Here is a 115343-nt window from a genome sequence, read left to right as displayed (position 1 = left end):
AGAATGGGCTAAAAAAACCGGCGATCATGAGCAAGATGGAACGGTAGAATTTCACCAAGATAGCAATGGCGCTCGCTTGCATGAAGGTGATACTGTTGTTTTAATTAAAACGCTAGACGTTAAAGGCTCAACTTTAAGTGCAAAATTAGGCACTGTGGTTAAAAACATTCGTTTGGTGCATGATAATACCGAACAAATTGAAGGTAAAGTAGAAGGCCAAACCATTGTGATTTTAACTAAATATTTGAGAAAAGGATAGTTCTTTTCTCCGTCGTCATTGCGAACAAAGTGAATCAATCTCCTCTTTATTAATAACCGCAAAGACACAAAGAACGCAAAGATTTATTTTTACCGTCAGTCTGAATGATTTTTATTTTATAACAATCAACATTAATGAAGTGAATTTTTAGCTTTCTTTGTCATCCAGATTCGCCGCGGCGGAGAAGGATTCTAACATCATATTAAAAAATGAGATTCTTCGTTCCTAGGAATGACAAAGTTGTTGTTTTTAACTATGAGAATTATAAATCATAAAAAAACTATTCCATTAGTAGTTTATTGGAAATATTCACCAACCACCAATCTTTTTGTTTTGCTGCACAACACCATCCAACCTTAAATAGCACCGACAACTTTGCCATCTAAACCTGATATAAGCGAGCATGTAGCCCCGATCTTTAGGTTGGTGCGAAATAAAGCGATTAGCAGGGCTGCAATTGCCGATTAAAACTGTTTCTGCTTTTCAAATGTTGTAAAGAATTATATCCTTTTCGTAAAACTTTTTCATACAAAACCGATTAATTTTAAACTACTACATTAATTCTCAAATTAAAATTACATTTTTGCAAAAATTATTTATTATAAATGCAGAGTTACTCAGAATTTCTTGACTTAAGTGTTGGTTTTCCGCAAGAAGGTTACAGCGTTATTGACGACGAATTGTACTTTCAGGACCTTAATTTAATGGAAATGATAGAAACTTATGGTACGCCATTACGTTTCACCTATTTACCGATGATTAGTAAAAAGATACAACAAGCTAAATTGTTGTTTCAAACGGCTATCATTAAAAATAATTACCGTGGCGATTATAAGTATTGCTACTGCACCAAAAGCTCGCACTTTAGACATATTGTTGAGGAAGCGCTTAAAAATGGTATTCACTTAGAAACTTCGTCGGCTTTTGATATGCCAATGATTGAAGCTTTGGAGAAAAAAGGTGCCTTAACTAAAGACATTACCGTAATTTGTAATGGTTTTAAAACTTACCAATACAAGCAATATATTGTAGATATGTTGCACGATGGTTATAAAAATATCATCCCGGTACTGGATAACAAGGAAGAATTTAATCTTTACGACGACGAAATTGAAATGGATACACCTTGTAATTTGGGTATCCGTATTGCGGCAGAAGAGCAACCAGACTCTCAATTTTACACCTCTCGTTTAGGCGTTCGTTTAGAAGATGTAATTGAATTTTATAACAACAAAATTGCTGGTAATCCGAACTTTAGGGTAAAGTTACTGCATTTCTTTATCAACTCTGGTATTACAGATTCGCCTTATTATTGGAACGAATTAGAGAAATACGTTACGCTTTATTGTAAGTTCAAAAAGATTAATCCTGAGTTAGATACTTTAGATATTGGCGGTGGTATGCCATTTAAGGATAGCTTAGTTTTCGATTTCGATTACGAATACATGGTTAACGAAATTGTAAAGCGAATTAAAGAAATTTGTGCTGAACATGATGTAATTGAACCAGATATTATTACCGAATTTGGCAAATATACAGTTGCCGAAGCTTCTGGAATTTTATACAAAGTTTTGGGTCGTAAACAACAAAACGATCGCGAGAAATGGTTAATGTTAGATGGTTCTTTCATTACCAACTTACCAGATGTTTGGGCTTTAAATCAAAAATATATTCTCTTACCAATAAACAACTGGGATGCTGAATATGAGCGTGTTAACTTAGGCGGTATTACTTGCGATGGACAAGATTATTACAATCAAGAAGCTCATATGAACAGTGTTTTTATGCCTAAAACCCGTAAGGTACAATATTTAGGTTTCTTTAACACTGGTGCTTACCAAGAGGTTTTAAGTGGTTATGGCGGTATTCATCATTGTTTGTTGCCTAGTCCTAAACACGTAATTATACGCCGTAACCGCGATGAAACTTTTAATTTCGAGGTTTTTGGCGAAGAGCAAAATAGTAAGCAGGTGTTAAAAATTCTAGGTTACACTTCGTAACATAGCTTAAATTATAATATAATCCTTCTCAAATTCGAGAGGGATTTTTTTTTATTATTTTCGTCATTTCGAACGAGATTTTTATCGAGGAGAAATCTGTTCTATAACTAATTAAAAATTATTTGTAAAGCAAAACCAGTGCTAATAGGATAATTTAGTCCTGCTATCATTCCAAGTCCTCTCCGCCGCGGCGGATGTGGGCTTTCCATTTTATCAGGTTTAGAAAACAAAAGCTTGTGATGCTATGATGTGGCTAAAGCCAAAAAGCATTATTTGTTATCCGTCGGTTAAAACCGACGGCAATGAACTTGATATGTTTTAAAAAATATAGACACAATTAATATACATTTTCTCTGTTAAAACCGACGGCAATGAATTTGATATGTTTTAAAAAATCTAAACACAATTAATAAACATTTTCTCTGTTAAAACCGACGGCAATTAATTTGAAATTTATTATTTTTTTTGTGCTGTGAAGTTCATTGCCGTTGGCTTCAGCCAACGGACTAATAGATTATTAATTTGGCTTTAGCCACATTTGGAAAATTCACATTAATTTTCCTATCTTCCATTCCCCTATTTAATTATAGCACATAACCTACCTATGCTTAAAGAAGTAGACTTAAATAAGGTTTTTGTAATTGACATTGAAACTGTGCCTTTGTATGAATTTTTCGAAGAAATGCCATTACAGATGCAAGCTCTTTGGGATAACAAAACGCAATTTCATCGCAAAGACGATAAAACACCAGAGCAATTTTACGAGCGAGCAGGAATTTGGTCGGAGTTTGGTAAAATTATTTGCATTAGCGTAGGCTTATTTCACAAACAACAAGGAAAACTAAACTTTAGAGTTAATTCCTATTACGGCGATAATGAAGTTGAAGTGCTAAATCAGTTTAACGAATTGTTAGCAAAACAACCTAAAGATCTCATTTTATGTGCACACAATGGAAAAGAATTCGATTTTCCCTATTTATGTCGCAGAATGTTAGTTAACGCAGTTACCATTCCAGAACAGTTACAAATAGCAGGTAAAAAACCCTGGGAAATTTACCATATCGATACCATGGAACTTTGGAAGTTTGGAGATTATAAAAACTATACCTCGTTAAATTTATTGGCCGCAATTTTTAACATTCCAACACCAAAAGATGATATTGATGGCAGTATGGTTAAAGACGTGTATTACAAAGAGAAAAATTTAAAACGAATAGTAAATTACTGCCAAAAAGATGTAATTACTACTGCACAAATTTTACTGCGTTTTAAAGGATTACCAGCAATTGCTGATGAAGATATTTCTATTGCTCCTGAAAAAATATAAATAGTAAGATATTTTTAAGAAAGAAAATCCTGCGCTCAAGCTTTCCTCAGCTACCCGCTAAAAGGCTATTTACTTTTCAATTAATGAAAAGAAAAAAAAATTATGCTGCATTGAATTAGCTAATAATCAAATCTTCGGTTGAGTATCTCGGTTTGACGTCTCCACTAACCAAACTATTTATTTACACGCTAACAAGTCAAAATATTTTTTACCTTAGTAATCAATGTTAGATGTAAAAGAACTCGCCATATCATTTTATAACCGAGAAGAAAAAACTTGGAGTGAAGCCGTACATAAAGTTAGTTTTAACTTGGCAAAAGGTAAAGTTTTAGGCATTGTTGGCGAGAGTGGCTCAGGTAAATCTGTTACTTCATTCTCCATCATGCGTTTGCATGATTCTCAAAATACCAACATTACTGGATCAATTGATTTCGAAAATATCAGTTTACTTAACTTGTCTGATCACGAGATCAGAAATTATCGTGGCAACAAAATGGCCATGATTTTTCAGGAACCAATGACCTCATTAAACCCAGTTTTTACCTGTGGTTACCAAGTTGAGGAAGCAATTATCTTACACCAAAAAATAAGTAAGGAAGCTGCAAAGGCCCAGACAATTGCCTTATTTAACGAAGTTCAACTTCCTCGCCCAGAAAATATTTTTGAGAGCTATCCTCATCAATTATCTGGCGGACAGAAACAGCGAGTGATGATTGCGATGGCATTGAGCTGTAATCCCGAATTACTTATTGCTGACGAGCCAACTACTGCTTTAGACGTAACAGTTCAGAAAACTATTTTAGAGTTGCTGCTACGCCTTAAAAACGAACGAAACATGGGTTTAATATTCATCTCTCACGATTTAGCAGTAATGAGTGAAATTGCAGATGAGCTTTTGGTAATGTACAAAGGTGATATTGTAGAGCAAGGACCAGCAAAGCAATTGTTTAACAACCCTCAACATCCTTACACGAAAGGGCTTTTAGCATGTCGACCAGCACCACAGCGGAGATTAAAAAAATTACCAGTTGTGGCAGATTTTTTAAATGAAGATACCGCTGTTGGTGTGCAACATTTATTGGCAATAAACAGTTTTACTGATCAAGAAATTGAAGAAAGACGCCATCAATTATATACACAAAAACCCTTATTACAGGTTCAAAATTTGTGTACTTGGTACCCGATAAAAAAAGGATTATTTGGCAAGACAAAATCTTACGTTAAGGCGGTAGACGATATTACTTTTGATGTTTTTCCGGGCGAAACCTTGGGCTTGGTTGGCGAAAGTGGCTGTGGAAAAACAACTTTAGGCAGAAGTATTTTACGCTTGGTTGAACCAACATCGGGTAATGTTATTTTTGATGGGAAGGATTTAACTAAATTAAACAAAGTCGATTTGAGAAAAATGCGCAGAGATGTGCAAATCATTTTTCAAGATCCGTATTCTTCATTAAATCCAAAAATAACGGTTGGTAATGCCATTATGGAACCTTTGCAAGTACATAAAGTATTTAAAAACGACCAAGAACGCAAAGCGCATGTGTTACATTTATTAGAAAAGGTTAATTTAAATCCCGAACATTTCGACCGTTATCCTCATGAGTTTTCTGGCGGACAAAGACAACGGATTGTGATTGCAAGAGCTTTGGCATTAAAACCAAAATTTATTATTTGCGATGAATCTGTTTCGGCTTTAGATGTTTCTGTACAAGCGCAGGTGTTAAACTTACTAAGAGAATTACAACAAGAATTTGGCCTAACTTACATTTTCATATCACATGATTTAGCTGTTGTAAAACATATTTCAGACCGCATGATTGTAATGAACAAAGGAAAGGTTGAGGAAGAAGGTTTCCCAGAAATCATCTACAATTCTCCAAAAGCTGAATATACCAAACGATTAATCGCAGCCATACCGGGGAAGAATAGTTTTTAATGGATCTTTGTCATTCAGATCCGCCGAGGCGGAGAAGGATTTTTGTAAATAAATTCACAAATGAGATTCCTCGTTACTGGGAATGACGAAAATTACTAATCGGTTTTCAGTTGTAATATTTATTACGTTGCCCTATTCGATGCAGATGCTGAAATAAATTCAGCATGACGATAAACCTATTTTACTCTATACCTCGTAAACGTACTCGATAAACCAAATCTCATGAATGCGTAGCGATCTTTAAAATAAATATTGTAAGGATCTTCGCCGTAGTAACCAACACTTGCCATTACAAAAACATTCTGCATAAACGGCAAACTATAGTTGGCTGATGCTTCAACATTTAACCTTCTTTTAGCCGCTAAAAGATTATAATTATCGTACTTGTTTATGGCGTAAGAAGCTTGGGCATTAAAGCGCCATGTTTCTTTTTCTATAACTTGTGTATTTGAGCTAGCTTTCTTTTTACCATCGTAAATTTGATAAATGCGGTAAGAAAAATCATAGTTTAATCGGGTAAAGCCATAATCTCCGTTAAGGGCATTTTCATAAGCAAACCACTTGTGCCATTCTAAACCTATTTTATGATGAAGAGATTTTGAATTGCCGTTAGTTGCGTTTGGATCTAAAAATTTACCAAAACGATAAGCAAAAGTTAAATAGTTGGTGTTAAAATTTCCAGTTTGTGTATTAATATTGCCATCTGCTAAAACAGCAGCACCATCCTGACCATTGGAATGGTGAGTAAAACTCAATTGTGCATACTGATAATTGCGGATATCATCGGTTAAGCTAGCATAAAAAGTTCCTCCCAATCTAAAACTTGGTGTCCTCACTCCTGCCGAACGCTCTGATCTAACTCTAACCGTAAAATCTGGATTAACAGAAAATGCAACTGGCAAATTTTGAGGAGCAAAAATTATATATGAAGTGGTTAACTTGCCATTAATTACATATTTTGATGGCGCACCAATTTCGCCAGCTGGTGATGTATAAGACATTTCACTATTTTCTTTGTAAAGTGAAACATAAGCCAAGTTAGATTTTTGCTTGCTATGCATTAAGGTATCAGAAACTGATGTTTGAGCATGTAAATTTGCTATTAGGTAACAAAACAAAGTAGATAATAGAAGTTTTTTCATTTTCAGATTTACGTTGTTAGCGGCTTGTAAGTTTTTAGCATAGACTTTTGTTTTACAAACCTGATTGCAGTGAATGCCGATTCTTCATCGGCAGGAACGAAAAGCAGGACCACCGCTGAAAAAGGATACTAACCCTGCTTTACCAAACAATAATGCTACTAATTTGTGTTATAGAAACGTTATTTATTCATAAAAATAGCTTAAGCTAAACTTACAATTACTATCTTCGATACTATACGCAAATTGATATGGCTAAAAATAAAAATTCGCAGGTAAAACTCGTTTTAACACAGTTAATTACAGATATTTTTAATAAAAACAAAAATGTTGCACTAAACCATAAACAGGTTGCAGCAAAGCTGAATTTAACAGATGGGGCATCGGCCGAAACCATTTTGGAAATACTGGTTGAACAAACCGAAAAAGGGATTTTTATTAGACCAGAGCGTGGTAAATTTCGATTAAAGGATTTAAAAACTTTTGTTACCGGCACGGTTGATATGACTGCAGATGGATCTGCATTTATTGTACCTGATGATGAGTTTGAAAAAGATATTTTTGTAGCACCACGTAAACTCAAAAATGCCTTAAATGGCGATAAAGTAAAAGTTTATGTATTTGCTAAAAAAACCAGTGGTCGCAAAAATGAAGGCGAAGTAGTTGAAATTATATCGCGTGTTAAAACAGATTTTATTGGCGTTGCCAAAGTAAGCGAGCGTTTTGCATTTGTAATTGCAGACGATAGAAAAATGCATCAGGATATTTTTGTACCGTTGAACGATTTAAATGGTGCTAAAAACGGTCAGAAAGTACAAGTTGCTATTACCGATTGGCCTGATGGCGCAAAAAATCCGATAGGAAAAATTATACACGTTTTAGGTACGCAAGGCGAAAACGATACTGAAATGAACGCTATTTTGGCGCAATATGGTTTTCCATTAAGCTTTCCGGCTGAAGTTGAAAAAGAAGCCAATGCGATACCTGAAGTAGTTATCGAGGCAGAAATTGATGAAAAAGGTAGAAGAGATTTTAGAGAAACGGTAACTTTTACAATAGATCCGGCTGATGCTAAAGATTTTGATGATGCCATTTCGTTTAAAAAATTAGACAATGGAAATTATGAAATTGGCGTACACATTGCAGATGTTTCGCATTATGTAAAACCAAATAGTGCATTAAATAAAGAAGCATATGAACGTGCTACATCGGTTTATTTGGTGGATAGAGTAATTCCTATGCTACCAGAAAGATTAAGTAACGGTGTTTGTTCATTACGCCCTAACGAAGATAAATTGTGTTTTGCGGCAGTATTTGAACTAGACAATGAAGCTAATATTATTGAGCAATGGTTTGGCAGAACGACTATACATAGCAACCGAAGATTTAGTTATGAAGAAGCTCAAGAAGTGATTGAAACCAAAACTGGTGATTTTGCAGAAGAAATTTTAAAGTTAAATGAGCTGGCCTATATTTTAAGAGATAGAAAGTTTAAAAATGGCGCCATAAGTTTTGAAAGTACTGAGGTTAAATTTAAGCTTGATGAACGCGGCAAGCCTGTTGGCGTTTATGTAAAAGAGCGAAAAGATGCACATAAATTAATCGAAGATTTTATGTTGTTGGCCAATAAAAAAGTGGCTGAATTTATTTCTAAAAAAGGCAATGGCAAAAACAAACTAACTTTTGTTTACCGTTCTCATGATACACCTAACCTAGAAAACCTAAACAACTTCGCCACTTTTGCATCTCGTTTTGGTTATAAAATTAACATGAAAACCGATAAAGACATTGCCAAATCGTTAAATTTTTTAATGGAAGATGTGGAGGGCAAAAAAGAGCAAAATATGTTAACGCAATTGGCCATCCGCTCTATGGCAAAAGCAATTTATACCACGCAAAAAACCAGTCACTATGGTTTAGCTTTTGATCATTACACACACTTTACCTCTCCTATTCGTCGTTACCCTGATGTGATGGTGCATCGCTTGTTGGCCATTTATCTAGATGGCGGCAAATCTGCAAATGTAGATTTATATGAAGATGCGAGTAAACACTCATCGGCCATGGAAAAACGTGCAGCAGATGCAGAAAGAGCTTCTATTAAGTACAAACAGGCAGAGTTTTTAGAAGAAAATATTGGCAGCATTTACACCGGTATTATTTCTGGCGTTACCGAATGGGGTATGTATGTTGAAATAAGCGAAAACAAATGCGAAGGTATGGTTCGTTTAAGAGACATTACTGATGATTTTTACGTATTAGATGAAAAAAATTACTGCATCGTTGGTCAGCGAAAGCACAAAAAATACCAATTAGGTGATGAAGTGCAAATTAAAGTTAAAAAAGTGGACCTTTCTAAACGCCAAATAGATTTTACCCTGATGCAAGATTAAATATGAAGAAAGTAGCGATTTGTATTTTATTGGTTTTTGGTTTTTTGCAATTAAAAGCGCAAGTTATACAAGGCAAAGTAATTGATGAAACCACAGGAGCCGGAATTCCATTTGTATCTATCGGAGTTGTAGGCACCAATAATGCTACAGTGAGTAACGATAATGGCGAATTTATATTAAGAACAAATGGATACCCAGCAAAAGTTAGGGCAAGCCATATTAGTTATTTGTTGAATGAGATAGATTTAAATGAAAAACCAGAAAATCTAATCATTAAACTTAACCCCGCAACACTAACCTTAAATGTAGTAACAATTGATCCTTTTTTAGGGCAACGAATTTTAAAATCGGCATTAGAATTGGCTACAGCCAACAGCGAAATTTCTTATTACACCAATGCATTTTATCGTCAACTAACAACCGTAAATGATAAGCCGACGCAAATTTATGAGCTTTTTTACGATTTAAAATGGAATACCAAACGCGTACAGGGCTGGAATGCCAGACAAAGCAGATTTGCTGAGTATAAAGATGATATTTCCTTTTCATTGAATAATCAATCTTATTTAACATTTTCATACAGTGGCTATTTAATGCCTACTAAAGGAGGCACGTTTGTTAACCTCAATAATTTGGCAGATTATACCATTGCTGTAGAAAAATACATTGACCAAGCAGATCAAAAGATTGCTATTATAACATGCAAATACAAAAAAGCAAAGCGTAAACAATACTATGTTAATTCTACCTATTACGTTGGTGTAGAAGATTCTAAAATTTACAGATTAGAAAACAACGTTTACAATTTGCCAATTTCTACAACAGATGCAACTGCAAAATTTCCGCCAGCTGTGAGTACAATTGCTACTTTTAACGGCAAAGGACATCCAATTCCTATTTTAGAAAGTGTTTCTACTAAGTTTTTAATTAACCTTTCTTCTAAAGGAATACCTATAAATGCAGGTACGAGTTCGCTATTAACAGTTTTTAGAGAAGATAAAAATTTAAGTATGCTCAATTTTGAAGAGTTAAATAGAAAAACAAAAGATAAAAAGGTAATCGAATCAATTGCTTATGATGCCAATTTCTGGAGAGATAATCCGGTAGTTAAGCAAACAACCCTCGAAGATTCGTTTATTAGAATGATGGAAAGCAAAAAAGCTTTCGGCACCATGATTAACCCATAAAGAATGCATACCCCAATACAATTACAAGAAATTTTAGAAAAAGCTATAGTAGAAATAGTTTACCCAAAACACCCTGCAAATCTATACGAGCCCATCCGTTATATCATGAGTTTAGGCGGCAAACGCATAAGGCCAGTAATGGTTTTAATGGCCGCCGAATTATTTAATGATGATGCCGTAAAGGCCTTAGATGTAGCCTTAGCCATAGAAACCTTCCATAACTTTACCTTAGTGCATGATGATATTATGGATAATGCGCCACTACGTAGAGGTAAAGTAACTGTTCACGAAAAATGGGGTATAAATAATGCCATTTTAAGTGGCGATGTAATGATGGTTGAGTCTAACAAGCATCTATCAAAAGTTGATATTACGGTATTAAAACCTGTTTTAGATACTTTTAATCTAACTGCCCAAGGCGTTTGTGAAGGTCAGCAATTGGATATGGAGTTTGAACAGCGAAGCGATGTAAGTATTGAAGAATATATAGAAATGATCCGCTTAAAAACAGCAGTTTTATTAGGTGGAGCCATGAAATTAGGTGCTATTGTGTCTGGTGCAAACCAGACAGATGCAGATTTATTGTATCAGTTTGGCGAAAATTTAGGCATTGCTTTTCAGCTGCAAGATGATATTTTAGATGTTTACGGAAACCCCGAAAAATTTGGCAAACAAGTTGGTGGCGATATCATCTCAAACAAAAAAACCTTTTTACACTTAAAAACTTTGGCTTTGGCACAGGCTGATGAAGCGCATAGCCTAACCAGTGTAGATTTTATTCAAGAAGAAAAGATAAAACAAGTAACAGCGCTTTACAACAAATACGAAATTAAAGATTTAGCAACTGCAGAAATGGATCAGTATTTAACCAAAGCGCTAAAAGCGTTAAATGATTTGGCTGTTGATGATGAGAAAAAAACTCAATTTAGAGAATTGGTACAACAGATTATGGAAAGAGACCGTTGAGATGGTTTGTTGGTTCATTAGTTCAGTAGTTAAACTGTTCGTTATTCGCCTACATGTCAGTCTGAGCTTGTCGAAGACCTTAATCTTGTCATTCTGAACGCAGTGAAGAATCTCTAATCTTAAAAGGTAATGAAATTCCTCGTTGCTAGAGAATGATAAAAATTTATTAAAATTATAATATCTTCAGTCTGAGCGTAGTCGAAGAACCTTTTTTTTTACACACGAAAAGAGAATAATCAGCAATAACTAACTTCTTTAAAACAAAAAAAGTCCCAATCGAAAGATCGGGACTTTTCCTTTTGTAAATAAATTACAATATTATTCAGCAACTTCAGCTTCAGCTTCATCAGCTTTAGCCGCTTTTTTTGCAGGTGCTTTTTTAGCAACTGGTGCTTTTTCTTCTTTAACTTCAACCTCTACAGCAGCTTTAGCTACTTTTTTAGGTGCAGCAACTTTAGCAGGTGCAGCATCTTCTACAGTTAAAGGTAAAACAGAAACATAAGATTTGTTATCTTGTTTCTTTTTAAAAGTAACAATACCAGGTACCAAAGCGAATAAAGTATGATCTTTACCAATACCTACGCCTTTATCTGGGTGGTGTTTTGTTCCGCGTTGACGAACGATGATGTTACCAGCGATAGCTTCTTGACCACCAAAGATCTTAATACCTAAACGCTTACTATGCGATTCACGTCCGTTTCTAGAACTACCGGCTCCTTTTTTATGTGCCATTTTATTTTATATTTTTTAAGCTGGCCAAGCCAAACTTACAATTAAACAATAAATTAACTACAGAGTGATACTCTCAATCTGGATTTTGGTGAAATACTGGCGGTGACCATTTTTCTTTTTGTAACCTTTTCTACGTTTCTTTTTGAAAACGATTACTTTATCACCTTTTAAATGAGACACGATTTTAGCTGTAACCGATGCACCTTTTACTGCAGGAACCCCTACTGTAATTGCACCACCATTATCAACCAACAATACATTGTCAAATTCAATACTAGCGCCTTCATCTCCTTGCAAACGGTGTACAAAAAGGTGCTGGTCTTTTGCAACTTTGAATTGCTGTCCTGCTATATTTACTATTGCGTACATTGTTAAATAATTATTTTATAGAATTGTTTATTTTTTTATCGAGGTGCAAATATAGAACAATTACTTTTCAATCGCAAACACATCTACAAAATAATTTGCACTAGCATCCAGCTGTATAAACAACCTACCTTAAATAAGCCAAAAACACGATTACCAAACTGCTTTATCTATTTTTGAAAAGCAGGCCCCGTGCTGCTATCAGTGTTAGTCCCGCTATACGTTACAAGTCCCAATTAAAAAATTGGGAGCTTTTCACTCCTATCGGGTTTATTCGGCAAAATTATCTAAATTAGGTAACATCAAACTACTACCTATGTATAGCGCCAAACTCATTACACACAACGGTAAACAACGTATTGCCGTTAATTTCGAAAACAATGCCCAACTCATTGCCCGTTTTAAAAAACTTAGCGGTTCCAAATGGAGCGCCAGTTTAAAAACATGGCATTTGCCTGTAACCGATGTTTACCTTAAAAAGTTTAACATAAACTTGCTAGGTAGTGCTAAAGAACAAAATCCCAATGTTACAGTTCATCAACAACAAATTGAAATATTTGTGAGCTATTTAAAAAGCAAGCGATACAGCGAAAACACCATTAAAACCTACAGTGAGGCTATTAGCATATTTCTTAAATTTTTTAACAGAAAAAACATACCTCAAATTACTAACGAAGATGTAATTTACTTTAACAACAATTATGTTTTAAAAAAGCAACTTTCAGCATCTTACCAAAACCAAATGGTAAACGCCATAAAACTATTTTTTAACATTGTTGAGCAAAAGCAACTAGATTTAGGAAAAATTCATCGCCCTAAAAATTCAAAAACATTACCCAATGTTTTAAGCAAACAAGAAATTAAAATGATTTTAGAGGGAAGTACAAATTTTAAGCACAAAGCCATGCTTAGCTTAATATACAGTTGTGGCTTACGTTGTGGCGAATTGTTAGCCTTAAAACCAATACATATCGACTCGAATAGAAATTTGGTGATTATTAAAAATGCAAAAGGCAAAAAAGATAGAATTGTACCACTAAGCGCTAAAATTTTAGAAATGCTTAGGTTATATTATAAAATTTTTACGCCCCACACCTATCTCTTTGAAGGCCAAACTGCAGGTTTACCCTACAGCGAAAGGAATTTACAGCAAGTTCTTAAGCAAGCGATACTTAAGGCAGCCATTAAAAAACCTGTAACGTTACATTGGCTTAGGCATAGTTATGCAACACATTTATTAGAAAGCGGAACAGATTTGCGCTATATACAAGAACTTTTAGGACACAATAGCAGTAAAACAACAGAAATTTATACGCATGTAAGCACAAAAAGTTTACAACATATTAAAAGTCCCTTTGATGATTTATAAAAAATAATATCTTTACATAAAACTCATACACAATAGCGCATACACACACCTAAATAGCTGTATTGGCGCTACATTGTATCGGATATAAATAAGTTGGTGGCAAGTGTACCGAAACCTCGTAGACAATGACAGAGAAACAAATTGAACGCATAAAATTGAAAATTGACAAGTATAAAAAAGCACTTGCAAATGACAAAAAAATGTGGGGAGGATAACACCACGACGGACAAGGAATTCGTTATGTAATTACGGCTGAATATATAAAACTGAAAGATTATAAATCGGGTTTGAAATATTTAAAGTGGTTTGACAAATATTTTCCCGATGACATTGGCTATCCAATTTTTCTATTTGAAGCGACACTAATTTTATTCAAATGCGACAAGCTAATTGAAGCCGAAGAAAAAGCACACTTAACATTTTTTTCTAACACATATTTGTTTGACAAGTTTTTAGAAAAGGAACCATTGCAACTTGACAAAAACGAAAGCTCGAATTGGGAGTTTGAAACTTTGGTTGACAACTTTAAATACAGAAAAACAGAAACGGAATTTAATGATTTTGCCATTTGGTTAGAAGAAATATTGAAACGCAGAGCATTTTTAGACAAAGCAAATGAATTTGTAGAAATAGAACAGAAACTAAAAACTGAACCTGTTGGCACAACAAGAACAAAACTTGTGAATAGGTTGTCAAAAATACAATACGGATAAACTAAATTATAAATAGACAAAAAAAATACAAACAAGGAAAAACAAACACCAGCCACCAACATGGGTTTGGCAAAAGTGGGGCTTTAATACTAGGCTGAACATTTGTACTTTCTATTAACTTTTGTACTAAATTTGAACTTTAGTACTTTCTAATCCCCACCTTCGCCAAGCCCAAAAACGTTATAGGCAACTCTAAAAACACACACGACACAGAAAATATGGGAGCTTGGGGAACAGCAATATCATCTAACGACACTTATGCTGACATTTACAGTGAATTTTTCTACCTATATAATGATGGACTTGAAGTGGCAGAAATTTCGAGCAAGTTAATTACTGACAATCAAGAAATCCTCAACGATAAGGATTATTGTAATAATTTTTGGTTTGCGTTGGCAAAAGCACAATGGGAATGCAAACAACTCAACAAAGACATTTTTGACCGTGTAAAAACAATTATTGAAACAGGAGCAGACCTTGAAGTTTGGCGACAACTTGACGCTGACGAAAAGGAAATTAAAAAACGTAAAGTAGTTCTTGACAAATTTCTTGTGGACTTACAAACAGAAAGACCAAAAGCGAAATCAATAAAAAAGAAAAAAATTCGCCAACCAGTTTTTGAAAAAGGAGACTGCTTGACTTTTAAACTCGAAAACGGAAATTTTGGTGGAGCAGTTGTTTTAGAAGCAATTAAAGATAGTGAGTATGGACATAACTTAATTGCAACAACAAGAATAAACCAATCGAACAAACCGACAAAAAAAGACTTTGAAGATGCCGAAGTTCTTGTAATGAATTTTGCAAGTTGGAACAATGAACCGAGTGTAAAATGGTACCTTCCAATTCGACACAAGAATATAGCTCACCTAATCGAACTAATTGATAGTTTAGAAGTCCAGATGAATTATGAAGTAAATAGCTCTAAGTTTGGTTTCGTAGCGGACTTTGACATCTACATAATTAAGGCGATTGACGAACAAATTAAATCCGAAGAAACAAAACCTCGTTCGACAACTAAACAAAATATAAAGGAATTGATAAAGAATAAAAGTAGATGGAAACTATGGTGACGTTGATTGACAGAAGAGCCGCCTATAACAATAGTTCCTATGTAAAGTCGTTTTCCTAGAACCAAGTTAATCATTCCTTTAAAATATTCCAATAAATGGGCATTTGGGGCTAAATTAATGCTCCTCAAACACCTCGATAATCATTAAGCTCAGGCTCCTAGTTAAATCTCTATCAATAACCCATAATGAAGTCAGTAATTATCAATCCTACAAATGAAATATTAAAAGATTATATTGACTATTTTTTGTTTTTTAGGAAAACTGAAAATACTTTTCTTAACTACGTAACCTTCCCAAATAACAATTTGTGCCTTGCTATTTACAAAGAAAATAATATAAATTACATCCATCAACCAAATAAAAATAATTGTATTGTAGCAAAAGGAAATAAAATTTTCACAAGTAGGTTTTACGGATTTCACAAAATGCCATTTACTGTTGATATCAATTCACAGCTTGATCAGATTTGTATTATTTTTAAACCTTCTGCATTAAGAGCGTTTACGTACGAATCTTATAATGATTTAATGAATTCTGATGAAGTATTTAATATTTTTAATACCACAGATGAATTTGTTTTAGAACAAATATTTGACGAAGCCGATTTAGCAAAAAGAGCCGAGAAACTGGAGTATTTACTTTTGAGTAATTTAAAATATGAAGTGCCTAATAAACTGAGAGAGGCTTTATTCCTCATTTCAAACAATAACGATAATAATTTTACCGTAGAAACATTGGCCACTAAACTCCAAATAAGTAAGCCTTCATTATTTCGTCTTTTTAAAAATCATTTAGGGCAAAACCCTAAATCTTATATAAAAACTATCAGATTTAGAAATGTTTTGGAAGATGTTCTTACCAAAAAAAACACATTTACAAATATTGCTCATACCAATCAATACTTCGACCAAGCTCACTTTATCAATGATTTTAAAATCTTTACTGGGCACTCGCCAACACAATTGTCTGATAAGATTTCTGTACAACACAATGATTTAGCTTGGATATATAATAAAAAATAAAAGTGAACGATTTTTCCAATGCTGGTAATTCTGCATTTTCTTTCTTTGCACTTAAAAAAGTATAAATGAAACATTTCATTTCAATTATTTGACTTGTTCATTAAATACTTTTATTATTTATTATAAAAAATGATTGTTATGAAAATCTTCTTTTTTTTCGTTTTATTTCTATCTAGCAATTTAGCATTTGCCCAGCAACAAAATTGCAATTGTAGCCAAACTCTTGAAACTTTAATTACTAAAATTGAAAAAGAATATCCCGGCTTTGCCGAAAAAACAAAGGATACCTTATTGTACAATAATTTAAAAGCAAGTTTAAAAAAAGAAACAGCAATTGTAAGTAATGAAAATTGCTTACCTGTTTTACAAAAGTACGTTGCTTATTTTAAAGATAGGCATATTTGGCTTTTACCAAATGAACAGCCTCAAAATACTGTTAAAGAAACGATTACTGAAGCTGAAATTTTTAAAATTGATCTGAAAAAGTTTAAAAAAGAGATCTTAAAACCTACTAATGAATTTGAGGGTATTTGGAAAAATGATGCTTACGAAATAGGTGTAAAAAAAATCAAACCTAATGAATATGTTGGTTTCATCATTTCGGGCGATCCTAAATTTTGGAAAACCAATGAAATTAAATTTAAATTATTTGGCAATGGTACCTATGAGTATAAAATGCAGGATCACTCTGTACAAAAAGGGACATATATAATAGATGAAAGAGGGCTTTTATATTTTAAAGAAATACTAACAGAGTTGGTTAAGTATACGCCAAATGCTAAATTGAGTGCAGAAGAAATTACACTTAAGGTTAGTGAACTTAACGGTTTTTACTGTAAGCGATTAACTCCTAAAACCGCTATCTTAAAATTATCGAATTTTAGTTATCCATTTGTAGCAACAATTGAAAATTTAATAGAGAAATACAAAGATATTTTGCAGAATAGCGAAAACCTGATTGTTGATTTAAGAGGGAATAGCGGAGGAACAACCGATGCTTTTCAGAAATTATTACCTTATATATTAACTAACACTACACGTCATGTTGGTGCTGAACATCTATCTACACCCAATTTCATTTATCAGCTTAAAAAATATAATGCATCTCTAGCAGTTAACGAGATAAATAAGCCTCAAATTACTGAAAATGAAAGACGTATAAAAATTTTAGAGGCTAATGTAGGTAAATATGTAAATTTTTCTGACAGTAAAGTAGTAACAGAAAGTGTACTTTTAAATGCTAAAAGTCCAAAACAGGTTATTTTCTTAACAGATAACAAAGTAGCAAGCGCTGGAGAATCTCTTTTACTTATAGCCAAACAAAGTAAAAAAGTGAAATTGATAGGTATACCTACATCTGGTGTTTTAGACTATGCAAATGCTTACTTTTTTGATGATTTTTCATGTTCAAATTACAAACTGCTCTTGCCAACTTACCGTTCACTACGCCTACCCGATTATCCTATAGATAACATTGGCATCCAGCCAGATATTTATATGGATAAAACAATTAAAGATTGGGAAAAATTTGCAGTTGATTATTTAGAACAGCTTTAGCACTATAGCTAAGTATGCTTATGCGTTAAAAAATGTTAAATCATTTATAGTATTACGAAATTGTCGTAGTTTTACGAAAATTAAATATCTTAAATACTAAATTATGAAAACCATCTTAACCTCAGCTTTGCTAGCAATTACCATAACTGCTGCAGCCCAAAACTCAGATAAAGCATTGGCCAGAGTACGCTATAGCTTTACTCACGTAAAAGATACTACAGAAAAAGACAAGCCACATACCGAAAATATGTTGTTGGTTATTGGCAAAAATGCATCAGTTTACACAAGCTATGATAAGATAAATCAGGAATTAGAGATGAAAAAAAACCTGATGGAACAAATGAAAAGTCAGGCTGGATCGGGAAATATCAGTATTAAAATTGATAAAACTGGCAGTAAACCAGTTACTGCAATCGATTATTTCTATTTTGCGAACGAGAACAAATTATTCTCCAAAGAAAGATTAGTAACTAACTATTTGATTGAAGAAGAAGCTCCTAAAATTAATTGGAAAATCAGCAAAGATACCGCTAGCTTTTCGGGTGTGTTGTGCCAAAAAGCAACGGCTTATTTTAAAGGTAGAAACTGGATTGCCTGGTATGCACAAGATTTACCTTTTCAAAGCGGCCCATGGAAATTAAATGGCTTGCCAGGATTAATTATTGAAGCATATGATGTTAAAAAAGAGGTTCAATTTCAGTTTGCTGGTATCGAAAATATCAATGAAGCCGAAATAGTTTCGGCAGAAGATAAAGATCAGAAAATTACAGTTCCGGGCGTATCTGGCAGTGTAAAAATTGTGGGCTTAGATATGGGAAATTCTTATTTAGGCAATGAAATAAAGCTTCCTGCCGATGCAGTAAAAACCACTAGAAAGGAATTAGATAAATTAAAAGCGGCAAGAGATAAAGATCCACAGGGATTTATGAATGCGCAAATGGCAGCACAAGGTGTATCATTTGGCTCGGGCGCAAGTACCAGAACGTCTACAAATTTTTCACCAGCAGGGAAAAAAAATATAACGAACAACCCTATAGAATTGCCTGAAACAAAATGAGAGCGCTAATCTTCATCATTTTATTTATCGGAATTGGTTTTTCATCCGCCAATGCACAAAAGCAAATTAAAGGCAAAATTAAGAACCAAAACGGAGCTTTACTTTCTGCTGTTAGCGTTAACTTAAAAGACAAAGAAGGCAATATCCTTAATTTTACCAGAACAGACGAAAATGGCAACTTTACACTTAATTTTAAGGAAGATGCTGATGAATTGAAGATAGAGGCCTCCATTATTGGTTATACAAAAAATACTACACCAGTAACTGATATCAGCAAATTTTACGAGCTGCAGCTGCAAGAAAGTGAGATAAATCTTAAAACAGTGGTGGTAAAAAACAGGCCATCTTTAGTAGCCAAAGGCGACACCTTAAATTACAAAACATCAGAATTTGCTGATAAACAAGACAGAACCATAGGCGATGTTATTAAAAAAATGCCTGGTATAGAGGTTGCCGAAAACGGCAAAGTTACCTACAATGGCAAGGGTATTTCTAATCTTTATTTAGATGGAGATAACGTTTTAGATGATAAATACAATATTGCTACTAAAAGTATTCCGCATGGCGCTGTAGATAAAGTGCAGGTAATTGAGAAAGACCAGCCCATTAAAATGCTGCGAAAAAACAATACAAGCGATGATGTTGCACTAAACTTGGTGATTAAAGATGAAGCCAAAATGAAGTTAATGGGCGATATTAAGGCAGGTTTAGGTATGCCAAATCGATACGATGGTAATGTCAATGGGATGATGTTTAACAAGAAAACTAAGTTTATAAACAACCTAAAAGGCAATAACATCAGTGTAGATCCCGCGGTAGATTTAACGTCGCACAATATGGGAGATTATTTAAGGAGATTAGAGAACGATAAACCAAGCACCTTTTTATCAGCAGGCGCTGCTGGCGTACCCACCTTACCTCCTACCCGCACACTGTTTAACAATGCTGGTTTAGCTAATTTAAACACGCTCTACAAGTTTAATACAGATTTACAATTAAGGGCAAACATTGCTTATTTATATGATCAAAGAGACCAGATTTATAACAAATTCTCTGAAACTTATTTAGTAGGTGAAACCATAAGTTACAACGAAGCACAAATTAATGCTGTTAACCCGCAAAAACTACAAGCTCAATTTACACTAAACAATAATACAGAAACCAATTACCTAAATAATGTATTGTTAGCAAATTATGTACCTAATCGTACAAATTCTAACGTTACAATTAATGGTATTGGTGCTAGTCAAGCATTATACCAACAAAACTTCGATTTATCTAACGAGTTTAGCTTCCGTAAAAAGTTTAAATCAGATGATATTCTACATTTCTATTCTTACGTAAATAGATCAAGCCAACCAGAAATTTTAAACATTAGACCAGGTTTAAATGAAGATATTTTAAACAACGGAATTCCTTTTGCAGGTTTAGATCAGTTTGTTAAATTGCCTAGTTGGTATACGAACAATTACGTTTCTTTTGCTTTGGTTAAAAACAAGTTTACGCAAAGTTTTAAAACAGGTTTCAACTGGCAAAAACAAGAATTAAATTCAGAACTATTTAGGATCCAGAACAATCAAAATACGGAATTGGTATCGCCACAAATGACCAATAATTTAAATTGGTTTAAAACAAAAGCTTACCTAGATGCCACTTTAGATTATACTTCTGAAAAATTTAAGGCCACTTTAAACTTGCCATTTAGCTACAACATGATTAGTTATAACGATGCAAGCAAATCATTAGATCAAAACTTAAATAAGTTTTTTATAAACCCAGCAATAAATTTTAGGTATCAAACCAGTATAGAAAATTATGTTACTGCAAATTATACATTTAACAGCGGTTTAGGCGGTTTAGATGATATTTACCAAGGAACAATATTAAAAAATTACCGCTCCTTATTTAGCAATAATGCGCCAATTGCTGAGCGTAAAACCCATAGTGCTTCTGCGCAGTTTAATTACCGCAAAGCGATACAAATGTTATTTTTTAATGTAAACTTTGCCTATTCTAATACTACATTAAATACCATATCATCATTTATTTTAAGCAATAATATACAGCAGAGAATAGTTTTACCATTGGCAAACGATCAGCAAAATTTTTCTGTTGGTGCAAATACAAGCAAGTATCTTTTTAACTTACGTAGTACTGTAAACTTTGGCATTAGCTATAACAACAGTAAGTTTGATCAGTTGCAAAATAACGAGCTATTACCATTTACGGCCCAAGCTATATCCTACAGAGCTGGTATAGAGGCCAAACTTACCAATTACTTAAACTTTACTTACAATGCTAATTACACAGTTAGTAATAATCAATCGCCGGTGGCAAATACCATAAAAAATAATAACCAGCAATTAAGGCAACAAAGCGGTTTAACTGCTACTGCATTTAAAAGTGTGTTTTTAACCTTATCTGCTGAGCATATTTTCACTCAGCAATCTAATCAGCCAAATTTGAGTTATTTATTTGCAGATTTTAATGTGAGATATAAGTTAACAAAACTTAAAACAGATTTAGAATTTGGCATAACCAATTTGGCAAACATCAAAGAATTTCAGGCAAATTTCTTATCATCTAACTCATTTACTACTGGTACTTACTTAATACCAGGCAGAGTAGCCATGATGAAAGCAACCTTTAATTTTTAAAAAAATTAGCCTGGATGGGCGAAATAGTTAATAGTTAATGTACCAAACAAAATGAGCCCTGATACGGAAGTTGAAGGGCTTTTTAATTTTTATTTTTAGGCGTTGTAAAAACAAAATCCTTTAAATAAAAGGGTTCAAAATAAGCTACATCATTAAAATCACCCGTTAAAAATGCTTGGTTCGCCAGCTCAGACATATTTGCTGCAGAATTATAATTGTTGGCATCAAAATGGGCATTGTAATGCGTAATTAGAGGAGCGCATTTTGCGGCACCATCTCCAATAAAAGTTACGTAATGACTTTCTAATTCTAAAATAAAACTTTTATCATCAACAATTTTGGCATTTACAATTTCAATCTCGTTCAATTTATTATCGTAAACACTGGTAAAAACCTCCATCCTCCTAGCATCTATCATTGGGCAAATTAAACCACCGTAATTAGGATGTTTTTTCATGTAGCCATTAGCCATCATTTGCAAGGTGCCGACAGCAATTAAAGGCTTATCTAAAGCAAAACATAGACCTTTTGCAGTAGAAACTCCAATGCGCAAACCGGTATAAGAACCGGGCCCTTTACTTACTGCAACAGCGTCCAAATCTGCATATTTTAAGCCTGCAGACTTCATTACATCTTCAATAAACAAAGTTAATTTAGAAGCATGAATATTTTGAGCGGTTTCTTCTTTTAATGCAATAGTCGCTCCGTTTTGCGAAATTGCAACAGAACAAACCTGTGTAGCGGTTTCTATTTGTAAAATGGTTGCCATGCAGTAAAGATAATAAAAAGGTAGAAGGGTGATGGTGAAAAGGTAGAAGGTTTGCTAAGCCCTCCCTTCTGGGGAGGGTTGGGTGGGGCAGCTTATGGTACCGGATCGTGCCCATGTTTACCCCAAGGATGGCAACTTGCAATACGCTTTAACGTTAACCAACCACCATAAAACGGCCCATGTTTTTTTATCGCCTCAATACCATAGGCAGAACAAGTAGGTGTATACCTGCAACTTGCACCCAATAACGGCGATAGTAAGATTTGATATAACCTTATTATTCCTAAAAATAACCACGAAAACAGAAGCTTAATTATTCTCATCAGGGTTAAATTGAACAGCTAATTTTTTAAAGGCAATGGCTAATTTTTTTTCAAAAAAAGAATAATCGTAAATCTGTTTGCCTACATATTGTAAAGAAAGCAGTAACAATTCGTCTCTATTTTTTAAAGAAGTATATAATAGATTTTCTTTTTGCAAGCGATAGGCTTCACGTGTACGGCGCTTGATCAAGTTTCTATCAACCGCTAACTTATAGCGTTTTTTAGCAACATTAATTACCACTTGGGCAGGATACTTATGTGGCTCGGCGACAAAAAGATAAGTTACCCGAAACGGATAAAATAAAAAAGAAGAACCGTTTTTGAATAGCAAGTCTAATGACTTTTTACTACACAACCGTTCTTCTTTATTAAATTTGTTCATGTTTTTTGATTGCAATACTGCAGATTAGACTGCTTACACCCAAAAACAGGTGGCAATCAAAAATTATGCTTTATGACGACGCTCGTCAGAAACTGATAATCTTTTTCTTCCTTTTGCACGGCGAGAAGCTAATACTCTTCTACCGTTTGCTGTAGCCATTCTTTCGCGGAAGCCATGTTTGTTTCTTCTCTTTCTTTGCGAAGGTTGGAATGTTCTTTTCATAACTGTATAATATCTTAACTAGAGTTTTTAAATAAGAGGTGCAAATATAACGCGATTTTTCTAAAAATCCAATAGTGCAATCGTTTTATTTTTTATTTATTTCAAATACAAGAACAACTTAACTGTTAGATCTTCTTTTTTGAAAAGCAAAGCTAATCATTCTTTTGAAAGTACAGTCCCGCCATCCGCTTTATTTCGTCCCAACCTAACGGTAGGTACTACATGCTCACTCCTGTCGGGTTTAAAATGCAAGTTTTGTGCACAACAGTAGGTTTGCTAAACCCGGTTGCAGCGTAAATACTTTTTTGCTACACTACCGTCATATCGAAATGAGGAACGATTGAGATATCTGTTTAGCAACAACTTTCACAAAAAGATTGAAGCGAAAAACGGGGCTAACTTAAACAATTGCAGTAATTGGCTTTTCTACATACCTAAAGCGGCTTTTAATTTCACGTAACCAGTTTTACTTACAGGCAACCAAATGTTAGATTTTAGCAGTACTACGTAACTATCTTTCTCTTTAAGTTCTATTTTAGTTACTTGTGCTAAATTTATAATATATGAGCGATGGATACGAATAAACTGAGCCGAATCAAGGGTTTGCTCAAAAAAGCTCATCGTTTTATTTTTATGAAAATTACCTTCTGTGGTATTTATTTTCACATAATCATCATCAGCCTCAATGTAATTTACCTCCGTAACCGATATAATTTTAATCACTCCAGCAGTTTTAACCACTATCCTACTGTTTTGCGCAGGAGATAAAGACGCTGTTTCTAACAGCTCTTTACTATTTTCTTCTTTCGCCAATTTGCTAGGCAGCTTTTGCATTGCCTGGTCGAAACGAGTTTTTTCTATTGGTTTTAATAAATAATCTACCGCATTAACTTCAAATGCTTTAATGGCATACTCATCAAACGCAGTGGTAAAAATTACGGCTGGCCTATTTTCTACCAATTCTAACATTTCAAAGCCACTAATCTTAGGCATTTGTATATCTAAAAAAATAAAATCTGGCTTATGCAGTGTAATTGCTTTTAAACCCTCAAAACCATCACTACACTCGGCTACAATTTCTATTTCAGGATACGATTGTAAATAATGTTTTACCACATCCCTTGCCAATGCTTCATCATCAATTAGTATCGTTCTTATCATTTTTTTGTGGTATTTTAAGCTTAGTAATGTATAAATTATTGTTTTGGGTTTCTGTTTGTAGCAAAGTATTGTCGGCAAATAAGAGATAAAGTCGTCTTCTAATAGATGATAAACCAAAACCAGTTCCTTTACTTGCCGTCATTTCTGGATCATAAGGATTGGCTACACAGATGAGTAAGCTGTTATGTTCTAACGTTACCCTTATAGTTATAGTTATTGCAGTAGAAGTATTGTACAAACCAAATTTAATTGCGTTTTCTACAATAGGCTGTAATAAAGTTCCCGGCAAACACAAATTGTGCGTATCCTCATTAATCTGTACATCAATATTTAAACGGTGACTAAACCTTACTTTTTCAATATCTAAATACAGTTGTATATATTCCATTTCCTCGGCTACATTAACCCAAACCTCATCGTCTCGTTTTAAAGTACCTCGTAAAAAAGCCGCCAATTTAGTAATCATTGTACCAGCTTCGGTTGGGTTTACAATGGTTAAGGCATAAACAGAATTTAAACTATTAAACAGAAAATGAGGCTGTAATTGATGCCTCAATTTATTCAGCTCCGCTTCTTTTGCTAAACTTTGTGTGGCTAATAACCTGCCTTGTGCTTCAGATTGTTCTTCTAACCTATACCATAAAATATTTGCTAGAGCACACCAGTTTAAACATAAAAAAGCCAATATACATCTAAAAGGAATAGAGAAATTTAAAAATACCTGATATGATTTTTGATCAGAAAAAATATATTCGAGTGCATATTTACCTGCATATATGACCACAAAAGAGAGTACAGCTGTAATTAAAATTATAAAAAGCATCTTCTCATTTTTAGGCTGATAATAACCTAACATATTGCTAATGATAATACAGCAAATGGCCAACAGACCGTTACTGATAACGCTATCGACCAATGCAATTTGTAGATCAAAATCTAAAATGTAGTAAATTATTGCGGCGCAGCCTGCCATCCAACACGCTAATGTGATGCTAGAGACAATTTTTATTCGTTGTAGGGATAATGGGGTTATTGTCACAATTTAAAATTGAATTAAAAATTCCTAATATCTACACCACCAAATAAAGCTATACCTCTTATGATCAATAATTTTTGCTGACCATCAATTACAGGCTGCATGCCACGTTTATCATCTAAACCTCCAAAAATGGCAGTAACTTCAGATTTTACATGCCATCCAGGTGGAACGATGATTTTAGCACCTCCAAATATTGCGGTAACATCTATAATAATCTGACCTTCAAAATCTGCTTGAGATAAATTTACATCACAACCACCAAAAACAGCAGTAATTTCACCGCCCTTAAAATTTTTAGAATAAACAATTTGATGACTACCTCCAAACACATTTACCGAATCCAAATAATCTAAATGGTTTGTAACTCGATCTTGATCCATGCCATAATCGTTAGTTGGGGTATTTATTGCATTTATCTGATCGCTTGCCCCAAAATCATCTTTCCATTTGTTTTTTTTGGATTTAAATTTTTTAAAATCACTTTTAGGTTTTAAGATGAGATATAAACCTAAAGCAATAATTAGCGCTGGCCAACCAATTTTATCAAAATCAATCACATCACCTAGTGCTTTCTTTAAAGTAAAAAACGAGCCGATGATAATTAAAACAATACCTTTTCCATTTTTAAAATTTGATTTTGCGCCAATAACTAATCCTAAAACAATTAATATATTGCTCCAATAAAATAACCAATTAGGTAAGCCAAATGCAATATTGTTTACCAATAAAAGCGAACCTATGATTACAATAATTAAACCAGCTAAAATTTTACCTGATCTATTTTCTGTTTCTTTATAATTTTGATTTTCCATGATATTTAGTAATAATATGACCAAATGTATATCGAACATTTAGCAATACAAATGCAAAACGGCTGTTCAGCAAAAATTAATCGGTAAATAACCTTTATTAATCGGTAAAAATATTTGTTATTTTTATAATTCTAGATAAATTATCTATTTAACCAAATTAATAATTAATAATGAAAAAACTACTTATAGCGATAATACTCTTTTTACCAGCACTATCGCCAGCACAAGAAATAGATAAGCATTTTAAAATTTATGATGTTAAAAAACAAAAAGCTATTAGTGTTGATGACATTATTACTGATATGAACAATGCTGATGTACTTTTTTTTGGAGAAGAGCATAATGATTCAATCGGTCATTATTTAGAAGCTCTTATTTTTAAAAAATTAAATATGGCTTATCCTGGCAAGGCGGCTTTAACTTTAGAGATGTTTCATACAGATGTACAACCCATTGTTAACGAGTATTTAAATGGGAACATCAGCGAAAAAAACTTTATGAAAGAAGCTAGAGCCTGGAATAATTATAAAGACTACAAGCCAATGATTGAAGAGGCAAAAGCAAACAAGTTAAGTGTAATTGGCGGTAATGCGGCCGCCAGATATAGTAATGCAGTTACCAGAAATGGAATGGATGTTTTAGCTACCTTACCGAAGCAATCAAAGCAATTTTTTGCTCCTTTACCAATTGATACAGCTACCGGAAGATATTATGATAAATTTATGGAAACCTTAGGCGGCCACAGCATGGGCGGGATGAAAGTTTATCAAACTCAAAACTTTTGGGATGCGACAATGGCTTGGTCAATTGCGAAATTTGCAAAGATTAACAAAGCTGCAAAGATTTTTCAGGTTAATGGCCGTTTTCATAGCGATGAAAAGTTAGGAACCTTAGCAAAACTAAAAAATTACGCTCCTAAGTTAAAAATCTTAAACATATCCTCTTTTTCTGCTGATGATTTTACCAACCCTAATTGGGAAAAATATAAAACATTAGGCGATTATATCATTATTACCGACCCTACTGTTAAAAAAACTTTTTAGGCATAAAAAAACCTCTGATCAAATCAATTCAATCAGAGGTTTTTTTATGAATACCTGAGCTTATTTATTTTTTAATAAATCTCTAATTTCAGTTAATAAAACTTCCTCTTTAGTTGGGGCAGGTGGAGCTGATGGTTTAGCTTCTTCTTTACGTTTTAGCGAATTAATTCCTTTAACAAGAAGAAACACAACAAAAGCCAACAGAAGAAAATTAATTGCTACAGTAATGAAATTTCCATAAGCAAAAATTGATGTATCAGGTATTTTTCTAGCTTCTTCTAAAGGTAAATTTGCTGGTACAGATCCTTTTAGTACTACATATAAGCTGCTAAAATCTGGCTGTCCTATAATTGCAGATACGATTGGCATAACCAAGTCTTTTACAACACTGTCAATAATTTTACCAAATGCACCACCAATTATCACCCCAACTGCTAGGTCCATCACATTACCTTTTACAGCAAATTCTTTAAATTCTTTAATAAATCCCATAATTAATCTTGTTTAACATGAATAGTTTGTTTGTTTGTAGGTTAAATGTAACAAACTTTATAATTATCACAATAATTATTAACCAAATTTTTAGCACATTAACTAGATTAGGATATTTTTAATTCATTATTTGTAAACCAAATGCTTATTTTTGGCAGCAAATATCATCTTCGTCAATTATATGTTAAGACAAAACCTACAGCAAAAACTACTTCAAAAGTTATCACCACAACAAATTCAATTTATAAAATTGTTGCAAGTGCCAACTGTTGCTTTAGACACACGTATTAAAGAAGAATTAGAAGATAATCCTGCTTTAGAAGATCCTAGCTTAATGACAGCCGAAGAGCCTGTAAACGAATATGATGATTTAAACGAGCGAGAGGATTATGAACCTGCTGAAAATAAAGAAGATACAATAGCAGATGAATTTAATGTGGATGATTATTTACAAGATGACAACACAAATGACTACAGCACATCATATAACAATGGTGATGATGATGAAGATAAAAAAGAAACTCCCATTGCAATAGAAAGTACATTTTTTGAAAGTTTGCAAGAACAATTAGACTTGGTACCTCTTTCTGATAGCGACTTTATTGTAGGCAAGCAGATTATTGGAAGCTTAGATGATGATGGCTATTTACGTAGACCAATTACCTCTATGATTGATGATTTGGCTTTTTCTCAAAACGTAATTGTTGAGGAGGAAGATGTACTCGAAATGCTTAAAGTAATTCAAGGTTTTGACCCTCCGGGAATAGCAGCTAGAGATTTGCAAGAGTGTTTAAGTTTGCAACTAAGACGTAAGGACATCAATAATCCAATCATAAAAAAAGCAATTGCTATTGTTGAGCACCATTTAGATGAATTTACCCGTAAGCATTACGATAAATTAGAAAAATCTGTTGGTTTAAACGGAGATGAGCTGAAAGAGGTTGTTGCCGAAATTTTGAGGCTTAACCCAAAACCTGGAGACTCTAACCAAGTTACCACCAAACAATTACAAATTATTCCTGATTTTCATATCAGCAATAATGATGGCATTTTAATTTTGACTTTAAACTCTAAAAATGCACCAGAATTAAGAGTTAGTCGCTCTTACATGGATATGTTTGATCACTATGATAAAGCTTCTCAAAAAGATAAAAAAATGAAGGAAGCGGTTCAGTTTGTGAAACAAAAATTAGATTCGGCGAAGTGGTTTATCGATGCTATTAAACAAAGACAACAAACTTTGTTAAAAACGATGAATGCCATTATGCATTACCAGTATGAATATTTTTTAACAGCCGATGAACGCAAAATGCGCCCAATGATTTTAAAAGATATTGCTGACAAAATTGGAATGGATATTTCAACGGTATCAAGGGTTGCAAACTCTAAATATGTACAAACAGAATTCGGCACTTTTTTACTTAAATCATTTTTCTCAGAAGCAATACAAACCGAAAATGGTGAAGAAGTTTCTAACAAAGAAGTTAAGAAAATTTTAGAAGATTGTATTGGAAACGAAGACAAACGCAGACCATTAGCAGATGAAAAATTAACCGAAATTTTAAAAGACAGAGGTTATAACATTGCTCGTAGAACTGTTGCAAAATACAGAGAGCAAATGAATATTCCAGTTGCAAGGTTAAGGAAAGAACTGTAATCACCTATAACCCAAGTGCCTGCATAAGTAAAAAACACAGCGCTTATTTTTAGAAAATGAAAGTAGGCATTTTATAGATGCTGCTGTCCCGCTATCCGTTTTATCCCGATGAATCGGGATGCTCACTCCTATCGGGTTTAAAAACTATGGAAATTCGCTATAAAACCCACCTACAGCATACTGAATATAGTAATCTAGCCCCGATAGAGCGAAAATACTTTTACAAAAAGGGGGTGTGTTTTGGGGTAAAAGATTGCAGTATTAGCGGGACTGTATTTGCCATGAATTACCGCTGTTGCGCTTCAAAAAATTAAATATAACAATTAATTATACTACCACATTCTCATTGAGCTCATAACTTTATAAACATTATTTAACTGTAAGCCTAACACTATTTCGTGGCTTCCGTAGCTTACCTGATTTAATTGAGATGTGGTAAAATCATATGAGTAGGTTAAATTTACTAATCTACTTACGTTTAAACCAGCCATTGCAGAAAATGAATCGTTATGTCTGTAACTCCCTCCTACCCAAATTCTGTCTTTAAAGGTTACTTTTAAATTTGCATCTATAGAAAGTGGTGTTGGACTCACATATTTTATCATGAAAGAAGGTATTGCTGCAATTTCTTCATCTATCATCCATTTATAACCAGCTGTTACAAAAAAATGTGGTACTTCTTTACCTAAATTATAATTGGCGTCACTAGTAAAAGAAAGTTTTTGGGGTAAAATTTGTTGAACTGAAGCTCCTGCAAAGAATTGCGCTCCGTATAACCAAACTCCCATGCTTAAATCTGGTTTCACCTGACTGGTAATGGTATTGCTTAATGCTGGATCATTTGGATTTTCGAGTGTTAACGAATTAATGTCTAAACCTATCCGTGTTAATCCTGCCGCAGCACCAACAGATAAATTCCACGTACCGCTTAATTGAAGATGGTAGGCATAAGTTAAATTTGCATCTAATCGAGATATTGGTCCAGCTTTATCTACAACAACAGTGGCTCCCATTCCATGATGTGCCGGTGAAGCAGTATAATTTTGCATGTAATTTTGGCTCATCGGGTCATCTCCTTTTTCTGCTAGTGATAGAGGATTTTTCCATAAATAATCATCACTTAGGCTCCAATGTGCAGATGCGAAAGTGGTTTGGGGCGAATTATTGATTCCAGACCATTGTCTTCTGTATCCAGCTTTAAAATCTGTGTAATTCTCTATTCCACTCAATGCCGGATTTAATAAATATTGATTGAATATGTATTGGGTATATTGCGGTCTTTGCTGCGCCATTGTTGTAAAATAAGCGCCTACAACTAAAAGAATTAAATATATTATGCGTTTCAAACTATCTAATTATGGTTAAATTTCCTGTAATATTTTTTCGCCCGCTATTTGGATTGATAATGTAGTAATAAGTTCCGACAGGTAAAGGCTTTTTATTAAAATTCCCATCAAAAGGATTATTATAGCCTTTATTGCTCGAATAAACTTTTTGCCCATTTCTATCAAAAATTTCAACTGTACCGTTAGGATATGTATTTAAATATTTGATATTCCAAACATCATTAATTCCATCTCCGTTAGGAGAAAATGTATTTGGCGCCTCTATATTTTGCAAAACTTTTATAAAAACATCATCAAAGGTAGTGCAGCCTAAATCGGTGGTTACTTTAAGCGTATATTTTGTATCAACATCTGGCTTAGCTATCGGATTTAGAATTGTGGTGCTACTTAAACCTGCAGCTGGGCTCCACTCGTAAGTTAAACCAATTCCAGAAGCCGTAGCAGACATTTGTTGTTCTCCTCCCGCTAAAATAGAGAAATCACCCCCTGCATCAACATCAGGAATAGGAAAAACTTCAATAATTTGCGTTACCTGATCTGTACATCCATTAGTTGCTGTAAATGTGTAGGTTATATTATGTACTCCCACTCCAGCTGTTACAGGATTAAACAATCCTAAATTTGTTACCCCTTTACCCGTAAAAACTCCAGACCCCATTAATCCGCCTGTTTCATTAGCTAAAAACTGAACTGTTCCTGCGTTTAAGCAAATTGAATTCAATTGATTAAAAGTTACCGTTGGTGATGCCAATAAAATAATATCCTTTTCTATTTCATCAGAACAAGATCCACCAGAGTATGCTACCATTTTTACTTTTATGGTTTTGGTTAGTGGCGATGTAAACTTAGGAACAATAAAAGTATAGACCTTATCAAAAATTGGGTCTAAATCATCATCACCATATTGTACGCCATCTAAAAACCATTGTACTTTAGTTACATTCCCGAAATCAACTGTAGCTTTATTTTTAAACACAAATTCTGTATTACTACATAAATTATTTGGATTTAAAACCTCAAAATCAGCTATTGGATTTGAACCATTAACGGTAAAAGGTGTTGCTATAGACTTTACTGAACAACCTTTGGCATTAGTAACTATTAAGGTTACAAAATAATTACCAGCTGCTGCATATTTATGTTTTCCATCTCTATCTTTAGACGTGTTTAATACCCCAGATGTTGGGTCTCCAAAATCCCATGAATAAGTCAAGCCAGTTTGAGTAATACCATCAAAATCGGTAGAGTTATTGGTAAAAATTGCTTCTGCATCAGTTAAACAAACATCGGGCAATACAAAGCTCACTTTTGGTAAATTGTTAACGGTAACTTTTAACGTTAAATCACTACTACATCCTTTGTCTGTTTCTACAGTTAATTTAACATCATAAGTGCCAATGTTTGTATAAGCATGTGTGGGGTTTTGTAAAGAACTAGTATTTGAGGATGAATTTACATCTCCGAAATCCCATGTCCATTTAACAATATTGCCATTAGAAACTGATGATAAATCTGTGAATAGAATATCTTTATTTACACAAGTTAAGGCTGCAGATTTAAATAATGCAGTAGCTTTTGGGTTGATAAAGATATCTCTTTCTGAAACTTGAGAAAAGCAACCATTTTCTGCACTTACAGATAGTTTTACTTTAAAATTCCCTGATGTTGCAAAAGTATGTACTGGATTTTGCTCAGTAGAAACCGGAGTGCCATCGCCAAAATCCCAGCGCCATGCGGTAACTGCTTTTCCAGTAACCATAGCTAAACTTTCATCTTTAAATTGAACCAATTCGTTTGCACATGCAGTAGCAGGCGCATTTATTTTTGCTTCTGGTAAAGGATCTACAAAAAAATTAAAAATCAGTTCTACTTCATTACTATAACAACTTCCAGCAGTTGCTGCAATAGTAGCTTGGGCAACAACTTGAACAGGACCTACATTATTAAAAATTTTATTAATTGGTGCGGTGTAAGTATATAAAGGAGTTGCAGTTCCGCTAACTATAGGATTTGGATTGTTATCTACGTAATTTGGAGTTCCATCTGTAAAAGTCCAAACAATTTTTTCTAATTGATAGGGTAACGTAATTTTTAGATCTGAAGGTTGACCTACACAAGCAGCTGCATTTTCGGCATTTGTAGTTTTATTAACAACAAGCAAAAACTGCGAAGATGCTAAATTTGTACCCGCAGAATAGGCATAAGATTCATGATCGCCAAATCCATACGCAATTGCGTTAAATCCATCATCTGCAGTTAATGTTAAACTTTCGTCGACAACATTAATTTGAATGTAAGAATATTGAGGGTTAGATGGCATGGGCAACCATGTTCCATTATTGGGCGGTGAGCCATTAATTTTAAACGAAGCCGATTTATCGGTTTTCATAAATACGTTTAAATACTTTTCTAAAATTCTATACTTATCTGAAGAAAAAAGGGTTATATTTTTTATATTAAATTCTACAGGATTGAGCAAGACCATTTCTGGATCGCCTGATTGTAATGCGGTACCATTTAATGAAGAAAATTCTTGTGTGTAAGAATATTCAGCTACGCTAATTAACTTATCAGAAGATACAATTGTAGGTTGAGAAACTGCACTTTCTATAAATTGACCTTTATTAATTATGCCAGCATAAACACCATCAAAATTTATAGTTGTGTTATCTTCTTGAGCAAGTGCCCTAACAATATATCGTCTGTTTACAAAAGGAACTACACCATAAGTTTTACCCCAATTACTAATCGAATATAGTTGTTGTAACAAAGGATCTATACCTCCGCTATTGCCTCCAATCCTTAAACCAGAACTACCAGAAAAAGCAGCAAATTTTTTACAAGATGAACTTGCTGCTGTTTCAATATAGGTACCTGTTAAATCTTCAGAAGGGAGCATATACTGATAAACATCGCCTTTGTTTAAACCATTAATGTTAATAGTGGCTCCATTTCTTCGCAAAACCAAGTTTGTATTATCTTCTGTTGCAATAACAGCTAAAAAATTTCTCCCTTGGTTATCTTGAGTATAATTCATTGAATAATACTTTTGACCTAAAGCCTCAACTGGTAAAATTAGCGTTGCAGCACTTCTTGCCGCAGCAAAAACATGGCTATAGGCAACAATTTTTGGCATTCCGGGAGTAACTACAATATGAATACCTCTATTTGATAAATTCTGATTTGCTTCTGCCTCGTCTATATAAGATTGGGCTCTGCTAACTAGAAATGTAACAACAGTATTTGCCGGAACAGGCTTAGTTTGCGTTGTTGTACCACATGTTACTGTTACTTCTGTATTAAATTTTGATGTAACATTTACATTCATTTCTGCAAGCACACCCCCACTAGGTCGGTGACTTGGAAAAACCGTCCAAAACTCCATCCCTTCATTAGAAATATTTTGAGCTTTGGTGTTAATGGTTAGTGATACAAAAAATACAAGTATAAATAGATATACGTTTTTCATTAATGCGTTAATACAATCATTGTCAATACAATAATAAGATTTAAAGTAATAAATCCCTTATTATTTCAACAATAAAAAAAGTACCAATGCAAATGAGGCAAATTAAGAGATTACTTTTAAGATAATAAATTCTGACGAGCGATAAATTCTAACTGTCTGTTTGCAACAATTAGCTTTTCAGTAAGTTCTTTGTTCTCTTTACGAAGGGTATAAATTTCAATTGCTTTTTCAATATTTATCCTTAAATCTTCTTCCATCCAAGGTTTTTGAATGTAACGATAAACCTGACCTTTATTTATAGCATCTATAACAGCATCGATATCTGTGTAGCCAGTTAAAATCATTCTAATTGGATCAGGATGTGCCTCTAAAATTGAAGCTAAAAATTCTACTCCGGTAGTTTTAGGCATTCGCTGATCTGTGATCACAATATGAATATCTTCCCTGTCCAAAATCTTACGTCCTTCTTCTGCAGATTCTGCAGTAAAAATTTTGTATAATCTTCTGTAAGTAGCTGCAAATGCACTCAAATTATGTGGTTCATCATCTACATATAATATGTTCGTATTCATCGTTTGTGCTTAATAAAAGATAAAAATACTTTATATTTATTAATGTTAAAACACTAATTTAGTTGTTTTAACATTTACTTGTATTTTTATTTTATTAACACACATTTTAAGTATATAAAATGCAAACCGAAACTGGTTCACATTCAACTCTGTACAAACTAATTAATGATACTTTGGTATTAAAAAATACCTATAAGCCCATTTTTTACAGATTACAAAATCTTAACGAAAAAAAAGATTTTGAAGCGCTACTTCAAAGTCAACAGAACTTACAGGTATATGATTATATCGTTTCTCAAGTTGAAGAATTAATTAAATGCCTTACACCAACCATTGGTTTATTACCGGCCGCCGAAATAACAAAAAGGGTTGAGAATAAATTCGGAGAAAAAACAAGTGAAGAATATGGTGTTTGGGTTTATTATCCTTGGGCACAAAAACTTGTGCATATATTAGATGAAGAAGAATTTGCTATTGTTAGAACAAATAGAAATAAATATAAAATTACTGAGCAAGAACAGCAAAAATTAGCAGAAAAAAAAATTGGCGTAATGGGACTTTCTGTTGGCCAATCTGTTTCATTGGCATTGGCAATGGAAAGAAGTTTTGGTGAACTCCGTATTGCAGATTTTGATGAACTTGACCTTAGCAACATTAACAGGATTAGAACTGGTGTTTTTAACTTAAAAATTAAAAAAACTGTAATTGTAGCTAGGGAAATAGCCGAAATTGATCCCTTTCTTAATGTGGTTTGTTTTGAAGATGGGATTATTGAAGAAAACCTAGAGCTTTTTTTAACCGAGAATGGAAAGCTTGATTTGCTTATTGATGAATGCGATAGTTTTGACATCAAAATTAATTCGCGTACTAAAGCCAAATCATTAGGTATTCCTGTTTTGATGGAAGGTAGCGATAGAGGTACAATAGATATTGAACGATTTGACCTTGAACCAGAAAGACCTGTTTTACATGGCATGGTTGAGCATTTAGATATGAGCAAGTATAAATCATTCACTACAATGGATGAAAAAATACCTTATATAGCAGCGGTTACAGGTATCGAGACTTTATCAACTAGAATGAAAGCCTCTGCCATTGAGTTAATGTCTACAATTTCTACCTGGCCACAATTAGCAAGTGCGGTTATTTTTGGCGGAGGTATTACTGCCGATTTATCGAGAAAAATACTTTTAGGCAACCTAAGCGTTTCTGGAAGGTTTTTTATTGATATGGATGAATTGATTTGCGATCCCGTTAAAACAGAAAAGAAAGCTCTTGAGATAGCTGATCACAATCCGTTAAGTATTAATAAAATTGAGCATTTTATTAGCAAAAATCAGACTACGTTCGAAAAGGCTAATCATAATTTAGATGAAAACACCTTGGATAAAATTATTGGTGCAGCACAAAAAGCACCATCAGGCGGTAATAGTCAACCTTGGCGCTGGCATTACAATGATGGTTTGTTACATCTATTCTTAGAACCAAATGCATCAAAAGCCTATTTAGATCCGAAGCAAATTTCATCTTACGTTTCTTTAGGTACCGCTATTGAAAATTTAAGCTTAGCAGCAGCAGCTTGCGGTTTAAAAGCTCAGCACAAATTGACTCCAGAATTAGCACCATTACATATTGCCTATATCAAGTTTGAACCTAATTACCAAATTGGTGAACAGGAAAACAAATTATTTAAACAAATAGATTACAGGCACACCAATAGGAAAATTACACCTAAGCAAGAAATTGAAGAAAATGTATTTGAAACATTAAATAGCCTTGTTAGCAGTGTTGATGATGCAAAAATAAAATGGATCACAGATCCAAAATCATTAAAAGAGATTGGTGAAATTGCATCAAAAACTGATTTACTTAGAATGTTTATTCCTGAAGCGCATGAAGATTTTATAACGCGAGAAATGCGATGGAATCTAGATGAAGTAAATAGCACAGAAGATGGAATTGGCATACATACTTTAGATTTATCAAACAATGATCAAATTGGTATTAGATTGATAAAAGATAAAAAAATGATTAATTTTTTGCAGCAAATTGACGGCGGTAGTGGGTTTAAAAAATTAACAACTACGCAATTCATGTCATCATCTGCTGTAGGCTTAATTACAATGCCTACTGAAAATATTGCATCATTTATAAATGCTGGTATTGCGGCAGAAAGATTATGGCTTGCTGTTACCGATTTAAATCTGCAAATGCACCCTGTAAACGTTCCACTCATCTTTTTTTATAAAAATAGAGTTGAAGACAGTTTGTCGGTTTCACCAGAAACTAAACTTCAGCTTGTAGAAGCTGAAAATAAATTTAGACAGATTTTTGAAATGAAAGAAAATGAACAAGCTATATTTATGTTCAGAATTTTTAAAGCAAGTCCGTCACCAGAAAGAACCATCCGAAAACAAATCTCAAAAACATTCTCAATTGGAAGAGCATAATGTTGATATAAAAAAAATTAAATTTACTGCTTTTAGAGCTGTAGATAATAGAAGCGCTTGCATGAGCTTTATTGAAGGACACAAACGTGTTTTAGAAATATTTGGCATCACTCAAATTTCTTCTGCCAAAACAGATTGGATTCTTAATCCTGATGTTTATGTGGTATTGGTAACAGATGAAGATACCGATAAGGTTTTAGGAGGTGGTAGAATACACAAAGCAAACCGCAGAAACGCATTACCTGTTGAAGAAGCTGTTGGATATATGGACGAAAAAATATATAAAATGGTTGATGACTACACTGATAAAGGAACCGGTGAAGTTGCAGGTGTTTGGAACTCTTTTGAAATAGCTGGTTTAGGAATAGGAAGTATTCACCTGAGTACAGCTTGTGTTGCTTATGCAGAGTTTATTGGCATTACTACATTATTCGGTTTAGCTGCTCCAGCTACTTACAGAAACGTACTTAGAGGCGGATTTGAAGTGATAACTTCATTAGGAAATAATGGCAAATTTTATTATCCTAAAGATGATATGACTGCTACAGTAATGTTTAACTCTGATATTATAAATTTACCACTCACACAAGAACCGCAGAAGTCTATCATTTTAGAAATGAGAAAGGATAGTATCTACAAACAAGAAATATTATCTAAACAAGGTAACAACGTGTCATTAACCTTTCACATCCCTAAAAAATGACCATAAAAACTTTTAAAAGGCTATTATTAATTCTTTTAATTTTTCTAGTTAAAAGCACGTATGCTGATATCAAGTACAGTAAATTACCCTTCAAAATTGAATACTTTAAGGATTTAAGTAATAAGTTAGCTATAAATGAAATTGTTAATAAGCCTTTTATAGAAAGTTCGAGTAAAGAAATTTTAAACTTTGGAGTAGATGACGCTACATTTTGGGTTAAATTAACCACCAAAAAAAGCTTAAAATTTCACAAAAATATTTTATTTATAGAACAGGGCAGGCTCATTAATTATCAAATGTATTTTAAAGGGTTAGGTAAAGCTCCAAAAATGAATGCACCTTTTGATTTATATGGTCAAATCAATCTTAAAAACCTACATGGTATTTCCTATCTACTACCCGATACAATAAAAAAAGATGATGTAATTTTTCTGAAACTAAAAACCCATGAAAATTTTATCGCAAAAATATCTGTAGTTACACAGGGTGATATCATCAACAATAGTGCTTTAAGAGATGTGTTTTTTGGAATATACACTGGTGTAATGCTCATCATGTTTATTTATAACCTCTTCTTGTTTATAGTGGTTAGAGACAAAAGTTATATCCATTATGTATTTTATATCCTATTTACCTGGTTAACACAAATATCTATACAAGGATATGGAATTATATATATTTGGGATGCTTCATCAAATATCAATGATATTTCAGTTGTACTATACTCTCTTTTAGGATTGTTTTTTGCAGGTTTATTTACAATCTCGTTTCTTAATACTAAAATTTTCGCTCCCATTGCGCACAAAATATTTACGGTTTATCTCGTTCTAATTTTAATAAATATCGCAAGCATATTTTTCATAAATACTTATACAGCTTTTATGATTATGCAGGTACTTATTTTATTTGGCGTAATATTGGCATTGTCAACGTCATTTTATGTTTATTTTAAAAAGCATTTTAAACCTGCTGGTTTTTATATCATAGCTTGGACAATCTTGTTAATTGGTGCTGTTTTATTTATCTTAAAAGATTATAACATCATTCCTTACAACAATTTCACTATTTACTTATTACAAATTACCTCTGCAATTGAGGTTACACTGCTTTCGTTCGCGTTAGCGGATAAAATCAATTATTTTAAAAAAGAAAATGAAGTTGCTCAAGCACAAGCTTTAAATGCCTCATTAGAAAATCAAAAATTAATTAGAGAGCAAAATATAGTTCTTGAGAAAAAAGTAAAAGAACGTACAGAAGAATTAGAGACAACTAATTCTACCTTGAACGTTACTTTAACCAATTTAAAAGATACACAGTCACAACTAGTAGATTCAGAAAAAATGGCTGCTTTAGGTCAATTAACTGCTGGTATTGCACACGAGATCAATAACCCAATCAACTTCGTTACATCCAATATTAAACCTCTTGAACTCGATATCAATGACCTTAAAGAAATTATTTCAAGATACGAGAAACTTGATTTTGATGGCGATATTAAGGCTCAAATTGAAGAAATAGAAGCATTTAAAAGGCAAATAGATTTAGGTTTTGTAAATAACGAAATCTCGTCTTTGCTATCTGGTATTAGTGAAGGAGCTAAAAGAACTGCAGAAATTATTAGGAGTTTGAGAAACTTTAGTAGAGTTGATGAAACAGACATGAAGCCAATTGATTTAAACGAAGGCTTACATTCTACATTAGTATTGGTTAAAAATAGCATGCCCGATAATTTGACAGTTATAAAGGAATTGGGCAATTTGCCAAAGGTAGAGTGTCAGCCAGGTAAAATTAATCAGGTATTTATGAATTTGGTTTCTAATGCAATACAGGCTATAAAAACCAAAGAGGAGCAGCGAGATGAGGAATTTTTAATTATTAAAAGTTGGTATATAGATCAACAAGTTAAAATTAGCATTAAGGATAGTGGTATTGGAATGAGTGAAGAAACAAAACATAGAATTTTTGAACCATTTTTCACAACAAAAGATATTGGAGAAGGAACAGGATTAGGCCTATCTATAGTGTTTAGCATCATCGAAAAACATAAAGGTCATATAGATGTTATTTCTAAAGTAGGTGAAGGAACAGAATTTATTATTACCTTGAATGTAAATCCCAATTAGTTCATTTTATGAAAAGTAATAGTGTAAAAGTTCTTTATATAGACGATGAAGAAAACAACCTCCATGCTTTTAAGGCAAGCTTTAGGCGTCAATATGAAATTTACACTGCAAACTCGGCTGCTGAGGGATTAAAATTGCTCCAAAGTTTAGATATCCATGTGATTATCGCCGATCAAAAAATGCCCAATACAACAGGTGTTGAGTTTTTTCAAAGCATATCAGAAACTTTTCCTGATCCATGTAAAATATTACTAACTGGCTATACTGATATTGAAGCTTTAGCTAATGCAATAAATCATGGTGATGTGTATAGATATATACAAAAACCTTGGGCAGATTTAGATTTAAGTAATACTATAAAAAATGCTTATGATGCTTACAAAGCCAAAATTGATTTAAGAAATAAGATCGCTGAGCTTGAAAAAACAAATGATGAACTAAATAGATTCATTTACAGTATTTCTCATGAACTTAGGGCGCCTTTAGTTTCTGTTTTAGGGATAGTTGAGCTTGTAAAAATGGAAGGGCTTTACAATAGCAGCGGAGAATATTGGGGTTTGATTGAGACTTGCTCAAATAAGCTAGATTATTATATTCAAAAAACCCTTCAGTATTATAAAAACAACAAGAATACAGCAGACCATGTACAAATTGATTTTGATAAATTAGTTAATAATTTGATTGAAATTTACGCCTATACTGATAAAAGCACATCATTTAAAGTAAACATAAATCAAACCGCTCCATTTTATGGAGATTTATTTAGAATTGAAGTTATACTGGGTAATCTGATTTCAAATGCTATTAAATATCAAAAGGAAATGGAACTTGATAAGAAAGTAACCATTGATGTTGATAGTAATGAAAGTTATGTGGAAATTAGTATAACTGATAATGGAATGGGTATTTTAAACGAGCACTTAGAAAAAATATTCACCCAGTTTTTCAAAAGCAAAGCTAATCAGGGAAGTGGCTTAGGCTTATTTATTGTTAAAGAAGCGCTGAATAAAATTAATGGTCGCATTAAAGTAAGTTCCGATCTAGACCTTGGAACAACCTTTAAAATTACGATACCAAATGTTAAATAATAAAAATACAGTAATGCTAATTGATGATAATTTCATCGATCTCAAAATTAATTCCAAGTTAATTAGTATCACAAAAATTTTTAACGAGATCATCACTTGTCAATCTGGCGAAGAAGCATTAACCTATCTGAAAAAACAACAAAATGACCCTAAACTTCTTCCTAATTACATTCTTTTAGATATACAGATGCCAGAAATGGATGGATTTGAATTTTTAGATCAATTTAAAAAGCTTCCTCAAACCATTACAGATTTCTGCAAAATTGCCATGTTATCATCTACTTTAGATTTTGGCGATATAAAGAGGGCTGAAGCAAACCCTTATGTAATGAAATTGCTAAAAAAGCCACTCTCAATTACCGATTTACAATCAATCCTTTAAATCAGCACACCTTAAAGTTTTAAAATAAAACTTTACAAACCATAAAATGTTATAGCTATGTAATCATTTTATAGTTATGGATATTAAAGAAAACAATGCTGGCTTAGGAAAAAATCACGATGAAGATGCTAAGGATCAGGATATAGCTAAGAAACAAAGTGAAGCAATGCCCGCTGCAGAAAATTTAGATATGATGCCTAATAGCGTTAACCAAAACGGAGAGAGAACTTTTGAATCTGAAAATAAATCAGAACACACTAAAGAGTTACACAAAAAAGCATCTGAATATGCTCAAAATGAGCATGAAAAAGCAAAGAATTGGGAAAATAAAAATGACTCGGAATGAACAAGTCCAGAAAGTGCATTTATTTGCTAGAGGATAATAACGATATTAGAGAAATGCTTCAATTTCTGTTAGAAGATGAATTTGATGTATTTGGCTATGAGACTGTTAAATCTTTCAGTGAAGTAATGAAATATGGCAGACCTGATATGATTATTTTAGATGTAATGCTTGGCGATGGTAATGGATTTGACGTGTGTAATCGTTTGAAGAAAAACTCTTTAACTAATCATATTCCTATCTTAATGATGTCTGCTAATGCTCAATTTTTTGACACAAAAGAAAAATGTAAAGCCGAAGATTTCATAAATAAACCATTCGATATTGATGACTTTGTGAAAAGGGTAAATAGATTTATCAATTAATTTTATTTAAAAACCTATTTACTTTCTTATATAATTCTTCAGGCATAAAAGGTTTTACAATAATATCATCTATCCCAATTTCATTAACTCTTGCTTCAATATTAGCTTTTAAATTTGCCGTTAATGCAATAATAGGTGTATGCAATCCCATTCTACGGATAGCTTTTGCAGCCTCAAAACCATCCATAACAGGCATTTGTAGATCCATAAGTATCAAATGATATTGATTAACATCTATTTTTTTTAAAGCCTCTGCCCCATTTACAGCAGTATCAACCTCAGCACTCCATTTTTCTAAAAAACTTTTGGCCACCATTACATTCAAATGGTTATCATCTACCAACAGAATTTTAAATCCTTTAAAAGCAAGCAGATCAATAAATTCATTTTTAACAGGCTTTTTGCCCGACTCTTTTACTTTAACAAATCGTTGGGAGAAATAGAACTCAGAACCTTTGCCTACTTCGCTCCTTACTTTCAATTTGGTATCCTGTATTTCTAAAATTCTTTTAGAAATTGCCAATCCTAAACCACTACCGCCAAAGCTTCTAGAAGTGGAGGAATCCGCTTGAGTAAATCTTTCAAAAATAAGTTCTTGTTTATTTTCGGCTATACCAATTCCGGTATCAATTACTGAAAACCTAACTACAATTTCATCATCACTTTCTTCAATAATTGTTAAATTAACTGTAACAGCACCTTTTTGAGTAAACTTAACAGCATTGTGCACTAAATTTGTAACCACCTGAAATAGCCTAGTCTGATCTCCAAGAACTTTACATTTTAAGTTATCATCTATTATCAACTTAAAATCAATTCCTTTCTCTTTTGCATTGTTTTGCAAACCATTCGCAATATTGGTTACAATCAACACTAAATCCATTTCTTCAATTTCTAAGGATATTTTTCCAGCTTCAATTTTATTAAAGTCTAATATGTCATTTAAAATTTCTAATAAGTTGGTGGCCGAAAATAACATGGAGTCCATTTGTTGAATTTGGTCTTCACGAGGATTATTTTGCAACAAAAGTCTGCTCATACCAATAACAGAATTAAGAGGAGTTCTTATTTCGTGGCTCATGGTACTTAAAAACTCACTTTTAGCGATAAAACCTTGTTCGGCTTGTTCTCTTGCCTTCTTTAAATTGTAAGATACCCTATGAGAAAGAATTAGAGATTGAAGAAAAAAGAAACATACATAACCTAAAAAACTTAGAACCTGGAGCTGTGGCAATACATTCCAATAGTGAAGCAAGGCCAAAGCAAATGAAAACATTAAAGCAATAGAACTCATTAATGCATATAGTGAACCAGGTCTCTTCCTTTTAAAGGCTACGTAATAGATATAAAGGGTATATCCTATGCAAAAAACTGTTACTATTAAAAAAGGATTAATTAGCTGGGTAAAATAATAGGCTGGCAATAGAATGGTAAGTAATGCAAACAAAGCACATACTCCGCAAATACCATTTATGATATAGCTACTTATGTCTTTTAGATACAGATACCTTGTATATAGTGAGAATAGGCCAATACTAATAAATAAGCTTAAGTATTCTAAATGCACTGTAATTGTCCAACTTGAACTAGGAAAAAGCGTATGTAACACATAATTTCCTACACCTAAAATACGGTAACTGTAAATGATGCAAAACAAAGAAAATAGTAATGTTGCCTTATCTCTATTTCCAACTAGGTAAAGACCAAGAAAAAACAATCCGCCCATACATAAGCAGCCCGTCAAAAGCAAATCTATTGCTTCAGCCTTTCTCCTATCTAACTGTATTTGAAGCTTATTTCCAATATACATGGAGTCTTTTACTCCGCCTTTAAAGTGTACAAAATTTGCAATATGAAAAACAATATCGGCTGTATCAATTTCGTGTGAAATATCTATTGCCTTATATTGCCATCGTGGAACAAAACCATTAGCGGATTTAGATATCTTACCCGTAGAAACAACTAACTCTCCATTTAAGTAAACATTATAGGCACAATATATATCTGGAAGTGTGATGCGCAGGTTACCATGTTTTTTTGGTAATAGGATTTTTATACGATAAGAGGCGTAACCAAAAGAAGGCAGCTTTTTACCGTTTATTGTTAATTCATTCCATTTCATCGGAAAATCAACAACAGTTTTTTTGAATTGATCAGTATGTTTAGGATCTATAAAATCATTCCAAAAAAAAGGCCATTCGCCATCAAGCCTAATCCTTTCTTTAAAATTTTGATCACGAAGATCAATTACTCCATTTTTTGCACCTGTAGTTATATTAGCTAAAATTTTGCTCTGAAAACAAAAGCAAAAAATTATGCAGCAAAGGGCATTTAATTTCATTATTAAAGAGATTGTTTTTTAGGTAGGCTGGTATTTGATTAGTGCTTAATTATTTTGTATAATTAAATTTTTGTAAAGAGAATTTACAGTTTTTCTTAATGCATCATTAAATCCTTTAGTGTAAATTGGATTACAACCATTAGTGATTGCCACTATACCAAATTCGTCTTTTGGATTAAAAAACATCATACTATACAATCCATATGCAGAGCCAGTATGCCCAACCATCAATTTACCTTCAATTAAATCTGTGGTTTGCAGTAAAGCCAAACCGTAATTTTCTTCGTCAGAAAGCTTTGTTTGCATGGTTTTTGAACTCTTTTTACTAATTATTTTTTTGCCTTTATAATTTCCATAGTACATATGCATTGTCATGTATTTAGCTAAATCTGTAGCAGATATCTTCATTCCACCAGTTGGTGAAAATATTGGTGTACTATAACCTAAAGTATAATTTTTTATTTCTTCGCTTCGCGGATTGTAAGCTGCAGGTGATGCGGTGTATAGATTAGGTACTTTTGGGTTGTACTCGTACAAAGTGGTAAACTTTTTCTTATCTAATGAATCAACACAATATCCTCCATATAAACCCAACGGATTTAAAATGTGATTTTTAACATAATTATCAAATCGTTCGTTAGCGAATTTCTCTATCACCGCACCCACCATATTAAAATTTAAATTACAATATTGGTAACCTTTGCCCGGCTCATAATCATTATAACATTTTGCCCAATTAGTATTCTTAGCAGGATTAATCACATCTAAATTAAAATATCCTTCGCTATCATTAATGCTTGATGTATGCGAGAGAACCATTTTTAATGTAATCACTCTTTCTGGAAATTTTGGGTTTCTTATTTTAAAGCCAACTAAATCACTAAAATCATCTTTTAATGATAATTTACCAGCCTCAACTAATTGCATAATTGAAGTAGCAGAAAACGATTTTGAGATAGAAGCGATTCTAAAAATATCAGTATTAACTAAAGGAGTATTGTTTTGTATGTCTTTAATGCCAAAAGATTTTGTGTAAATGATCTCTCCTTTTTTTACCACTGCCACCGCAAGTCCAACCACATCACGATCTTTCATTATTTGACTTATCTCTGCTTCTGCTAACTCTTTCTGAGCGAGCGCATTAAATGAGAAAAAAATCGTCAGACAAAAAAGCGATATAACTTTAACATATGGTTTCATAATTTAATGGCTTTACAATACGTAGTTAAATTTAAAAATGGCCTATTCCTAATTTTATCAAAATCAATTAATTGACTACAATTCTCTAATCCAAATATTTTTAAAACTGATTGGCACACTTTTATCACCATGTGATTGTAATTTGATTGGGCTTGGGCCATGAGCTTTTTTGTAAGATGCTTTGCCGATGTATTGTGTTGGACCACTTAAAACAAAATTGTTTTGCACTAAAACTCCATTAAATAATACCGTAACACGAGCTTCGCTTTTTAAACTTCCATCACCATAAAAAACAGGGGCTGTCCAAATAACATCGTACGTTTGCCACTCACCTGGTTTTTTATTTGCATTTACCAAAGGAGCAGTTTGTTTGTAAATACTAGCTGCCTGACCATTAGTGTAGGTTTTATTGTTGTAAGAATCTAAAATTTGTAATTCATAACCATCATCACCTGGGCCAGTTGATGCCAAAAATAAGCCAGAATTACCTCTAGATTGTCCTTCTAAATTAATATCTGAAGGTATTAACCATTCTATATGTAATTGATAATTGTTAAATGACTTTTTAGTTTCAATATTACCAGAGCTTTTGTTTACAGTAAACATCCCATCTTTAACAATCCATTTTGCTTCACCTCTATCATTTACGCTTACCCATTGATCTAAATTTTTACCATCAAATAAAACGATAGCATCTGATGGAGCAGTATTAGCATTACCCGGTGTAACCACAGGCGGAACGGGTGTATAAAATTCGGTATCTTGTGGTTTTGGTTTGTCTTGAGCACTCACGGTGTAAATTGATAGGCTACAAAAAACACCTAGTAAAAATAATTGTTTCATAAAGGTATAGTTATAAATTAAAAATGTAGGCTAAAGTTAATGAATCAGATTTCTATTCTCTCTAAAATTATTGATTATTGAATAAATAGATTTTTCTTATCCTACATCAATTTTGTAAAAAGGCTTAAACCTTAACTTTGAATATTAAAATAATAGTATGGAATTAGGAATTGGAATGTTTGGAGATTTAGCCTTTGATGCAAAAACTGGTAAAGCAAGAGCAGCGCAGGTTAAATTACAAGAGATATTAGAACAAATAAAATTAGCGGATGAGATTGGCTTAGATGTTTTTGGTTTAGGCGAGCACCATAGACCAGATTATGCTGTTTCGGCTCCAGAAATTGTGTTGGCAGCAGCAGCGAGCATTACAAAAAACATTAAATTGTTTAGTACTGTTACTGTTTTAAGCTCAGCAGAACCAGTAAAAGTTTATCAAGATTTCTCTACGATAGATTTAATCTCTAATGGCAGAGCAGAAATTGGAGTTGGTAGAGGAAGTTTTATTGAATCGTTTCCCCTATTTGGCTATAATTTGAAGGATTATGATCAACTGTTTGAGGAAAAACTCGACTTGCTGCTAAATATCAATACCAACGAGGTGGTAAATTGGAAAGGTGAACTTAGGGCACCATTAATTAATCAACAAGTTTTACCAAGAGCAACAAAAAATGGAAAATTGCCGATATGGATTGCCGTTGGAGGTACACCCGAGTCGGTATTAAGAGCTGCGAAATTAGGCCTGCCTTTAATTTTAGCAATCATCGGCGGTATGCCAAAACAGTTTAAGCCATTAATTGATTATTATAAACAAGAATATCTAAACCATGGGCACGATATTGCAAACATGCAAATTGGCATCCATTCGCATAGCTTTTTAAGCAATGAAGCCGAAATTATTGCTGATTATTTTAATAATTATGCTGCACAAATGAACAGAGTTGGGGCATCTAGAGGTTGGCCACCTTACGCAAAATCGCAATACGATGGCGGAAGAAGTAAAGAGGGTTCCTTATTTATTGGTGATGTAAATGAAGTAACTGATAAAATTTTATACATGCACGAATTGTTTGGTATAACTCGTTTTATTGGCCATATGGATGTTGGAGACCCAACGCACAAAAATATGATGAAAGCAATAGAATTATTTGGTAAAGAAGTTGCACCAGCAGTTAGAAAAGCGGTTGAGTAAATATTTTTTTATTAAGTTAGGCTTATTTTCCAATTAAACTACATTCAAGTTTAATATCATGTTTACGAACTTTAGCAATTCATAATATTTAAACCAATTAAAAGTCATCATTAATCTTCGCTCGTTTCACATTAAAAATGTCCGTGAGATGCATATCGATATATTTTAAAATACTTTCTATTTGGCTATTATCTTTAAACTCAGTTCTCTTTTTGCGAGTTACTGCATCGTCAATCATATAACTAGATCTGTCACTTAAAACTTCCACATCTTTGAAATACATATTTGTCACTATAACCCTATATCTATTATCCTTTACTTGAATAATTACATTTGCAACTAAAGGATAGTTTAATACCATCGAGGTACCCATCAAAGTACCTCCAAATTTTCTATAATTAATTACAGTGCCATTTAAATTTCCATTAATTTTATCATGACTTAAAGCATCAAGCTTAAATTCAAATTTCGCAATGTTGGGTAATGATAACTTTAAAATATTTATTAACTCATTTTTCTTTAGCTCAACCTCAAAAACCTTTGAATAAATAACTTCATTATTTTTAATAATAATAGAAGTTCCTGCTAAACTATCTTGCGTATTAATTGATAAGGTTTTGCCAGCGATTAATTGCTTATTAGATTTGCCACTGCCATAAACATCATCTCGTTGGGCACTTACAAATACTGGAAATAAAAAAAGGACGATTAATATTTTTTTCATGATAATTGAGAGGATATTTCTATGTAAAAATAGAAATTGATAACATATATTTAAAAAACTTTTATAACCTTCAAATAGATGTAAAGGAGAAAAGCCTTTCAATCCTGAAACAGATTTTAATGTTTTTGCCCATTAGCAACACGGGGCATAACAAATCTATTGTCTAAAAAGGTTAAATAATAAATTTAAAAACGTGTGTTACAACGTGTGCTAAAAATAAAAAACCGCTTTAAACATATGTTTAAAGCGGTTAATTGTGCGCCCACCTGGGCTCGAACCAGGGACCAAAAGATTATGAGTCTTCTACTCTAACCAACTGAGCTATAGGCGCCGGAAAACGTATTAGGTTTTGCGAGTGCAATGTTACATATTTGCATCGAATTTTGGAAACCATTTTATGGAAAAAATTAAAAATATTATTTTCGATTACGGCAATGTGATCTTCGAAATCAATTTTAAACGCACTCAAGATGCTCTTTTACAATTAGGTATCTCTAATCCTACAGAATTTTACGGACATAGAAATCAAAATCCTATTTTCGATAATTTTGAAATGGCTGGTGTTACTGCAGATGAATTTAGAGCTGAAATTAGAAAAGAAGCCAATAATTTAGCTTTAACAGACGAACAAATTGATGAAGTTTGGAACAGTTTATTAATTGGCGTATCGGCAAATAACCATGATGTATTGCTTGAAGTGAAAGAGAAATACCGCACTTTTTTATTGAGCAACAACAACGAAATTCACTACAATTGGATCATCAAACATATTCAAGAAAATTATGGCATTGATAATTATGATGCATTTTTTGAAAAAGCTTACTTTTCTCAATTAATGAAATTACGCAAGCCTAACGTAAATATTTTTGAACAGGTAATTAAAGAAAACGATTTAAATCCTGATGAAACGTTATTTATTGACGACAGTCCGCAGCACATTGAAGGTGCTAAAAAAGCTGGCTTACATACTTTGTTAATGGATATGCATCCAGAAAAATTAAAAGAATTTTTAGTTTCTCACCATATTCTATAACACTTTTTTAGGATAATAATCAAAGGGTAACATTCCAGCAAGTCTTCTTTCATTCATATCGCCATAAATGTATATCCCCATATCAGGATAATATCCATTTTCTTGAATGTTAATCCCATTTTTTTCGTAAAAAACCATATATGAATTCCAGTATAAATAGCTAACGGTTGTTTTTTCTAATATTTTAAAATCTATTCCGTTTGGTTCAAACTTTTTAAAGGCAACTGTCTTACCACTTTTCTTTGGATCCAAATTTTGGTACACCGTCATTAGTGTGTCCGAAGTTTGAAAGTTAATAAATCTGGGATACGAAGATCTTGTAGACACATCTGAGGCAGCTAGTCTAACTGTATCAAAACTTAAATAATTCTCCTGATTTAAAATTTTTTTATAATATTCAAGTGTATCAGGGTTAGTTATTAATTCTGTTATATTAATACTTGGATAGGTTTTGTTAGCATAAGCATATTCTATCTTACTTTGTACATTCCTTAAAACCCTAAATTTTTCTAAGTTTGATATAGAACTAAACTTAAATATTGAAAATCCATTTTGTGCTAAGCTATCTTGAAACAACGAACGCATAAAATGCATATTTGACCCAAAATATAAAAATCTACGGTTTTTCTCTGCTAACTCATTTTTTGCTTTTGGTAATTCCAATTTTTCGAAAAAAACAGAATATTTAAAATCGATATCATTTGTTTTAAAACTGTAAATAAAATTATCTAATTCTAATTTTACTAAATAGCCCAAAGCCGGATTTTCTATTAAAATAGGTTTAAGCGCAACAACATCTAGCTTTCCCTCTTGTTTATTATAATTAAAATATAACACCTCAGGATTCTGAATCTTGCATCTCAGACTAACAACAGGATAATTTCCTATTAGGTTTCTGGTAAAAACATCAATCCATTTCTTTCTAACAGCTTTACTTTCTTTATTGCCCTTTATCACAACTTCATTTAAAATGTTATTAGCAACAATTAATTCTACTTTAATATCGATATTGCTTTCTACCTCCTTAACAACTATCCTCTTTTTGTAACCTACATGAGAAAACACCAATTCAATTTTTCCGCCAGTTGGGCTATATATTTTAAACGATCCATTGTCATCAGTAGCTGTTCCAACAGTTGTATTATTAATATATATACTAACACCTGCTATATTTTTTTTAGTTTTATCATCAACTACTTTTCCAGAGATGAAGTATTGTCCTTGAGCTTGTACAGAAACAAGTAAAAAAAGATAAATGAAATATTTATACATATTTTAAATATAAAACAATGAACAAAAAAAAGTACAAATCTTTAAAAGAATTTTATCCATTTTATTTGTCGGAACATAAAAATCTAACTAGCAGGATACTTCATTTTATTGGTACAGGTTTAGTTATTTTATGTTTAATAGCAGCAGTTCTATTTCACAACTGGCAATTCTTTGTAGCCATTCCGTTTATCGGTTACGGTTTTGCTTGGGTTGGCCATTTCTTTTTCGAAAAAAATAAACCAGCAACATTTCAGTATCCTGCTTACAGTCTTGCAAGCGATTTCATGCTTTTTTGGGATTTGTTAAGTGGCAATCAACCATTTAAAACTAAATAGCTTTTAACTATACCCTCATAGAAAAAAGGTGTTTGATTTTGCGCCTAAGCTTTGCTAATTTTAAAAAAATCGAAAGCCAATAATGTTGGCAATCATTACCTTATTAAATGTATTTATTATGGAAGATAAAGGAAACGACATCAGCAAATGCCCATTTCACAATGGCAGCATGAATAACAGCACTGTAATTGGTGGTACTAAAAACCGCGATTGGTGGCCTAAACAATTAAAACTAAATATTCTTCGCCAACACTCGTCACTTACCAACCCAATGGGTTATGATTTTAATTATGCCGAAGCTTTTAAAAGTTTAGATTTAGAAGCTTTAAAAGCAGATTTAACAGTGCTGATGACCGATTCGCAAGATTGGTGGCCTGCTGATTTTGGCCATTACGGTGGTTTGTTTATTCGTATGGCATGGCATAGCGCAGGTACTTATCGTGTTGGCGATGGGCGTGGTGGCGCCGGACAAGGGCAGCAACGTTTTGCTCCTTTAAACAGTTGGCCAGATAATGTGAGCTTAGATAAGGCTCGTCGTTTACTATGGCCAATCAAACAAAAATATGGCAAGAAAATATCTTGGGCAGATTTGATGGTTTTAGCTGGAAATGTTGCTTTAGAATCAATGGGTTTTAAAACTTTTGGTTTTGCTGGAGGAAGAGAAGATGTTTGGGAAGCGAGTGAGGATGTATATTGGGGAGCTGAAAAAACTTGGTTAGGTAACGATGAGCGTTACAGTGTGGGCGCCGAAGGTGTAGCAGATAGAGGTGTTTTGGTTTCTGATGATGATGCCAATGGCGAACAGCACTCTCGGGATTTAGAAAAACCTTTAGCCGCAGCACATATGGGTTTAATTTACGTTAACCCAGAAGGACCAAACGGTAACCCCGATCCTATCGCCGCTGCAAGAGACATAAGAGATACTTTTGCCCGTATGGCAATGAATGATGAAGAAACTGTAGCTTTAATTGCTGGTGGACATACATTTGGTAAAACACATGGCGCTGCAGCATCAGAACATGTGGGTGCAGAGCCTGAAGCAGAAAGTTTAGAACACCAAGGTTTTGGATGGAATAATTCTTATGGTTCTGGTAAAGGTGCAGATACCATTACCAGTGGTTTAGAAGTTACATGGACCACTACGCCAACGCAATGGAGCAATAATTTCTTCGAAAATCTTTTTGCATTTGAGTGGGAATTGACAAAAAGCCCAGGTGGTGCGCACCAATGGGTGGCTAAAACCGATCAAGAAATTATACCAGATGCTTTTGATGCCAATAAAAAACATAAGCCAACTATGCTTACCACAGATTTATCTTTGAGGTTAGATCCAGCTTATGAGAAAATATCAAGAAGATTTTTAGAAAACCCTGATGAGTTTGCAGATGTTTTTGCTCGTGCTTGGTTTAAATTAACACACCGTGATATGGGGCCTAAAGCTCGTTACCTAGGTGCAGATGTGCCAACAGAAGATTTGTTATGGCAAGATGTTATTCCTGCTGTAAATCACACCTTAGTGGATGAAAATGATATCTCTTCATTAAAATCTCAAATTTTAGCTACAGGATTAAGTGTTGGACAATTGGTTTCTACCGCATGGGCTTCGGCTTCTACTTTCCGTGGTGGCGATAAACGTGGTGGAGCAAATGGAGCTCGTATTCGTTTGGCACCTCAAAAATATTGGGCAGTAAACACAGCTGGCTCGGTTGATAAAGTTTTAACTTCTTTAGAAAGTGTACAACAGCAATTTAATAATGCACAAGGTGGAGATAAAAAAGTTTCATTAGCCGATTTAATTGTTTTAGCTGGTGTTGCTGCGATTGAAAAAGCTGCACAAGAAGCTGGTTTGGATATTAAAGTGCCTTTTACAGCTGGTCGCATGGACGCTTCGCAAGAGCAAACAGATGTTGAGTCATTTGGTTACTTAGAACCAGCTGCTGATGGATTTAGAAATTATAGAAGAACGAGATCAAAGGTAGTTACCGAAGAATTATTAATTGATAAAGCACAACAACTTACCTTAACAGCTCCAGAATTAGCAGTTCTTGTGGCAGGTATGCGTGCTTTAAATGCAAACTTTGATGGTTCTAAAACTGGCGTATTAACTCACCAGCCAGAAAAACTAACGAACGATTTCTTTGTGAACTTATTAGACATGAGTACACAGTGGAAAGCTGCAGATGATCATAACGAAATGTACAATGGCTTAGATCGTAAAACGGGTGAGGTGAAATGGACAGCTAGTCGTGCTGATTTAGTTTTTGGATCGAACGCAGAATTAAGAGCTATTTCAGAAGTTTATGCAAGTGCTGATGCTAAAGAGAAATTTGCTAAAGATTTCGCTGCCGCTTGGCACAAAGTGATGAATTTAGATCGCTTTGATTTAGCTTAATTTTTTCTTTAAATACTGAAGTTTAAAAAGGGTTTCCAAGAGATTGGAAGCCCTTTTGTGTTATTAGTATTTGATATAAAATAAGTGAAACTAAAAATTTTAAAAACTTCCTCCTATATTAGATTATCGGAAGACTTGGTGAAGTTTTTAAAGTAAAAGATTAGGGTATAAATGAGTTATGCGTAATTAAAAGATACAGCTAATTTAGTTGCAATCTCTAAAAATTTATTAGATGATGCTTAGCTTTATAATAATTCCTAACTTTTGGTGTTAAATTATTTAGAAAAAACATTAAAGTGAACCCAGAAAAAAAAGAAAAATTTAAACTATGGATCAAAAAGCTTGGCTTTTGGGGTTTTATGTTTTTCTTGGTAAAAGGTTTAGTTTGGTTGGCAATTGGATATTTTATTGTAAAGTAGCCTATGCTAAATTTCTCCAAACGTATTTAATCTCGGAATTACCACCCCGCCCTTTGGGCACCCCTCCAAAGGAGGCGAATTGAGTTCGTAAACCCTCCAATAGATAAGAGGATAGTCAAAGACCAGGTTTTCTAAACATCAGATTATTGTTTTGTTTTAAGACATGCAACTTGAGTTATTTGCACAACATTTTCGTTCATAAACCCGATTTAGTGGAAATCCTTTTTTGTTTTTGCCCTGCGTCATACCGAATGAGGAACGATTGAGGTATCTGTTAGTTCAATGCTACTGTCTTACAGATTTCTCCTACCGTCGAAATGACGAAAAAACAAAAAAGATTGAAACGAGAGCGGGACTGCATTAACCGATAAGCACTGGCTTCAATTTTCAAATCAATAAGCTTCATCTTTGGTCTTTCTCCTTTACTCCTTTCTACAACCTCCTTCTAGCTTTTTCTCTGCTAATTAACCCCAACTCTCTACCTGTTTGCCCTGCTACAGAAGTATTTTCTTGTGCTCTGCGGAATAAATAAGGCATAACGGCTTTAATTGGCCCGTAAGGAACATATTTAGCTACATTGTAACCAGCATCAGAAAGGTTAAAGCTCAAATTATCGCTCATGCCCAATAATTGAGCAAAATATACATGTGGATGGTTATGAGGAATATTTTTTTCGTCTATGAGATAAGTTAGCAAGCGAGAACTTTCTTCGTTATGCGTACCGCAAACAATGGCAATCTGATCGATATGTTGTATACAAAACCTTAAACTTTCATCGTAATCTTTATCTGTTGCCGCTTTATCTGGCTGTATTGGCGATGGATAACCCAACTCTGCAGCACGCTTACGTTCTTTTTCCATATACGCACCACGAACCATTTTTACACCTAAAATAAACCCGGTTTCTTTGGCAATTAAATAATCAGCTTTTAAATCAGCCAGTTTATCATGGCGGTACAGTTGATAAGTATTGTAAACAATAATTCCCTGTTTGTTAAATTTGGTCATCATTTCTAATGCGAGCTCATCAATGGTATTTTGCACCCAACTGTCCTCAGCATCAATCATTACGGGCACTTTTTTATCAAAGGCAGCTTGGCAAATTTTTAAGCAACGGGCTTTAACACGATCAAATTCTTTTACCTCATTTGCAGTTAATTCCTGCTTGGCATCTAACTTTTCTAACAACTCAAACCTACCAATACCAGTAATTTTAAAAACGGTAATAGGAACTCTCGGGTCGCCATCTGCCCTATTTATGGTTCTAATAATTTCTTCGCAAGTAAAATCAAAAACCTCTTCTTCGTCTTCTCCTTCCACAGAATAATCTAAAATTGTACCCACCTTACCTAAATTCAATTGCTGTATCGTATGTTCACAATCTGCAATAGTTTCGCCGCCGCAAAATTGTTTAAATATGGTAGCTTTAATTGCTCCCTTAATTGGAAAGCCAACGTTTAATAAAAAATTAGTTATCGGCGGACCAACATTTGTTAAGAAATTACTACTTATAATTTTAAATAACCAATAAGCCTGGTTGAGTTCTGCGTTAGATTTATTGCGAAAAGCGATTTCAGTATTATCGAAATTGATGTTTTTTTTAGGAGATTGTTCCATTTCGGTATTTTGGTTAGTCAGAAGAGTGCAAAAATATAAATAACTGCCATTGTTATACTAAAACAGATTATAAATTAATTGTAAATTTGTAGCCACAATGATAAAGTTCAAACTCGAAGGCGAATTTATTCCGCTAATTGCACTGTTAAAAGCTACCGACATGGTGCAAAGCGGTGGTGAAGCTCAATCTGTAGTAGAAGAAGGCTTAATTAAATACAATGGCACGGTTGATTACAGGAAACGCCTTAAAGTTAGGGTTGGCGATAAAATTGAGTTTTTAAGTAAAGTAATTGAAGTAATTTAATGGAACCGATTAAAAACGCCGATCATTTTATCCATTTCGAATCTAACCTTGCTCCTTTAAAAGATATTTTAGATCAGAAAAAATACAGTAAGGTTTTTGTTTTTGCAGACACCAACACATCTGAGCATTGTTTACCCGTTTTTAGGTCGATGCTTGATGATTTGGGAGATTTTGATATTATTGAAACCGACCCAGGAGAAGAAAACAAAAACATAGATTTTTGCATAGGTATTTGGAAAACACTTTTAGACTTTGGCGCCGACCGCAAATGCTTAATGATTAATTTAGGTGGCGGTGTAATTACCGATATGGGCGGTTTTGTAGCTTCTACTTACAAAAGAGGGATTGATTTCATCAACATTCCAACTACTTTATTATCTCAGGTAGATGCTTCTGTGGGCGGTAAAACTGGTATCGATATAGATAATGTTAAAAACATGGTAGGCACATTTTCGCTGCCACAAGCTGTGTTTATCGAAACTGTTTTTTTAAATACGGTTTCTAAAAGAGAATTATTATCTGGCTTTGCAGAAATGATTAAACATGGTTTAATTAAAGATAAAGCCTATTACGAAAGATTAAAAACCAGCAATTATCAAGCTTTAGCTCCAGAAGAAATTTATCGTTCTATAGAAATTAAAAACGAAGTTGTTACTGCAGATCCTTTAGAAAAAGGTTTGCGTAAAATTTTAAACTTTGGGCACACTATTGGGCATGCTGTAGAAAGTTATGCCTTAACCAATAGCAAAAAACCTTTAACCCATGGCGAAGCAATTGCTATAGGTATGGTTTGTGAGGCACATTTATCTGCTAAATATTGTAATTTAACCGAAGGTGAATTGGCAGATATCAGCGAGTACATATTGTCGATTTATCCAAAATATAACATTAAAGAAAAAAGTTTTGAGACGCTGTTAACACTAATGCAAAGCGACAAAAAGAATGAAGATGGACAAATTATGTTCTCTTTATTAGATCAAATTGGCGAGTGCGTTTTTAATTGCAGAGTTACCAAAGAAGATATTTTAAACAGCTTAATTTATTACAATAGTTTATAAAATGACATTTACCGGGAGCGATATTTCTGTTGGAGGATTATTTGGTTTTGTGATCGTACTAACTTTAGTAGAAATGTACATTAGTTACGTACACGATAAAAAAATCTACGAAAAAAAAGATACGTGGACCAATATTTACTTAATGACGGTTGCTGTAGTCATTAATTTGGGTATGAAAACAGCTACCTTCTTTTTACTAGAGTATTGCTACCAATTCAGGTTATTTCAAATTTCTAACTTTTGGATTTATTGGATTGTTTTAATCCTTGCGCAAGATTTTTTATATTGGTTTTTACACACCGTTGGCCATTATGTGCGCTTCTTTTGGGCTATGCATGTAACGCACCACTCGTCAGAACATTTTAACTTAACTACAGGTTTTCGCTCAACGGTATTCGAGCCTTTGTATCGTGTTTTCTTTTATCTGCCTTTGGCTTTTATGGGTTTTACGGCACTAGATATTCTTTTTGCTTATTTGGTAACTCAAATTTATGGCAACTTGGTACATACTCAAGCCATTGCTAAAATGCCAGCTTGGTTCGAATATATTTTTGTAACCCCATCACACCATCGCGTTCATCATGCTAGCAATGTGCGTTACTTAGATAAAAACATGGGCATGGTTTTAATTTTGTGGGATAGGTGGTTTGGTACATTTCAGGAAGAATTACCAGAAGACACTATCAAATACGGGTTAACTACACAGCCAAAAGATACCGGACCAGTAAACATCATTTTTCATGAGTTTATAGCTTTAAAAAACGATGTGAAAAAAGCACCAACTTTTAAGGATAAGGTTAAATACATCTTAAATCCACCAGGTTGGAGCCACGATGGTAGTACGAAAGTTGCAAAAATTATGCAGCAAGAACTACATGAGCAAGAGAAAGCAGAGCGCAAAATCATCAAATCTGATCAGTTTTTGAAGTAGACTTAAAAGATAGCGCTTTCTTTTTATAGCATTCTTGAAGACGTAAGATGTCAAATTTTCATCAATTGATGCAATCTGCATTTTAAGATTTTTTTTGAAAGTTAAAGTTCTGAACTTTTGGCAAAACCTGCCCTGCTTTTCGCTATATCTTTTTTGTTTTACACTTGTGCCCACTCCACTATAGGCAAGCACTCAGTGTGGAAAAAAAGGATATCGCTTCAATCAGGCTTAAATAACAAAGTCAGTATTTCATTGGAAGATTAAGCCTTACCCCCCCAACCCCCGCCAGTCAGACTACAACGAAACTCAAATTAAGCAACTTTAAAGCTATGCAACTATGCTGTCCCCCTCATTGAGGGGGCTAGGGGGAGGAATATAAAAAAGTCAATATAAAAACTAGTCTAAAAACCACCCCCAACCCCCGCCAGCGGGGGACATTGGATGCATAGCCCCTCAAAGTTTCATTAGTATACTATTTCACAGAATTCATTTATATCAACATGCTCACTCTGCAACTTCAAAGGTATGCGGCCTGCTGTCCCCCTCATTGAGGGGGCTAGGGGGAGGAACTATAAGTAAAATATATAATTAATTATTAGCTTTAATAGCCAATGGAAAAAGCTAAGAAAGATAATTTGTACCATTACAATGAAAACCTTCGAGATTTTGCTAATGCAAATCGTAAGGATATGACTAAGGCAGAAGCCTGTATTTGGAAGTACCTTTTAAGTGGAAAACAAATGATGGGTTTTTCTTTTAGAAGACAGCGGCCTGTATTAAATTACATTGCAGATTTTATGTGCAAGGAACTGATGCTGATTATCGAAATAGATGGAATAACTCACCAATGGGAGGATGTTTCAAAAAACGATATAGTAAGAACTGAAAAATTAGAAGAAATTGGATTTACCATAATCCGTTTTAATGATGACGAAGTACTAACTGATATGAAAAATGTAAATCAGACAATCTGTTTTTACATTGAAGATTATTTAACAAGAACCACCCCCAACCCCCGCCAGCGGGGGACACAGGATGCATAGCCTCCTCATATTGTAAATTTATAGCACAAAATAAAATAACCTGATTGACTATTTGCAGGTATGAAACTCTGCTGTCGCCTGTTTAAGAGTTTACTACGATTTATAGGAGGTTTTAAGAATTGTTTAACCAAAATTTCAAATTACAATGAAACTCAAACTATGCAACTTTAAAGGTGTGCAACTCTGCTGTCCCCCTCTAGAGGGGGTAAGGGGGAGGAATTTGCAATTATGAGGGGCAAAAACCCAGCCAAGCACCACTACCATTGTAATATAAACCCGACAGTCGTGTAGGTATTTGTTTTGCGAATTTTTATAATTCTTAACGTGGTAATGTCGAAGCACAAATACCGAAACCATGGCGGGGCTGCAATTGCGATGTAAGACTAACATTGTTTTTCAATTAATTTTAATCGTATGAGCAATAAATGAACCAGTTCACAAAACAGACTTTTTGTAACAAAATTTAATTTTATTTAAATTATTTTCACTTGCCTATTGACAAAATTAAATTTTGATTGTACATTTGACACCAAGAAAGAAAAAATGCAATTAACAAACACATATTACTTTGGTTACTTTTACTATTTTAGTAAGAGCCGGGGCTAGTATGCAAAACGATAGATAAAAATATTAAAATGTATAACGAAAAGTCCCGGCCAAAAGCTGGGACTTTTTTTGTTTAACGCTTACGCAACAATGAAAACAAAAAAACCAAGAGTAGCCATACAAGGCATCAAAGCATCTTTCCATGAAGAAGCTGCATTCAAATTTTTTGGCAGAGACATAGAAACTATTGAATGTACTTCGTTTAAGCAAACTTGCGAGGTGCTAGAAAATGATGGCGCTGACTTTGTGATTATGGCCATAGAAAACTCTATTGCTGGTAGTTTATTACCAAACTATACGCTAATTAGAGATTATAATTTTGCAGTATTCGGCGAGGTTTATTTGCCAATTCAGTTGCACTTAATGGCCTTACCAGGCGTTAAATTTGATGATATTAAATTTGCAACCTCTCACCCAATTGCCATTAGACAATGTGTTGATTTTTTTGATGACTATCCAAGTATCCAAGTAATTGAAAGTAGCGATACTGCTGCTTGCGCTAAAAAAATTAGAGATGAGCAATTAACTGATACTGTTGCGATTGCAAATACTTTGGCTGCAGAACTTTATGGTTTAAACATCATCGAACGCAGAATAGAATCTAACAAGAAAAACTATACCCGTTTTCTAATTTTACAAAAAGATAAAACCGAAGACAGCAAGAAAATTAACAAAGCATCTATTTGTTTCCAAGTGGGCAACCATGTTGGTGCATTATCAAAAGTGTTAAATATCTTCGCCGAACTTAATGTAAACTTAACTAAAATACAATCTATGCCTGTTTTAGGTAAAAGAAACGAATATTACTTTTATGTAGATATGGAATGGAAAGACATGGAAAATTATGATACCGCCATTCGCAAAGCGCTAAAATACACCGTAAACTTTAACATTATGGGCGAATACGAAAAGAACGACAAGGTGTAAAAAAGTCGGAAAGTCGATAGTCGGAAAGTCCGAAAGATAAAAACAATAATAAATCCAAATACGCATAACTCATTACACAATACTAAAACTTTAAATCCCAATAAAAATGAAATTAGAACTAAACATCCAACCATTAAACACTTGGATTGACATCAAGAACGAACCATTATTAATCTCTGGACCATGCAGTGCAGAAACTGAAGATCAATTATTATCTACCGCACATTTATTAAAAGCTACAGGAAAAGTTAGCGTTTTAAGAGCCGGTATTTGGAAACCACGTACACGCCCAGGAGAATTTGAAGGTATAGGAAGCATTGGTTTAGAGTGGTTAAAACGTGCTAAAGCAGAAACCGGATTACCTACAGCAGTAGAAGTTGCCAATGCAAAACACGTTGAAGAAGCTTTAGCTGCAGGTGTTGATATTCTTTGGATTGGTGCTCGTTCTACAGTAAACCCATTCACAGTTCAAGAAATTGCAGATGCTTTAAAAGGTGTAGACATCCCAGTATTGGTAAAAAACCCAGTTAACCCTGATTTACAATTATGGATTGGAGCTTTAGAGCGTATCAACAAAGCTGGTATTACTAAATTAGGTGCTATTCACCGTGGTTTTTCTTCATTCGAGAAAAGTGCTTTCCGTAATGAACCAATGTGGGAACTGGCCATTCAATTGAAAACGCTATGCCCAGAATTGCCAATTATTAACGATCCAAGTCATATTTGTGGTAATAGAGAATTGATACCTTACATTTCGCAAAAGGCCTTAGATTTAGATATGCAAGGATTAATGATCGAGTCGCATTTAGACCCATCAGTGGCGTGGACGGATGCTAAGCAACAAGTTACTCCAGCAGCTTTAGCAGAAATGGTAAGCAAATTCTCATTGCGTAAACCAGAATCTAAAAACGAAGAGTTTGCTGATAAATTAGCTGATTTAAGAAAAGAAATTGATAAGATTGATGATTTAGTTTTGCAAAAATTAGCAGAGCGAATGAGCATTACTCAAAAAATTGGTGAGTTTAAAAGAGATAATAAAGTAACTATTTTGCAGGTTAACCGTTGGGATGAAATTATGCAGAAACGTACTTCATTTGCTAAAGCTTTAAAATTAGATGTAAACTTTACAGAGAAATTTTTAGAATTGGTACACGGAGAATCTATTCGTCGCCAAACAGAAATTATGAATGCCGGTAAAGTTGCAGAAGGAATAGCAGCTGAAGCGCATGCTGAAGTAAAATAGCGAGCAGCGATAAGTGTTTTGCGTTCGCTACGCCACACGCCAACCGCTAAACAATTTTAACTAAGAAAATACATCAGAATGTCTAAAAACGTATTGCTTTCTTTTAAAGGAAACAAACAGATTGATACCGAAATAAAGTTAACTGGCTCAAAAAGCGAATGCAATAGAGCTTTAATTATCAGTGCATTAAGCAATGGAAGTGTAAGTGTAGAAAACCTATCTGTTGCTGCTGATACAGTTACGCTGAACAAAGTTTTAAATGAGTTGAGAGAAAAGAATTTGGAGTTGGAAAAGGACGCTAAACCCTCAACCCTAAACCCTAAACTTGTAGATATCGGTCCGGCAGGAACAGCAATGCGATTTTTAACAGCTTTTTTAGCCATACAGAACGGTAATTTTTTATTAACCGGTACTGAAAGAATGAAACAAAGGCCTATTGGGATTTTGGCCGAAGCTTTAAAAAGCATTGGAGGGAAGATTTCTTACGCAGAAAATGAAGGCTTCCCTCCTTTGCGGATTCTTGGTCCTTTTGAGCAAACCACTAAAGAAGTTAAAATTAAAGGCGATATCAGCAGCCAGTATATTTCTGCCTTGCTCATGATCGCACCTTCTCTCCCACTTGGTTTAAGCTTAGTAATTGAAGGCGACTTAACCTCTAAACCTTATGTAGAGATGACGTTGGCCATGTTAGAGCAAGTTGGTATTAGAAATGATTGGCATGAAAATACCATCACCATTGAGCCTCAAACTTTCAATACGGCTAAACTTTACGTAGAACCAGATTGGAGTGCCGCATCTTATTGGTATTCAATAGCAGCATTGTCAGATGAAGCTTCTATTTTCTTGCCAGGTTTAAATGGATATAGCTTGCAGGGCGACAGCAAAATCACTGAAATTATGGCGAATTTTGGTATCACTTCACAATTTAAAAATGGTGGAGTTTTCCTTAAAAAAGAGCCTAAACAAATAGAAAGAAAGATTTTCGATTTAAAAGAATGCCCTGATTTGGCGCAAACTATTGTAGTTATTTGTGCTGCTTTAGGTCATGATGCTACATTTACAGGCTTAGAAACTTTAAAAATTAAAGAGACTAATCGGGTTTTAGCGCTCCAAACCGAATTAGCCAAAATTGGTGTTAAATTTATCGAGAAAAATCTGAGCTATAAGTTAGATTGCTCGGGTTTACATTTTCCGGATAAAGTAACAATTAGCACCTATGAAGACCATAGAATGGCAATGGCTTTTGCTCCCTTAGCTTTAAAAATTAAGGAAGTAGAAATTGAAGAAAAACAAGTTGTAGAAAAATCTTATCCTTACTTTTGGGATGATTTGGAGAAGGCGGGTTTTAGTATCAAGTAGCGAGTATCAGGTATCAAGTAGCGAGTAGCGAGTATCAAGTATCAAGACAAAGTTTCAAATTCAGATTTTGAAGAAAGGTGTGGGAAAGTTCCAATCTAAAATCTAAAATCTAAAATCTAAAATTAAAATGGCAGGCAATACATTCGGTAAATTATTTAAAATCACAACATTTGGAGAATCACATGGTGTGGCTATTGGAGTTATAATTGATGGCTGTCCGGCGGGATTAAACATTGATATCGATTTTATCCAATCAGAATTAGATAAACGGAAGCCTGGCCAATCTAAAATTACCACGCAACGAAAAGAAAGTGATATAGTTCAAATTCTTTCGGGCACATTTGAAGGTAAAAGCACCGGAACACCAATTAGTTTATTGATCCCAAATGAAGATCAACGTTCTAAAGACTACGGGCACAATGTAGATGTTTATCGCCCTTCTCATGCAGATTATACTTACGATGCAAAGTATGGTATCCGCGATCACAGAGGTGGAGGAAGATCATCTGCTCGTGAAACCGCAGCTCGTGTGGCCGCAGGAGCAATTGCAAAGTTATTGTTGAAAGAAAAAGGTATCGAAATCTTTGCTCATGTAACCGCTGTTGGTCAAATAAATGCTCCAAATTTTGATACAAATAACTTAACGGAAGCATTAGCCATTAGAGAAGAAAATATTGTGCGTTGTGCAGATCCTGCTACCGCAAACCAAATGATCGATTTTATTGATTCAGTTAGAAAAGATGGCGATACAGTTGGTGGAAAAATTGGATGTATCATAAAAAACTGCCCTGTTGGATTAGGTGAGCCAGTTTTTGATAAGCTACATGCAGATCTAGGAAAAGCAATGTTGAGTATCAATGCTGTTCACGGATTTGAATATGGATCTGGTTTTGCTGGAAGCGAAATGAGAGGTTCAGAACATAACGATGTGTTTTTAGCTGGAGATAAACCCAAAACTTTAACCAATTATTCTGGCGGTATTCAAGGCGGGATCAGTAATGGCATGGATATTACTTTTGTTACCGCTTTTAAACCTGTAGCAACCATCATGCATAACCAGCAAACCATTAACGCTGCTGGCGATGCTGCTGAAATTAAAGGCAAAGGCAGACATGACCCTTGTGTTGTGCCACGTGCTGTAATTATTGTTGAAGCCATGGCCGCTTTAGTTGTTGCAGATCACTTATTAAGGCAAAGAAGTAATAGAGTTTAAGTGGTTCATTTACACATTGAGCATTAGTTCGATTGCGCATAAATACATTTACTTTTCAATTTATTAGGCTATGAAATTTCTTGCTATTCTATTGATATTTTTCAGTTCTACTGCATTTGCTCAAGATTATAAAGCGCAAATTGAAAAACATAGAGAGGAATATAAAGCAGATTTTATCAAAGAAACTAGATCTCCATTAAAGGAGAGCGATTTAAAAAATCTTCATTTTTTTGAACCTGATAGTACTTACAGGGTTACAGCAAAAGTTAAGCGACTAAAAAATCAAAAGATATTTAAAATGCCAACTTATGATGGTAGCAGCAAAGAATTTATCCGCTATGCGAAAGTTAAATTTGTACTAAACGACAGATTTTTAGAATTAACGCTGTACAGAAACATCAGTTTAATGAGTAATCCGGCTTACAGGAATTTACTTTTCTTACCTTTTACTGATGAAACCAACAATATTACAACTTATGGTGGCGGAAGATATATTGATTTAGATTTAACAGAAATCAAGAGAAATAAACTCGAAATAGATTTTAATAAGTCTTATAATCCGTATTGTGCTTACAGCGATGGCTACCGCTGTCCTGTACCTCCAGAAGAAAATGATTTAACTACAGATATAAATGCTGGAGAAAAAAATTATACAGGATCGAAGAAAAAATCATTAAGCAATTGATTTACAAAATATTGCAATTCAACACCAACTTTTAGCGCTAAAACATCTTATTAACCTAAACAAAAATTTCATTTGAAAGCATTTTTAGCTATATCTTAGCTTTATGTCTATTTACGAATGTTTAATAGTTGATGATAATGAAATTGAACGAGATGCAATTGAAATGTATTTACGTAAAATTCCAAACCTTAACATTGTGGCAACTTGTAGCAATGCATTAGATGCTATTGAAGCACTTCGAAATAAACACATTGATATTGTATTTTCTGATATTGATATGCCAGAATTATCTGGAATGGATTTACTAAAAAGCATTAAAAACCCTCCAATATTTATCTTCATTACTTCTTTTGCAGAATATGCAACCGAAGGTTTTAATTTAGATGCACTAGATTTTGTTGTTAAACCAGCAACTTTCGAAAGGTTATTAAAAGCAAGCAATAAGGCTATCGATTATTTGGAGTTAAAAAAAGCTGTGGGTAATAGCACAGAAATTCAGCATACAGAAAAAGATACCGACGATTATTTTTATATCAAAGAAACAAAGGGTTTTACCAGATTAAGTTATGCAGATGTAATTTATATCGAAAGCATGGGCGATTTTTCTAAAATTTACACCGCCAACAACAAACATATTACTTTGGTTAATCTTAAAAATTTAGAGCGCCAACTTCCAAGTATTTTTGTAAGGGTTCACAAACAATTTATTATAAACCTCAATCAAATTGCAACGGTAGCAAATGCCGAGATCTATCTAAACCATAATTATACCGTACCAGTTAGTTTACTAAATAAACATGATTTGATGGAAAAAATAAGTAAAAAGGCAATTACCAGACACGGTAAATAAGCTATTTTAACCTTTTAACCAGTTTATTTTTATTCAATCCTTGGTTAATTAAAAACAAAATAAAATTTCCTACGAACCTTCCAATAACTCCAAATTTTGTAGATTTCATATCATATAATAGCTTAATTATAAACTAAATATGATGATAAAAATTAAATCATTTTAATGAAGTATACCAGCAAAGGTAGATAATCGATTAACTACGGATTTTTAAAGATACAGCCTAAAACAACTTAGGAAATTTTGCAGCGTTCGCTTCATTCATCATTGCATAAACCGCCTCAATTACATCATCTACCGATGGCTTAGAGAAATAATCTCCATCAGAACCATATGGCGGACGATGCGCCTTTGCTGCCAAAGTTTTCGGTTGTGCATCCAATAAATAATACCCTTGTTGAACTTCTAAAATTTGCTGTAAGATATAAGCCGAAGCACCTCCAGGAACATCCTCATCAACTACTAAAAGCTTATTAGTTTTAGCTAATGATTTTTTGCAAAGCTCATCTGTATCAAATGGCAATAAAGTTTGCGGATCGATAATCTCGATTGAAATTCCCAAATCTTCTAATTCTTCAGCAGCTTCCTCTACAATACGTAAGGTAGAACCATAAGTAACTACTGTAATATCTGTACCCTGTTTAATAATTTCGGATTTGCCTAATGGAACGGTGAACTCACCAACATTATCAGGTAACTTCTCTTTTAAACGATAACCATTTAAACATTCTATAACTAAAGCCGGTTCGTCTGATCTGAAAAGCGTATTGTACATCCCAGCAGCTTGTGTCATGTTACGTGGCACACAAATATGTAATCCGCGTAGCGAACCTAAAATCATACCCATTGGCGAGCCAGAATGCCAAACACCTTCTAATCGGTGACCTCTGGTACGTACAATTACTGGTGCCTTTTGCCCAGCTTTGGTACGATAAGATAGACTTGCCAAATCATCACTTAAAATGTTTAAGGCAAATAGTAAATAATCTAAATATTGTATTTCGGCAATTGGTCTTAAACCACGCATAGCTAAACCAATACCTTGGCCAACTATGGTCATTTCTCTAATGCCAGTATCGGTAACTCTTAATTCGCCAAATTTTGCTTGCAAACCTGCAAATCCTTGGTTTACATCTCCAATGTTTCCTAAATCTTCACCAAAGGCAACTAAACGTGGGTCTCTGCTAAAGTTGCTATCAAAACATGCGTTTAACAATTCTCTACCATCTAACATTTTACTGTCTTCGCTGTAAATTGCAGGTACATTATTCACTAAAAACGGACTTTCAATTCCATCGGTAAATAACTTAGAGCTATATTTTTCTTCGTTAATATCAGCTAGTTTCTGGTACCATTTCACCAAAACATCACGCTCTGCTGATGGCAAATTCACACTCTGGCGAATGGCTTTTCTTGCAGATGACATTACTTCTCTACGCAAAGCATCTGGTGTAGAAGCTAATTGAGCAGCAATTTTAGTTAAAATCGGATTACCATTTGCAAAAGCATTGATCATATGTATAACCTGAGTTTGCTCTTCTTTAATGCTCGATAAAAATTCGTTCCAAGCTTCTTTCTGAACTTCTTTCACAAATTTCTTTGCAGTATCTTCTAATTCATCAAGCTCTTCTGCAGTAGCAATGGCAGATTCGATCATCCATTTACGCATTTGCACAATACAATCGTATTCTTTTTCCCAATCTAAACGATCTTTAAGTTTGTATCGCTCATGTGAGCCAGATGTAGAGTGCCCTTGCGGTTGTGTAACCTCAGTAACATGTATCAATACAGGCACATGCTCTTCTCTACAAACATCAATTGCTCTTTGGTATGTTTCGCATAAAGCGGGATAATCCCAACCTTTTACTTTAAATATTTCATAACCGTTTGTACCTTCTTCTCGCTGAAAACCTTTTAAAATTTCAGAAATATCTTCTTTAGTAGTTTGATATTTGGCCGGCACAGAAATACCGTAGCCATCATCCCAAACAGACATTGCCATTGGTACCTGTAAAACACCAGCTGCGTTTATTGCCTCAAAAAATACACCTTCAGAAGTAGATGCATTGCCAATGGTACCAAAAGCAACCTCATTACCTTCAACAGAAAAATTCTTTAAATAAGCTAACTCTGGGTTTTGTCTAAACAATTTAGATGCATAAGCCAAGCCAACCAAACGAGCCATTTGTCCGCCTGTTGGCGCAATGTCTGATGAACAATTTTTAATATCAGTTAAATCTTTCCAAGTGCCATCATCATTTAAAGAACGTGTTGCAAAATGGCAATTCATTTGTCTACCAGCTGATGAAGGATCTGCCTCAACGCTTGGATTTGCATACAATTGCGCAAAAAACTCCTTAATTGTAGAAATACCTGTAGCAAATGCAAAGGTTTGATCGCGGTAGTAACCCGAACGCCAATCGCCTTTTTTAAAAGCTTTAGCCATTGCAATTTGTGGCACTTCTTTACCATCGCCAAAAATACCAAATTTGGCTTTTCCGGTAAGCACTTCTCTTCTACCTAATAAACTTGCTTGTCGGCTCTCAAAAGCGATTTTATAATCGTTTATCACGATTAATTTAAAGTCGTCAAAACTCAATTCCGAAGCGTCAATCTGATTTGTAGTAAGCTTGCTATTTGACTTCATGGGCTTATTGGTTAGGGCTCAAAGATACAATTCTTTCTAATTATGATTGAATAATCTGTGTAATATAAATATTGGAATACTTTTTGTTTAACATTAAAAACATTAAATTTGTTACTATCAAGAAGATAAAGAAATAAAAATATTACAGCTAAATCTTCTTGATTTATATAAAAACACAAAAACATGAAAAAGTTAATTTTAGTAGTAGCCTTAGTATTTGGAATTGGGATTGCGGCAAATGCACAAGCTAAACCTGCAGAATTTAAATTCGAAACAGAAACTTACGATTTTGGTAAAATTCCTTTAAATAAAGCAGCAGTTTACACTTTTAACTTCACCAATACTGGTGATGCTCCTTTAATTATTTCTAATGTAGAAACTACATGCGGTTGTACAGTACCAGAATATTCTAAAACGCCAATTAAAAGCGGCGAAAAAGGTTTTGTGAAAGTTACCATTACGCCAGTTGGAGCAGCTCTACCCTTTAACAAACAAATTACTTTAACCTCAAATGCTCGCCAAACTACTAAAGTTTTAATCATTAGAGGTCAATCGGTAGCCGGCGCTACTAAATAAAAAAGCAACAAAATATTAGTTAAACCTCATCAAACGATGAGGTTTTTTATTTTCATCATTATTTTACACTTAAAACTCCAATAATATCATGGGGTTTTTTATTTTTGTGGCATGCCAAAAATATCAGAAAAAGGGGTTCAAATGCCCGCTTCACCCATCAGAAAATTAACCCCATTTGCCGACAAAGCTAAAGCTGCAGGTAAAAAAGTTTATCATTTAAATATTGGTCAGCCAGATATTGCTACACCAGAAGGAATGTTAAACGCCATTAAAAATATAGATTTTGATGTTTGGGCTTACACTCCATCTGAAGGAACATTAGCATACCGAAAAAAACTAACTGAATATTACAATAAATTAGGCTACAACATTACGCCAGAAAACATATTGGTAACGGTTGGTGGCTCAGAAGCCATTACCATAGCCATGCAAACTTGCGTTAATGAAGGTGATGAAATCATCATTCCAGAGCCTTTTTATGCCAACTACAATGGTTTTGCATGCATGAGCAATGTAGTTGTTAAACCAATTTTATCATTCATCGAAAATGGTTTCGCACTACCTCCTATTGCCGAGTTCGAGAAATTGATAACTGATAAAACCAAAGCGATTATTATCTGCAATCCAAACAATCCAACTGGCTATTTATACAGTAGAGAAGAGTTAGAAGCATTAAAAGCGCTTTGTTTAAAATACGATTTATTCTTGTTTTCTGACGAAGCTTACCGTGAATTCTGTTATGATGGTAGAGAATTTATCTCGCCAATGCATTTAGATGGATTAGAAGAAAACGTAGTAATTATGGATACAGTTTCTAAACGTTACAGTGCTTGTGGCGCTCGTTTAGGCTGTCTAATTACCAAAAACAAGGAAGTAATTGCATCTGGCTTAAAATTCGCACAGGCTAGGTTAAGTCCGGGTATGGTAGAGCAAATTGCTGGCGCTGCCGCAGTTGATACACCAGATAGCTATTTTGAGGAAGTAAACAAAGAATATACTTTACGTCGTGATACTTTAGTTGGCAGATTAAACAACATAGATGGCGTTTTTTGTCCGAACCCAGGTGGCGCATTTTATGTGGTAGCAAAATTCCCTATTGATGATGCCGATGCTTTTTGCCAATGGATGTTGGAGAGTTTTGATCACAATGGATCAACCGTGATGATGGCACCTGCAACTGGTTTTTATTCGAGCGCTGGCGCAGGCAAAAACGAGGTTCGTATGGCTTATGTGTTAAATACCGATGATTTAAATGCAGCAATGGATTGTTTAGAAGCTGCTTTGCAGGAATATCCAGGTAGAACGGCTTAGATTGTTAGGTTTAGGTGGCTAGCTAACATTACTCCTTTCATCTGCCCGTCAAATCGAACGCAGCGCAGCGAGGAGATATCTCATGATTATACCTAAATTAATTAGAACAGAAATGCCTTGTTAACCATAACAGGGCATTTTTTATGCATCTTTTTTTTGAAGCGCAATGACAGTTTTTCATAGGATAGTTAGTCCCGCCTTTTGCTACAAGTCCCGATAAATCGGGAGCTTTCCGCGGCAGTCGGGGCTATTAAACTTAAACCATTCCTTCTATTTGCGTTTTTATGCAAATTGCAAACCTTTCCAAAAGCACAATATTTGCTTTCAGAAAAACAGTCGGCTATTAAACTAAAATGATCGCTCCGATTTACGTTTTTATGCAAATCGCAAACCTTGCCAAAAGCACAATTTTTGCAATCTAAACCGGACTTAGCGAGAAATACCCCGATTTTTCATCGGGAATTGAAGCGAGGGCGGGACTGATTGATCAAAAGAATTACTGAATTCGCTTTTCAAAAACCAACTAATCAATGCTTAATTTTTAGTTTTTTACGATTTGGGTTAAGCTAATTTTGGCATTTTATTTGTACATTTGTGGTTCGGTTATGAGTTTGTTTGGGGTTGTGTTCGACAATTGTAGACTATAAACTGTTAACTGAGAACAGACATGGGGCCGTTTTGGATTTGACAGGGTGGAGCTAAGTATGTTAGCATGCAGTGCGTTGTATGGAGAGCACTTTAAAGAGAACGTTCAAAACAATAATTGGCGAAAATAACTACGCCTTAGCTGCCTAATTTAGAATTACGTAAGCTTTTGTCTCGCTAACTGCTGCAATGTTAGGTTAGTAATAGAGGCATCGAAATAACAATGCTAGCTTTGGTGAGGGTACGGCATCATCGCGAAATAAAGTATCTAAGGAGAAAGTTAAGGTCGGTTTCCAGCCCGACTGATCCCGACAACTAATTGGAAAATAAGCATGAAGAAGGCATAATTTATCACACAACTGGACAAGGGTTCGAACCCCTTCGGCTCCACAAAACATTAGCAGAAAAAGCCGCCCCAAAAGGCGGCTTTTTCTATGATAGCCAATTCATTATTTTATAGGCTGGTGTCCGACCCGCCCGAAACCACATAACTTTTCTGTCGGTGAGACACCGACCGATAGTATGAATTATATATCCTCAGAAACCTCTCTATCATAAGCAATTTTCAACAGCTGTTTAGCATATTTTACATCATCTTCATCTTTAATGTAAAAGCTAATCCATCCTGAATTTTTAAAAACGTGATGATCCTTAATTCTTCCTTGCAATTTGAGCTCGCTTTTTATTTGCCTACTAAACAAAACATCAAGTAATCCATTACTATGAAGATGAGCAAACTCTTTTCCCGAATAATTAAACTGACTACCACCATATTTGTGCAAGCTTACAGAAGTATATTTTAGGGTTAATATTGCTTCTTCTAACTCATCAATCCAGTCTAATAGCTTGGGCTTTGTTAAAAGACTCCAAAACTTTAAAAGGCTATCGTAAAAAATAGCCAAAAGAGGAATAGCTTTTAAAAATCCGAGCCGTTTTACTACAAATGAAAACATTTAGTTGGCTTCACTTAATAATTTAATATGCTTCATTACTCTAAAATGAACATTTCTAGTTATACTTTCTGCCCATAAATCATAATACCAGGTTGGAAAAACGTGTAGTTTATACCAGCTATTTCCAATTAATGTTGTTGTGCCGTTACCATTGTCTTTTAAAATAAACTGTCCTCTTTTAATATCTATATGACCCATAATTTCAGGATCTTTAGGTTGTGCTACAATATCAAAAGTTAAATTCTTATCTACATCAAAAACAACAATTTTCTCATCAAAAACATATCCATTACTAAAGATGCATTTTCTATTAGCTCCTAATTTTCTCTCGCTCACCGTTGTTGCCATCGGACTTGGCATACCAACTTTAAATAACCAATAATCCTCTTTTTTTGTTATTTTATCAAAAGCAACCACATGTTTCCAAATTTTTTCTGGTGAGGCATTTATAACTACTTCGTCAGAAACCATGTTTTCATATTTATGGTCTGAAATTGAATCAACAATAAAAACAATTGCCAATAAACTCACAATACTCAAGTTCAAAGTATTGTTGTTTCTCTTAAACATTGCCCTTCCGATAAAAGCACCTGTAATTACAAACCCAAAAATTAAAGGAGATACAATGATTAAGCAAATCATTCCTTCTCCTAAAAAAATGAAACTTAATAAGATAGCCAACAAACCATTTAAAATTGAATATCCTGTTATATGCTTACCTTTTAAACCTAAATCTTTCCAAAACCATGCTGCTATAATACCCATTGCACTTGGTATAATTACAAATTCAGAAAAGACAAGTATCCCTTCGTTTTGAGAACCAAGCTTAGCTTGTAAAGCAATAATTGATAGTGCGAAAACATTTGCAATTAAAACACCTTGCAGAAGTTTCGACTTAATTAATTTATTCATAAAAATTTAATTTGGTTTATTTTTCTTATCGGCTGGTGTCCCACCAGCCGAAACAGATCCTTATTTCTGTCGGTGAGACATCGACCGATAGATCGTATATTTTAACTTAATCCAAAACCTATAAAATCTCTCTCCACTTCACCCCTAGCTTTAAAATCTCTTTATTCACCCAACAATTATCATCATGAGCGCCAGGTAAATAACCAATGCTCATTAAAAATTCGTTAATGATTTCTCCGCCAGTAAATTTAAAAGTCTTTTTAAACAACTTAACCCATTCTGCTTTCGTTTTTGGATGATGATGGTCTAACCATTTTTCGAATGAGCTAAATTCTTGCTGCAGCAATACTATTGTTTTTGCGTTTTCAATGGCAGCATTAATTTTCAATCGGTTGCGAATTATTCCAGCATCGTTTAGTAATCGTTCTCTATCGGATTCGGTAAAGGCGGCAACTTTTTTGATGTCGAAATTGGCATAAGCATCTCTAAATGCTTGCTGCTTTTTTAAAATCAACTCCCAACTTAAACCCGCTTGGTTAATTTCTAAAACTAACCTACAAAATAGCTCATTGTCATCGTGTATGGGGAAACCATAATGAAAATCGTGATAAGCCTTATGTAAAGCCTTTCTTTCTTCGGGCATGGTTTCAATTACAGTACAGTATGACATGAGTGGGCGATTATTTTTGCTAATGTAGCAATTTCGTTAAAAAATAATTTGGCTATCTTACAAACTCAAATCAATATCAATGGCAGAAACCATTTATCAAAAAGCAGAAGATCAAATTTCATCCAAAAGATTGAAAGCAATTTTTGGTGGTTCTATAGGCAATTTAGTAGAATGGTACGATTGGTATGCTTACTCTGCTTTTGCAATTTACTTTTCAGCATCTTTTTTCCCGAAAGGAAACACAACCGTTCAATTGCTAAATACTGCAGGAATTTTTGCTTTAGGTTTTTTAATGCGGCCTTTGGGTGGTTATATTTTCGGTCGTTTGGCAGATCGAATTGGTCGCAAACAATCGATGATGTTTTCGGTATTATTGATGTCATTTGGTTCATTGCTTATTGCTTTTATCCCAACCTACCAAACTATTGGCATTGTAGCTCCTATTCTATTGCTAACTGCCAGGTTACTACAAGGCTTAAGTGTGGGCGGCGAATATGGTGTTTCGGCAACTTATTTAAGCGAAATGGCATCAAAAAACAGAAGAGGTTTTTACTCTAGTTTCCAATATGTAACATTAATTGGCGGTCAGCTGTTGGCATTAGGCATACAACTGATTTTACAAAAAGTATTACTTACCGATGCGCAAATGCATGATTGGGGTTGGCGTATTCCTTTTATAGTTGGCGCAATACTAGCCATAGTGGCTCTTTACCTCAGAAAAAACCTCCAAGAAACTGAGGCCTTCGAACACCAAAAAAACCACAGTTCAGATAAAAAAGGAACCATTAAGGCATTGTTAAAACATCCAAAAGCAGTAATTAAAGTTGTTGGATTAACATTAGGTGGCACTTTAGCATTTTATACTTACACTACTTACATGCAAAAGTTTTTGGTGAACACCATGAACATGAGCAAAGAGGATTCAACTTTAATGTCTTTCGCTACATTGTTCATTTTTGCTTGTCTGCAACCTGTTTTTGGCGCCTTATCTGATAAAATTGGGCGAAAACCTTTACTCATCGGTTTTGGTGTGATGGGTACTATTTGCACTGTACCCCTACTCACTATTTTAAGTACAACCACCTCACATTGGCAAGCATTTGCACTTTTAATGTTTGCTTTAATTATTGTTAGTGGTTATACGAGTATTAATGCCATTGTAAAAGCAGAACTTTTTCCGGCAGAGATTAGGGCTTTAGGTGTTGGTTTGCCTTATGCGTTAACCGTTGCAATTTTTGGCGGCAGTGCAGAATACATCGCCCTATGGCTAAAAGATATTAACCACGAAAACTATTACTACTGGTACATCACGGCTTGTATTTTTATTTCTCTTTTGGTTTACATTAGCATGAAAGACACCAAAACTAAATCTGAGTTGGACAAGGATTTGCTCATTAGTTAATAATTTATGGAATTTGCACGGAAATTCCATCTCCATAGAAAGCATTGCTTATGAAATCTATTTTACGTTTGTTAGCCCTTATTATTTTTTGTTCAGTTTTAAATTTAAGTGGCTTTGCCCAAAAATATACTGTAGACGATTTTTACAAAGTAGATTCCATTGCGCAAGAAGCTAAACCAAAAGACGCTTTGGTGCTAATAGAAAAAATAAATCTGCAAGCGAGAGCCGAGGGCAATTCTGCATTGCTGATTAAATCTGTTATTTATAGAATGATGTTTCAAAGTTATTTGGAAGAAAACGCATTCGATAAAATTTTAATTGATTTAAGAAAAGACATCAGCTTTGCCAAACAACCAGAAAAAAGCATTTTACAATCTTTATTGGCCGAATGTTATTGGAATTTTTATCAACAAAACCAATGGAAAATTGCTCAAAGAACTAATGTTGAGGGTAATATTGGAGAGGATATTAATACATGGTCTACCAGAAAATTAATTGACGAAATAACTAAAACATATTTGGCTTCCATTAGCGAGACTGAACTTTTAAGAAACACCAAAGTAGATTTTTTAGATCATGTTTTAGCTGGCGATAAATACAACAGGAGCTTTAGGCCAACGCTATACGATTTATTGGCTCACAGGGCAATTGATGTTTTTACAAATACACAAATTTCACTTACCCAGGCTGAAGAAGAAAGTCTAAATTTTAATGATCCGATTTGGTTTGCAGAACGAAATTTGTTTTTAAATATTCAGCTCCCAAAAAATGATAGTTCCTCATTTTACATCAGCGCATTACAGATTTTTAAAAATTTGCTGAAAAACAATGCTAGTAATAACATCGCATTAGCTGATGCTGATTTACGAAGATTAAAATTTATTTCGCTCAGAAACGATGATAAACAATTATATTTTAACGCTTTACAAACATTAGCAAATCATATTAATGACAATGAGGTGTATGCCGATGTTTTATTTGAACAGGCATCACTTTACAAAAACAATCAATTAGTAGATAGCCTTAATCAAAACTTAACCAAAGCAGTTGATTTAGCAAATAAAGCAATTACAACTTATCCAAAAAGTATTGGCGCACAAAATGCATCAAGCATGATTATGGCAATTAAATACCCAGAGTTACGCTTGCAAACCAAAACTAATATTGAGCCAAATAAAGCTGCCCAGCTATTATTAACTTATAAAAATTTGGATACCGTTTACTTTAAACTTTATAAGAGACCAATTAATGAAAGAACAGAAGCCGAGCTAGACAGTAAGGAAGATCTTTTTAAATTTTTAGACCAAAATAAATACCTCAAAAAATGGTTCGTAGTTGTGCTTAAGTCCACAGATTTTAACGCACATACTTTGGTTACAAAAATTGATGGTCTAGACTTCGGTCAATATCTGTTAATTTCTCAAAATACCAACAGCAACGAAAGCAGTAAAATTATTAATTACACAAACTTTACTGTAACCAATTTAGCTGTCACCAATAGGTTACTAACCAATAACTTACACGAATACTATGTCGTAAATAATACAACAGGAGTTGCAGTTAAGGGCGCAAAAATTCAGCAAAGAAAATATAATAATAAAGGTTTATTTATCAATTCACAGCTACTCATAACAAACGAATTGGGCAATGCAACAACAGATGAAACACAAGGTGTAGCAAACGCTATTGTTTATCAGAATAAAGATAGCTTAAGTATTAATGTTGGTAATTACAATTATAGGGCTAACAAAGAGGATGTGGATTATAAAAAGGTAATTTTATTTACCGATAGACCAATTTACAGACCCGGACAAACCATTTTTTACAAAGGACTTTTTATAGATAACAAAAACGATAAAAATATAATTTTACCAGGAGAAAAAATAGACATCACTTTCGAAGATGTAAATGGTAAGGAAATTGAAGAAAAAGCTCACACAACCAACGAATTTGGCACGTTTCAAGGTTCTTTTGTTATCCCTATGGGTAAGTTAAATGGACTAATGGAATTATATACTGGTTATGGCAGCTTAAAAGTACAAGTTGAAGAGTATAAAAGACCAACTTTTGAAATAGCTTTTGATGAACTTAATGGAAAATATAGACTTAACGATAGTGTTAAGGTAACTGGTAAGGCTACGGCTTTTGCAGGTTATTCCGTAAATAATGCCAAAGTTTCTTACAAAATATTTCGCAGGGCGATATATGATTACAGGTTTAATTATTACGATAACAACTTTATTTACGGAAGCAGTGTTTACAATAGACAACAAATTGCTTTTGGGAATACTCTTAGCAAAGATGGCGGTGAATGGGAGTTTAATTTTTTAGCTAAAACACCTAATGAAAAGCTTAATTATGCTTTTGATATTGAAATAACCATAACCGATATGAATGGTGAAACTAGAACCAAATCAGCATCAATTAACATAGGCAAAAAAGATATGGTTTTATCGGTTGCTAATGATCCAATTATCTTTTTAAATGGCAAAGAAACTAAAATTCCATTTACAATAAATAATTTAAATAATGTTCCAATTAATGCTGCTTTAACCGCCGAATGGTTTTTATTAGAAACACCAAATCGATTAACCAATAAAAGTCCGTTTTACGCAGAGAATTATACTTTAAGCAAAGATGAATTTATTAAAAACTTCCCAACAGATGATTACAATAATGAATTTGATATAGCGAAATGGCCTATTTCTAAAAATCAGTTCAACCAAAACAGTAAAACTGATAAAGGAAAAGGAGATTTTATCATCAATCAAAAAGACTTGATCCCTGGATATTACAAAGTAAAATTTACGGTAAAAAATGAAGCGAATGATACTTTAAACCTAGAGAAGTATGTAATTGTTTATGGCGAAAAACCAGTAACCATTAAAACAAACACAGAGTGGATTGTTGCTGAAACAAATTTTATTGAACCAAATGAAAGTGCAGTTTTTAGATTGGCCGGTTTGACCCCAAATAGCTTAGCGTTTTACGAAGTTTATTACAAAAACAATATTGTAGAAAAGGTTTGGGTAAAAATTTCTCCTAAACAAACTATCATTAAAGTACCTGCTAAAGCAAACTTCGAAGATGCTTTTGCGGTGCAGTTTACCATGATAAGCAATGGCACAACTTACAATTCTTTGCAAAATATCTATATCAATAACTTAAGCAAGCAACTGGATATTAAATTTTTAACTTTTAGAGATAAACTGCAACCTGGCGAAAAAGAAAGCTGGAAATTACAGATCAGCAATAAAAGCGGCGAAAAAGAAATGGCAGAAATGGTGGCTACACTTTACGACGCTTCTTTGAACGATTTTAGGCAAATGAGTTGGAGCCAAAATTTGCGTAATTATTACGATTACCAATCCTATGTATGGCAACATCACAACAATCAACTTTCAAACAGTAATAAATTTTGGTTTTTAACAAGCTATCCATATTATGGTGTAAAAGTAAGACAATATGAAAATCTAAATCATTTTGGATATAATTATTACGGTGGCTATAATTATGGGTATAGAAATTACATCCAAAATTTACAAAACAAAACTTTTAAAGGAATATCTAGTGCTGCAGAAGCTAAACTTAAAGAGCTTGCAAGTGGTAAAACTTTACACGGAATTGTTTTTGATAACCAAGGATACGTTGTGCCAGGAGTAATTGTAAAAAATGGCAAAGTAAGCACTATAACGAATTACCTTGGGCTTTATAGTATTGATGCAAAAGTTGGGGATGAATTAACCATAACTGGTTTAGGCTACAATACATTAAAGCAAAAAGTTGGCGCTAAGAAAAGGCTAGATTTTAAGTTATTGCCTGATGGCAACTCGCTAGATGAAGTTGTGGTTACAGGTTATGGAACAGTAAGTAAAAGAGAGATGACTGGAGCTGTAGCAACGGTGCAATCAAATGAAGTGATTAGAATAAGAGGTAACAGTTTGGCAGCAAAGCAGGCTGGGCTGCAAACAGAAGCTGTTGTAGTAGAGGACAATACGGTTTATAATTTCATGAGCATGGATAGTTATGATCCAAAAACAGGCATTCAGATGGTTAATGGAAAACCAATTTTTAGAAAGCAAAATATAATTCCACGCACCAATTTTAACGAAACTGCATTCTTTTATCCTCAACTCAAAACAAATGAAAAGGGCGAAATTAATATCGAGTTTACCATACCTCAATCATTAACACGCTATAAAATGATGGGTTTTGCGCATACAAAAGATTTAAAAACAGCAACAATTAGCAACGAAATCATTACCCAAAAACAATTGGCTATCTCAGCAAATGCACCTCGTTTTTTCCGCGAAGGCGATACCATTTTATTAAGTGCTAAACTCAATAATCTTTCGGGCAAAAGTTTAAAAGGTGATGCGTTATTAGAATTAAAAGATGCCTTAACAGGAAAACTCATCCAAATTTTGGCTAATGGAGAAGAATTGAACCAAAACTTTGAATTAGACAATCAAGCGATGAGCGTTCTAAAATGGAAATTGATTATCCCTGCAGGTATTAATGCCATAACTTATAAATTACTGGCACAAAGTGGAAAATTTAGCGATGGCGAAGAAATGACTATTCCGGTTTTGGCAAATGCGATGTTGGTAACCGAAAGTATGCCTATTAACGTTAGAGCTAACACCAGCAAAACGTTTACCATGGATAAACTATTAAAATCTGGCTCTTCTACAACACTTCGTCATCAGGCTTTAACATTCGAGTTTACCTCAAACCCTGTTTGGTATGCCATACAAGCACTACCCTACTTAATGGAATATCCTTATGAGTGTGCTGAGCAAACATTTAGTCGCTTTTATGCCAATAGTTTTGCTACAGGAATTATTAATAGCTCTCCTAAAATTGCTGCTATTTTTAAACAATGGCAAAACACAAAAAATGGTGAAGCGATGTTATCTAACTTGGAGAAAAACCCCGAATTAAAATCAATTTTATTAGAAGAAACACCTTGGGTTAGAAACGCTGATAACGAAACTGAGCGTAAAAAAAGATTAGCTGTATTATTCGATTTAAACCGAATGACTTATGAGTTAAAAAGCAATTTCGAAAAGCTAGAAAAAATGCAATATGCTGATGGTTCTTTTCCTTGGTTTACAGGCATGGAAGGCAATAGATACATCACCCAGCATATTGTTTTGGGCATTGGTCAGCTTAAAAAATTAAAATTGATAGACGAAAAGGCATATCCAAACCTAAATGTTATGTTCAATAAAGCTATTATTTACCTCGATAATCAACTAATTAAAGATTACAAGAATGAATTAAATGGTAGATATTTTGGCTACTTGCCGTTGCATTATCTTTTTGCTAGAAGTTACACCAACCAAATAAACAACAATACCGATTTTATTAAAGCCAAAGCACACTACATCAATAAAATAACAACAAATTGGAAAACTTTCGACAGCTATCAATTGGCTCAAACTGCTTTAGTTTTACACAGAAATGGAAATAAAACGGAGCCATCAAAAATTATCACACTATTAAAACAAACTGCACAGCAAAGCGATGAAATGGGAATGTATTGGGCTAAAAATACTAGTGGTTGGTGGTGGTATCAAAATCCTATAGAAACACAGGCATTATTGATTGAAGCATTTGATGAAGTAGCCTTAGATAATAAGGCAGTTGAAGAGATGAAAATTTGGTTATTAAAAAATAAACAAACTAACGATTGGAAAACAACTAAAGCGACTGCCGCCGCCTGTTATGTGCTTTTAATGAGAGGATATGATATTTTATCAGAAAATAAAGATCCAGAAATTAAGATTGGAAATCAGACAATTGCAGAATTAGGTTTCGCAAACGCTCAAAAAGAAGCTGGAACGGGATATCAAAAAATAACTATTTCTGATGTTAATGTTAAACCAGATATGGCAAAAGTTGATGTAGTGAACAACAACCAAAATACGGCTTGGGGTGCCTTACACTGGCAATATTTTGAGCAGTTAGATAAAATAACCCCTGCAAATACAGGTGTAAAAATTAAAAAACAACTGTTTATCCAAAAAACAACAAATAAAGGAAATCTTTTAACGCCAATAACAGCAATAAATGCACTTAAAATTGGCGATTTGATAAAGGTTCGTATCGAAATTTACAGCAATAGAGACATGGAATATTTGCATTTAAAAGACATGCGGTCATCTGGTTTCGAACCAGTTAATGTAATTTCGAGGTATAAATATCAAGATGGATTAGGCTATTACGAAAGCACAAAAGATGCCAGTACTAATTTTTTCATCAGTTATTTAAGCAAAGGTACTTGCGTATTTGAATACGAGCTTAGAGTAACACATAATGGAAACTTTAGCAATGGAATTACCTCTTTACAAAGCATGTACGCACCAGAATTTAACACACATACAGAAGGAATTCGGGTATCCGTAAAGTAGAATCCTTCGTTTAAAAGCAACCCCTAAAATGTCTTACTTAAAAACTAAGACATTTTTTTATTTAAAAAATCTTCGCTAAACGCTATATTAGTTCCTTACCCAATTTTTGAATTTAAATGCGATTGAGCCGTAATTTTTTAGCCTATTCTTTTTTTGCACTAGTTATATCCTTTATTGTATTAAGTTTTTTAGTGGTAAAACATCCAGTACCTCATCTAGATGTTCAAATTTCACTCCTCGTACAAAAAATTCAGTCGCCTACGCTAGATAAAATTATGCTTGCCATCAGTTTTTTTGGCGAATTGCCCTGGTCGCTCATTATGGTATTATTGGTAGCAGCTATATTTTTTATTGCCAAATTTCGTCTAGAATCATACTTCATTGCTTCTATATTGTTATCCGCATTAGTCATATTAGGCATCAAAAACATCATTAACAGGCCACGCCCAACCGAATTTTATGTTCGTTTGGTAGAAATAAACCGCTTTCAGAGTTTTCCAAGCGGACACGTGATGTCATACGTATTATTTTTTGGCTTCATCATCATATTAATGAGAAACCTTAAAACCATACCACAGCGGTTAAAGCAAATTATAACGTTTATATCCTTGTTTTTAATGCTTTTAATTCCGGTTTCGAGAATTTATTTGGGTGCACATTGGCTTAGCGATACTATTGGCGGCTTTATTTTAGGCCTAATCTGCCTGTATCCGCTTTGCTATTTTTACTTCAAAAAAAAACGGGAATAAAACCTTAGTCTTATCCCCGTCATCTAAATTAACGCTCTCATATACATAAGCGCTCAAATATCTTTTTTATTGTTTCAAGATAAAAATTTTCTTACAACTATAAGGAATGACCTTAAAATTAAAATTTCTTTAAAAAAAGAGACGGCGATAAAACCTTAGTCTCATCGCCGTCATCTAAATTAACGCTCTCATATATACAGACGATCATATCTTAATTTTATTGTATCCTAATTTACTTTTTTTTGAAAAGCTTAAATACTGCTTCTATTATTGGCAGTCTCGCTTTACGCTAAACTCCCGAACCGATGAAAAATCGGTTCGGGATGTACCGCTGCAATCGAGTTTATTTTACAAACTTGAGTGCTACTATTAAAATTAGCAACCCACCAAAACCTTTAGCTATAAGTTTAAATGCGACAAAAATTCACTTGTATTACTAACAAATTTAGCATACATTTGTAGCTACAGTTTAAAAATATGTTGTACGCAGTTGTAGATATCGAAACCACTGGAGGCTATGCAGCAGCACATGGCATTACCGAAATTGCCATTAAAATACACGATGGCGAAACGGTTATTGATAGCTACGAAACCTTAATTAACCCTCACCAACATATTCCTATACATATACAGGCACTTACAGGTATAGAAAATGAAATGGTTGCCGATGCACCTGATTTTAGGAGCGTAGCCGATGAGATTTATAACCTCTTAGCCAATAAAACATTTGTTGCCCATAACGTAAATTTCGATTATTCATTTGTACGCCATCACTTAGAAGCTTGCGGCTATACGCTTAATGCCAAAAAATTATGCACTGTAAGGTTAAGTCGCAAAATATTTCCAGGTTTTGCTTCCTATGGCTTAGGTAAACTATGTAATTCATTAGGCATACAATTAAACAATAGGCACCGTGCAGGTGGCGATGCAGATGCTACAGCAATTTTACTAGGCAAATTAATAGCTCAAGACCATGAAGGTTTAATTACACAAACCTTAAAAAAAACCTCGAAAGAGCAAACTCTACCGCCAAACTTACACCGCTCAGAAATTGATAAATTACCTAATACACCAGGTGTTTATTATTTCAAAGATGAAAAAGGAAAAGTAGTATATGTTGGCAAAGCCAAACAACTTAAAAAAAGGGTTTGCACACATTTTAGTGGCAACAGCAGTAGTTCGCAAAGGCAGAATTTTTTAAAAAGCATCCATACTATAGATTTTAAAACTTGTGGTACAGAGTTGATGGCTTTTATTTTGGAAGCTGCAGAAATTAAAAAGCTTTGGCCAGAGAATAACCGAGCAATGAAACGTTTTGAGCAAAAATATTCATTGTATTATTTTGAAGATCAAAATGGATATATCAGACTTGGTATAGATAAATACAGAAAAAATGGATCTGTTTTATACAGTTTCAATAATCTTTTAGAAGGTCATCAGCTTTTACGTACTATAACAACAGATCATCAGCTTTGCGAAAAATTATGTTTTATACAAACCACTAAATTTGCTTGTAGCGGACATGAGCTAGGCACTTGCCAAGGTGCATGCATTGGTTTAGAAACCACCGCAGTTTACAACTTTAGAGTAAAAAGAGCTATAAAAGCATTACAAGACTTGCTTCCATCTTTCGCCTTAATTGATGATGGTAGAACAGATGATGAAAAAAGTTGTTTATGGATTGAAAAAGGTAAATTTTACGGCATGGGTTATATTTCTGAATATGTAGACATTAATGATACCGAAACTTTGAAATCTGCCATTACACCCTACCCATCAAATGATTACATCATGAATATGATTTTATCTTATTCTGCCCAGTTTCCTCAAAAAACCATTGCTTTATCATTTTAGATCATAATTTCTGTTTGCTATAAACGTATTGCTACAAAATATCATAATCAGTAAAAAGCACCATTTTATCTAAAGATTATACCATTATAAAATGTATTTTAAATGGTACTTTTGTAATATGAAATCTGGTATTCCTGTTTACGATATCAATAACCTTAAAGCTTACAAAAATGATGGCATTTTAGTTAGCAGATTTCACCATTATTCGCAAGAACATCAGCACTTATATACCGCTCACCGCCATACATTTTACCATTTGGTATTTTTTACCTCTGGAAGCGGAAAACAACAAATAGATTTTAAAACCTATGATGTAAAACCAGGATTAATTTATTTCATGATACCTGGGCAAGTGCACAGTTGGGATTTTGAAACCGAACCAGATGGTTTCATCATCAATTTTTCTACAAGCTATTTAAGCTCTTTTTTATTGAACCAAAATTATTTAGAAAGATTTAGCTTTTTTAGTGGAATAACAGATCAGCAAGTTATTGAATTGACTAGCGAAACGCAGCAAATAGTTACCAATATTTGCGAAGATATTTTAAAAGATGGCTTAACAGAACGAGCAACTAATGATGATTTAGTAAAAACCATGCTGATACGATTATTTATAGAGGTTTCTAGAAGTTCATCGCATGATAGGCTAAATGATGCAAATCCTTACAACCATACTATATTAAAAAGCTTTCAGAATTTAATAGAGCAAAATTATAAAACTCTACGTTTGCCAAAACAATACGCAGCGATTTTATATATTACACCAAATCATTTAAATGCTTTATGCAATGATTTTTTAGGCTTTTCGGCAGGTACATTAATTAGGCAGCGAATAATATTAGAAGCTAAACGATTACTTATTAACCAAGATCTCTTAGTTGCACAAATAGCGCAACAATTAAACTTTGATGATCAATCTTATTTCATCAAGTTTTTTAAAAAATACGAAGGCATTACGCCAGAAAAATTCAGAAAATTAAACACCAAAAATCATGTCGGCAATAGAACAACCTAATCATCTAAAATTATCTCAATGGAGTGCTTTTACACAAGCAAAATGCCCACGTTGTAGAGTTGGTAAAACTTTCACAGGCCCAACTTACGGGTTTAAAGTTCAAAAAATGAATGAATTTTGTCCGCATTGCAAATTGAAGTTTGAACGTGAACCTGGATATTTCTACGTAGCCATGTTTGTAAGCTATGCTATGAATGTGGCAGAAATGGTTACAATGAGCGTTGCTGCCTACATTTTTGGCCTAAAACTAGAATATGATAATTTGTGGTATTTCGTGCTTTTACTTTTTGGTACTACACTTATATTTTCGCCATTTAATTACCGCTATTCAAGAATGATTTTACTGTATTGGCTTTCACCGGGTCTTAATTATGAGCCCGAAAGAAGCAAGATTTCTTAAGATCTGGTTCCGTTTGAATGTGCGTAAACCTCATGCTTAATTTGTTTATCAGCTTTTTTAGTACGGTTTTTAATATAAGCTTCAACCACTGGTGTTGCATGTGCGCTGTGTGGTTCTTGCACGGTTTGCCCGCTCATTTGGTTAATACTTTTTGGCGAAGGATTTATCGAGTTCATAACATTCAGATTTGATCACTGGATAAAACAAGCGCTATAGAAAATGGTTTAAAGATTTTTTACACCCTTAATTATTTAATACAAAAAAATCCTTGTTAAAATTCATCAACAAGGATTTTGTAATTTAAAGGCAATTTGCCAAGCGATACGTACTACTTATTTTCTTTTAAAACCATATCAATAGTAATAGCGGCGGCAACAATGGCTATTTTTTTAGTATTTTCTGCGTAACTAGGATCTATAGAAACGTTATACTTATCGGCACTTGTAAAAATTTCTTTAACTGCACCAGCCCATTTTTTGCTAATTTTTCCCATTTCAACACCAGCTGAATTTGTTATCGTAAAATTCCATGCTTTCCAATCGCCAGTTATTTGTGCAATATTTTCACCAGTAGCTGGGTCATTAATTAAAAAGGTAGGTTTAAAAAACTTAAACTTTTGTTTGATATGCCCAATCTCTGTTCCATCTGCATTAGTTACTACAATCTTCGACATCCAAAATGTCCAGCCTCTTGAAATTGTAGCCTGCAATTGAATGTTGATATCTGTAATTTCTAATTTAAATGGCATCATTGCTTTGTTAATTAACAAGGTTAATGCTTTTTGCCATCCGCTCATGCGCTGTTTTATAATGCCAATTTGAACACCTTGCTCATTGTAAATTTTATATTCGTTTGTAAACTTTAAAAGGTTCACCTTCTCGTCGATAAAATACTCATCGCCTAGGAAAAACGTTGGAAATAACTGACTCATTAATTTAGTTTTCTTTTATTAAATGCGAATAAAGCTATTAATTATTAATCGATTAAACTGCATAACTACTAAAATTTAGCTCTTAATTTTGTGTAACTTCGCAGCAAGAAAATTAAATAGCCATTGAAGAAAATGGCTTAACTGAAAATTAAAAAATGATAGAAATTGGAAAATACAATGAGCTAAGAATAGTTGCTAAAAATAGTGATGGTTTAAGCTTAAGCGATGGTGATAGAGAGATTTTATTGCCTTATCAGCACGTTCCAAAAAATGTTGAGTTGGGAGATAACATTGAAGTTTTTGTTTTTGTAAATAAAGATGGAAATACAATAGCCACTACTCAAGAAGCATTTGCACAAGTAGATGATTTTGCTTTTTTAACTGTTGTTGATGCAAATGATGATGGTGCTTATTTAGATTTAGGTATCGGGAAAGATATTTACGTACCTACACGTGAGCAAAAACGCATGATGGAAATTGGCGAAAGCTATGCTGTTTATGTGTATTTAGATGAAAGTAACAACAGGATGCTAGCTTCATCGAGATTAGATAAATTTATTGAAGAAGAAGATTTTGATTTTGATGAGGGAGATGAAGTTAGTTTATTAATTACTGAAAAAACCGATTTGGGCTACAATGCAATTATTAATAACAAGAATATAGGTTTACTTTACCACAACGAGCTGTTTGCTAATTTAAAACCTGGCGAAAGAAGAAAAGGTTGGATAAAAAAGGTACGCGTTGAAGGCAAAATTGATTTAACCTTACAACCTACTGGTTTTGGACATATTCTCGACTCTAAGGATGTAATTTTAAAAGAGCTAAGAGAATGCGGTGGCACAATTGAGCTTGGCGATAAAAGTACGCCAGATGAAATTTATGATCGTTTTCAAATAAGTAAAAGTGCTTTTAAAAAAGCAATTGGTGGATTATATAAAGAACGTAAAATTACAGTGAGTGATAACGAGATTAAAATAGTTGTTGACCATTTAGCTGATTAAAATTTTTGTTACTTAACAAAACTTTTGACAGCCATTAAATGTAATAAATAGAGTAGTTTATCTACTTAAGGGAGTTTTTTGTAAGGTGTGGCTTTAACAAGCTGCACCTTTTATTTTATATTAAAGTGATTAATTTGTAATAGTGTGAAATTAATTTAACCTTTTATATTGAAATTGTTATCTTCACTTTTTAATTTAATAAAAAAGAAGTTATGACAGGTACAGTAAAATGGTTTAATGATGCAAAAGGTTTTGGTTTCATTACCCCAGAAGAAGGCGGCAAAGATATTTTTTGTCACCACTCTGCTTTAGGAGGAACAAGATCTTTGCAAGAAGGACAAGTTGTGGAGTATGATGTGAAAGACGGTAAAAAAGGTCCAGAAGCTGAAAACGTAAAAGTAGTAGGATAAGTAATAAAAAATTTATTTATTTATTTGATGCAAAAAATGCCATTGCCATAAGGTTAATGGCATTTTTGGTTTATAGCTATTTGCGTTTGCTATTAAACCTTTAAAAAGTGCATTGTATTTGCATTTTAAACCAAATTGAAGCGGCAGCTACTGCTTGCCGCAGGCAAACAGTACTATAGCGTAAAGTTGGGCTTACTTTAAATAGTGCAGCATATTGCTTTACAAATATTTATTTTTTGCAACCAAAGTTTAAGGTTTTTGTTATTTTTAAAAGCCCCAATTTATTTTGTTTTGTTAGCCTTTTTTACCTATAAAACTCCGCCTAAATTTGCTGCAGATTTTAAACAATTTTACAGTAATGCTAATCTTAAACAGGTTAAAGTTATTAGCTTAACTATTTTAATAATTTCTTGTGCCGTTAGGTTAATTGCAACATTTTTTTATGATGAAACCATAAAAATAACGCAGTATAATGAGCACTCAATTGGCAATTGGATACAAATTGGAGGTTCTTTACTCTTTTATTTATGGAGCAAATTTGCTACTAAAAAAACCAAATTTAATTATAAGAGAAATAAACTGATTACTTTACTCTTTGTTCTCTTTACTCTAATAATTACCCTTGGCGTTAGTTATGTTGTATCATTACATAACACCAAAAATACAATGACCATGTTTTTGATTGGCATTTTAACTGTAAGCATTTTTTTTTCTATAGAATTTAGAGAAATAGTTGGCATAACAATTTTTATTGTGTTGGTATTTTCTCTAAGTATGGTATTGCCTAAAATAGGTTTTGAAGAGAAATTAATGAATATGATTGCGGCTTTAGTGCTAGCGGCAATTTTGATTACTTTTTCGAGATATAGCTATTATTTTAAATCTCAGCATTTTGTCAGGTTAAAGCAGCTGGAAGAGAAGACATTAGAAATTGAGCGCTTAAATAATCAAAAAAGCGACATATTATCTTTTGTGGCGCATGATTTAAGAAGCCCGATAAACAATATAGAAATGCTGAGCAGCTTATTAAAAATGGATAAGGCAGATAGCGTTGAAATTGGCATGATTGAAACATCGGCTAAGCAAGCCAAAGAAATTATTAATGATTTAGTGGAGGCTGTAAGTATTGATAAACCAATTTTACTTACCGAAAAAGTGACTGCTTTTGATTATGTAAAGCACATTGTTGAGAAATGGAGTATAAATACCACTAGAAAAATTGAACTGACGAATGCAAGTGAAGCGTTTATACATATTAATTTATCGAAAATTGAAAGAGTAATAGATAATTTAATTACTAATGCGCTAAAGTTTTCTGGAGAAGATAAATCTATTGATGTTGAAGTGATTGATCACGATAAAAATGTTTGTATCGTAATTTCTGATTATGGTATTGGCATACCTCAACATTTAAAAGAGTTTGTTTTTAATCAATTTTCTAGATCGGGAAGATTAGGCCTAAAAGGTGAAAAATCTTTAGGTTTAGGGCTACACATTAGCAAAAAAATTGTAGAGCAACATGGAGGAAGGTTATTGATGGAAAGTAAAGAGAACGAAGGCACCGTGTTTACAATTTTACTACCAATGGCTTAGTTTTTAATCAAACTACTCTTGCTGACTGGTAGCAAACAAGTTTTGGGCAAAATTAACTAGAAAAAGTTCTCTTTTTGCTCTGGTTAAAGCTGTGTAAAGCCATCTTAAAAAATCAATATCAATCATTTCATCGGTTAAATAGCCTTGGTCTACAAAAACTGCATCCCATTGGCCACCTTGAGCTTTGTGGCAGGTAACTGCATAGGCGAATTTAATTTGCAAGGCATTGTAATACGGATCTTCTTTAATGGCCTGCATTTTTTCGCGTTTACTGTTTAAATGATCATAATCTAACATTAAACCTTCAAACATTTGTTTACTTTTTTCGTAAGGTAGGTTTGGCGTTTCGGCTTGTAAGGTATCTAAAATAACTTTACAAGTTACAGTTCCAACTTCCGGAAAATCCAAAAACTCAAGGTTCACTTCTGCAAAGCGTAAGCCATAACGTTCTTCTTCCCTACGCACACGTGTAATTTTAGCCATATCGCCATTGGCAATAAATGCGGCTTTAGGATTTTCGGGCAGCCAAAAATAATTATTTCGAACCACCATAATTTGGTCGCCACCACTTAACTCTTCATCACGATACAATAACCTAGCTCTGATTTGATTATTATATACATTAGCTGATTTATTAGACCTACAAACGACCAAGCTATTCTCTATCCCAAATTTGCTGTAAGCATACTCCAATCCTTCCACCAGTTTTATGCCCGTCATGCTAAAAATATCTTTATAGCTTTTGGTTAAGAATTTTGGCAGCACAATAACATTATCCTCATAGTTATTAATTAATTGCCTGAGCATAGTTGCATTGGCCAAAATACCCGATTTTTTCTCTTGCCTAACTACTTCTTTAAGCTCAACAGCAGTAACTTGTAAGCCAAAATTAGTTTCCAAGTACTTTTCATTTAGCGCAGGACTATCTAAACTACCAACTGGCGGAAGCTGAGCTGTATCGCCAACAAATAATAAAGCGCAATTTTTGTCTTTTCCATTTGGCCCTGGTTGAAAAACAAATTCAATTAAATCCTTAAGAAAAGAAGACCCATTTTGTGGGTTCCATTCATCAGCAATCATCGATGCTTCATCAACAATAAACAAGGTGTTTTCGGCTAAATTTGGAGCTAATTGAAAAGCCATTTCTGTAGCTACAGCACTTCGTTTTCTGTATATTTTTTTATGGATAGTTAATGCTGTTTTACCAGTATAATTGCTAATCACCTTTGCAGCCCTACCTGTTGGTGCTAACAAAACAACCTTGGTATTAAAAAATGGTAAAGCTTTAACTAAAGCAGCAACCGATGTTGTTTTACCTGTACCTGCATAACCTCTTAAAATAAAGCATTTATGTAGTACATTTTGCGTTAAAAACGAAGTTGCTTTTGCGCAAAAAATCAATTGCTCTGCTGTTGGAGCAAAAGGATATGATTGCGCAATTAGGTTTACTTTATCCATTTAGCAAAGATGCAATGGTAATGTTATAGAAAAAAGTTATTTTTGCCAACATATGGATAATAAAAACAGCATCTTACTGATAGATCCGACTTTTGAACCATCAGCCTCAAATAATTGTAGTTTGTTAGTTAAAATTGGATCGAAAAGTTTCTCTTATGCAATTATAAATAGTGAAACTAACAAAGTAAGCGCTGTTTATGATGAGCAAGAATGTGAAAACGTTACTAGCAAATTTGCTGAACGTTTAAAAACCGATCCATATTTAACTTTAGCTTATCAGGAAGTAAAAATAGCGGTAAACACACCTAATGTAATTACTGTACCTAATGAATTTTTTAGCGAAGAAAATGTTGGCGCAAATGCACAATATTTTCCAGAAAGCGCTTCGAGCAATGTTTTTGTCGATGCACAAAATCATTTTGGCTTTAACACGATTTTTTCTTTATCAAAAAATACAGAAAATGTACTAAATTTTAAAGAAGCTAAAGTGTTTCATGAAAATGCTGGCTTATTAAATCAAGCTGAGCAATTAAATGCAGCATCGCTGATTTTGGATTTTGCAGTTGGTACTGTAAATGTGATTTACTTAACTGATAATCAAATTATTTTTCAGCAAAGTTATGAAATTGATGATGCAGAAGAATTGAACTATTATCTATTATTGATGATTAATCAATTGAAAATTGATCGTACAACAAAGATTTATCTGTGTGGAATTATTCATGAAAATGATCAAAATTACAATTGCATCAAAAAATACTTTGATACAACTGATTTCTTAACTGTATCAAATGATCTTGATCAAGAAGTTATAGAAGATATGCCAGCTCATTATTACAGTAGTTTATTAGCCCTAAGCAAATGCGTATAATTGGTGGAATTTTAAAAGGAAGACAATTTAATGCGCCAGCAAATCTTCCGGTTAGGCCAACTACAGATATGGCTAAAGAAGCGTTATTTAACATTCTCTATAACACTTACGACTTCGATGAATGCGATGTTTTAGATTTATTTAGCGGAACTGGCAGCATCTGTATTGAATTTGCTTCTCGTGGCATTAAGCATGTGAGCGCAATTGATAAACATCCGGGTTGTATAGCTTGGATTAAATCTGTTGCAGAAAAATTTGAACTCAGTCAAATTGAAGCTCAAAAAGCAGATACATTTAAGTTTTTAGCCCAGGATAACCACCAATACAATATCATTTTCGCCGATCCACCGTATGATTTACCAAATATCCCAATGATACCACAATTGGTAATGAAGCAAAATTTGTTAGCAGAAAATGGAACTTTGATTGTTGAACACCCACCATTTTTAAAACTAAATTTACAACCTGGTTTTACTGAAGTGAGAAAATACGGCAATAGTTCTTTTAGTTTTTTTGAGAAAGTTGAAGGGTGATCCGCCTTTATATCGAACGAGCGTGTGAGAGCTTGTTCCGAATTTTCGGAAAGATAGCATTAGCTTTTACCTCTCAGCTTAAACATCTATATTTACCTTATTAAGTCATAATAATTTAACAGTTATCAGTATAATTCAACAAATTATTATAGCTGCAACACCATAAAAAACAAACAACAAAAAGATGAAAATCGCATTATTTCCAGGTTCTTTTGATCCGATGACCATTGCTCATGTTGATATTCTAAAAAGGGCATTGCCATTATTTGATAAAATTGTGGTGGGCATTGGTTTAAATAGTTCAAAACAGAACTTCCTTTCTGCAGAAAAAAGAGAAGAAATGGTTCGAACGATTTTTGCTGAAAATGAGAAAGTTGATGTACAATTATATGAAGGGTTAACAGTTGATTTTTGCAGAAAAATTAATGCAAAATACATGGTTAGAGGCATTCGCTCGGCATCTGATTTTGAGTATGAGAGAGCAATCGCTCAAATTAATCAGACCATGATGCCAGAAGTAGAAACCATTTTATTGTTAAGCAAACCAGAATATTCGGCCATAAGCTCAACCATTGTAAGAGATATTTTAAGAAACAAAGGAAATATTAGTCCGTTCGTACCAAAAGAAGTGATTAAATTCTTGTAATTGAATTACCTACATTGAAAATGATAAGACAATAACTTTGTAAATCTGTAAAAGGTTTACAAAGTAGAGAAGATCTAAATGATCTAAATTGAACTAAACCAATCCGCCAGCTTTTAAAACATCTAATATTAAAGGATAAGTGTTTTCCATTTTAACTTTAATACCTAACGGAGCTACCCAAGATGCAGTGGTAATGCCCTCTTCAACTTGTGGTATTAATTTCGGACTTCCTTTAACCTTCATTTTGTACCAAGTTGTCCTTTTCAAAATTACTTTTCCATCCATTTCATAAACATGGTAAGTTTTACACAGTAGATCTTCGCGTTTTTCTATTACAACGCCACACTCCTCTTCAACTTCCCTAACTGCGGTGATTTTAACTTTTTCGCCTTTTTCAACTTTTCCTTTTGGTAAATCCCACTTTTTATTTCTAAAAATGAACAAGTATTCATTATTGTTATTGGCTACCAAACCACCTGCAGCTTTTATAATATTTAATTTCTTTTTTATTTTTTTAAATAGCGCCTTCGGATTGTCGTCAATTAATGCATAATGTTTATTTCCTCCTTTACGCAATGAATTAAAAAAGTCTAAAAAGCTAAAATTGCTTACCGAAAGTTGTTGTATTTTTTCTACTTGATTAGGAATAGAATCTGCAATAAATAGCGTGTTGTTATTGAAATAAATTCGGTAACTTTTCATAAAAGGTATAAATAAAATAAGCAGAAAAAGATTAAACATTAACAAGCAAATTTTGTTAGATAACCGTGAACTGCATTTTTTAAAAGTATTAAAAAATTGTTGAAAGCAATAAATGTTTTCATGAATAAATATTTACCTCATTTGATGTAATCACCACTTATCGTAATTTCAGAAAATTGTTCACAAAACAATCTACTCAATTTCAATTAGTTGTATTTAATAAGTAAAAAAATGTGGATATTCAATTGTTCACAACGCAACATCATTCACATAAAATAGTTATTTTTGAACCATGTATAATAAAAGTGATATTGAATTAAAGGTAGCCGAATTTTTATTACAAATTAAAGCGGTGAAACTTCAACCAAATAATCCATTTACTTGGGCTTCTGGTTGGAAATCTCCAATTTATTGTGATAACCGCATCACTTTATCACATCCATCTGTTAGAACTTACATTCGCCAAAAATTAGCGCAGCAGATACAAGAAGAATTTGGTTCTGTTGATGTTATTGCAGGTGTAGCAACTGCTGGTATTCCTCAGGGAGTTTTAGTAGCTCAAGAATTAGGCTTGCCATTTATTTATGTTAGAGCCAAGGCTAAAGAACATGGCACTGGCAGTTTAATTGAAGGAGAACTAATTGAAGGCCAACGTGTAGTTGTAATTGAAGATTTAATTTCTACAGGAAAAAGTAGTTTACAAGCTGTAAATGCATTACGTGAAGCAGGTTTGTCTGTTGCTGGTTTAGTTGCTATATTTACCTATGGATTTGACCAAGCTGATGAAAATTTTGCTGCTGCAAAGTGCCGTTACTCTACCCTATCCAATTATAGTGCATTAATTGATTACGCTGCAGAACATAGTTTTATTGCTCAAAACGATATCAATTTACTAAATAAATGGCGAGAAAACCCTGCAGAATGGGGCAAAGAAGTTTTGAGTTAAGAATTGCGTTATTAAAGATTTTAAAAAATAAAATATGACAGTTATAGAAAGTGCAGTAGAGTTGGATTTACCAATTGATAAAGTTTATCTTTTTTTAGAAGATTTAAATAACCACCAACAATTAATGCCTGATAACATCTATAACTGGTCATCTACAAATGATCAAGCAAGTTTTACGATACAAAACATGGCTAAATTAGCTATCAAAATTTCTAATCGTGTGCCAAACAGCGAAATTATTGCCATACCAACAGAAAAACCACCTTTCGATGTAGAATTAAAATGGACTGTGGAACCAACTGATAACGGAGGCACAATTGCTAAACATATTATTTCGGCAGATTTAAATATGATGATGAAAATGTTGGCTTCTGGCCCTTTGCAAAAACTAGCTGACCACCAAACACAAAAATTAAAGGAAGTTTTAGTTTAATAGTCTTCTAAAAATATTATAAAACACCCTCATTTTGTGATGGTGTTTTTTTGTGTTTAATAAATTGCAGGCAATCATTTTATTGGAGATTTTTTCAAATTTTCTTTTAAGGAACATTTTTCCTCATCATTGCTATTGGTTTAACCGACGGAATTTAATTCATTTGCATAGACTTTAGCAACAGCCCAAGCACTACTTCCTTTGTAAAATAAACCTTATTGCAGTGAAAATATTTTTGTCAAGATGAAGTGTACCGATTTTTTATCGGTAGCATAGTCGAAGCTTAAAAATATTGAAACGTAAAGAAGGACTACATTAGCCAAAAGCCACTTCCATTGATTTTCAAACCATTAGGATTAACACGACAATATTTCAGTATAAATAGCTTATTTACAGACAATTAGTCGTGTAAATCAAATACTTACCGACAAAATTTCCGATTAGTGAAGCAAAAATCTTGTGGCATTTGTTTTGAATGAAAAGGAAATATGAACTTCAACAACTTTACAATAAAAGCACAAGAAGCTATCCAAAAAGCTTCTGAAATAGCGCAGGGCAATCAGCAGCAAGCTATTGAAACTGCACATATATTAAAAGGTTTACTAACCGTTGATGAAAACGTAGTAAGTTACTTGCTAAAAAAACTAAATGTAAACCTTAATGTGGTTGAGCAAAACTTAACCGCAGCTATAGAAAAATTACCAAAAGTTACTGGTGGAAACGCTTATTTATCATCGAGCGCAAACGCTGCATTACAAAAAGCAACTTCTTATTTAAAAGAATTTAAGGATGATTTTGTATCGGTAGAGCACTTATTGCTAGGCTTATTAGCAGTTAACGATGGTACATCGAAATTATTAAAAGATCAAGGTGTTAACGAAAAAGACCTAAAAAAAGCTATCGTTAGTTTAAGAGGAGATCATAGAGTTACCGATCAGAATGCAGAGGCTACCTATCAAGCTTTAAATAAATATGCTCGAAATTTAAATGAATATGCAGAAAGCGGCAAGTTAGATCCAGTGATTGGGAGAGATGAAGAAATTCGCAGAGTTATTCAGATCTTATCTCGTAGAACGAAAAATAATCCGATTTTAATTGGTGAGCCTGGTGTGGGTAAAACAGCCATTGCAGAAGGAATTGCATTTAGAATTATTAAAGGTGATGTGCCCGAAAATTTGAAAAGCAAAACGGTTTATTCTTTAGATATGGGGTCTCTTATTGCTGGAGCAAAATATAAGGGTGAATTTGAGGAACGCTTAAAAGCCGTAGTAAAAGAAGTTACGCAAAGCGATGGCGATATTGTTTTGTTTATTGATGAAATACATACTTTGGTTGGTGCAGGTGGTGGCGAAGGTGCGATGGATGCGGCAAATATTTTGAAACCAGCTTTGGCGAGAGGAGAATTAAGAGCAATTGGCGCTACCACTTTAGATGAATACCAGAAATATTTAGAAAAAGATAAAGCTTTGGAACGTCGTTTCCAAAAGGTAATGGTTGAAGAACCTGATACACAAGATGCAATTTCTATTTTGCGTGGCTTAAAAGAACGTTATGAAACCCACCACAAAGTGAGGATTAAAGATGAAGCGATTATTGCCGCAGTAGAAATGAGCCAACGTTATATTGCCGACCGTTTTTTGCCAGATAAAGCAATTGATTTAATGGATGAGGCAGCATCTAAATTGCGTATGGAAATGGATAGCGTTCCGGAAAATGTAGATGCTCTAGATCGCGAAATTATGCGTTTAGAGATTGAACGTGAAGCGATAAAACGCGAAAAAGACGACAAAAAAGTACAAGAACTTTCTGAAGAAATTGCTAATCTATCTGCAGAGCGTGATGAGTTTAAGGCAAAATGGCAAGGTGAAAAAGATTTGGTTGATGCGGTTAATAACCAACTAGAGCAAATTGAAGCTTTTAAATTAGAAGCCGACCAAGCTGAGCGTGCTGGAGATTATGGAAGAGTAGCTGAAATTAGATATGGAAAGATTAAAGAAGCGCAAGACAAAGTTGAAAAACTAAAAGTTGATTTGGAAGGTGTGCAAAGCGAAAGCAGAATGCTTAAAGAAGAAGTTACTGCTGACGATATTGCGGGCGTGGTTGGTCGTTGGACTGGCATTCCGGTAACGAAATTGATTGCTAGTGAGCGTGAGAAATTGCTAAACTTAGAAGATGAATTGCACAAACGTGTTGCTGGGCAAGATGAAGCAATTGAAGCAATATCAGACGCAATTCGCCGCTCAAGAGCAGGTTTACAAGATAAACGCAAACCAATTGGTTCGTTCATTTTCTTAGGTACAACTGGCGTTGGTAAAACAGAGTTGGCAAAAGCATTAGCCGAGTTTTTATTTAATGATGAAAACGCCATGACTAGAATTGACATGAGCGAATATCAGGAAAGACATGCTGTTTCTAGGTTGATTGGTGCGCCTCCGGGATATGTTGGTTATGATGAAGGCGGACAATTAACCGAGGCTGTACGTAGAAAACCATATTCTGTTGTATTGTTAGATGAAATCGAGAAAGCACATCCTGATGTTTTTAATATCTTGCTGCAAGTATTGGATGATGGCCGTTTAACAGATAATAAAGGTAGAGTGGTGAATTTCAAAAACACCATCATCATCATGACTTCCAATATCGGTTCGCATTTAATTCAGGATAATTTTAAAGGCTTGATTGATGAAAACCGAGACGAAGTGATTGCAAAAACAAAAAATGAGTTGTTTGAACTCTTGAAACAAACCATTCGTCCTGAGTTCTTAAACAGAATTGATGAGTTAATTATGTTTACTCCTTTGCAAAGAAGTGAAATTAGAAACATTGTTGATTTGCAGTTTAAACAGGTGCAACAAACTTTAGCAGAAATGGGCATTACCATGGAAGCTAGCGCTGAGGCTTTAGATTGGTTGGCAGAGTTAGGTTACGACCCACAATTTGGTGCAAGACCGTTAAAAAGGGTAATTCAAAAACGAATTTTAAATGAGTTATCTAAATCGATTTTAGCCGGAACGGTTGATAAGGACAGCAAAATCAAACTAGATATGTTCGATCATCAGTTTGTTTTTTTGAATGAGAATGAGAAGTAAAAAATAAATTTAATTACTGATTAAAAAGCCCTTTATTTTAAAAATAGAGGGCTTTTTGTTTAATCATTTAAGCTTATATAACTAATTAAACTCTCCTTTGTATTTCAGAAAATCAGGGTTCTGTTTTCCATCTGTTAAGCAAGCCCCGCCATTCGCTTTACTAGCCAAAAAAAATTGGCGTCGTGCTCGCTCCTGTCGGGTTTAAAAACTCAGGTAAACCTTAAAAACAAACATCTAGTGAGCGTCTATATTTTAGTCCGAATAAAATTTAGGCTTTCTTGGTAGTCGAAATATTGGGCAAAAATACGGTTAGCAATCCAATTAATGGCAAAAACGCACAAACTTGGTAAACATATGTAATACTGGTTACATCTGCCAATTTACCCAACAATGCAGATCCGATGCCGCCCATACCAAAAGCAAAACCAAAAAATAAGCCAGAAACTAAACCAACTTTACCTGGTATCAATTCTTGTGCATAAACCAAAATTGCCGAAAATGCCGAAGCTAATATTATCCCGATAGGAACAATTAAAACACCAGTCCAAAATAAATTAACATGTGGTAATAGTAATGAAAAAGGTGCAGCCCCTAATATCGAAAACCAAATCACGTATTTACGTCCAATCTTATCGCCAACTGGCCCTCCTATTAACGTACCAGCAGCAACAGAGAATAAAAAAACAAAGAGATAAATTTGTGAAGTTTGTACGGGAACATGAAATTTTTGTATTAAATAAAATGTAAAATAGCTGGTTAAACTAGCCATGTAAAAATATTTTGAGAAAATGAGAATCAGTAAGATCACGATAGCGAAAACAACTTTTCTTTTACTTAAATTATGACTAACCGTTTTTGATTTTGCTGTTAAATTTTCTCTTAAACTTTGTAAATAATCTTTGTACCAATTGCCAATATAAGTTAAAACAACAATAGCCAAAAGTGCAATCAGCGAAAACCAAACTATACTTAGTTGCCCATGCGGTACAATAATCCATGCGGCCAATAACGGACCTAAAGAACTACCTGCATTACCGCCTAATTGAAAAACCGATTGAGCTAATCCTCTTCTTCCGCCAGATGCGGCATGAGCCATTCTTGACGCTTCTGGATGAAAAATTGATGAACCTGTACCAATTAAAGCTACCGAAACTAATATCAAATAAAAATCTGAAGCTTGAGATAATGTTACCAATCCTATTAAAGTAAAAGCCATACCGGTAGCTAACGAATAAGGTTGTGGTTTTTTATCGGTATATAAGCCTACAAATGGCTGAAACAACGATGCGGCCATTTGAAACGTTAGCGTAATTAAACCAATTTGAGAAAAGCTAAGCTGATAGCTATTTTTAATTATTGGGTATATTGCAGGAATGAGGGATTGTATGGTATCATTTAATAAATGCGAAAAACTAAGGGCAAATAATATCGGGAAAACTGTTTGCTCGACTAAAACTTTTGGTGATGGATTATTCATTACTTTTAATAAAGGCGCAAATTTAAAAATATATGTATTGGCAAATGATTTCCTACATACATAATTTAGTCAAATAAAAAAGGCTCCGTTTCGGGAGCCTTCAGGTAAACTTATTGTTTTCTTTCTATTTCTTTATCCATTTCTACAATATTTACTTCAGATGATTTTGAGAAATCCCCCAATAAATAGTTGTTAAAGTAATCGGCTAAACGCCAAAACATGTATTCTGTCATATCACCAAAACTATGTCGCTGACCAGGAACAATGATGTAATCAAATCTTTTACCGGCTTTAATTAAGGCATTTGCCATCCTTATTGAGTTTGCTGGATTTACATTGTTATCTATATCGCCATGCATTAATAACAAATGGCCTTTTAAGTTTTTAGCTAGATCGGCATTTTTATCAATGGCATATTTAAAAGTAGTATCACCTTTGGCAGAAACAATTTCTTTTACACCGTGGTGTTTTTCGCTCCACCAACGGTTATAAATGCTATTATCATGATTACCAGCTGCAGAAACTGCAACTTTAAAGAAATCTGGATAAACTAGCAATGCGGCTGTAGACATAAAACCACCACCTGAGTGGCCAGTTATCCCAACTTTATCTGCATCAATAAATGAGTATCTATCTGCCAATTGCTCAATAGCGGCTTTTTTATCTGCTAAACCATAATCTCTTAAATTGCCATATCCATAAGTGTGGTACCATTTAGAACGAGCTGGGTGGCCACCTCTATTACCAACCGTAATTACAATATAACCTAATTGTGCTAAACGATCCATTCTATCCATGCTTCTGCCAAAAGATTTATTTACAGCTTCGGTTTGTGGACCAGGATAAACGTATTCTATAATTGGATATTTTTTGGTTGGATCGAAGTTAAAAGGCTTATACATTACCCCATAAATATCGGTCACACCATCATCAGCTTTAACCTTAAATGGCTCCGGAAATTTGTAACCTGTTATCATCAATAACGATAAATCTGCGGTTTCTAAATCCATCACCTTGTTACCTAAATTATCTAGTAAAACTGATTTAGGAACTGTATTTACTCTAGAGAAATTATCTACTATATATTTGGCCTCATCGTTCATCACCACAGCATGATCAAAATCTCCTGCATTTAATAATTTCATACCAGAACCATCAAAATTGATGCTGTATAAATGCATAAAATATGGATCTTCTTTGGCTTCGCGACCATTAGCCGTAAAATAAAGTTTTCTATTTTTTTGGTCGATATTAACTATGCCTTCGCAATGAAATGCGCCAGAAGTGATTTGGTTTTTTAATTTTCCATTGCCATCAAATAAGTAGAAATGGCCCCAACCGTCACGCTCGCTCCAATGAATAATCTCTTTACCTTCATCAATTAAACCCGGGCGCTGAACTTCTACATAAGTATTAAAACGTTCATCAATTATTGGGGTTACTTTTAAAGTGTTGATATCAATTGTACAAACATCAATTCGTTTTAAATCTCTACTGGTGCGAGAGAAATAGAACTTACTATTATCCCCTAGCCAAATTGATGGCCTAAACTCATCATCTCTATCTTTCACCAATGATTCTTTACCCCATGTAGAAATACTTTGGTCTTTAAAAGCAGTAGTGTTGATAGTTTTATACGTTTTAGCCGGGAAATTGAACAAAATAAATTCATCAACCGGCGATTCTTTCTCACCCGGCATTTGATATTTATACGTTTCTAAGGTTGGTCTACCTGCTGCAGTACTATTTATTACCCAAAAATCTTTTACTTTTCTAGAGTCTGTTCTATCTAACACAAAGTGTTTCGAATCTGGCGACCAAAGTACGTAGGCTCTTCTTCTTTTTTTGTTGTTTTTGGCATTCAGTTCATTATCCTCGCCATCGCCATCGCTACCATATGAATAAAACTTAACACCGTCTTTTGTTAGCTGATGCTCTACAATTGTGCTATCATCTTCATTTTTAACGGCTTTTTTGTAGTTCTCTTTATCCATCCAATAAAGATTGTAATTACGAGAAAAAATAATTGCCGATGAATCTGGTGCAACTGAACCCCAACTTGGTTTAGCTTTTGGCTTATCGTAATTTTTAACTTCAGTAAGCTTTGCTGTTGCCAAATCATAATTAAAAAAGAAGATTTTTTTCTGCATCGAATCTGCAGCTTTTTTATCTTTTCTATCTTTTTTTAATTCGTCAATTGTACTTTTTACTTCAAAATTGATGCTTTTCTCGTCTTTAGCGAATTTCAAATTCTCTATTGGCAAATGCTGGGCATCAAAAGGGTCGCGGACAATTAAAGTTATGTCGGCCGCCATTTTATTGTTATCAAACATTGCTTTTTTGCTTCTTACAGCTGGTTCAACAATATACCATTGTTTACCATTTGGCGTTTCATACTGATACCAAAACCTGTTCGTTAATTTTAACCAATGCGGATCAACCGCTGTTGAATAAATAATTTTACGAAGTTTGGAAGGCGAAAAACGAGCAGCAGCTTGATAATTTGCTCTTACTGGCGCCTGTGTAGTTTCTGTAAGCGATATTGTTTTAGTCTGCGCTAGTACCTCATTTGTACTTAAAAGCGCAGCAAGAGAAAATAGATAGTAAAGTTTTTTCATTGATTAGGGTGAGTAAATAAAAGGCCTAATTTATTTATTAATGCTTATTCTACAGCTATTTAAAGTGTAATAAAAAGGATAGAATTTTATAAAATATTTAACAAAATCATATCTATCAAAGAATTTATCCACACAGTGGAAGATATTTGCATTAATAAGTAGCTATTTTATAGTTTTGCACAATAAACATACTTATGAGCAAGAACTTTTTAACCACAATTGCAGCAGCCTTGATATTTACAGCTGGCTGTCAGTCAAAATCTCGACCAACAGACAAAACTACTGGTGATACTACCGAAAATGTAACACAAACCGTTGCTGATGCAACAACCAATGTTGATATAAGTAAAGTTAAAGTTGCTGATGCAAAAACGATATTGGCCCGTAAACAAGTGCCCATTTTATGTTACCACCAAGTTAGAAACTGGAAATCTACAGATGGACAAATGGGTAAAGATTATACGGTTGAGATACAGAATTTTAAAGATCAGATGAAGATGTTGGCCGATAGCGGTTACCACACTATTTTGCCAGATCAATTGTATGCTTATTTAAATGAAGGCGCCAAATTACCTTCAAAACCAATAATGTTAACTTTTGATGATACTGTTTTAGACCAATACACAGTTGTTAATCCTACATTAAAAAAGCATGGTTTTAAAGCTGCCTATTTCATCATGACGGTTTCAATTGGCAAACAAGGTAAATTTGTAAATTACATGAGCAAAGAACAAATTAAAACACTTGCTGATGAAGGCAATACCATTGGCAGCCATACTTACGATCACAAAAACTTTAAAAAATACGAAGGCAAAGATTGGGAAGAACAATTAGATAAACCGACCAAAAAATTAGAAGAAATTACAGGTAAAAAGATTGAATATTTTGCTTATCCGTTTGGTTTATGGAATGCTGCAGGCATACCAGAATTAAAGAAACGTGGTTTTAAAATGGCCTTTTCTTTAGCCGATAAACGTGATGAAAAAGATCCATTGTTTACGGTAAGAAGAATTATTGCAAGTGGATTTTGGAGCCCAAAAACTTTACATAATAGTATTGTAAAGAGTTTTTAACCCACGTTTGTCATTCTGAGTGAAACGAAGAATCTCTATCAAAATATAAAGAGATTCTTCACAAGGTCAGAATGACAAACTATATAAGCATTCGTGGTCTGTGGCACACAGAACACAACAGCATAATTTATTAGAAAAGCAAAGCAAATCGCTTTTATTAATATTAGTCGGGCTAACACTACAATCTTTTTGTACGCTTCGACTACGCTCAGCGTGACACAAAAAGGATTTCCGTTAAATCCCGTTTATAAAACTTCTGTTTGTAATTCTATTGCGAGTTGCTAGTTGCTTAAACCTAAAAGCTCTTGCTGCACTGCGTTCGATATGACTTATTAAATTAAAAAAGTTTGAGCAGTAAGCTCAAAACTACGCCACCTCTTTTATCAAATATTTTTTGCCGTTAAACTCAAAACTACTGCCTTTTTGTTTACCTAAAAGCATTTTACCTATTGGCGAAACGGCAGAAATTGCGAAAATAGTTTCATTTGCTAATTGCAATTGCCCTGCACTTATACTTAAATAAAATTTACCTTGATCGGTTACTACCAAACTACCGTTTCTTGCCGATTCAGAAAAAGGAACATCTTTTAAAGTGCTTAAAACCCTTTGATTTTCTTCTGCATCAATTAAAAGACGTTTGTTTCTATCTATATCTTGTTGCATCATTTCTCTACTGGTTTCATACTTATCACCAGCGCTACTTTTTGTATCGTCGTTGCTAGCTTCTCGAGCTTGCTTTAGAGCTGTTTCAGCGGTATTTATTCTTTCGTTAATAAAATTTAAACAAAGTTGATATAGAGATGACTTTAATTCTTGCATAATAATCGGTTTGATTGAATTAAATATATCAAAATTTTAATACCAAAACTAAAAGCAGTAAATATTTAAGTTAATTGATTGTTAATCAACAATTAACTTTCCATCCAAATTACTTTTTCTTGTATAGGTGTTCTGTTAGCATTAGCAGTAGTTTCATTATGATACCCCATATAAAACAAGCCTATGCATTTTTCATCGCTATCAAGTGATAGGAAATCACCTAAATGATCAATTAATGGCGGTGAGCTCCAATAAGCACCCACATTTAGCGCTTGAGCGGTTAAAGCCATATTTTGCACAGCACAGCTTACTGCTGCAAGCTCTTCCCATTCTGGTATTTTACCCGAAACTTTCATATTAATTGCAATAATGCAATCTGATTGAGCTGTTTTTACAGAAAAGCTATCAAATTTTTTCTGCAAAAATTTTTCTGCCGGAATAGTTTCTTTGTATATTTTACCTAATGTTAGGCCTAGTCTTGTTTTAGCCTCATCTTTTAATACAACAAAACGCCAAGGCTGTGTTAATTTATGCGTTGGTGCATAATTGGCGTTCTCAAGTATTTGCTCGATTACATTTTTCGGAATTTGCTTTTGTATATAACTAATCGGAAAAATACTTCTTCTTTCTTTTATGATTTTGTTTAAGATTTCTATTGGCGTACTCATTGATCAAAAGTATAATTTTTGCTGTGCAGTTTGGTAAATGAATGAATTTATTGCTTTATTGTTGCAGTGTTAATTGTTATTTCAATTGTTTTCTGATCTGTTTAGCTTTCGCAAAAAATGCAACGCTTTCCTTATCAACCAAAAAATCCATGGTTTGTAATAATTCTTCTCTAATCCAAGGATGTTTAGTACTTAGATTAGCTAAAATATTTAAACAATGTGATTTAATTGCTACAGCAACTTCTTCATCAATTAACCGAGCAAATACGGTTTCTACCAAATGATCTGTATTAAAATTACATACAATTTCCTTTATTTCTTTAGGCGCATTCTTTTTGGTAACTAAAGCTAATATTTTTGCAAAATTTCTTCTTGCAGATGTATTGTTTTGATGAGGGAAGTTTGTTAAAAACCAATTCACATGTGGTATAAAATTTTGTGGATTAGCTAAGTAAATGTTTTCTAAAATCCATGCGGCTCTAAAAGCTACTTCATGTTTAGGATGGAAACTGAGTGCAAGAAATTGCTTAACTAACCCAGTATTTGATTGAGCAAGTTTACTAAATTCTTCTACTTTTCTCTTCGAAATTGCATTAGAAAGTGTATTGAATAGTGTTTCTGAATACATAATTCTTGAAATTAGTAAATTTAACTGAATTTTGAGTTTACTCTTGCCATAAGCACAATTGTTGGTTATTTAAACCCGATTGCAACGGCAGCCCGAAACCCGATTTTTTTTATCGGGTGAGGCTACAGTGAAAAGCGGGACTGATTTGCCATGGAAAATAGGCATTCGTTTACAACAATCTCAAAAACCTTTTTAGCTACTTCCTTTCTCCCCTCAACCTTTTTCCGTACCTTTGCAGCTTATTTTTAAGCAATATGATTTCAGTTTCTAACCTATCCCTTCGTTACGGCAAACGCACTCTATTTGAAGATGTTAACCTAAAATTTACACATGGCAATTGTTATGGCGTAATTGGCGCTAATGGTGCTGGTAAGTCTACGTTTCTTAAAATTTTAAGTGGTGAGGTTACTCAAACATCTGGCTCGGTGGCTTTTACTCCGGGCGAACGTATGGCTGTTTTAAAACAAAATCACTACGAATTTGATGAAAATACGGTGATTGAAACAGTGATGATGGGTCATAAGGAATTGTATGACATCATGATTGAGAAAGATGCGATTTACCTTAAAGAAGATTTTAATGATAAAGATGGCGAACGTGCAGGTGAGTTAGAAAATCTTTTTGCTGAAAAAGATGGCTGGAACATGGAGAGCAACGCGGCTACTTTATTGAGCAATTTGGGCATTAAAGAAGAGCACCACTATAAACAATTAAAAGAGCTTGATGGTAACCAAAAAGTACGTGTTTTATTGGCACAAGCTTTATTTGGCAATCCTGATATTTTATTGTTGGATGAGCCTACCAACGATTTGGACATTGATACGATTGCTTGGTTAGAAAACTTTTTAGCTGATTATCAAGCTATTGTATTGGTTGTTAGTCATGATAGGCACTTTTTAGATGCGGTTTGTACTCACATTGTGGATATTGACTTTAGTAAAATGAGCATTTATACGGGTAACTATACTTTCTGGTATGAGAGTAGCCAATTGGCGTTAAAACAACGTAGCGATCAGAATAAAAAACTGGAAGAAAAAGTTAAAGAATTACAAGAGTTTATTCAACGTTTTAGTGCAAATGCTTCGAAAAGTAAACAGGCAACTTCGCGTAAAAAGGCTTTAGATAAGATAGATATATCTGAAATTAAAGCATCGAGCCGTAAATACCCTGCAATTTTGTTTAACAACTTAGGTAGAGAAGCTGGTGATCAGATTTTACAGGTTGAGGGCTTAACCAAAATTGGTAACGATGGTGAAGTTTTGTTTAAAAACGTAAACTTTATGGTTAACAAAGGTGATAAAGTTGCTATCCTTTCTCAAAATAGTTTAGCTACTGCCGCTTTTTATAATGTACTTACTGGTAGAGATAAAGATTTTACCGGAGAGTTTAAATTTGGCGTAACGATTAGTCCGGCGGATATACCAAACGATAATTCTGATTATTTTGAAGGTAAAGATGAGAATTTAGTGGATTGGTTACGTGAATATTCTGGCACGGATGCTGATGAACAGTTTGTAAGAAGCTTTTTAGGTAGAATGTTATTTTCTGGCGAAGAGGTACTGAAAAACGTAAAAGTATTATCAGGAGGTGAGAAAATGCGTTGTATGTTCTCAAGAATGATGTTACAACATGCCAACTTTTTAATGTTTGATGAGCCGACCAATCACTTGGATTTAGAATCAATTACGGCATTAAATAATGGAATGAAAGATTTTAAAGGAACAGCTTTGTTTACTTCACGAGATCATGCTTTAACAGAATCTGTAGCTACTAGAATTATAGAAATTACTCCAAAAGGTAGTATCGATAGAATGATGACTTACGATGATTATATCAACAATGAAGATGTAGCTAAATTAAGAGAAGAAATGTATAAATAGTTAGTTTTTTAATGTAAAAGAAAATTAATCAACTCATATTTAAATTACGAAAAAGAGTTTTGAACCTATTCAAAACTCTTTTTTATTTTAGTTATATTTAGTTTGTAATTTAAATTAACGATGTGATGCGTAAGCCAAAACCGTACCCAACAGAGGAAGAATTACCTACCTATTCTACTGTAAATGATATTGATTTTTCTGCAACTTATAGCTATGCAGATTACATGCGGTTTACGTTTGATGAAAGAATGGAGTTGATCAATGGCCGTCTTTTTCAGATGAGTCCGGCGCCTTCAAGATATCACCAAAAATCTTTCGGAAGTATTTTTAGTTCATTGCATAGTTTTTTAGAGGAACATAAATGCGAAGTTTATGGAGCGCCATTTGATGTTAGGTTACCAAGAGAAAGCAAAGAAGATAAAGATATATTTACGGTGATACAACCTGATGTAGTTGTGGTTTGCAATCCTGAAAAATTAGATAAAAGAGGATGTATTGGCGCTCCAGATATTGTTGTCGAAGTACTTTCACCCGGCAATAACAAAAAAGAACTAAAGTTTAAATATGAAGTTTACGAAGAAGCAGGCGTTAAGGAATATTGGATTGTAAGTGTAGGTGACCAAACCTTTTTTAAGTATATTTTAGGTGATGATGGAAAATTTAAACCAACAAGATTATTAGTAGCAGGAGAAAAAGTGACAACTCCAATTTTACCAGGTTATGAGCTAGATTTGGAGAAGGTATTTAATTTTTAGTAGTATCCTCTTCTTCTCTTAAAACTTTGTAATCAGATTTTTCATCATTCTTAAATAATTTACCAAAAAACAAGAGGTGAAATGGCCCAGTTCTTAAATACAAATCTTGCGCATCGGCTGTTTTGCCATACTTGCGTTTATATTGTAATGTTTTATACAATACATATAAATAATAGCCAATTAGTAAAAAAGCAAGTGAGATAAATATGATGAACTTGATTTCCATAACAATAGATTTGAAGCTAATATACTAATTAAACTTACTTGACCTTATCATACAAATCGATTTTTTGGTATCTTTTCGTAAATCTATCCATATCTCACCTTCTTATTTTGATCAAAGAATTTGCAATAATTAGGCTTTATTCTAATTTTTAAATAACTTCATCAAATAATTTATTTGTTTTGATGAGCAAAAAACCAACAACAATTAAAGAAATAGCCGCGATACTCAATGTTTCCGTATCTACGGTTTCAAGGGCATTGCACAACCATCCCAGTATTGGAATTACTACCCAGCAAAAAGTTCAAAAATTAGCAAAAGAGTTAAATTATGAACCTAATCAGAGTGCTATCTTCTTTCAAAAAGGTAAAACATCAACAATTGGTTTAATCTTACCCGAACTTTCAGAAGCTTTTTTTTCATCGGCAGTTAGCGCAATTGAAGATTTAGCCTACCAAAAAAATTATACAGTCCTTATTGCTCAATCTCATGATGATGAAAAACGGGAGAAACAATTGATAGAAATGATGAAAAACCATCGGGTTGATGGCTTAATAGTTTCTGTTGCTAAAACCACTTCAAATTTTGATCATTTTGATGTGTTAGAGCGATACGGTATTCCAATCGTTTTTTTTGATCGTATCCCACCTATTAAAAATATACATTCGGTTGCTTGCAACATTGAAACCGGAACTATAGCCGCAGTAAACTATCTGCTTAGAATAGGACATCGTTGCATAGGCATGATTAATGGTCCTGCAACCCTTGCTGCTAGCGAAGAACGTAGAAAAGGTTATTTTGAGGCAATTACAAAAAACAGATTAAAGTTTGACGGAAGTTTAGTTGTAAGCTGCGATTTAACCGAAAATGGCACACAAGAGGCCTTAGATAAGTTATTATCGAACAAAAGAACACCGACTGCAATTGTTACATTTAACGATATCAATGCGCTATACGCTATAAAGCACGCTAGAAAACTGAATATAAATTTAGACAAAGATTTAAAGTTTGTGAGTTATGCAAATTTGCCGCTCATCAATTACATGGATTACGTGCCTATAGCATCTGTAGAACAATTTCCGGCATTACAGGGGCAAAAAGCCGCCGAAATTTTATTCGAACTATTAAAAAACAAAAATACTTCATCCGAAAGTTTTTACCACAAAGTTACTATTGAATCTGAATTAGTTGTGAACCAATTAAACAGACAAGAATAACTTAAAACCACTAAAAGATAGCGCAAACGTTTGTGCAAAGAAAGTAATTTTGGATTAATTAGCTTTGATAAAAGCGGCAATAACATGTTAAAAGACACTCTTAAACAATTTAACCTTAACTATGATGATTATCAGGTCAGTACATTTGGCTCTGGCTTAATTAATAAAACATTCAAGTTAACATCAAAACAAGGTTCAGACTCATATATACTTCAACAGATTAATAAAGGTGTTTTTAAATCGCCAATTTTAGTAACAAAAAACATTCAAAAAGTAGGCGAATATTTATCACGTCATTATCCAAATTATCTTTTCGCAGGATTAATAGCATCTAACAGTGGCGAGTTTTCTGTAAAAGATGATGATGGTGAGTTTTATAAATTATCAAAATTCATAAAAAATTCTTTAACCATAAACACTGTTGATAATGGTAAACAGGCTTATGAGGCCGCATTTAAATTTGGTGAGTTTGTTTCGCTTTTAAAAGATTTTGACATTGATAATCTTCATTATACACTCACAAATTTTCATAACCTAACTTTTAGATTTGTAGCGTTTGAAAAGCAACTATCAATAGCAGAAAACAATAGATTAACAGAGGCCAAAGATGCAATTGCTTTAATTTACAAACACAAAAACATAGTTGAAACCTATAATGAGCTTGTTGATAAAAAACTAATACCCATAAGAGTAGTTCATCATGACACAAAAATTAACAACATTTTATTTGATGAAAATAATGCTGGTTTATGTGTTATTGATTTAGATACCATTATGCCTGGTTTTTACATTAGCGATTTAGGAGATATGTTTAGAACATACTTATGTCCGGTTGATGAGGAAGAGCAAGATTTGACTAAAATAAACATTAGACCCGATATTTTTTCTGCAATTGCTACTGGATATTTACAAAAAATGGGAGAAATGCTTACTCAGGCAGAAAAAGAATTATTTGTTTACGCTGGTAAGTTTATGATTTACATGCAAGCTATTAGATTTTTGACTGATTTTTTAGCAAATGATCAATATTATGGGGAGAAATATTCCGGACAAAATTTGGCTAGAGCAAAAAACCAATTGACACTTTTAGAAAAGTATATTTCATCATCAAATTTATTTGAAGAAATAGTTGCAGATGAACTTGGAAAACTTGTTGCTGCACATTAAAAAAAAGCTTGGCAGTTAATCCAAGCTTTTTTTTCTAATGGGATGATTTTATTTAAGGGAGTTGATTAAAATCTATTATTGGAGTTTGATTTTTTGCTGGTCTTGTAAACAGCGTATTTAAAGTGGTGCTGTTGTTAAAAAATCCTCCATTTTGTAAAAAGAATTTGTTGTCTTTAACGCCACCAGAAAAATCATTCCTAAAATTAATTCGAGCAATGTTATCTCCAGTAAATTTTGCCACGGTTAATTCCTTCCAAACTCCATTTTCAGAACGGATCCAAGCATTATCGTAATTTGCTGTTCTAGTTAAATATCCTTTGGTATTGTTAAAATTTTCTAAAAATGAGTGCATTCTTTTTAAATAGGTTTGCGTTTTCGGACGTTTAAATGAAGCTATAATTTGCCATTTGTTTAATTCTAGGGCATAAAAATAAGCTGTATAAATTGTATAATTATCTGTCGTTGGTTTCCCTTGCAACAAAAACTTGTAGGTTGTTTCTGGTTTCCAATTGTAAACTAAATAACTTTGTCCACCAGAACCTTCATTACCAAATTCACCTGTTTTTACATCTGTTCCCTTTTTTAATAAAATGATTTTCTCGTCATCGGGTATAGCGTTAGGATTATCAGTTTGAAACGGGCTCCAAACAGAAAACAACACTCTCCTTTCTGAAGCAGAATTTACTTGAATTCCAAAATAACCTTCAGCAAATCCGTTTGCCATAAAGTACGATCCAATAACATCGCCACCCTTAGGAATACTTACTTCGTTATAAAACCATTCTGTATTAAAATCAGCAGGTTCTTGATAGGCTAAATGAACCGAAGGACCTCGTCTGCCCCAGTAATAATTGCTTGATGCATTGTCTTTAACATAAATTATGTTTGTTAGAACCTCACTACCTTGCAAAATTAGATCGCTAACATTACCAAAATTTGATCCCGATTTAGTAACACCTTGCAAATCGACTTTAACATAGCCTTTCTCTTTAATTTCAAATTCTCCGATACTCAGGGTATCAAAAACAGAATTTGTGAGCTTTTTTATTAAAGATTGTTCACCGATTGAAACCTTAATGCTGCTTGTAGATCCCTCATCTACTTTAGCTCTTAAATATAAATTTACCTTACCAATAGCTTGCACCTTAAAATAAACACTCACAACCGTATTTGTACTCGTCCAATTTGTTAACCCTGTTGTGCCTCTATCATCAATTTTTTCTGTAGATGAGTTATTGCTTTCGGTTATGTAAGCGTTGCCACCTAAAGGAATTGTTACTTTTGGTTTAGCATCTAACTGAGTAGTTTTTAAGGTTTCTTTTTTAGTACATGTTATAAACGCAATAATGGTAGCAATACAAAGCAGGTATTTGATCATAATCTTTAATTTTTTACAAAGTAGAGCAATATTTAAATTACACTGCTCATTTTGTTAGCACAAACGTTTGCACAATCTACTTTTAAATTATTGGGTTATTTTGTTCACAGTTAACTACCTACAGGAACGAAAACTTAGAAAAAAAACTCATGTTTAATTCTCATAAATTTTGATCCAAATCTTTTAAAGTATTCAATTATTAACTAAAAACCTTTATGCAAACGTTTGTTCGGTGTTCATCAAACTGCATAATTTTATGGCAGTAGCAAATACTTTACAAGGCTATCCAAACTTTTCATATCTAACTCTTATTTTTGTAGCACACAGAAACCTAAAAAATTAGATGATTTCAATCAAATCTGTTTCACATACCTATGGTACTACCCAACAAATCAGTTTTAAAGATTGGGAAATAAATAATGGCGAACAATGGTTGCTTTTAGGCCAATCTGGAAGTGGGAAAACAACCTTGCTACACATTTTAACAGGCATTTTAAAACCAACACAGGGCGAAGTAAATATTGATCAAACCTTAATTTATCAACTTTCATCAAAAGCATTAGATCAGTTTAGGGGACAAAAAATTGGCATCATCTTTCAAAAACCACACCTAATAAAAAGCTTAACCATCGCCGAAAATTTAACCTTGGCTCAAAGTTTTGCAAAATTACCAGAAGATTTAAGCAGAGTTGATGAAGTTTTAACCTCTTTAGGCATTGCCGATAAAAAATCTGCTTACCCAAATGAGTTAAGTCAGGGACAATTACAACGTGTTTCTATTGCTAGAGCGGTAATCAATAAACCAACTTTATTAATAGCTGACGAACCAACATCTAGTTTAGACGATAACAACGCCGCAGCAGTTTTAGAATTGCTCATGCAACAATCTGGCTTAAACCAAGCTACCTTAATTGTTGCTACCCATGATAAAAGAGTTAAAGATGCATTTACAAATACCTACAGTTTAACATGAGCCCATTAAAAATAAGTTGGAAAAGCATTTGGTCTAAACCACTATCGGCGGCATTAAATATCATGTTAATTGCATTTGGCACTGGTATTTTAACCATTTTGCTTTTGGCATCAACCCAAATAGAACAAAAATTAAACAACAACAGTAAGGATATTGATTTGGTAGTGGGCGCAAAAGGTAGTCCGCTGCAACTAATATTAAGCAGCATTTATTACATCGATTTCCCTACTGGCAATATTCCTTTAAACGAAGCCAACAAACTAGCTAAAAATCCATTCGTTAAAAGGGCAACTCCCCTAGCCTTGGGCGATAATTATGATGGCGTTAGAATTGTTGGCACAGATACGAATTTCATCAGCCTGTATGGCTTAAAAACACAAAGCGGAAAGTTTTGGAAAGCCGATTTAGAAGCTACAATTGGCGCTACAGTTGCCAAAGACAAGAATTTAAAAGTTGGCGATACCTTTTTTGGCGCACATGGCTTAACCGAAAACAAAGACCAACACAAAGATCATGAATATAAAGTTGTTGGCATTTTAACTCCGCAAGGTAATGTTACCGATAACTTAATTTTAACTAACATTGGCAGCGTTTGGAAAATGCATGAAGAGCATCAAGAACCTGATGAGCACGAAGAAGGCGAAGCGCATGACCATGAAAAAGAAGAGGCAGAAGCCATGGAAAGTAGAGAAATTACTTCCTTATTAATTCAATACCGTTCTTACATGGCAGTGGCTATTTTCCCTCAAATGGTAAATCAAACTACCAATATGCAAGCGGCTAGTCCGGCACAAGAAAGCACCAGACTTTTCTCTTTAATTGGCGTTGGCGTAGATACTTTGCAATGGTTTGCTGTGTTAATTATGCTAATTGCAGCCATAAGCGTGTTTGTAAACTTGTACAATTCGTTAAAAGAACGCAGTTATGATTTAGCCATAATGCGAACTTTAGGCGCTTCGCGTACCAAGTTATTTATAATTGTGATTTTAGAAGGACTATTGTTAACCATTGCTGGTACAATTATTGGCATAGCTTTAGGGCATTTAACATTAGAAATGATAGGTAGTTACCAAGACAGCACCCAAGCAAAGCTAACTGGTAGTATTTTTATTACAAGCGAGTTCTACTTATTGCTTACAGGCTTAGGTATTGGTATATTTGCAGCTGTAATCCCAGCATTGCAGGCATACAAATCAAATATTTCTAAAATATTGGCAAAAAATTAAAACACAAACACAAATGAAAAAAATTAGTTTAGTTATATTGTTATTAGCAGGTTTTGGTTTCGGTGCCAAAGCGCAGCATGATCCAAGCGATCAAATTTTATCAGAAAACTGGGATGTTATTGGTAGTGTTGACTTTAAAACGGTTAAAGACACAGAAATGTATGCCATTTTTGGTAACGAAATTAAAAAATATGCCAATAAACCTTTCGAATTAGAGGGTTACATTGTACCAATTAAAGATGGTATGAAGCAAACTAAATTTATGTTAAGCACTTTACCCATCAACCAGTGTTTTTATTGCGGTAAAAACGGAGTGCCTGTAATGGTGCAAGTAGAGCTTAAAGAGCCGGTAAAGTTTACATACCAAACTGTTAAAGTTAAAGGAATTTTAAAACTGAGTACTGCCAATGCCATGAATAGTTCGCCAATTAGTTTGGTAGAAGGCAAAGCGCTTTAATTTTTTATTTAGATAAGGGTTTGTAAACGAATGTAACTTTTCCATCGTTTCTGTGGCCCCGCTTTTCTTACAAGCCCGAACCGATGAAAAATCGATTCGGGCTTTTCATTCAATCAGGTTTATATAACAAGGATTGTGTAGGTAACTTCTGTTTACCTACCATAGCATTACGATTGCCAGTCGAGCTGGCAATGACGAAAAGGCCTGCAACCCCTGATAGTTAAACTATTCTATTCCGTGGTCTGTGGCACACAGCATACTACTAGATTATTTTCAGCAGTTGAGACACCAATAGTTCACCTATTGGTTTAGTATAAGCCGAAGCGCTTTAATTTTTTACTTAGATAAGGGTTTGTAAACGAATGTAACTTTTCCATCGTTTCTGTAGCCCTGCTTTTCTTACAAGCCCAAACCGATGAAAAATCGATTTGGGTTTTTCATTCAATCAGGTTTATATTACATAGCCTGTAGTTTTTGGGAAATTTGCAGCCCCTCATAGTAATAGAGGCTAACGTTAAATAAACCCGATAGCAGTGGATGCCGATT

Annotated in this window: 97 protein-coding genes, 1 tRNA gene and 1 other RNA gene (1 of these 99 only partly in view); 63 read left to right on the top strand and 36 right to left on the bottom strand. The window is 33.7% G+C overall.

The features are described 5' to 3' along the window. From AC07XU_RS08830 to AC07XU_RS08815, 4 genes are all read left to right on the top strand, one after another. Positions 1-259, top strand: the final stretch of a protein-coding gene (locus AC07XU_RS08830; protein WP_494943275.1) for a PhnA domain-containing protein. The gene continues 320 nt to the left of window position 1, outside the view; only the last 259 of its 579 coding nucleotides appear in the window; its start codon lies off the left edge, out of view; the stop codon is at positions 257-259. A 605-nt stretch (positions 260-864) separates the two neighbouring features. Then, on the top strand, positions 865-2259 hold the full coding sequence (locus AC07XU_RS08825; protein ID WP_494943274.1) for an arginine decarboxylase: 1395 nt from the start codon (positions 865-867) through the stop codon (positions 2257-2259). Between the two features lie 604 nt (positions 2260-2863). Next, on the top strand, positions 2864-3586 hold the full coding sequence (locus tag AC07XU_RS08820; protein ID WP_494943273.1) for a 3'-5' exonuclease: 723 nt from the start codon (positions 2864-2866) through the stop codon (positions 3584-3586). A 223-nt stretch (positions 3587-3809) separates the two neighbouring features. Further along, positions 3810-5522, top strand: a complete 1713-nt coding sequence (locus AC07XU_RS08815) for an ABC transporter ATP-binding protein (protein ID WP_494943272.1) — start codon at positions 3810-3812, stop codon at positions 5520-5522. A gap of 176 nt (positions 5523-5698) precedes the next feature. Here AC07XU_RS08815 and AC07XU_RS08810 read toward each other — a convergent pair whose 3' ends face one another. Further along, positions 5699-6664: a hypothetical protein gene (locus AC07XU_RS08810; RefSeq protein WP_494943271.1), complete on the bottom strand. Its 966-nt coding sequence runs from the start codon at positions 6662-6664 to the stop codon at positions 5699-5701. 248 nt (positions 6665-6912) lie between these two features. On the opposite strand from AC07XU_RS08810, the gene rnr reads away from it, so the two are divergent. The 3 genes from rnr to AC07XU_RS08795 are packed head-to-tail and all read left to right on the top strand — an operon-like array spanning position 6913 to position 11207. Further along, a complete protein-coding gene (gene rnr, locus AC07XU_RS08805) occupies positions 6913-9054 on the top strand; it encodes a ribonuclease R (protein ID WP_494943270.1) in 2142 nt (713 codons plus the stop codon). A 2-nt stretch (positions 9055-9056) separates the two neighbouring features. Further along, positions 9057-10241, top strand: coding sequence for a carboxypeptidase-like regulatory domain-containing protein (locus tag AC07XU_RS08800; protein ID WP_494943269.1), 1185 nt, complete (start codon positions 9057-9059; stop codon positions 10239-10241). Between the two features lie 3 nt (positions 10242-10244). Continuing rightward, positions 10245-11207: a polyprenyl synthetase family protein gene (locus tag AC07XU_RS08795; RefSeq protein WP_494943268.1), complete on the top strand. Its 963-nt coding sequence runs from the start codon at positions 10245-10247 to the stop codon at positions 11205-11207. 318 nt (positions 11208-11525) lie between these two features. Here AC07XU_RS08795 and rpmA read toward each other — a convergent pair whose 3' ends face one another. Both rpmA and rplU read right to left on the bottom strand, forming a co-directional pair. After that, positions 11526-11939 (bottom strand): 50S ribosomal protein L27, encoded by a 414-nt coding sequence (gene rpmA / locus AC07XU_RS08790; RefSeq protein ID WP_494943267.1) that lies wholly within the window; start codon positions 11937-11939, stop codon positions 11526-11528. 57 nt (positions 11940-11996) lie between these two features. After that, positions 11997-12308: a 50S ribosomal protein L21 gene (gene rplU / locus AC07XU_RS08785; protein WP_494943266.1), complete on the bottom strand. Its 312-nt coding sequence runs from the start codon at positions 12306-12308 to the stop codon at positions 11997-11999. 313 nt (positions 12309-12621) lie between these two features. On the opposite strand from rplU, the gene xerA reads away from it, so the two are divergent. The 7 genes from xerA to AC07XU_RS08750 all read left to right on the top strand — a co-directional run bounded on the left by xerA (position 12622) and on the right by AC07XU_RS08750 (position 21750). Beyond that, complete coding sequence (xerA, locus tag AC07XU_RS08780; RefSeq protein WP_494943265.1) at positions 12622-13674, top strand: site-specific tyrosine recombinase/integron integrase; 1053 nt, start codon at positions 12622-12624, stop codon at positions 13672-13674. Between the two features lie 287 nt (positions 13675-13961). After that, positions 13962-14387, top strand: coding sequence for a hypothetical protein (locus AC07XU_RS08775; protein WP_494943264.1), 426 nt, complete (start codon positions 13962-13964; stop codon positions 14385-14387). Positions 14388-14605: 218 nt separating this feature from the next. Continuing rightward, on the top strand, positions 14606-15457 hold the full coding sequence (locus AC07XU_RS08770; RefSeq protein ID WP_494943263.1) for a hypothetical protein: 852 nt from the start codon (positions 14606-14608) through the stop codon (positions 15455-15457). A 185-nt stretch (positions 15458-15642) separates the two neighbouring features. Continuing rightward, positions 15643-16479, top strand: a complete 837-nt coding sequence (locus tag AC07XU_RS08765; protein ID WP_494943262.1) for a helix-turn-helix domain-containing protein — start codon at positions 15643-15645, stop codon at positions 16477-16479. 138 nt (positions 16480-16617) lie between these two features. Further along, positions 16618-18036 carry a S41 family peptidase gene (locus AC07XU_RS08760; protein WP_494943261.1) on the top strand — a complete coding sequence of 473 codons (1419 nt, stop codon included), beginning with the start codon at positions 16618-16620 and terminating at the stop codon, positions 18034-18036. A gap of 103 nt (positions 18037-18139) precedes the next feature. Next, positions 18140-19093, top strand: a complete 954-nt coding sequence (locus AC07XU_RS08755) for a GLPGLI family protein (RefSeq protein ID WP_494943260.1) — start codon at positions 18140-18142, stop codon at positions 19091-19093. After that, positions 19090-21750, top strand: a complete 2661-nt coding sequence (locus tag AC07XU_RS08750; RefSeq protein ID WP_494943259.1) for a carboxypeptidase-like regulatory domain-containing protein — start codon at positions 19090-19092, stop codon at positions 21748-21750. Before AC07XU_RS08755 ends, AC07XU_RS08750 begins: the two co-directional genes overlap by 4 nt. Positions 21751-21832: 82 nt before the next feature. On the opposite strand, the gene tsaB is transcribed toward AC07XU_RS08750, so the two are convergent. From tsaB to AC07XU_RS08715, 7 genes are all read right to left on the bottom strand, one after another. Next, the gene (gene tsaB / locus AC07XU_RS08745) at positions 21833-22519 is read right to left on the bottom strand and encodes a tRNA (adenosine(37)-N6)-threonylcarbamoyltransferase complex dimerization subunit type 1 TsaB (protein WP_494943258.1); all 687 of its coding nucleotides are present in this window, start codon (positions 22517-22519) and stop codon (positions 21833-21835) included. Positions 22520-22611: 92 nt separating this feature from the next. After that, a complete protein-coding gene (gene yidD, locus AC07XU_RS08740; protein WP_494943257.1) occupies positions 22612-22842 on the bottom strand; it encodes a membrane protein insertion efficiency factor YidD in 231 nt (76 codons plus the stop codon). Continuing rightward, positions 22829-23224 carry a ribonuclease P protein component gene (gene rnpA / locus AC07XU_RS08735; protein WP_494943256.1) on the bottom strand — a complete coding sequence of 132 codons (396 nt, stop codon included), beginning with the start codon at positions 23222-23224 and terminating at the stop codon, positions 22829-22831. The genes yidD and rnpA overlap by 14 nt, the downstream gene beginning before the upstream one ends. 63 nt (positions 23225-23287) lie before the next feature. Continuing rightward, positions 23288-23446 (bottom strand): 50S ribosomal protein L34, encoded by a 159-nt coding sequence (gene rpmH / locus AC07XU_RS08730; protein WP_055133745.1) that lies wholly within the window; start codon positions 23444-23446, stop codon positions 23288-23290. A 426-nt stretch (positions 23447-23872) separates the two neighbouring features. Continuing rightward, positions 23873-24607 carry a LytR/AlgR family response regulator transcription factor gene (locus tag AC07XU_RS08725; protein WP_494943255.1) on the bottom strand — a complete coding sequence of 245 codons (735 nt, stop codon included), beginning with the start codon at positions 24605-24607 and terminating at the stop codon, positions 23873-23875. Next, entirely contained in the window at positions 24585-25580 is a 996-nt protein-coding gene (locus tag AC07XU_RS08720) for a sensor histidine kinase (RefSeq protein WP_494943254.1), read from the bottom strand. The genes AC07XU_RS08725 and AC07XU_RS08720 overlap by 23 nt, the downstream gene beginning before the upstream one ends. A gap of 80 nt (positions 25581-25660) precedes the next feature. After that, on the bottom strand, positions 25661-26458 hold the full coding sequence (locus AC07XU_RS08715; RefSeq protein ID WP_494943253.1) for a LiaF transmembrane domain-containing protein: 798 nt from the start codon (positions 26456-26458) through the stop codon (positions 25661-25663). 170 nt (positions 26459-26628) lie between these two features. Here AC07XU_RS08715 and AC07XU_RS08710 point away from each other — a divergent pair, with 170 nt between their 5' ends. Next, on the top strand, positions 26629-27501 hold the full coding sequence (locus AC07XU_RS08710; protein ID WP_494943252.1) for a ChaN family lipoprotein: 873 nt from the start codon (positions 26629-26631) through the stop codon (positions 27499-27501). A gap of 60 nt (positions 27502-27561) precedes the next feature. On the opposite strand, the gene mscL is transcribed toward AC07XU_RS08710, so the two are convergent. Next, the gene (gene mscL, locus AC07XU_RS08705) at positions 27562-27993 is read right to left on the bottom strand and encodes a large conductance mechanosensitive channel protein MscL (RefSeq protein ID WP_494943251.1); all 432 of its coding nucleotides are present in this window, start codon (positions 27991-27993) and stop codon (positions 27562-27564) included. Between the two features lie 181 nt (positions 27994-28174). On the opposite strand from mscL, the gene rpoN reads away from it, so the two are divergent. Beyond that, positions 28175-29650 carry an RNA polymerase factor sigma-54 gene (rpoN, locus tag AC07XU_RS08700; protein WP_494943802.1) on the top strand — a complete coding sequence of 492 codons (1476 nt, stop codon included), beginning with the start codon at positions 28175-28177 and terminating at the stop codon, positions 29648-29650. A gap of 332 nt (positions 29651-29982) precedes the next feature. On the opposite strand, the gene AC07XU_RS08695 is transcribed toward rpoN, so the two are convergent. The 3 genes from AC07XU_RS08695 to AC07XU_RS08685 all read right to left on the bottom strand — a co-directional run bounded on the left by AC07XU_RS08695 (position 29983) and on the right by AC07XU_RS08685 (position 35037). Beyond that, complete coding sequence (locus AC07XU_RS08695) at positions 29983-30996, bottom strand: PorP/SprF family type IX secretion system membrane protein (protein ID WP_494943250.1); 1014 nt, start codon at positions 30994-30996, stop codon at positions 29983-29985. A 1-nt stretch (position 30997) separates the two neighbouring features. After that, positions 30998-34465 carry a PKD domain-containing protein gene (locus AC07XU_RS08690; protein ID WP_494943249.1) on the bottom strand — a complete coding sequence of 1156 codons (3468 nt, stop codon included), beginning with the start codon at positions 34463-34465 and terminating at the stop codon, positions 30998-31000. Positions 34466-34581: 116 nt separating this feature from the next. After that, positions 34582-35037: a response regulator gene (locus tag AC07XU_RS08685; protein ID WP_494943248.1), complete on the bottom strand. Its 456-nt coding sequence runs from the start codon at positions 35035-35037 to the stop codon at positions 34582-34584. Between the two features lie 119 nt (positions 35038-35156). On the opposite strand from AC07XU_RS08685, the gene AC07XU_RS08680 reads away from it, so the two are divergent. The 7 genes from AC07XU_RS08680 to AC07XU_RS08650 all read left to right on the top strand — a co-directional run bounded on the left by AC07XU_RS08680 (position 35157) and on the right by AC07XU_RS08650 (position 42491). Next, complete coding sequence (locus AC07XU_RS08680) at positions 35157-37487, top strand: Rv1355c family protein (RefSeq protein ID WP_494943247.1); 2331 nt, start codon at positions 35157-35159, stop codon at positions 37485-37487. After that, positions 37474-38190 (top strand): hypothetical protein, encoded by a 717-nt coding sequence (locus AC07XU_RS08675; RefSeq protein ID WP_494943246.1) that lies wholly within the window; start codon positions 37474-37476, stop codon positions 38188-38190. The genes AC07XU_RS08680 and AC07XU_RS08675 overlap by 14 nt, the downstream gene beginning before the upstream one ends. Next, positions 38187-40313: a 7TM diverse intracellular signaling domain-containing protein gene (locus AC07XU_RS08670; protein ID WP_494943245.1), complete on the top strand. Its 2127-nt coding sequence runs from the start codon at positions 38187-38189 to the stop codon at positions 40311-40313. Before AC07XU_RS08675 ends, AC07XU_RS08670 begins: the two co-directional genes overlap by 4 nt. An 8-nt stretch (positions 40314-40321) precedes the next feature. After that, positions 40322-41401, top strand: coding sequence for a hybrid sensor histidine kinase/response regulator (locus AC07XU_RS08665; RefSeq protein WP_494943244.1), 1080 nt, complete (start codon positions 40322-40324; stop codon positions 41399-41401). Further along, positions 41391-41783: a response regulator gene (locus tag AC07XU_RS08660; RefSeq protein WP_494943243.1), complete on the top strand. Its 393-nt coding sequence runs from the start codon at positions 41391-41393 to the stop codon at positions 41781-41783. The genes AC07XU_RS08665 and AC07XU_RS08660 overlap by 11 nt, the downstream gene beginning before the upstream one ends. Before the next feature lie 76 nt (positions 41784-41859). Next, positions 41860-42129, top strand: a complete 270-nt coding sequence (locus AC07XU_RS08655) for a hypothetical protein (RefSeq protein WP_494943242.1) — start codon at positions 41860-41862, stop codon at positions 42127-42129. After that, positions 42126-42491: a response regulator transcription factor gene (locus tag AC07XU_RS08650; RefSeq protein ID WP_494943241.1), complete on the top strand. Its 366-nt coding sequence runs from the start codon at positions 42126-42128 to the stop codon at positions 42489-42491. Before AC07XU_RS08655 ends, AC07XU_RS08650 begins: the two co-directional genes overlap by 4 nt. On the opposite strand, the gene AC07XU_RS08645 is transcribed toward AC07XU_RS08650, so the two are convergent. The 3 genes from AC07XU_RS08645 to AC07XU_RS08635 all read right to left on the bottom strand — a co-directional run bounded on the left by AC07XU_RS08645 (position 42484) and on the right by AC07XU_RS08635 (position 46875). Beyond that, positions 42484-44832: a response regulator gene (locus AC07XU_RS08645; protein WP_494943240.1), complete on the bottom strand. Its 2349-nt coding sequence runs from the start codon at positions 44830-44832 to the stop codon at positions 42484-42486. The two genes, AC07XU_RS08650 and AC07XU_RS08645, sit on opposite strands and share 8 nt — an antisense overlap. Before the next feature lie 45 nt (positions 44833-44877). Beyond that, positions 44878-46032 (bottom strand): serine hydrolase domain-containing protein, encoded by a 1155-nt coding sequence (locus AC07XU_RS08640; RefSeq protein WP_494943239.1) that lies wholly within the window; start codon positions 46030-46032, stop codon positions 44878-44880. 75 nt (positions 46033-46107) lie between these two features. Continuing rightward, on the bottom strand, positions 46108-46875 hold the full coding sequence (locus AC07XU_RS08635) for a 3-keto-disaccharide hydrolase (RefSeq protein ID WP_494943238.1): 768 nt from the start codon (positions 46873-46875) through the stop codon (positions 46108-46110). 157 nt (positions 46876-47032) lie between these two features. Here AC07XU_RS08635 and AC07XU_RS08630 point away from each other — a divergent pair, with 157 nt between their 5' ends. After that, on the top strand, positions 47033-48064 hold the full coding sequence (locus AC07XU_RS08630; RefSeq protein WP_494943237.1) for an LLM class flavin-dependent oxidoreductase: 1032 nt from the start codon (positions 47033-47035) through the stop codon (positions 48062-48064). A 97-nt stretch (positions 48065-48161) separates the two neighbouring features. Here the strand turns inward: AC07XU_RS08630 and AC07XU_RS08625 are convergent, their stop codons facing one another. Continuing rightward, positions 48162-48788 (bottom strand): DUF4468 domain-containing protein, encoded by a 627-nt coding sequence (locus tag AC07XU_RS08625; protein ID WP_494943236.1) that lies wholly within the window; start codon positions 48786-48788, stop codon positions 48162-48164. A 257-nt stretch (positions 48789-49045) separates the two neighbouring features. Continuing rightward, positions 49046-49119, bottom strand: a tRNA-Ile gene (locus AC07XU_RS08620). 66 nt (positions 49120-49185) lie between these two features. On the opposite strand from AC07XU_RS08620, the gene AC07XU_RS08615 reads away from it, so the two are divergent. Next, positions 49186-49821 (top strand): HAD family hydrolase, encoded by a 636-nt coding sequence (locus AC07XU_RS08615; protein ID WP_494943235.1) that lies wholly within the window; start codon positions 49186-49188, stop codon positions 49819-49821. Here the strand turns inward: AC07XU_RS08615 and AC07XU_RS08610 are convergent. Then, positions 49816-51093 carry a carboxypeptidase-like regulatory domain-containing protein gene (locus tag AC07XU_RS08610; protein ID WP_494943234.1) on the bottom strand — a complete coding sequence of 426 codons (1278 nt, stop codon included), beginning with the start codon at positions 51091-51093 and terminating at the stop codon, positions 49816-49818. The genes AC07XU_RS08615 and AC07XU_RS08610 overlap by 6 nt on opposite strands. A gap of 17 nt (positions 51094-51110) precedes the next feature. Between AC07XU_RS08610 and AC07XU_RS08605 the strand changes: the two genes are divergently transcribed. Beyond that, the gene (locus AC07XU_RS08605; RefSeq protein WP_494943233.1) at positions 51111-51428 is read left to right on the top strand and encodes an Mpo1-like protein; all 318 of its coding nucleotides are present in this window, start codon (positions 51111-51113) and stop codon (positions 51426-51428) included. A 118-nt stretch (positions 51429-51546) separates the two neighbouring features. Beyond that, a complete protein-coding gene (katG, locus tag AC07XU_RS08600) occupies positions 51547-53820 on the top strand; it encodes a catalase/peroxidase HPI (protein ID WP_494943232.1) in 2274 nt (757 codons plus the stop codon). An 851-nt stretch (positions 53821-54671) separates the two neighbouring features. Here the strand turns inward: katG and AC07XU_RS08595 are convergent. Then, positions 54672-55856, bottom strand: a complete 1185-nt coding sequence (locus AC07XU_RS08595) for a proline dehydrogenase family protein (protein WP_494943231.1) — start codon at positions 55854-55856, stop codon at positions 54672-54674. Positions 55857-55953: 97 nt separating this feature from the next. On the opposite strand from AC07XU_RS08595, the gene AC07XU_RS08590 reads away from it, so the two are divergent. From AC07XU_RS08590 to AC07XU_RS08545, 10 genes are all read left to right on the top strand, one after another. Next, the gene (locus AC07XU_RS08590) at positions 55954-56160 is read left to right on the top strand and encodes an RNA-binding S4 domain-containing protein (RefSeq protein ID WP_494943230.1); all 207 of its coding nucleotides are present in this window, start codon (positions 55954-55956) and stop codon (positions 56158-56160) included. Continuing rightward, the gene (gene aroB / locus AC07XU_RS08585) at positions 56160-57218 is read left to right on the top strand and encodes a 3-dehydroquinate synthase (protein WP_494943229.1); all 1059 of its coding nucleotides are present in this window, start codon (positions 56160-56162) and stop codon (positions 57216-57218) included. The genes AC07XU_RS08590 and aroB overlap by 1 nt, the downstream gene beginning before the upstream one ends. Position 57219: 1 nt before the next feature. Then, a complete protein-coding gene (locus tag AC07XU_RS08580) occupies positions 57220-58149 on the top strand; it encodes a sterol desaturase family protein (protein WP_494943228.1) in 930 nt (309 codons plus the stop codon). A 611-nt stretch (positions 58150-58760) separates the two neighbouring features. Next, positions 58761-59192 carry an endonuclease domain-containing protein gene (locus AC07XU_RS08575; protein ID WP_494943227.1) on the top strand — a complete coding sequence of 144 codons (432 nt, stop codon included), beginning with the start codon at positions 58761-58763 and terminating at the stop codon, positions 59190-59192. Between the two features lie 696 nt (positions 59193-59888). Beyond that, the gene (locus AC07XU_RS08570; protein WP_494943226.1) at positions 59889-60725 is read left to right on the top strand and encodes a prephenate dehydratase; all 837 of its coding nucleotides are present in this window, start codon (positions 59889-59891) and stop codon (positions 60723-60725) included. Positions 60726-60831: 106 nt separating this feature from the next. Next, on the top strand, positions 60832-61968 hold the full coding sequence (locus tag AC07XU_RS08565) for a chorismate mutase (protein WP_494943225.1): 1137 nt from the start codon (positions 60832-60834) through the stop codon (positions 61966-61968). 78 nt (positions 61969-62046) lie between these two features. Beyond that, entirely contained in the window at positions 62047-63327 is a 1281-nt protein-coding gene (aroA, locus tag AC07XU_RS08560) for a 3-phosphoshikimate 1-carboxyvinyltransferase (RefSeq protein WP_494943224.1), read from the top strand. Positions 63328-63454: 127 nt separating this feature from the next. After that, complete coding sequence (aroC, locus tag AC07XU_RS08555) at positions 63455-64540, top strand: chorismate synthase (RefSeq protein ID WP_494943223.1); 1086 nt, start codon at positions 63455-63457, stop codon at positions 64538-64540. Between the two features lie 70 nt (positions 64541-64610). Further along, entirely contained in the window at positions 64611-65225 is a 615-nt protein-coding gene (locus tag AC07XU_RS08550) for a DUF1684 domain-containing protein (protein WP_494943222.1), read from the top strand. A gap of 103 nt (positions 65226-65328) precedes the next feature. After that, on the top strand, positions 65329-66075 hold the full coding sequence (locus AC07XU_RS08545; protein WP_494943221.1) for a LytR/AlgR family response regulator transcription factor: 747 nt from the start codon (positions 65329-65331) through the stop codon (positions 66073-66075). A gap of 223 nt (positions 66076-66298) precedes the next feature. Here AC07XU_RS08545 and AC07XU_RS08540 read toward each other — a convergent pair whose 3' ends face one another. After that, positions 66299-68722 (bottom strand): alpha-ketoacid dehydrogenase subunit alpha/beta, encoded by a 2424-nt coding sequence (locus tag AC07XU_RS08540; protein ID WP_494943220.1) that lies wholly within the window; start codon positions 68720-68722, stop codon positions 66299-66301. A gap of 183 nt (positions 68723-68905) precedes the next feature. On the opposite strand from AC07XU_RS08540, the gene AC07XU_RS08535 reads away from it, so the two are divergent. The 3 genes from AC07XU_RS08535 (at position 68906) to ssrA (ending at position 71647) form a co-directional block, all read left to right on the top strand. Further along, a complete protein-coding gene (locus tag AC07XU_RS08535; RefSeq protein WP_494943219.1) occupies positions 68906-69298 on the top strand; it encodes a DUF1573 domain-containing protein in 393 nt (130 codons plus the stop codon). A gap of 111 nt (positions 69299-69409) precedes the next feature. Next, complete coding sequence (locus AC07XU_RS08530; protein ID WP_494943218.1) at positions 69410-70609, top strand: pyridoxal phosphate-dependent aminotransferase; 1200 nt, start codon at positions 69410-69412, stop codon at positions 70607-70609. Positions 70610-71278: 669 nt separating this feature from the next. Further along, positions 71279-71647: a transfer-messenger RNA gene (gene ssrA / locus AC07XU_RS08525) on the top strand. Positions 71648-71781: 134 nt separating this feature from the next. Here ssrA and AC07XU_RS08520 read toward each other — a convergent pair. The 3 genes from AC07XU_RS08520 to AC07XU_RS08510 all read right to left on the bottom strand — a co-directional run bounded on the left by AC07XU_RS08520 (position 71782) and on the right by AC07XU_RS08510 (position 73789). After that, complete coding sequence (locus AC07XU_RS08520; protein ID WP_494943217.1) at positions 71782-72207, bottom strand: luciferase domain-containing protein; 426 nt, start codon at positions 72205-72207, stop codon at positions 71782-71784. Next, positions 72208-73119, bottom strand: a complete 912-nt coding sequence (locus AC07XU_RS08515; protein WP_494943216.1) for an SRPBCC family protein — start codon at positions 73117-73119, stop codon at positions 72208-72210. It abuts the gene before it with no gap. Between the two features lie 118 nt (positions 73120-73237). Then, positions 73238-73789: a DNA-3-methyladenine glycosylase I gene (locus AC07XU_RS08510; protein ID WP_494943215.1), complete on the bottom strand. Its 552-nt coding sequence runs from the start codon at positions 73787-73789 to the stop codon at positions 73238-73240. A gap of 79 nt (positions 73790-73868) precedes the next feature. Between AC07XU_RS08510 and AC07XU_RS08505 the strand changes: the two genes are divergently transcribed. The 6 genes from AC07XU_RS08505 (at position 73869) to AC07XU_RS08480 (ending at position 85625) form a co-directional block, all read left to right on the top strand. Then, positions 73869-75191: an MFS transporter gene (locus AC07XU_RS08505; protein WP_494943214.1), complete on the top strand. Its 1323-nt coding sequence runs from the start codon at positions 73869-73871 to the stop codon at positions 75189-75191. Positions 75192-75241: 50 nt separating this feature from the next. Further along, positions 75242-81607 carry an alpha-2-macroglobulin family protein gene (locus AC07XU_RS08500; RefSeq protein WP_494943213.1) on the top strand — a complete coding sequence of 2122 codons (6366 nt, stop codon included), beginning with the start codon at positions 75242-75244 and terminating at the stop codon, positions 81605-81607. 122 nt (positions 81608-81729) lie between these two features. After that, positions 81730-82356, top strand: coding sequence for a phosphatase PAP2 family protein (locus tag AC07XU_RS08495; protein WP_494943212.1), 627 nt, complete (start codon positions 81730-81732; stop codon positions 82354-82356). Positions 82357-82833: 477 nt separating this feature from the next. After that, entirely contained in the window at positions 82834-84210 is a 1377-nt protein-coding gene (locus AC07XU_RS08490; RefSeq protein WP_494943211.1) for an exonuclease domain-containing protein, read from the top strand. A gap of 118 nt (positions 84211-84328) precedes the next feature. Further along, the gene (locus AC07XU_RS08485; RefSeq protein ID WP_494943210.1) at positions 84329-85225 is read left to right on the top strand and encodes an AraC family transcriptional regulator; all 897 of its coding nucleotides are present in this window, start codon (positions 84329-84331) and stop codon (positions 85223-85225) included. Further along, complete coding sequence (locus AC07XU_RS08480; RefSeq protein WP_494943209.1) at positions 85203-85625, top strand: DUF983 domain-containing protein; 423 nt, start codon at positions 85203-85205, stop codon at positions 85623-85625. The genes AC07XU_RS08485 and AC07XU_RS08480 overlap by 23 nt, the downstream gene beginning before the upstream one ends. On the opposite strand, the gene AC07XU_RS08475 is transcribed toward AC07XU_RS08480, so the two are convergent. Next, positions 85622-85801 (bottom strand): hypothetical protein, encoded by a 180-nt coding sequence (locus tag AC07XU_RS08475; protein ID WP_494943208.1) that lies wholly within the window; start codon positions 85799-85801, stop codon positions 85622-85624. The two genes, AC07XU_RS08480 and AC07XU_RS08475, sit on opposite strands and share 4 nt — an antisense overlap. A gap of 152 nt (positions 85802-85953) precedes the next feature. Further along, positions 85954-86556: an LURP-one-related family protein gene (locus AC07XU_RS08470; RefSeq protein WP_494943207.1), complete on the bottom strand. Its 603-nt coding sequence runs from the start codon at positions 86554-86556 to the stop codon at positions 85954-85956. Positions 86557-86711: 155 nt separating this feature from the next. On the opposite strand from AC07XU_RS08470, the gene AC07XU_RS08465 reads away from it, so the two are divergent. The 3 genes from AC07XU_RS08465 to AC07XU_RS08455 all read left to right on the top strand — a co-directional run bounded on the left by AC07XU_RS08465 (position 86712) and on the right by AC07XU_RS08455 (position 89560). Further along, a complete protein-coding gene (locus AC07XU_RS08465) occupies positions 86712-87557 on the top strand; it encodes a CvfB family protein (RefSeq protein WP_494943206.1) in 846 nt (281 codons plus the stop codon). A 212-nt stretch (positions 87558-87769) separates the two neighbouring features. Next, on the top strand, positions 87770-87967 hold the full coding sequence (locus AC07XU_RS08460; RefSeq protein WP_494943205.1) for a cold-shock protein: 198 nt from the start codon (positions 87770-87772) through the stop codon (positions 87965-87967). Between the two features lie 291 nt (positions 87968-88258). Next, a complete protein-coding gene (locus AC07XU_RS08455; protein WP_494943204.1) occupies positions 88259-89560 on the top strand; it encodes a sensor histidine kinase in 1302 nt (433 codons plus the stop codon). 12 nt (positions 89561-89572) lie between these two features. Here AC07XU_RS08455 and AC07XU_RS08450 read toward each other — a convergent pair whose 3' ends face one another. Then, entirely contained in the window at positions 89573-91018 is a 1446-nt protein-coding gene (locus tag AC07XU_RS08450) for an ATP-dependent DNA helicase (protein WP_494943203.1), read from the bottom strand. Between the two features lie 52 nt (positions 91019-91070). Here AC07XU_RS08450 and AC07XU_RS08445 point away from each other — a divergent pair, with 52 nt between their 5' ends. The 3 genes from AC07XU_RS08445 (at position 91071) to coaD (ending at position 93068) form a co-directional block, all read left to right on the top strand. Beyond that, positions 91071-91889 (top strand): DUF3822 family protein, encoded by an 819-nt coding sequence (locus AC07XU_RS08445; RefSeq protein ID WP_494943202.1) that lies wholly within the window; start codon positions 91071-91073, stop codon positions 91887-91889. Beyond that, positions 91880-92422 (top strand): RsmD family RNA methyltransferase, encoded by a 543-nt coding sequence (locus AC07XU_RS08440; RefSeq protein WP_494943201.1) that lies wholly within the window; start codon positions 91880-91882, stop codon positions 92420-92422. The genes AC07XU_RS08445 and AC07XU_RS08440 overlap by 10 nt, the downstream gene beginning before the upstream one ends. Before the next feature lie 184 nt (positions 92423-92606). Beyond that, positions 92607-93068 carry a pantetheine-phosphate adenylyltransferase gene (coaD, locus tag AC07XU_RS08435; RefSeq protein ID WP_494943200.1) on the top strand — a complete coding sequence of 154 codons (462 nt, stop codon included), beginning with the start codon at positions 92607-92609 and terminating at the stop codon, positions 93066-93068. Between the two features lie 93 nt (positions 93069-93161). Here the strand turns inward: coaD and AC07XU_RS08430 are convergent, their stop codons facing one another. Further along, complete coding sequence (locus AC07XU_RS08430) at positions 93162-93770, bottom strand: NUDIX hydrolase (RefSeq protein ID WP_494943199.1); 609 nt, start codon at positions 93768-93770, stop codon at positions 93162-93164. 292 nt (positions 93771-94062) lie between these two features. Here AC07XU_RS08430 and pyrE point away from each other — a divergent pair, with 292 nt between their 5' ends. From pyrE to clpB, 3 genes are all read left to right on the top strand, one after another. Further along, positions 94063-94716 (top strand): orotate phosphoribosyltransferase, encoded by a 654-nt coding sequence (pyrE, locus tag AC07XU_RS08425; RefSeq protein WP_494943198.1) that lies wholly within the window; start codon positions 94063-94065, stop codon positions 94714-94716. Between the two features lie 34 nt (positions 94717-94750). After that, the gene (locus AC07XU_RS08420) at positions 94751-95149 is read left to right on the top strand and encodes an SRPBCC family protein (RefSeq protein WP_494943197.1); all 399 of its coding nucleotides are present in this window, start codon (positions 94751-94753) and stop codon (positions 95147-95149) included. 488 nt (positions 95150-95637) lie between these two features. Beyond that, the gene (gene clpB, locus AC07XU_RS08415; RefSeq protein WP_494943196.1) at positions 95638-98238 is read left to right on the top strand and encodes an ATP-dependent chaperone ClpB; all 2601 of its coding nucleotides are present in this window, start codon (positions 95638-95640) and stop codon (positions 98236-98238) included. 268 nt (positions 98239-98506) lie between these two features. On the opposite strand, the gene AC07XU_RS08410 is transcribed toward clpB, so the two are convergent. Beyond that, positions 98507-99715 carry an MFS transporter gene (locus AC07XU_RS08410; protein WP_494943195.1) on the bottom strand — a complete coding sequence of 403 codons (1209 nt, stop codon included), beginning with the start codon at positions 99713-99715 and terminating at the stop codon, positions 98507-98509. Positions 99716-99825: 110 nt separating this feature from the next. Further along, positions 99826-102333 carry a S9 family peptidase gene (locus tag AC07XU_RS08405; protein ID WP_494943194.1) on the bottom strand — a complete coding sequence of 836 codons (2508 nt, stop codon included), beginning with the start codon at positions 102331-102333 and terminating at the stop codon, positions 99826-99828. A 194-nt stretch (positions 102334-102527) separates the two neighbouring features. On the opposite strand from AC07XU_RS08405, the gene AC07XU_RS08400 reads away from it, so the two are divergent. Then, positions 102528-103406 (top strand): polysaccharide deacetylase family protein, encoded by an 879-nt coding sequence (locus AC07XU_RS08400; protein ID WP_494943193.1) that lies wholly within the window; start codon positions 102528-102530, stop codon positions 103404-103406. Positions 103407-103772: 366 nt separating this feature from the next. On the opposite strand, the gene AC07XU_RS08395 is transcribed toward AC07XU_RS08400, so the two are convergent. The 3 genes from AC07XU_RS08395 to AC07XU_RS08385 form a co-directional block, all read right to left on the bottom strand. Further along, entirely contained in the window at positions 103773-104225 is a 453-nt protein-coding gene (locus tag AC07XU_RS08395) for a 3-oxoacyl-ACP synthase (RefSeq protein ID WP_494943192.1), read from the bottom strand. A 92-nt stretch (positions 104226-104317) separates the two neighbouring features. Beyond that, positions 104318-104893, bottom strand: coding sequence for a nitroreductase family protein (locus AC07XU_RS08390; protein WP_494943191.1), 576 nt, complete (start codon positions 104891-104893; stop codon positions 104318-104320). A gap of 76 nt (positions 104894-104969) precedes the next feature. After that, a complete protein-coding gene (locus tag AC07XU_RS08385) occupies positions 104970-105521 on the bottom strand; it encodes a HEAT-like fold family protein (RefSeq protein WP_494943190.1) in 552 nt (183 codons plus the stop codon). Positions 105522-105775: 254 nt separating this feature from the next. Here AC07XU_RS08385 and AC07XU_RS08380 point away from each other — a divergent pair, with 254 nt between their 5' ends. Together AC07XU_RS08380 and AC07XU_RS08375 are read left to right on the top strand one after the other, a co-directional pair. Further along, positions 105776-107401, top strand: a complete 1626-nt coding sequence (locus AC07XU_RS08380) for an ABC-F family ATP-binding cassette domain-containing protein (protein WP_494943189.1) — start codon at positions 105776-105778, stop codon at positions 107399-107401. A gap of 125 nt (positions 107402-107526) precedes the next feature. Continuing rightward, a complete protein-coding gene (locus AC07XU_RS08375; protein WP_494943188.1) occupies positions 107527-108156 on the top strand; it encodes a Uma2 family endonuclease in 630 nt (209 codons plus the stop codon). Here the strand turns inward: AC07XU_RS08375 and AC07XU_RS08370 are convergent. Further along, a complete protein-coding gene (locus tag AC07XU_RS08370; RefSeq protein WP_494943187.1) occupies positions 108146-108382 on the bottom strand; it encodes a hypothetical protein in 237 nt (78 codons plus the stop codon). The genes AC07XU_RS08375 and AC07XU_RS08370 overlap by 11 nt on opposite strands. A 182-nt stretch (positions 108383-108564) precedes the next feature. Here AC07XU_RS08370 and AC07XU_RS08365 point away from each other — a divergent pair, with 182 nt between their 5' ends. Both AC07XU_RS08365 and AC07XU_RS08360 read left to right on the top strand, forming a co-directional pair. After that, complete coding sequence (locus AC07XU_RS08365) at positions 108565-109596, top strand: LacI family DNA-binding transcriptional regulator (protein WP_494943186.1); 1032 nt, start codon at positions 108565-108567, stop codon at positions 109594-109596. A gap of 84 nt (positions 109597-109680) precedes the next feature. Continuing rightward, entirely contained in the window at positions 109681-110763 is a 1083-nt protein-coding gene (locus AC07XU_RS08360; protein WP_494943185.1) for a phosphotransferase enzyme family protein, read from the top strand. 52 nt (positions 110764-110815) lie between these two features. On the opposite strand, the gene AC07XU_RS08355 is transcribed toward AC07XU_RS08360, so the two are convergent. Continuing rightward, positions 110816-112141 carry a DUF3472 domain-containing protein gene (locus AC07XU_RS08355; protein WP_494943184.1) on the bottom strand — a complete coding sequence of 442 codons (1326 nt, stop codon included), beginning with the start codon at positions 112139-112141 and terminating at the stop codon, positions 110816-110818. 343 nt (positions 112142-112484) lie between these two features. Between AC07XU_RS08355 and AC07XU_RS08350 the strand changes: the two genes are divergently transcribed. Genes AC07XU_RS08350 through AC07XU_RS08340 form a run of 3 tightly spaced genes read left to right on the top strand, consistent with a single transcriptional unit; the run spans position 112485 to position 114797 of the window. Next, positions 112485-113114 (top strand): ABC transporter ATP-binding protein, encoded by a 630-nt coding sequence (locus AC07XU_RS08350; RefSeq protein ID WP_494943183.1) that lies wholly within the window; start codon positions 112485-112487, stop codon positions 113112-113114. Next, on the top strand, positions 113111-114340 hold the full coding sequence (locus AC07XU_RS08345) for an ABC transporter permease (protein WP_494943182.1): 1230 nt from the start codon (positions 113111-113113) through the stop codon (positions 114338-114340). The genes AC07XU_RS08350 and AC07XU_RS08345 overlap by 4 nt, the downstream gene beginning before the upstream one ends. A 13-nt stretch (positions 114341-114353) precedes the next feature. Beyond that, positions 114354-114797 carry a hypothetical protein gene (locus AC07XU_RS08340; RefSeq protein ID WP_494943181.1) on the top strand — a complete coding sequence of 148 codons (444 nt, stop codon included), beginning with the start codon at positions 114354-114356 and terminating at the stop codon, positions 114795-114797. Positions 114798-115343: the final 546 nt, after the last annotated feature.

Source organism: Pedobacter sp. GW456-11-11-14-TSB4 (genome assembly GCF_059424425.1).
The sequence above is the reverse complement of the archived record's forward strand: the minus strand, read 5'-3'. Positions and strand labels throughout refer to the sequence as shown.

Bases quoted from the DNA above. Each gene is read 5' to 3' on its own strand.
- AC07XU_RS08465 (WP_494943206.1), top strand. From the start codon at position 86,712: ATGATAGAAATTGGAAAATACAATGAGCTAAGAATAGTTGCTAAAAAT.
- AC07XU_RS08430 (WP_494943199.1), bottom strand. From the start codon at position 93,770: ATGAAAAGTTACCGAATTTATTTCAATAACAACACGCTATTTATTGCA.
- AC07XU_RS08810 (WP_494943271.1), bottom strand. From the start codon at position 6,664: ATGAAAAAACTTCTATTATCTACTTTGTTTTGTTACCTAATAGCAAAT.
- AC07XU_RS08570 (WP_494943226.1), top strand. From the start codon at position 59,889: ATGAAAACAAAAAAACCAAGAGTAGCCATACAAGGCATCAAAGCATCT.
- AC07XU_RS08405 (WP_494943194.1), bottom strand. From the start codon at position 102,333: ATGAAAAAACTTTACTATCTATTTTCTCTTGCTGCGCTTTTAAGTACA.
- AC07XU_RS08535 (WP_494943219.1), top strand. From the start codon at position 68,906: ATGAAAAAGTTAATTTTAGTAGTAGCCTTAGTATTTGGAATTGGGATT.
- rnr (WP_494943270.1), top strand. From the start codon at position 6,913: ATGGCTAAAAATAAAAATTCGCAGGTAAAACTCGTTTTAACACAGTTA.
- AC07XU_RS08380 (WP_494943189.1), top strand. From the start codon at position 105,776: ATGATTTCAGTTTCTAACCTATCCCTTCGTTACGGCAAACGCACTCTA.
- AC07XU_RS08605 (WP_494943233.1), top strand. From the start codon at position 51,111: ATGAACAAAAAAAAGTACAAATCTTTAAAAGAATTTTATCCATTTTAT.
- AC07XU_RS08815 (WP_494943272.1), top strand. From the start codon at position 3,810: ATGTTAGATGTAAAAGAACTCGCCATATCATTTTATAACCGAGAAGAA.
- AC07XU_RS08485 (WP_494943210.1), top strand. From the start codon at position 84,329: ATGAAATCTGGTATTCCTGTTTACGATATCAATAACCTTAAAGCTTAC.
- AC07XU_RS08390 (WP_494943191.1), bottom strand. From the start codon at position 104,893: ATGAGTACGCCAATAGAAATCTTAAACAAAATCATAAAAGAAAGAAGA.
- mscL (WP_494943251.1), bottom strand. From the start codon at position 27,993: ATGGGATTTATTAAAGAATTTAAAGAATTTGCTGTAAAAGGTAATGTG.
- aroC (WP_494943223.1), top strand. From the start codon at position 63,455: ATGGCAGGCAATACATTCGGTAAATTATTTAAAATCACAACATTTGGA.
- AC07XU_RS08640 (WP_494943239.1), bottom strand. From the start codon at position 46,032: ATGAAACCATATGTTAAAGTTATATCGCTTTTTTGTCTGACGATTTTT.
- AC07XU_RS08590 (WP_494943230.1), top strand. From the start codon at position 55,954: ATGATAAAGTTCAAACTCGAAGGCGAATTTATTCCGCTAATTGCACTG.
- AC07XU_RS08520 (WP_494943217.1), bottom strand. From the start codon at position 72,207: ATGTTTTCATTTGTAGTAAAACGGCTCGGATTTTTAAAAGCTATTCCT.
- coaD (WP_494943200.1), top strand. From the start codon at position 92,607: ATGAAAATCGCATTATTTCCAGGTTCTTTTGATCCGATGACCATTGCT.
- xerA (WP_494943265.1), top strand. From the start codon at position 12,622: ATGTATAGCGCCAAACTCATTACACACAACGGTAAACAACGTATTGCC.
- AC07XU_RS08565 (WP_494943225.1), top strand. From the start codon at position 60,832: ATGAAATTAGAACTAAACATCCAACCATTAAACACTTGGATTGACATC.
- AC07XU_RS08545 (WP_494943221.1), top strand. From the start codon at position 65,329: ATGTCTATTTACGAATGTTTAATAGTTGATGATAATGAAATTGAACGA.
- AC07XU_RS08395 (WP_494943192.1), bottom strand. From the start codon at position 104,225: ATGCAAGAATTAAAGTCATCTCTATATCAACTTTGTTTAAATTTTATT.
- AC07XU_RS08505 (WP_494943214.1), top strand. From the start codon at position 73,869: ATGGCAGAAACCATTTATCAAAAAGCAGAAGATCAAATTTCATCCAAA.
- AC07XU_RS08420 (WP_494943197.1), top strand. From the start codon at position 94,751: ATGACAGTTATAGAAAGTGCAGTAGAGTTGGATTTACCAATTGATAAA.
- AC07XU_RS08475 (WP_494943208.1), bottom strand. From the start codon at position 85,801: ATGAACTCGATAAATCCTTCGCCAAAAAGTATTAACCAAATGAGCGGG.
- AC07XU_RS08500 (WP_494943213.1), top strand. From the start codon at position 75,242: ATGAAATCTATTTTACGTTTGTTAGCCCTTATTATTTTTTGTTCAGTT.
- AC07XU_RS08345 (WP_494943182.1), top strand. From the start codon at position 113,111: ATGAGCCCATTAAAAATAAGTTGGAAAAGCATTTGGTCTAAACCACTA.
- AC07XU_RS08755 (WP_494943260.1), top strand. From the start codon at position 18,140: ATGAAAACCATCTTAACCTCAGCTTTGCTAGCAATTACCATAACTGCT.
- AC07XU_RS08630 (WP_494943237.1), top strand. From the start codon at position 47,033: ATGGAATTAGGAATTGGAATGTTTGGAGATTTAGCCTTTGATGCAAAA.
- AC07XU_RS08370 (WP_494943187.1), bottom strand. From the start codon at position 108,382: ATGGAAATCAAGTTCATCATATTTATCTCACTTGCTTTTTTACTAATT.
- AC07XU_RS08635 (WP_494943238.1), bottom strand. From the start codon at position 46,875: ATGAAACAATTATTTTTACTAGGTGTTTTTTGTAGCCTATCAATTTAC.
- AC07XU_RS08610 (WP_494943234.1), bottom strand. From the start codon at position 51,093: ATGTATAAATATTTCATTTATCTTTTTTTACTTGTTTCTGTACAAGCT.
- AC07XU_RS08750 (WP_494943259.1), top strand. From the start codon at position 19,090: ATGAGAGCGCTAATCTTCATCATTTTATTTATCGGAATTGGTTTTTCA.
- AC07XU_RS08725 (WP_494943255.1), bottom strand. From the start codon at position 24,607: ATGATAAGAACGATACTAATTGATGATGAAGCATTGGCAAGGGATGTG.
- rpmH (WP_055133745.1), bottom strand. From the start codon at position 23,446: ATGAAAAGAACATTCCAACCTTCGCAAAGAAAGAGAAGAAACAAACAT.
- AC07XU_RS08340 (WP_494943181.1), top strand. From the start codon at position 114,354: ATGAAAAAAATTAGTTTAGTTATATTGTTATTAGCAGGTTTTGGTTTC.
- AC07XU_RS08445 (WP_494943202.1), top strand. From the start codon at position 91,071: ATGGATAATAAAAACAGCATCTTACTGATAGATCCGACTTTTGAACCA.
- AC07XU_RS08470 (WP_494943207.1), bottom strand. From the start codon at position 86,556: ATGAGTCAGTTATTTCCAACGTTTTTCCTAGGCGATGAGTATTTTATC.
- aroA (WP_494943224.1), top strand. From the start codon at position 62,047: ATGTCTAAAAACGTATTGCTTTCTTTTAAAGGAAACAAACAGATTGAT.
- AC07XU_RS08715 (WP_494943253.1), bottom strand. From the start codon at position 26,458: ATGGAAAATCAAAATTATAAAGAAACAGAAAATAGATCAGGTAAAATT.
- AC07XU_RS08540 (WP_494943220.1), bottom strand. From the start codon at position 68,722: ATGAAGTCAAATAGCAAGCTTACTACAAATCAGATTGACGCTTCGGAA.
- AC07XU_RS08765 (WP_494943262.1), top strand. From the start codon at position 15,643: ATGAAGTCAGTAATTATCAATCCTACAAATGAAATATTAAAAGATTAT.
- AC07XU_RS08720 (WP_494943254.1), bottom strand. From the start codon at position 25,580: ATGGCAGGCTGCGCCGCAATAATTTACTACATTTTAGATTTTGATCTA.
- AC07XU_RS08550 (WP_494943222.1), top strand. From the start codon at position 64,611: ATGAAATTTCTTGCTATTCTATTGATATTTTTCAGTTCTACTGCATTT.
- AC07XU_RS08645 (WP_494943240.1), bottom strand. From the start codon at position 44,832: ATGAAATTAAATGCCCTTTGCTGCATAATTTTTTGCTTTTGTTTTCAG.
- AC07XU_RS08400 (WP_494943193.1), top strand. From the start codon at position 102,528: ATGAGCAAGAACTTTTTAACCACAATTGCAGCAGCCTTGATATTTACA.
- katG (WP_494943232.1), top strand. From the start codon at position 51,547: ATGGAAGATAAAGGAAACGACATCAGCAAATGCCCATTTCACAATGGC.
- AC07XU_RS08375 (WP_494943188.1), top strand. From the start codon at position 107,527: ATGCGTAAGCCAAAACCGTACCCAACAGAGGAAGAATTACCTACCTAT.
- AC07XU_RS08650 (WP_494943241.1), top strand. From the start codon at position 42,126: ATGAACAAGTCCAGAAAGTGCATTTATTTGCTAGAGGATAATAACGAT.
- AC07XU_RS08690 (WP_494943249.1), bottom strand. From the start codon at position 34,465: ATGAAAAACGTATATCTATTTATACTTGTATTTTTTGTATCACTAACC.
- AC07XU_RS08410 (WP_494943195.1), bottom strand. From the start codon at position 99,715: ATGAATAATCCATCACCAAAAGTTTTAGTCGAGCAAACAGTTTTCCCG.
- AC07XU_RS08360 (WP_494943185.1), top strand. From the start codon at position 109,681: ATGTTAAAAGACACTCTTAAACAATTTAACCTTAACTATGATGATTAT.
- AC07XU_RS08490 (WP_494943211.1), top strand. From the start codon at position 82,834: ATGTTGTACGCAGTTGTAGATATCGAAACCACTGGAGGCTATGCAGCA.
- AC07XU_RS08480 (WP_494943209.1), top strand. From the start codon at position 85,203: ATGTCGGCAATAGAACAACCTAATCATCTAAAATTATCTCAATGGAGT.
- AC07XU_RS08710 (WP_494943252.1), top strand. From the start codon at position 26,629: ATGAAAAAACTACTTATAGCGATAATACTCTTTTTACCAGCACTATCG.
- yidD (WP_494943257.1), bottom strand. From the start codon at position 22,842: ATGAGAATAATTAAGCTTCTGTTTTCGTGGTTATTTTTAGGAATAATA.
- AC07XU_RS08685 (WP_494943248.1), bottom strand. From the start codon at position 35,037: ATGAATACGAACATATTATATGTAGATGATGAACCACATAATTTGAGT.
- pyrE (WP_494943198.1), top strand. From the start codon at position 94,063: ATGTATAATAAAAGTGATATTGAATTAAAGGTAGCCGAATTTTTATTA.
- tsaB (WP_494943258.1), bottom strand. From the start codon at position 22,519: ATGGCAACCATTTTACAAATAGAAACCGCTACACAGGTTTGTTCTGTT.
- AC07XU_RS08760 (WP_494943261.1), top strand. From the start codon at position 16,618: ATGAAAATCTTCTTTTTTTTCGTTTTATTTCTATCTAGCAATTTAGCA.
- AC07XU_RS08385 (WP_494943190.1), bottom strand. From the start codon at position 105,521: ATGTATTCAGAAACACTATTCAATACACTTTCTAATGCAATTTCGAAG.
- AC07XU_RS08825 (WP_494943274.1), top strand. From the start codon at position 865: ATGCAGAGTTACTCAGAATTTCTTGACTTAAGTGTTGGTTTTCCGCAA.
- AC07XU_RS08515 (WP_494943216.1), bottom strand. From the start codon at position 73,119: ATGAATAAATTAATTAAGTCGAAACTTCTGCAAGGTGTTTTAATTGCA.
- rplU (WP_494943266.1), bottom strand. From the start codon at position 12,308: ATGTACGCAATAGTAAATATAGCAGGACAGCAATTCAAAGTTGCAAAA.
- aroB (WP_494943229.1), top strand. From the start codon at position 56,160: ATGGAACCGATTAAAAACGCCGATCATTTTATCCATTTCGAATCTAAC.
- AC07XU_RS08580 (WP_494943228.1), top strand. From the start codon at position 57,220: ATGACATTTACCGGGAGCGATATTTCTGTTGGAGGATTATTTGGTTTT.
- AC07XU_RS08595 (WP_494943231.1), bottom strand. From the start codon at position 55,856: ATGGAACAATCTCCTAAAAAAAACATCAATTTCGATAATACTGAAATC.
- AC07XU_RS08820 (WP_494943273.1), top strand. From the start codon at position 2,864: ATGCTTAAAGAAGTAGACTTAAATAAGGTTTTTGTAATTGACATTGAA.
- rnpA (WP_494943256.1), bottom strand. From the start codon at position 23,224: ATGAACAAATTTAATAAAGAAGAACGGTTGTGTAGTAAAAAGTCATTA.
- AC07XU_RS08680 (WP_494943247.1), top strand. From the start codon at position 35,157: ATGCAAACCGAAACTGGTTCACATTCAACTCTGTACAAACTAATTAAT.
- AC07XU_RS08625 (WP_494943236.1), bottom strand. From the start codon at position 48,788: ATGAAAAAAATATTAATCGTCCTTTTTTTATTTCCAGTATTTGTAAGT.
- rpmA (WP_494943267.1), bottom strand. From the start codon at position 11,939: ATGGCACATAAAAAAGGAGCCGGTAGTTCTAGAAACGGACGTGAATCG.
- AC07XU_RS08460 (WP_494943205.1), top strand. From the start codon at position 87,770: ATGACAGGTACAGTAAAATGGTTTAATGATGCAAAAGGTTTTGGTTTC.
- AC07XU_RS08440 (WP_494943201.1), top strand. From the start codon at position 91,880: ATGCGTATAATTGGTGGAATTTTAAAAGGAAGACAATTTAATGCGCCA.
- AC07XU_RS08615 (WP_494943235.1), top strand. From the start codon at position 49,186: ATGGAAAAAATTAAAAATATTATTTTCGATTACGGCAATGTGATCTTC.
- AC07XU_RS08575 (WP_494943227.1), top strand. From the start codon at position 58,761: ATGGAAAAAGCTAAGAAAGATAATTTGTACCATTACAATGAAAACCTT.
- AC07XU_RS08800 (WP_494943269.1), top strand. From the start codon at position 9,057: ATGAAGAAAGTAGCGATTTGTATTTTATTGGTTTTTGGTTTTTTGCAA.
- AC07XU_RS08365 (WP_494943186.1), top strand. From the start codon at position 108,565: ATGAGCAAAAAACCAACAACAATTAAAGAAATAGCCGCGATACTCAAT.
- AC07XU_RS08670 (WP_494943245.1), top strand. From the start codon at position 38,187: ATGACCATAAAAACTTTTAAAAGGCTATTATTAATTCTTTTAATTTTT.
- AC07XU_RS08665 (WP_494943244.1), top strand. From the start codon at position 40,322: ATGAAAAGTAATAGTGTAAAAGTTCTTTATATAGACGATGAAGAAAAC.
- AC07XU_RS08795 (WP_494943268.1), top strand. From the start codon at position 10,245: ATGCATACCCCAATACAATTACAAGAAATTTTAGAAAAAGCTATAGTA.
- AC07XU_RS08450 (WP_494943203.1), bottom strand. From the start codon at position 91,018: ATGGATAAAGTAAACCTAATTGCGCAATCATATCCTTTTGCTCCAACA.
- AC07XU_RS08655 (WP_494943242.1), top strand. From the start codon at position 41,860: ATGGATATTAAAGAAAACAATGCTGGCTTAGGAAAAAATCACGATGAA.
- AC07XU_RS08355 (WP_494943184.1), bottom strand. From the start codon at position 112,141: ATGATCAAATACCTGCTTTGTATTGCTACCATTATTGCGTTTATAACA.
- AC07XU_RS08350 (WP_494943183.1), top strand. From the start codon at position 112,485: ATGATTTCAATCAAATCTGTTTCACATACCTATGGTACTACCCAACAA.
- AC07XU_RS08510 (WP_494943215.1), bottom strand. From the start codon at position 73,789: ATGTCATACTGTACTGTAATTGAAACCATGCCCGAAGAAAGAAAGGCT.
- AC07XU_RS08530 (WP_494943218.1), top strand. From the start codon at position 69,410: ATGCCAAAAATATCAGAAAAAGGGGTTCAAATGCCCGCTTCACCCATC.
- AC07XU_RS08770 (WP_494943263.1), top strand. From the start codon at position 14,606: ATGGGAGCTTGGGGAACAGCAATATCATCTAACGACACTTATGCTGAC.
- clpB (WP_494943196.1), top strand. From the start codon at position 95,638: ATGAACTTCAACAACTTTACAATAAAAGCACAAGAAGCTATCCAAAAA.
- AC07XU_RS08660 (WP_494943243.1), top strand. From the start codon at position 41,391: ATGTTAAATAATAAAAATACAGTAATGCTAATTGATGATAATTTCATC.
- rpoN (WP_494943802.1), top strand. From the start codon at position 28,175: ATGTTAAGACAAAACCTACAGCAAAAACTACTTCAAAAGTTATCACCA.